Consider the following 115,343-nt stretch of genomic DNA (forward strand, 5'->3'; position numbering starts at 1 on the left):
TGATTTTCAGGGGAACCGAGTTGGGCTTCACCGAAGGCCCGCACATCTACAAGCGCGGCGGATGGTATCATCTCCTGGTGGCCGAGGGCGGGACGGGCTGGAACCATGCGGTGGTCATGGCCCGTTCGCGCAGCCTGCTGGGGCCTTATGAAGTTCACCCCGATGGCGCCGTCCTCACGGCATCGGGCCGCCGCGACGGACCGCTGACGCGGGCGGGACATGGCGATCTCGTCGAACTGGCGGATGGAACGCCGTGGCTTGCCTACTTGTGCGGCCGACCGGTTCCGGGCCGTGAACGCTGCATTCTCGGACGCGAAACTGCGATCCAGCCGATGCGATGGGACGACGACGGCTGGCTGCGTACCCTGGATGGCGATGCAAAGCCGATGGCGACCCCGACCGCTCCCGACCTGCCTGCCGCGCCTTGGCCGGTGGAACCGTGGAATGGCCGGTTCGATCGCGTTACCCTCCCCCGGGAATTCCAGTGGCTGCGCACTCCGCTGCCGGAACGGCTTTTCAGCTTGTCCGATCGTCCGGGTTTCCTGCGGCTGTACGGTCGGGAAACGGTGGGCAGCCATTTCGAGCAGGCGCTCGTCGCGCGGCGGCTGGAGCATAGACGCTTCACCGCCAGCACATGCCTCGATTTCTCGCCCCGATCGTTCCAGCAGGCAGCGGGCCTGATCCTCTATTACAATACTACGAAGTATTACTACCTCAACATCAGTATCGAAGATGGCCTGCGTATACTCCAACTGATGGTCGCCTCGCCGGAACGGGAAGAGGGCGTAACGATGGAAGTCGTCGCCTCCCTGCCCGACGGACCGATCGAACTGCAGGCGACTGTCGACGGCGACGCCCTGCTCTTCGGCTGGCGAGTGCAAGGCGCATCCGAGTGGGAGAGAATTGCCCGGCCGCTCGACATAACCATCCTCTCGGACGAAGTGACCTGTCCCGGCCTTCCCAACTTTACCGGCACTTTCGTCGGCATGGCCTGCCAGGACCTGTCCGGCATGGCCGCGCCTGCGGATTTTGCCTGGTTCGTCTATGCGGGCGAGGAAGGTGACGGCACTCCGGTCGATTGACGTTTCACGATCTCGTGATCGAGAATGCTCTCGCGCGGCACGCGCGACTTGCCTGGTTGCGCGCCGATCTCGGCAATCAACAGCCCCAGCGCTTCGGCAGCAAGTTGACGAACCGGCTGATGGACCGTGGTGAGCGGCGGCCAGAGCGTGCTCGCCGCGGTCGTATCGTCGAAACCGACCACGGTCAGTTCGCTGGGAACGTCGAAATGCTGCCGATGCGCCACAGAAACGACGGCGGCGGCCATGTCGTCATTACTGGCGAAAATGGCCGTGGGTCGCTTCGGCAGCGTGAGCAGGTGCTCGGCGGCCGCAAGCCCTGAGACATAAGTGAAATCGCCCTGGACGACCTGAACTTCCACCCCCTCGCTTTCCCGGACCGCAGCGTAGAAACCCGCCATTCTCTCCACGCTAGCCGCCTGGTCGGGATTGCCAAGGATGAACCCGATCCTCCTGTGCCCCAGATCGAGCAGCAAGCGGGTCATCTGATAGGATGCCGCCCGATCGTCGATCCGCACGCAGATCTTGTCCGGCGACTGATAGGCGCCCACGGCGGCCATCGGGCAGCCCGCCTCCCGTAGCACGCGCAGGACTTCCGGCGCTTCACCGAGTGGCGGCGCGAGCAATACGCCGCTCAGCCCCGAGGCCAGCAGTTCCTTCAGCGCTGTCACGTTCGGCGCCCGCCCGTTTTCGCCCTTGAGCAGGATCAGGCGTGCGCCGCGCGACGACGCTTCCTCGAAGACGCCGGTCAGGAATTCGCTCATGAAGGCGGCGCTGACGCTGGAGTAGATTACGCCGATGCGCAGTTCCGTGGAGGTGACGAGATTCCGCGCCGCCACATTGGGTGTATAAGCCAGGGCCTTGATCGCGTCCTCGACCAGAGCACGGGTTTCCTCGCTGACACCGGGTCGACAGTTGATCACGCGCGACACGGTCATAGAGGACACGCCAGCGCGTTTTGCAACATCAACGACTGTCGCACCGCGCGTCGGCTGCCTCGATTTCGCCATGACTTTCCTCATTCTTCGACGGTCTACCGACCGGCCTAAGCCATCGACCGAGATAGGCAAAGCGAGAATGTGTCATATTTCAGCGCATGTTTCGCGTCTCGATCGTCAGCCTGGGGTCCTGGCAAAAACCGCAATCCGGGCCTTTGAAGCGGGCTGCGGCAGAGCCGCGTCCCTTCAATTGCCAATCCAGCCAGGACGTGACGACTTCTGCTCCCAGTCCGCCATGTGGCTGCATGTAGGTGCCGCCATGACCGACGGGAATATCGACCAGCGCTGCCGCTACCTGATGAATGCGGTCGAAATCGTCCCGCCCGTTCGTCCAGGCGATGTCCTCCTTACCACCCAGGACGTAAAGCACCGGTCCGTGTAATCCATCGAGCATTCTTTTGTCGGAAACGACGCCGGATATCGGGCTTACGCCATCGTTGAAGAAGCCGCTGTTCATGATGATGGCAGTTTTCACGCGCGGCTCCTGCGCCACCAAGAGGGCCTGCAGTCCGCCGCAGCTCCATCCCGACACGGCAATCTGATCGGCGGCAATTCGGCCCCGGAAAGGACTGCCCGCCCTTCCCGCCTCGCGCTGCGCCCAGTCGATCGCTTCGCTGAGTTGGCGCGTCCGGGTTTTCGCAACAAGCTTTTCCGTGGTCCGAGTTGCGCCGTTCGCCTTGGTCGAGGAACCTGGAATATGGCCGGGCACGACGACAAGGTAGCCGTGGGAAGCGATTTCAAGCAAATGGTTGCGCGATCCCGTTGCATCGTCGCTGCATCCGCCGTTGCCGAAGACATAGATGCCCAGCTTTTCATTGCCCAACCGCGCGAGATATTTCGGCCGATAGATCACTTGCCCTGGTAAATCGGGCCGGGCTTCGAACATCGCAGGATAAGGACCGCTTCCTTCCTCCCGCCCCATGGCCGCATCTGCCGATACACTCGATAACGTGAACGCTAACGCAACCATGGCAGTACGCATTTCATTCTCCCAATTGTATGAGTCGTTCGCCGAGCTTGACGCCTCGATCTAGACGAGATTTCCGTCGGGAAGTATAAAAACGCGTGGAAACGCCATCATCAAGTTAAAATATCAGAATTTTATTTGTGGGAGTTATTGACCCCTTCGCGTTATCGGGTACGACTGTCGAAGCCTATGCCAAGCCTGTCGGGCGGGAAAGCAAGGCATGAAAAGGGAGAAGGGGCAGCCGTCAGGGCCGAGTTTTCGATCAGTTATCGGCCGAGGATCATTGTCGCATGGTCGGCTGAACCAGGCCCGATCGGCACTGCGCCTCCTTTCCCCAAGCTGCGCGATACAAGGATTTTCCATGAGCCGGTCGTTTGCAACCTTCCTGTTCCTTTCAGCTCTGGCGACGCCGTCCCTGGCGCAGGAGGCTCCCGGCTCCAATCCCATCATCCGCGACAAGTTCACCGCCGATCCCGCGCCGATGGTGGATGGCGACCGCCTCTATCTCTACGTCGGCCATGACGAAGCGCAACGCGACGAGATGTTCAACATGCGCGAATGGCTCGTCTATTCGACGACCGACATGAAGCATTGGACCGACCATGGTCCGATCATGCACGTTTCCGACTTCAAATGGGCGAAGAAGGATGCCTGGGCTTCCCAGACGATCAAGAAGAACGGAAAGTACTGGTTCTACGCCGCCGTCGAGCACGACAACACCCATCCGGGCAAGGCGATCGCGGTTGCCGTATCCGACAAGCCCACCGGCCCTTTCATCGATGCCAAGGGTTCGGCGCTCATCACCAACCAGATGACGCCCAAGGGCACGCATAGCTGGGAAGATATCGACCCGACCGTCTTTACCGACGGCGATGGCACGACCTGGATCGCCTGGGGCAATCGCCAATGCTATATCGCGAGACTGAAGCCGAACATGATCGAAATCGACGGGCCGATCCGCGAGATCACCCCGCCGCATTTCGAGGAAGGCCCCTGGCTGCACAAGCGCGGCAAGCTCTATTACCTGACTTACGCCTCGCTTGACCGCGCATCTCACCGTGACGAGCGCATCTCCTATGCCACGGCGCCGTCGCTGAACGGACCCTGGACGTATCGCGGCGAACTCACCGGCTCGGGCAAGTACAGCTTCACCATCCACGCCGGCATCGCGGAGTTCGGGAACCAATGGTATATTTTCCTGCACAATGCCGCGCTTGCCATCGGTGACCTCAACGGCGCGATCGGTCGCCGTGCGGTTACGGTTGAGCACCTGGAATATAACGCCGACGGTACGATGAAGCCCGTGGTGCAGACCGACGCAGGCATCTCCGCTCCCTCTTCCGGAAAGTAGCCTCCACCTTCGGATCCCTACTCGACAGTCGCTTTTGTTAACGCTACCAATAATTCAGCCGTGCACTCAAGCCATGGCAGCTCAAGGAGAGATAGATCGTGACACGCCGGACCTCGCGCTTTTCGAGCTTTTCCTCCGCGCTGCTGTCTCTGCCTCTTTTCGCGCTGGCCGCTCATGCGGAACCCGCCCGCTTCGAACGCTTCACCTACAAGGGCGAAGCGAGTGAGAAGGTCGCGATCAAGCCGGGCGAATATCTCAACCCGATCCTGACCGGCTATTACCCGGACCCCTCGGTCTTGCGGGTGGGCGAGGACTATTATCTCGTCAACAGTTCCTTCGCGAATTACCCCGGACTGCCGATCTTCAAATCGAAGGACCTGGTGAACTGGACCCAGATCGGCAACGCGATCGATCGGCCCGAACAGCTCGACTTCAAGGGCCGCCGTCTGTCGCAGGCGGTGTTCGCACCGGACATCAGCTGGCATGACGGCACGTTCTACATCGTCAATACCTGCGTCGAGTGTAAGGGCAATTTCGTCATCACCGCCAAGGACCCGGCCGGCCCCTGGTCCAACCCGATCTGGCTCCCCTTCGAAGGGATCGACCCTTCGATCTACTGGGAGGGTGACAAGGCCTATATCGTCAACAACCGCGCGCCCGACGAGCCGTCCCGCTACGACGGACACCGTGCGATCTGGATCCAGGAATACGACTGGCGCGCCGGCAAGATGGTGGGGGAAAGCGCCCAGCTCATCAATGGCGGCGTCGACATCGCCAGGAAGCCGGTCTGGATCGAAGGGCCGCATATCTTCCGCAAGGACGGCGCCTATTATCTGACCGCCGCGGAAGGTGGAACGAGCGTCAACCATTCGCAGGTCGTCTTCCGCTCCAAGGATCTGCGCGGCCCCTATGTGCCGTTCGCTGGCAACCCCATTCTGACCCAGCGCGATCTCGATCCGGCAAGGCCCGACCTCATCGGATCCGCCGGCCATGCCGAGCTGGTCCAGACCCAGAACGGCGACTGGTGGGCGACTTTTCTGGCCGTGCGGCCCTACGCCGACGATTACTACAATATCGGCCGCGAGACATTTCTGCTGCCGGTAGAATGGAGGGACGGCTGGCCGATCATCCTGCCGCGCGGTCAGGCAATCCCTCATGCCTTGAAGGCGCCGAACCTGCCCGCCCAGCCCAAGCCGCCGATCCCGACAAGCGGTGATTTCGGCTATGTCGAGGAGTTCGACGGCAAGACGCTGCCGATGCAGTGGATCGGCATCCGGACGCCGCAAAAGCCGTTCTACCGGCTCCAAGGCGGCGCGCTGGAACTGGACAGCGGCAGCCCGATCGGCGACCTCGACGGTGTTCCCGCCTTCATCGGACGGCGGCAGCAGCATGCCAATGCCACCGTCTCCACGACGCTCCGCTACACGCCTGTGAGCGATGGCGACCGCGCCGGTCTCGCTGCCGTGCAAAGCGACCGCAGCAACCTGTTCTTCGGCCTGACCCGGATTGCGGGAAAGACGGTGGTCGCGCTCTATACCCGCGATGCGGCCGATGCCGACAGTTTGGTCGCTTCCGCACCAGTCCCGACGACCGGGCCGGTCACCCTGACCATCCGCACTACCGGCGGGACGATGGCCTTCGACTATGCGGTGGGCGGCAGGACGCGGACAATGAAAGAGAGCGTCGACGCCACTCTGCTCAGCACCAAAAAGGCGGGCGGTTTCGTCGGCACGGTCTTCGGCCTCTATCACTACACCCCGGCATCGTGAGCATGCCCGTCATGACCCGGAAGCACGGCATCGGCGCGGCACTGGCCCTCGCCGCCGTGCTGATCGCCGCCGCCGCCCCCGCGCAAGTCTGGCGCTCCGACCAGGGCGACGGCACTTACCGCAATCCCGTACTCTTCGCCGACTACCCAGACCCCGATGTCATCCGCGTCGGCGAGGATTTCTACTTCGTCTCGACCACCTTCGCCAATGCACCGGGCGTGACGATCCTGCATTCCAAGGACCTGGTGAACTGGACGATCGCTTCCCATGTGGTCGATCGGCTGGACGGAGATCCGCGCTACGACCTGAAAGGCGGGGGCGACTATCGCCACGGTTTCTATGCCGCGAGCCTGCGCCGTCACAACGGCATGTTCTACCTTGCAGTGACCCCGGTCGGCCACAAGACGCGCATCTATCGCTCGGCGAAGATCGACGGTCCATGGACCTACAGGGAACTGGACCGTGAAGCCTTCGACCCGGCGCTGTTCATCGACGCGGATGGCACCGCCTATCTCGGCACTTCGGTCGGAACCGACGGCACGCTGACCTTGCTTACCCTCAACGGCGATCTCTCCGCCGTTACCGCCGCCAAAGTCGCCTATTACAACAAAGGCGCGGAAGGTTCGAAGATCATCCGCCACGATGGCTGGTACTATCTCTTCAACGCCATCCCCTCCAAGCTGGCGATGACCGTTTCCCGTTCCCGCAGCCTTTGGGGTCCGTGGGAGACAAAGTCCTCCATCGACGACAAGACCGGCGGCCATCAAGGCGCGATCGTCGATCTGCCGGACGGCGGCTGGTACGGTTTCGTCATGGTAGATGCCGGCGCCATCGGCCGCATGACCAATATCAGCCCGGTCTACTGGAAAGACGGCTGGCCCTTCTGGGGCACGCCCGAAAACCCCGACCATGTGCCGGATCGCTCGCCCAAGCCGATCCTGGGGCATCCTTTCGCAGAGCCGCCATCTTCCGACGATTTCTCGGCGCCGAAACTCGGTCTGCAATGGCAATGGAACCATAACCCCGACGACGGCAAATGGTCGCTGACGCAGCGCCCCGGCTTCCTCCGCCTCCATGCTACCGAGGCCGACGGCATCTGGACCGCACGCAATACGCTCACGCAAAAGGCGCAAGGTCCGCGCATGCGCGCCGTCGCGAAAATCGACGCAGGTGGGATCAAGGCCGGAGACATCTGCGGCCTCGGCAGCTTCGGGAAATACAATGCCCAGCTTTCCGTCGTCGGCGGGGCAAAGGGCGCGCGATCCTTGCGGATGCAGCTCACCGAAAGCACTGTCCAAGGCCCCCGCACCGAAGTTCGCGTCCCAGCCTTGCCCCTGAGCGCACGCGTCCTCTGGCTGCGCGTGGACATGGATTTCGAGACCAAGCAAGGCCAGCTCGCCTACAGTTCCGACAATAAGTCGTGGAACGAGGCAGGAGGCGCCTTCCCGCTCGCGTTCGACTGGCGCACCGGGACTTTCCAGGGACAGCAGATCGCGCTCTCCTGCTACAATCCCGCGCCAAGCGGCGGTTATCTCGATATCGACAGCTTCACGCTCTCGCCCCTGCCGGAGGGAACCCAGCCATGAGCCTGAGCCGCCGAGAAACGATGGCGGCCATGGCGGCGGGCGCGGCCTCGCTCGGCCTCGGACAGCCTGCCAGGGCCGCACCGACAGCACCCCATCTGCTCAAACTCTGGTATCGCCAGCCGGCGGCGAAATGGACAGAGGCATTGCCCATCGGCAATGGCCGCCTCGGCGCCATGGTGTTCGGCGGCACGGCTCAGGAGAAGCTGCAACTCAACGAAAGCACGCTCTGGGCGGGCCAGCCTTATGATCCTGTCGATCCGCAGGCGAAGGCGATGCTACCCCAGGTGCGCGAACTGATCTTCGCCGGTCGGATCGAGGAAGCCGAAGCGCTCGCCAACCGGACGCTGATGGCAAAGCCGCTGACGCAGATGCCCTATCAGACGCTGGGCGATCTGATCCTCGATTTTCCGGACCTGGGTGAGACTGCCACCTATCACCGGGAACTCGATCTCGACACGGCCATGGCCACCACCCGCTTCGAGGCGAACGGCATCCCCCATGTCCGTAAGGTCGTCGCTTCGCCGGCCGACCAGCTCATCGCCGTCCGCCTGACCGCCGGAGGCGAAGGCAAGCTCGACTGCGACATATCGCTTCGCTCGCCCCAGCGCGATGTCCGGGCTACCAGCGACGGGCCTTCCGGCCTGCTTCTCACCGGCCGCAACGGCGCTTCGAAAGGGATCGAGGGCGGTCTTCGCTTTGCCGCCCGCCTGACGGCGCAATTGGAAGGCGGCAGCGTCAGCCACGGCGCCGATGGGCGCCTCGCCATTCGCGGCGCCAGGGCCGTTACCCTGCTGCTGGCCATGGCGACCTGCTACAAGCGCTTCGACGACGTCAGCGGCGATCCCCTCGCCGCCACGGCGGACACGCTTGCCAGAGCCAGGGGCCGCACGTTCGCCGGTATCGCTGCCGACACCGCGATCGCCCACCGGCGCCTGTTCCGCCGCGTGGGCCTCGATCTCGGCACCTCGCCGGCGGCGTTGCTGCCCACCGACCAGCGGATCGCCGCTTCGCAGACCAGCGATGATCCCGCGCTTGCGACACTCTACTTCCAATACGCCCGCTATCTCCTGATCGCCTCCTCCCGGCCGGGCGGGCAACCCGCCAATCTGCAAGGGCTATGGAACGACAGCCTCAACCCGCCCTGGGGCTCCAAGTACACGATCAACATCAATACCCAGATGAACTACTGGCCCGCCGAACCTACCGCACTCGGCGAATGCGTCGCCCCGCTGGTGGAGATGGTGCGCCAGCTCGCGATCACCGGCGAGCGCACGGCTCGGACGATGTACGGCGCGCGCGGATGGGTCGCTCACCACAATACCGATCTCTGGCGCGCGACCGCGCCGATCGACGGAGCGCAGTTCGGCCTCTGGCCTACCGGCGGCGCGTGGCTCTGCGTCCACCTCTGGGACCACTACGACTATAGCCGCGACCCTGCCTATCTCGCCTCGATCTTCCCGATCATGGCCGGTTCCGCGCGTTTCTTCCTCGATACCTTGCAGCGCGATCCGAGCACCGGCTTTCTCGTCACCAACCCGTCGATGAGCCCGGAAAACCCGCATGGCCATGGCGGCACGCTCTGCGCCGGTCCGACCATGGACATGGCTCTGCTCCGCGACCTGTTCGCCCGGACGACCGAGGCCGCGCAGATCCTCGGCATGGAGGCGTCGCTCATCGCCGAAATGCACGCCGCGCGCGAAAGGCTGGCGCCCTACAAGGTCGGTAGGCAGGGGCAGCTCCAGGAATGGCAGCAGGACTGGGATGCGGACGCGCCGGAGCAGGAGCACCGCCACGTCTCCCACCTCTACGGCCTGCACCCCTCGCACCAGATCACCCCCGACGGCGAGCCCGCGCTGGCCGCCGCAGCCCGCCGCACCCTGGAGATACGCGGCGACCGCGCCACCGGCTGGGCGACGGCCTGGCGCATCAATCTCTGGGCGCGGCTGCGGCAAGGGGATCATGCCCACGACATCCTGCGCTTCCTGCTGGGCCCGGAGCGCACTTATCCCAACATGCTCGACGCGCACCCGCCGTTCCAGATCGACGGCAATTTCGGCGGCGCGGCGGGGATCGTGGAGATGCTGATGGACAGCCATGGCGATCGTATCGACCTTCTTCCCGCGCTCCCCAAGGCCTGGCCGACCGGCAATGTCACCGGCCTGCGTGCCCGTGGCCGCTGCACCGTCGACCTCCATTGGCGCGACGGCCGCCTGGAGCACGCGATATTGCGTCCGGAACTCGGGGGCGCGCGCAAGATCCGCCTCGGCAGCGCCGAACGCAACCTTACGCTTCAGGCCGGAAAGCCGGTCAGGCTCACCTTCATGGATTTCACATGACCTTGCGCCGCGCGCTCCTGTCCCTCGCGGTCCTCTGCGCCGGCACCGGTCTCTCTGCCCAGACCATCGATCCGCTCGCGCCCACCGGCGCGTGGAGCGCCTATCAAGTCGGCAGCGCGCAGCTTCCGCCGATGGGCTGGAACAGCTGGAACGCCTTCTTCACCGAGATCGACGAGGAAAAGCTGCTCGGCTCGACCCAACGCATTCTCGACACCGGCCTTGCGAAGAAGGGCTATCGCTTCATCAACATCGATGACGGCTGGTGGCTCAAGCGCCGCACCGGCGACGGGAAGCTCATCATTCGCGCGGACAAGTTTCCCTCGGCCCGGATGAAGCGCGGCGATCCGTCCTTCCGCCCCCTGACCGACAAGCTGCACGCGATGGGTTTCAAGGCCGGCATCTATTCCGACCTCGGCCGCAACAGTTGCTCGCAGGCCTATTCCGACGGTCCCGCGCAGCTTCCGGAAGGCACGATGGCCGAACGCGAGGTCGGCCTCTACGGCCATAGCGACCAGGACATCCGCCTCTTCTTCGCGGACTGGGGCTTCGATGCGATCAAGGTCGACGGCTGCGGCATCCGCGCCTTCACCGCCGAGGCCGAGCGCGTGCGCAGCGGCCAGTATCGTGCACTCGCCCCGCTGATCGACCAGCACAGCGTGACGCGGTCGAACATCCCGGCGGTCAAGGCGCTCTTTGCCGACATCAACCGCTCGCTCGCCAGATACAATCCCGATGGCGACTACATGCTCTCGCTTTGCATCTGGGGCAGCGCCAATGTCCGCTCCTGGGGTAAGGACGTCGGCAGCATCTCGCGCACCAGCGATGACATTTCGCCCGACTGGGGGCGGATGCTCACCAATTACGACAGCGCCGTGCGCCGCGCGTTCTATGCCCATCCGGGCAGTTGGAACGATCCCGACATGCTCTTCATCGGCAAAGGCGATTTCGATGCGAACCATCTGACCGAGGCGCGTTCCCATTTCGCGCTCTGGGCCATGATGAATGCGCCGCTGCTGATCGGCGCCGACTTGCGCACGACGCCCCAGCCCCTGCTCGACATTTTCGGCAATGCCGCGCTCATCGCGGTCAATCAGGATCCAGCCGGAAATCAGGCGACTGTCGCCTTCGACAGCGACGGGCTTCAGATCCTGGTCAAGACGCTGGCAAACGGAGACAAGGCCGTCGCCCTGTTCAACCGCGGCCTCGCTCCCGTCGACGCGGTGCTGACGGCCGATCATCTGAAATTCCGCGCCGATCGCGCCGTCACCCTGTCGAACCTCTGGACGGGCGCAAAGAGCGACTTCACCAAGGAGACCAAATTCCACATCGCGCCGCGCGAAACGGTGGTGTTCCGCGCCAGCGGAACGCGCATGCTGGCGGACGGCCTCTACCTCTCGGAACAGCCCGGCGCGGTGAATCCGGCGGCGGACGGTGTCGTCCAGCCCGAGCCCGATCCCACCATCTATCGGTCGATTCCGGGCTGGCGCGGCACGCGCGGCATCGGCGAGCGGCCCATGTATGCCGGCTGGGGCGGCGCGATGGCGGATGCGACGCCTTACAACCAGGCACTGACCGTGGCCGGACGCACTTACGGGGCGGGCATCGGGGTTCTGGCCAACAGTCGGCTCGAAGTGCGCAATGCCGGGTTCGTCCGCTTCAGTGCCCAAGTCGGCGTGGACGACAGCGCACTGGACGGCGAACAGACCGTACGCTTCTACCTCTACGGCGACGGCAAGCCGCTCGCCAGCTCCGCTCCGCTGCGACGCGGTGCGGCGGCCCAATCGCTCGAAGCCGATGTGAAGGGGATAGCCGTCCTCGAACTGGTCGCGCGCGCCGATGGTGCCAGAGGCAATGCGGTGCCGGTAACCTGGGGCGACGCCGCGCTGCGCCGGTGAGAAGGCGCGCCGGTCCGGCGCGCCCTCCCCCATCATCTCAGAGCGGGGCGCCGCCGTCGTCCAACGGGTATTCGAAGACCGACGTCGAAAGCGGTGGCACGCTCAGGCTTCCGTTCATCGCCGGAGCCTTGCCTTCGGTAATGACGACACCCGGCTTGGCGCCCACCTTGTTGGCCGCGTTCAACGAGCTCGCGGTGAGGCGCCAGACCTTGCCCGGCCCGCGCGTGCGCTTTCCGGGCAAGTCGATCGCCACGCTTTGCGGCTTGAACGTCGCATTGACGATGCCGATGCGCAGTGCCTTGCCGTCGGGGCTCAATGCCGCGACCATGTCGAGCGGCCAGGTCGCACTTCCCGCCTTCACCTGCGGATGGGCAGACCCCACGACGTGCCTGGGATCGGGCTGAGCCACGTTACCGTTCAGCGCGAGCGGCACCGTACCCGCGCCGAAATGTTCTCCGTAGAGTTTGAAGACGAGGCCCGTCGTGTTCATCGTCGCACCCGTAGGCGTGATATCCATGGTGGATGCGCCCGAGGTGAATGCCGCCATCCGCAGGAAGTCGGTATGCCGCAGCATTTCCTGAATCACCATCGAGTAGGCGAGCGCCGACTTCAGCGTGGCGCCGTCCTTGGCCATGTAGGCATATTCGTCCATGGACAGGAAAATGCCCTTCCCCCCGTTGGCTTTCGCAATCTCGGGATAGCGCTGACGATAGATGTTCCACTGTTCAGCCTTCATGCGGACATGGTTCGAGGGTGAGCGCACAAATTCGATCAGTTCCTCGTCGGCAGGCGCGTCGGGGCGCTCCTCGCCCCGGTCGTACCAATGTTCGGTAATCCCGTCGAAAGTACCCATGGCCTTGGCGAAGAAACCGCCGGTCCAGTCTTCCTCGGTGCCGAACTTCCGCTGAATGCTCTCCAGCGACGGATTTTCCTTCACGTCGCGTGGATGCAACTGGTCCGGCATCGCGCCGGAGGCGATCAGGGTTATGCCCGGCTCCTTGGCCCGCATCGCCTCGGCAAAATCCCGATGCTTCATCAGGTAGTAGTCGAGGCTGGTCTTGCCGATCTGCCACCAGCCGTAAGGCTCGTTGCCGATGTTCCACCACTTGACGGCGTAAGGCGCGGGATGCCCGTTGGCCGCACGCTTCGCGCCCCATTCGCTGGTCGCCGCACCGTTCAGATACTCGACTTCCTCGGCCGCCGAATTGGCGTCGCCCAGGCCGGCATTGACGGTAACGTAAGGCTCTACCCCCAGGATGCGCGTCAATTCCATCCATTCGTCCATGCCGATATCGTTGGTCTGCATGGCGCTCCAGGCATGGTCGAACATCGGCACGCGCTTGTCGCGCGGACCCAAAGCCTGATGCCAGTCCCAATTGGACAGGAAGTTGCCCCCGGGTAGTCGCCACATGCCCGAGTTCAAGGACCGCGCGATCGCAGTCGTATCGGCGCGCCAACCGTTGATGTTGTCGGCAGGCATCAGCGATACGGCGCCGACGCGAAAGCCGCCGCTACCCGTGCCGGTAATTTGCAGCCGGGCATCGGACGATGCCTTGCCGGCCGTGAAGCGGAACGGCACTTCCGCCCAGCCTGCGCCCAGCGTGGGCAAGGTCATGACCTGCCGGTCGCGCGGCCCCGGCCCCCAAATCAGCGCGACCTCCACTTTGGCTCCGGCATCCCCGCTTATTTGAATGCGGCCGACATAGGTCTTGCCCGCCACGAGGCTCATGCCGCCTTGGATCAACCCGCGCGGCGTGGTCCCGGCAAGTGTGACGGCGGCGCTCTGTTTGCCCACGAAAGGTTCCACTTGATCCATGACGACAGCGTCTTCGCCGCCGACGGGGCGCCACTTGCGGAACACCGGCGCCGGACGCCCCTCCACCGTATCCGGGACTTTCTCGTCTTTCCCCTCGACCCGCACCGGATAATAGAATTTGCGGTCGTCGAGCATTTCCGCCCAGAGCGTCTGGTTGACCAGACCCGCGATCGGTTCGATGAACATGCCATATTCATAGGCGGTTACCGGTGCGCTCACCCGGCCGGTGTCGATCGTCGCGCGGATCGCCTGCGCCTGCACCGCGCCGATATCCGCCCCGAAACTCGCAAACGCCAGTGCGACCAAGCCGCCCATGCGCAAGAAGTGCGCTTTTCCCATCGTTCAGTCCTCTCCTGTTGCAAGCATGCAGCGACACCACGCCGCCGCATGCCTTGTTCGTTCTGCAATGAAGTGTCTCGCCGATTGGCTATCCGGCCGCTTGTTCGCGCGGCCTTGGTTGTCAGCGCGTCTTTACGACCGGCAATTCGAAGGAGCCGATCGGCAGGGCCGCATCGTCATAGAGATTGATGACGGGCGATCCCGCCCAGGCATAACGCACCCGCGTCGCGGCGGCGCCATCTCCGGCCAGCAGGACGCGGGTGCCCTCCACTTTGCCAGGCACGAAGCGGCAAGTGCCCAGGGCTTCGCCGCAGAGTTCGAAACCGATCGCCTGCGCGGAACTGCGCGTGCGGAGTCCGCCTGTCAGTCCGGTAAATTCGACGACCACCCCGCCATCGCTACCGGCAACGGCCCGCACCGCCTGGGGACCGGTTCGCGGGTGCTGTTCGCCATAGGCCGCCGCGCGCATTGCCCGGGCTAGTCGGCGCCCGACTTCCTGCTTTTCACCCGGATGGATGTCGAAAGGATCGCCGATATCGATCGCAGTTGCCAGCCCGCCGTGATCGTCCTGTGCCATCGCCCGATACTGGATCTGTCGCATCGCCGCCCAGCCGCTTTCCGCTGGCGCGGTGACCGGCGCGCCATAGGCCGCAAGCTGCACCGCGGCAAAGGCTAGGTCCGGCAATCCGAACTGACGCCGCCAATCGGCCATCATCGCCTTCATGCGCTCGGCATAACCGGGCAGATCGACATCGGATTCACCCTGATACCAGGCCACGCCCTTCAGCCCGATCGCTCCGAGCGGCGCGATCATGCCGTTGTAGAGCGTACCGGTTCCGGTGACATCACCCCAGGGCACGCGCGGCGCACCTTCAGGCGAGCGCTGCGGCACCGAATAGCGCCATTGCGCGCCAAGCGGGACTTCGCTGCCATCGCCCAGAGACAATTTCAGGACTTCGGCCGGTCCGGAAAGCCCCCCGTTGCCGTAATTGTCCTGGACGTTGACGATCATGACATTGCGTCCGGCCCTGAGCACACCGGGCGGCACGTCGAAACTGCTCGGCTGCCAGGCGCGCGCGCTCATGCCCACGGGCTTGCCATTGATCCATACACGCCCGACATCGTCGAGCAGTCCGAGCGAAAGCTGGCCCGACCCTTTGGCTTGCGCTGCCGTCAATTCGAATTCTCGGCGATACCAGACCATGCCGTTGTAATCGGCCAGCGAAGGTACGCCCCATTCCTCCCATGGACCGATGCGCGGCACGTCCACCCAGGCCAAGGCGCTATCGGCCTGCCACGGCTCGCTGCCCGGCTTGTCGCCCGTCTGCCCACGCCACCACTTTTCCCATTGCGCGCTGGCGGCCTTTTCCGCGGCGAAAGGATCTCGGCCGTGAAGCGCTACCAAGGCAGCGGCCGCCTGTTGTCCGACCTCCGCCTGCGCCCGGGCGCCCATCCACGGACTGATGCGCGAACCGCCCCAACTGCTGGCGATCGCGCCGATCGGCACCTTCGTTCCTTTCCGCAGTTCACGCGCCATGTAGAAGCAGGCCGCCGAAAAATCGCTGACGCTGTCCGGCCCTGCCACTTTCCAATTGGGAGCATCGCGAAAATCGCGCAGGGGCTCGTCCGCCACCGCCCGGGGAACCAGCAGCAGCCGAAGCTGATCGTCGGCCGAACTCCGGATTTGCCCGACCGCGTCCTGTGCATTGCGGACTTCCAGTTCCATGTTGGATTGGCCCGAGCACAGGAACACGTCGCCGATCGCCACGTCCTGCACCACCACCATGCCGGACGCCGCTTGCGCTTCCAGCCTTATTGCGCCCGCCTCCGTCACCGGATCGAACTTTGCCGTGAACCTGCCGTCCTTGTCGGCCAGCACGTCCTTGCTCGTCGATCCGAGCAGAACCGTGACGTTTTCCCGCGGAGCAGCGCGCCCGGTTATGGTTACCGGCATTTCCCGCTGGATGACGGCATGATCGCCAAACATCGGATCGAGCCGCGGCGCGGCCCAGGCTGGAGACGCGGCGGCGCAATAGGGTAGCGCCATAAGCCAATGAATACGATTACCTTGCCGGATCACGCCCTGCCCTCCCCTGGAATCGGTCCGGTCCCCGGTTCCGATTTCGTTTCAGCCTAAAGATGTTCGAAGAGCTGGCAACGGTTTTTGTTAACGCTAACTAGCCCTTCGTCTGCCATTTGCGGTGCCTTTGCTATTGGAAAACGAGATTCTGCGAGAAAAACGGCATCAGTTGATCCTGAAAACGCCACGCCACGCGATTGGTGTGGTCCCCCTCATAGATTTCGAAGCGGTTGGTAATGCCATAGCGATGCAGTGTTTCGTGCAGTGTCCGCGCATCATCCTTCAGTCCATCTTTGTCACCGACATCGATGGCGATCGCGCGATAACGCTTGAGATTGCCTATATACTGATCGACGAAGGACAGCGGCGCATTGGCTGCCCATTTTGCAAGCACATCGTTGCGAACCGTCCCATCCTTGACGGGCAGGTCCAGGTAAAGAGGCGGATTATCCGGATTGGGCGACCATGCCGCCGCAACCGCCAGTTGCGCACGAAGCAGGAAAGGAAGCCCCGCAGAATCACCAGGCGTCCGCACCGCATCAAGTTGCTTCAGCGCCGACGGATCCATAGGTCCCGCATCCCTCGCCGAGAGACAGCAGGGGCTCATCATGTAAAGCGCGCCGAACATATCGGAATGCTTCATGCCGATGCGGCTGGTGCCGTAGCCGCCCATGCTATGGCCGGACAGCCCGCGACTTTCTCGCTTCGCTATCGTTCGATAATGGCTGTCGATGTATGCGATCAGATCCCTGGATATGAATGTCTCGAAATCCCCGGTCGTGGCCGAACTGGAATACATGGACCCGTTATGGACCGTTTTTGAATCGGGCAGCACCAGGATCATCTCCCGTGCGCCGTTGGCGAAGGCGTTCTGCGCAGTAACGGTCAGATGAATTTCTCTGGCCCATTGCTCGGCGCCGATCGAGTAGCCATGGAGCGCATAGACCACTGGATAGCGCCGGTTACGTTCCTTTCCATAACTGGGAGGCAGCACGACCAGCACGTCGCGGTCGGCGGTCTCGCCTTCCAGATTGCCCTCGATGGTTGGCGCATGGACCTTGATGCGCTCGATCCTGATCGATTTTGCACCGACGACCGCTGCCGGTCCTTCGGTCGCTACCTGAGCCTGCGCCGGCGCTGCGATAAACGATGCAGCGGCACCCAGATATACGGCAATATGCTTCAACTGTCCCATATTTACCCTCTCTCCAGTTGTTATCACGTCCCGATGGGCGCCTCATGCACCCCGCAGCATACGCATCACCAAGGTCCTGATGCGGCCGTAGTGGCCCTCCGCCAGCGGTCCGAGAACGCCATGCTGCGTTTCCGGCAGATGCGCCAAGGGGTGCCCATCCGGCCGAAATACATAGTGATCGAAATAGGCGCGCCATGCGGCACGCTCGGGAGCAGGACGTTCGGCTATGGCGATCATGGCCAGCAGCAGCGCCGCATAAGGCGAGTCCGGTCCAGCGGAAAAGCCGTCCCACCAGTAGTTCACGAGTATGTTCACCGGATCGAGCGCGTCTACCTGATGCCACCACAACTTGGGCAGATAAAGCGCTTCTCCCGGGTTCAGTTCGACGACACATGCCTTGGCCCGCGCTTCAGCAAAGCGCGGATAGCGGCCATCCACGTCATCCAACCCCGCCGCCATCGAAACTGGTTGACCGGATAGAGTGTGATCGATCGGTCCGACATATAGATCACCGATCGCTTCGGGCGGATAGAGCGTGAAGCGCCGTCGGCCGGCAACCACACACGCTAGATTGTCGTAGGAGTCGTAGTGGCAGGCCGTCGTCGATCGGTTACCGAGCCACAGGCGCGGTCGGATTCCCTCGGCCATCAACGTGCACGGATTCTGCCCCGCAAAATCGGGAAAGTAGGAATCGGCTGGAAGTGAGCCCACATAACCGGTTTCTACGGGGACGGACGCATTGCGACGAATGCGTTCCAGCGCCTCGCTGACTTCCATCACCTTGCGCGAGAAATTGAAGCTCCCCGGCTCCTCTCCATAGTGATACCGGCCATTCAGCGCGATCGGCGCCGAAAAATACTCCGCAGTCAGCCCGGCATCCCGTTCGGAGAGATAGGCAAGCGCCTCATCGGCGCCCGCTTGCGCCGCAGCGTAGAGCGGCCAGTCGTCACCGACGCCCCGTACCACGACCGGACGGCATTCGCGGGTCAATGCAGCCAGGCCAGCCGCGCCTCCGATCTCCGCGATATCGATTTGCGCTATCCCGCCGGTCATCGCTGGCAAGCCTCAAACCGAAACCAATTGCTCGTTACGTCGCCGTGACATCAGTGCGATGTGCTGGAGCGATGCCGTCATGGCATAGGCGATCTGCAAATGGCCGGCCCGCAGGAGTCGGAGCGAGGACATGTCATCCAGGTCCGCAATTGCATCGAGGCTGACCGTATAAAGCCCATCCAGTCGCAAACGCTCGCCGTCGTCGAAACTCAGCGAAATATCGATCGGCTCGATCAGGCGATGGGCGACCAGTTCCGCGATGAAAAGGTCCGTGCCTGCATTTGCGGATATCAGTCGTCCAAGCGCCCTTTGCGCCGCTGTCAGCGACGGCGTCGGCTGGCCATTCTGGTCGAACAGCAATTCTCCCTGATCTTCGGCAAAGCGACGACAGTCACGGTCGAGAGCAATATGTTCGTCAACTGCAAAAAAACCTTCCCGATCCCACTCCATCGGTATGAACGACGGCTTCCCATCCGGTCGCTCGATCAAAAGTTCGCGTTCTTTGAAGCCCATCAACGCGCCTATATAAAAGGCACCTGTTTCCGCATGTTTGGAAAGCAGTAACGGACAGGAAGCGGCGGCCATGACGATCTCGTCGAGTACCACTCTGACGAAGGACCCTATCGTTCGTTCCGCCGCCAATGCCCGGACTGTGGCATGTTTATCACTGCTGAGCAGTTCCATTTTGGACACGTGCTTCTCCCATCCCTTTTGCCGCGATCGGTCTCATGGATTAACGGCTCTTTTCTTACCTTTTTCGCCGCTTTTCCAGTTTGCGGCACAGCCTCACAATTTCTCTTGATCGGCCGTTTCGATAGCGCTACCATTTGATACAGAAAAAGAGAAGACAGGGAAGAGGATGAAAATTTCGCCTTAAGGCCGAAATCTTTGCATCCGAATTTGAATTCAGATTGTCACCGATGCGCAAAAGCTTCGGGGCAAGGGCGGAGCATAGTCTGAATTGGGGAGGGTAATGGCATTTCAATATTTTCACGCAGTAACTATTGCGCATCGAGGCGGTTTTGCGGCAACGCATCGATAAGCGTAGAGACTTCGTAATACTGCTGTAGAAGATGGCTGCGACCGATGCTCATGACGCTCGTTTCGCGATCGTGATCGTAAAGCTGCATGGCTACTAAGATTTAACATCAATTTGTACAGTAATGAATTTTTCCGCGCTATTTTTTTGATAGCGCTACCATTATGAAAATGACTTGATGTTTTTACGAAGATGCCTGCTTTGGCAAAATATATATGATCATTGATATAATATTATAATACATGATCGCCGGTTTATAAATGATAGCCGGCTGTCGGGCGAGACATTGTCTGAACAAGGGGAGGATCATGATGTCCAAAATCAATTGCGCACCTGCGACAAGGAAGCGCGTAATACTTGCTACTGCCGCAAGCCTGCTGGCTTTATCGATAGCCGGAACGGCCCCTGCGCAAACCGCCGATCAGACGGGCAGCGAGAAAGGCAACGAGACGGAACCCAGCACGAGCGATATTATCGTCACTGGTATCCGCGGTTCCCTTCAGCGCAATCTTGACATCAAGCGCGAATCCTCGGGAGTCGTCGATGTCATTTCGGCGGAAGATATCGGCAAGTTCCCGGATTCGAACGTGGCGGCGTCGCTTCAGCGCCTGCCGGGCGTTTCCATCCAGCGGTCTGGCTCCAGAGGCGAGCCGCAGGGCATTTCGGTCCGCGGTTTCGCCGGAGATTTCAACGAGACTCTGATCGATGGTCGGCGTATCTCGACTGCCGCCGGTGGGCGTTCGGTCGATTTCACGACTGTCGGTGCAGACTTCGTGGGGCAGCTCGCCGTCTACAAGACGCCCGATGTGTCGCTTTCCAGCAGCTCGATCGGTGCGACGCTCGACATCGCCTATCCCAAGCCGTTCGACAAGCCGGGCACGCGCGTGGCGCTGAGTGCCTCCGGTTCCGTTCAGGACGAGGCCGGCAAGATCGTACCCACCGTGGGCGGGCTCTTCAGCACGACTTTCGCGGACGATACGATGGGTCTCCTCGTCGACGCCATCTACACCCGGCGCGACACCCAGACCAACCGCGTTTTCGTATCAGGCTGGCAGGGCGGCAAGTTCGCACCATGCCAACTTGCCGGTAGCACGGCCGCCAGTTGCAGCCCGGCCGATGCCGGTAGCGATCCGAGTCAGGTAAAAAGCGTCAACGGCTGGTATGCCCAGCAGTATGGCGCCGACCAGCGCTATACCAAGGATGAGCGCATCGACGGCCGTATCGCTTTCCAATGGCATCCGTCCGACGATGTCATGCTGACCATCGACGACAATTATTCGCGTCAGAAGGTCGTCACCGACATTGCCGGCTTCGGCATCTGGTTCAACCAGGGCGACATGCGGAACGTCGAACTGGACGGCAATGGCACTGCGATCAACTTCCTCCAGGCAGGCTCGCCCACCGACTTCACGGCAGGCACCGACACCGCGGTCCTCGAGACCAACCAGATCGGCGCAAACCTTAAATGGAACGCGACCGAAAACCTGACCTTCGATGCCGACGCCAGCTATTCCAAGAGCCGGCTCAATCCCGATGGCCAGATCAGCAGCGAAAACGGTGACATCGGCTACGGTGGGCTGCTGGGAACGACGCTCGGCGTCAGGGTGAACGGCAAAAGCAGCAACGCTTTCCCCGAACTCACGACTTACGGACCGAACGGGAACCAGGCCCTCTGGACAGACCAGTCGATCATCGGATCGCACGTTACCGTTCGCCAGCAGCAGCTGAACAGCGATGAGATCAAGCAGTTCCGCCTCGGCGCGACCTGGAAGCAGGACGATCTCACCATCAAGATCGGCGCGCGGTACATGGAGGACGAGTTCTCGCTGGAGAACCGGAACACGTTCGCCAACAATTACTGGCAGGCCTATGCTGGCTATGGAGCGCCCTCGGGCCGCACCACCGGCGTTCCCATTCCCGCAAGCCTCATCCAGGGCACGATCGGCACCGGCAAATGGATACCGGGCTATTCCGGTAATCTCCCGCCGGTCCTGCTCAAATATGACGCGCGCGCCTATCAGCAGTATCTGGAAAGCCTGTGGAAGGGTGCGGGTGCCACGCCGGGCTACAATGACGGCTGTTGCGACGGTTTCAATGGAACGCTCGATCTGGCTTTGGATCCCGGCAGCGTCCAGCGCATCGTCGAAAAGAGCTGGTCGGCCTGGATCGGTGTGAACTTCAAGACCGAGATTGCGGGCATGCCATTCCGCGTCAATGCCGGTGGCCGCGAGGAAATCACCAAGGTGATTTCGGCAGGCATCGGGCGCCTCCCCACCTCGATCGTCGGCAGTTCGGCGGACCCGACTTTGCTCACCGTGGAGTTTACCGACTCCCAGCCGGTCTCGACGAGCAGCAGCTATTCCTACTTCCTGCCCGCCCTGGACGTGAAGCTGGAACTGACTGACAGTTTCCACTTGCGCTTCGATGCCTCGCGGACGTTGACACGGCCAGCGCTCAATACCTTGACGCCCGTTCTCAATGTCGGCAGCGGGCAGCGCGTGGGCGCGCTTACCGCCACGGGGGGCAATCCTTCCCTCAAGCCCTATCTGGCCGACAACTTCGACTTCGCCGCGGAATGGTACTACCAGCCGAATTCCTATGCCGCGGTGAACGTCTTCATCAAGGACGTGTCGAACTTCATCGTCGCGGGAACGCAGCGCCAGTCGATCAACGGCGTCATCGATCCCACTACGGGCCAGCCTGCGGTCTTCACCGTTTCGCAGCGCGTGAACGGTCCATCGGCGACGGTCAAGGGCGTCGAACTGGCATGGCAGCATGTCTTTGGAGACAGCGGCTTCGGTTTCAACGCCAACGCGACATTCGTCGAAACCAACAAGCCCTATGATCGCGACGACTTGTCCACCAGCGGCTTTGCCGTGACGGGGCTCGCCAATTCCGCCAACCTCGTCGCGTTCTACGACAAGAACGGCTTCGAATTCCGCACGGCGGTCAACTGGCGCGACAAGTATCTGCTCCAGTTCGGTCAGGCCCAGAACAACTCGGCCTTCGGCGCAGAGCCGACGTTCGTGAACTCCAGCCTCCAGATCGATCTCAGCACGAATATCAGACTGACCGATCAATTCAGCGTCTTCGGAGAGGCGCTGAACATCACGAACGAAACGCTGAGCACTTATGGCCGCTTCAGTAACCAGTTGCTGGACGTCTATGGATATGGCCGGCGCTTCACGGCGGGCGTTCGCTACCGCTTCTAACCCTGTCTCGCCCTGGAAGGGATGCCGACCGGCATCCCTTCCCTTTAACAAGGTGGCATCAGCATGGTTCATCCCATCCGCAACATCGTCATCGTGGGCGGCGGCACTGCGGGATGGTTGACGGCCGGCGTCATTGCCGCACGGCACCGGACGCGCATCGGCAAGGACCTGACCGTCACTTTGGTCGAATCCCCCAATATTCCCATAATCGGCGTCGGCGAAGGTACCTGGCCTACCTTGCGCACGACCCTGTCGCGCATGGGCGTATCGGAAACCGACTTCGTCCGCGAATGCGACGCGGCCTTCAAGCAAGGCGCCCGTTTCGCCCGCTGGACCACCGGCAGGGCCGATGACGGTTATTATCACCCGCTCATGCTCCCGCAGAATTTCGGCCAGGTGAACCTCGCCCCGCACTGGCTGGCGGACGAGACCAACGAGAGTTTCTGCGACAACGTCTGTGCCCAAGGCCGCATCTGCGACGACGGACTGGCACCCAAGACGATCGCGACGGCCGAATACGACGGTCTGGCCAATTACGCCTATCACCTGGATTCCGGGAAATTCGCGCCTTTCCTGCAAAAACACTGCTGCGAGAAGCTCGGCGTTCGTCATGTCCTTGCCGATGTCGAGCACGTGAAAATGAAGGACGATGGCGACATTCGCGCGGTGGGTACCGCACAGGCCGGCGAGATCGAGGGCGATCTCTTCGTCGATTGCACCGGCTTCAAGGCGCTGCTGATCAGTGGCGCGATGAACGTGCCTTTCAGGGACTGCGGCGACGTCCTGTTCTGCGACACTGCGCTTGCCATGCAGATCCCCTACGATCTGCCGGACGATCCGATCGCATCGCACACCGTTTCCACCGCCCAGAGTGCCGGATGGATCTGGGACATCGGCATCCAGACACGGCGCGGGATCGGCCATGTCTTTTCCAGCAGCCACATCACCGACGAACAGGCGGAACGGGAATTGCGCGCCTATATCGGCCCGGCGGCAGACCGCCTCGATGCCCGCAAGATCAAGATCCGCTCGGGGCATCGCGAGACCTTCTGGAAAGGCAATTGCGTTGCGGTGGGGCTGGCCGCCGGTTTTCTGGAGCCGCTCGAGGCCTCTGCCATCGTCCTTGTCGAACTCTCCGCCAAGATCATCGCTGAACAGATGCCCGCCTGCCGCGAAGTGATGGATATCGTCGCATCGCGCTTCAATGCGACGACCCAGTATCGCTGGGGGCGCATCATCGATTTCCTGAAACTCCACTATGCGCTGACGCAGCGCACCGACAGCGATTTCTGGCGCGACAATCGGCGCAAGGAGAGCATTCCCGAGCGGCTGCAGGAATTGCTTCTGCTCTGGCAGTACCAGTCGCCCTGGTTCCATGACGAGTTCGACCGCGTGGAGGAAGTCTTCCCCGCCGCAAGCTACCAATACGTACTTTACGGAATGGGCTTCCGCACCCACGTCGATTCCGCCGGACTGATGCGCGACGCGGCACTTGCCGGCCGCGCTCGCCGCGAAAATGCCGCCGCGACCGCCCGCTTGCGGTCCGCCCTTCCCCGCCATCGCGACCTCATCGACAAGATCGTCTCCTACGGATTGCAGCCGGTCTGACCGGCGGCAGTCCATGCCGTTTACGCAGCGGCTTTCCCTCTGTCGGCCATATCCGTCGGTTCACCACCGAAGCTTCGGGATCAAACATTCATTTTTCCTTCGCCGGGCGCGGCAAGGAATCCTTGGGAAAACAGACATGAAGACCGCTTTTGTCCTGCGCGCGGCCGCCGCAATGCTGTGCCTGACGACCTCCCCTCTCGCCCATGCCCAGGCGGCCGATCCCTGGGCCGAAGCCGATGCCAAGGCGCGCGCCATCGTCGGCAAGTTGACCCTCGATGAGAAAGTCGCGCAACTGCTGAACACCGCACCCGCCATCCCGCGCCTCGGCATTCCGGCCTACAACTGGTGGACGGAATCGTTGCACGGCGCGATCGGCGCCGTGCCTACGACCAACTTCCCCGAGCCCATCGGCCTTGCCGCCACGTTCGACGCGCCGCTCATCCAGAACGTCGCTTCGGCCATCAGTACCGAAGTCCAGGCGCTGCACACGCTGGGCCGCCAGACCGGACATCTCGGCCGCATCGGCACGGGGCTCGATACCTGGTCGCCCAACATCAACATTTTCCGCGATCCGCGCTGGGGGCGGGGCCAGGAGACGTATGGCGAGGATCCTTTCCTCACCGCCCATATCGGCGTCGCCTTCATTCGGGGCATCCAGGGCGACAATCCCGACCTCCCCAATGTCGTCGCCACCCCAAAACACTATGCCGTCCACTCGGGCCCCGAACCGAGCCGCCACACCGACAATATCTTCGCGACCAAGCGCGACCTGGAGGATACCTATCTTCCCGCCTTCCGCGCGGCGATCGTGGAGGGCAAGGCTGGCTCGATCATGTGCGCCTATAACCGCGTCGACGGCGAGCCGGCCTGCGGCAGCCCCATGCTGCTGACCGACTACCTGCGCGGCGCCTGGGGTTTCAAGGGCTATGTCGTGTCGGACTGCGATGCCGTGGTCGATATCTACGACCATCACAAATACGCCCCGGACGCAGCCACCGGCGTTGCCGTCGCCCTGCGCCGCGGCGTCGACAGCGAATGCAACAACGCGACGCTCGGCGGCAAGGCCGACCTCGGCGAGCGCTACAAGGAGTCGCTGGCGAAAGGCCATATCAGCACCGAGGACATAGACACTGCCCTTGTCCGCCTCTTCTCCGCACGCCTTCGCAACGGCGACCTGCCGGGTCTCTCGGCCCGCAAGCCCAATGCGACGCCGGTCAAGGCGATCGGCACGCCCGAGCACCAGGCGCTCGCTCTTGAAACCGCGGAAAAGAGCCTTGTCCTGCTCAAGAACGACGGCGTGTTGCCGCTGAAGCCCGGAACCAGGATCGCCCTCGCCGGGCCACTGGCGGATGCGACCCGCGTGCTGCGCGGCAACTACAGCTCGGCCCGAAGCGCGCCGCCGGTCTCGGTCGCGGATGGCCTGCGGCAGGCCATGCCGGGCGCCGCCGTCACGCTGATCCCCTTTTCCCCCTCCATCACCGACGGCGATCTCGTCCCCGGCACCGCCCTGCTCACGCCCGACGGCAAGCCCGGCATCAAGGCGGAATACTTCAACGCCGCCGGCAAGGATCGGTATGACGCGAAGCCCGTGCTGACCCGCACCGAAGACAGCATCGTGTCCCGCGCCGCCGAGTTCAGGCAAGTGGCAAACGAGCACAAGGTTGTCTGGACCGGCTATCTCGTCGCCCCCGAAACCGGACTTTATCGCCTTGCGCTGACAGGGGTGAAGGGCGAGGTCTCCCTGAACGGCAAGCCGGTGGTGTCCGCCACCGACTATTCGGGCTGGGCAGAGCCTCTCAAACTCACCGAAATACGCATGACCAAGGGCGAGCGCTACGCCGTGCGTCTTCAGGCGCAGAGCGGCATTCCCGCCGCACCGGCCATCTTCTGGAAGCGCGTCACTGACAATCTCGATCGCGATCTTCTGGCGGGCGCCCGGGATGCGGACGTCATCGTCGCCGTGGTGGGGCTGACCTCCGATCTGGAAGGCGAGGAAATGCCGGTCAAGGTCGTAGGATTCGAAGGCGGAGACAAGACCACGCTCGACCTGCCGGCCGACCAGCGCGCGTTCCTGGAAAAGGCGAAGGCAACCGGCAAGCCGCTGGTCGTCGTCGCGATGAACGGCAGCGCCATCGACTTGTCCTGGGCGAAGGACAATGCTTCCGCGATCCTGGAGGCCTGGTATCCCGGCCAGTCGGGCGGCCGCGCGGTCGGCAACGTTCTTTCCGGCAAGACCGATCCTGGGGGACGCCTTCCGCTCACCTTCTACAAGAGCGTGAACGATCTTCCGCCCTTTGCCGACTATGGCATGGATGGCCGCACTTATCGCTATTTCAAGGGCGCGCCGGTCTATCCCTTCGGACACGGCCTCAGCTACACGCGCTTCACCTACACACGGCCGGCGATCGAGCCGGTCGGCGGTGCCGTGGAGAACGGGATCAAGGTCGTCACGCAGATCACCAATAGCGGCGGGCGGGCGGGCGAGGACGTCGCCCAGCTCTACATCACCCCTCCGGCCTTCGAAGGGGCACCGCGACTGGCGCTGCGCGGCTTCCAGCGCGTCTCGCTGAAGCCTGGCGAAACCCGGTCGATCGAATTCACCCTGTCTCCTCGCGACCTGAGCTTCGTCACGATGGCAGGCGAGCGTGCACTCATCCCCGGCGATTACCGCCTCAGCATCGGCAGCGGGCAGCCGGGCACCGAAAGCCCGGTCCAGACCGCCACCTACAACATTTCCCGCTCGGTGCCGCTGCCCAAATAAGCGGTTTGCCTCAGATTTTTCGAGAGGACGTTCGATGATCAAGACCTTGCGCCGCACGACCGCCGCGCTTCTCCTGTGCGCCAGCGCGCTCGCCGGCGGCACTGCCCTCGCCGATACGGACGGCCAGCCGACCATGGCCACCGTCCATGCCGACCGTCCCGGTCCGGTCTATGACAAGCGGATATTCACCCAGTTCGCCGAGCATCTCGGCACCGGCATCTACGGCGGTCTGTGGGTCGGCAACGACAGGTCGATCCCCAATACCAACGGCTTCCGCAACGACGTGATCGCCGCGCTGCGCAACCTGGCCGTACCCATGATCCGTTGGCCGGGCGGCTGTTTCGCCGACGAATATCACTGGCGGGAAGGGATCGGTCCGAAAGCCAGGCGCCCTGTAAAGGTCAACACCAACTGGGGCGGCGTAACCGAATCCAATGCGGTTGGTACGCACGAATTCTTCGAGTTGCTGCGGCAGGTCGGGGCGGAGGCCTATATCTCCGGTAATGTCGGCAATGGCAGCCCGCAGGCCATGGCGGAATGGGTCGAATACATGACCGCGCCCGCCGGCAGCCTGGCCGAGGAGCGCGGCCGCAACGGACGCAAGGAGCCCTGGGCGCTCCCGGCCTTCGGCATCGGCAACGAACTGTGGGGCTGCGGCGGCAACATGCGCGCCGAATATGCCGCGGATGTCACGAAACGCTACGCCACGTTCCTGAAAGTGCCGGCGGGCAAAACGATCGTGAAGATCGCGTCCGGAGCCAATGGCGACGATTATAACTGGACCGAAGTGATGATGCGGGAGGCGGGCAAGCATCTCGACGCGCTTTCGCTTCATTACTACACCATTCCCCAGGGCGGATGGCCGCCGAAGGCCGATCCGGTCAATTTCGACGAAACCGCCTGGGCCGATACGCTCGCTGCGACCTGGCGCATGGACGAACTCATTTCCGGCCATGCAAAAGTAATGGACAAATACGACCCGCAGAAACGCGTGTTCCTGGCGGTCGACGAATGGGGCACCTGGTACGCCCCCGATCCCGGCACCAACCCGGGTTTCCTGCGGCAGCAGAACACGTTGCGCGACGCGCTGGTCGCCTCGGTCAATCTCGACATTTTCGCCAGGCATGCCGACCGTGTGCGGATGAGCGCCATCGCACAGATGGTCGACGTCTTGCAGGCGATGATCCTGACCGACGGGCGCAAGATGGTTCTCACGCCCACTTATCACGTCTTCGAAATGTACAAGCCCTGGCAGGACGCCACCGTCCTCCCGATCGACCTGGCGACACCCTGGTACAACAAGGGCAAGTTCGTGATGCCGGCCGTCAGCGGATCGGCGGTGCGGGGCAAGGACGGCAAGGTTCATGTCGGCCTGTCCAACCTCGATCCCGCTCAGCCCAATACCGTCACGGTGAAGCTGGAAGGCCTTGCCCCCGCGAGCGTCTCCGGCCGCGTCCTGACCGCCGATGCGATCAACGCCCACAACAGCTTCGATGCGCCCGAAGCCGTGAAGCCCACGGCTTTCAACGGTGCGCAGCTCGGCGGCGATACGCTGACCGTCACTCTTCCGCCGAAGTCGGTGGTGGTGCTGGATCTGCAATAAGGACGACGCGCAAGCCGTCGTCCACACGAGAGGAGAGGGATCATGAAACAGGCAATGAAGCACCCGTCACGCCGGCAGTGGGTCCACCGGCTGTGCCTGGGACATCTGGCAGCGATCGCCGTAGCCGCCGCCATCGCCCCGAGCCTTGCCCAGGCACAGGAAGACAAGATGACCCCGATCGCTACGCCGGCACAAACCGGCGCGATCGAACTCGGCACTGGTCCTCTGCCAGGCGCCACAGCCCGGGAAAGCTGGCACCGTCAATATGGCAGCGAGTTCGCCCGTAATGTCACCGTCGCAACGCTGACCCCTTTCCTGCCCGATCCCGCCAAGGCATCGGGCGCCGCAATCATCGTTGCACCGGGTGGTGGTTTCCGCACCCTCTCGATGGACAATGAGGGCTACGATGTCGCGCGCGCCCTCGCCGCCAAGGGCATCGCGGCCTTTGTCATCAAGTATCGCCTGCGCCAGACGCCTGCCGACATGGCCGGGTTCGAAAAGTCGATGCAGGACATGTTTACCGGCGCCGCCCGCGCACCGCTTCCCGCGGCCAACAACGCTGCGATGGACCTCGCGCCCCAATTGGCCGATTCCACCGCCGCCTTCCGGCTGATCCGCAACCGCGCGGGACAATGGCACATCGATCCCGATCGCATCGGCATGATCGGGTTTTCCGCCGGAGCCATGCTGACGATGGCCACCACCTTGGCCACGAAAGACGCCAGGCCCGCCTTCATCGGTAATATCTACGGCCCGCTTGGCAGCATGGCGGTGCCGAAAGACGCTCCGCCGATGTTCGCAGCCATCGCTGCGGACGACCCTCTGTTCGGTAACCGCGACTTCAAACTGATCGACGATTGGCGCGCGGCCAGGCGACCGGTGGAATTCCACCTTTACGAGCGCGGTGGGCATGGGTTCGGCATGTACCCGAAGGCCACGACCAGCACTGGCTGGTTCGACGCCTTCGTCCGGTGGCTCGACATGCAAGGCATGTTGAAACCCCGCGGCACGGCCCGAGACTAATTCCAAAATAAGGGCTCGGGCCGATTTGATGACTGTACCGCAGAAAAAACCAAGCAAGCCGCCAACCATCCGGGATGTAGCCGCACGTGCGGGCGTTTCACCGATGACGGTCTCACGTGTTCTCAACGCATGCATCAGGGTCAGCCCAAAAACCAAATCCGCCGTCGAACGGGCGATCAAGGAATTGCATTACATTCCAAATGCCTCCGCCAAAGCGCTCTCGGGAACCGACTTTCGCAGGATCGCCCTGCTGCACAGCGAGTCCATGACGTCCGCATACGTGGGCGAACTGCTCCTGGGGGCGCTTCAGGAGGCATCGGACCAGCACGTCTACCTCGTGATGGAGCATTATGTTCCAGGAGATACGCCTCAGGCAGTTGTTTCCCAGATCGCTGCAGCGCATGTTGGTGGTGTTGTCCTGCCTCCACCGCTTTGCGATTGGGAAGAACTGATAGAAGCACTGCTCGCCGAAGGGCTGGCAGTGGTAGCTATTGCTCCGGATCGAGAGCGGGACAACGTTCCGCGGGTCTATGTAGATGACAGACGCGCTGCATATGAAATGACATCACATCTATTCGCCTTGGGGCATGAACGGATTGCATTCGTCAATGGCCACCCGGCGCATCGAGGCAGCCAAAGGCGCTTGGAAGGATTTAGGGAAGCTCACGCCGATCATTTGATAGCGTTGGATGATGAACTTATAGTTCCAGGGGATTTTTCCTTTAAATCCGGTCTCGAAGCGGGCGAAAAATTACTCGGTTCAGGTTCGCGGCCAACGGCAATTTTCGCATGTAACGACGATATGGCAGCGGCTGTCCTTACTGTTGCGCATCAGCAGATGATTAGTGTCCCTGCCCAACTGACGATTTGCGGTTTCGACGATACGCCTCTTGCCAGCTCGATTTGGCCAAACCTTACGACGGTACGGCAGCCGATTCAGCAGATGAGCCGAGCGGCCGTAAAAATCCTAGCTCTGGCAATGTGGAGCGGGCCCCAGACAACGCAGCAGGACGGGAGAGGCAGCGTGCAGTTGGGCTTTCAAATCATACGACGCCAAACGGATGCAATTCCGGCATATCATTGAAGGGCTGTGGCCCGGGAGGTGCTATGCGTGGAGAGCGGCCTCCACGCCGAGCACTGAAGGCGCGGGATAACAGGTCTCCGACGGTGTCGAAGGCGGCCTCGATGATTGTCTCATTGGCTTACCGGCTGCACGAAGCGAGCCGCACCGTTGACGGCGGGTTCTTGTTCGCATGGATCATCTCCGCTCTCCACGCGTTGAAGTGGCTGGAGAAGGAGCCTGAAAAATGTTGCCCGTCGTTGCTGCTGCCACCACTGTCCGCCGTGAGGTCCTGACGCGCCCGGTCCTTTCGATGGTACAATCCGCCCTGCCCGCGCTGTCCGCCACCGAGAACGAGGCAATCGATGCCGGAAACACCTGGTGGGACGCCGCGCTGTTCACCGGCAATCCCGACTGGAAAGCTTTGCTCGCCGTACCTCCCGCGAAGCTGACGGTCGAAGAGGAGGCGTTCATGGCTGGCCCTGTCGACCGCCTCTGCGCGATGATCGACGACTGGCGCATGACCTGGGAAACCCACGACCTGCCGCCAGAGGCCTGGGACTACCTGAAGCGCGAGAAATTCTTCGGCATCATCATTCCGAAAGAGCACGCAGGCCTCGGGTTTTCCAATTTCGCCCATAGCGAGATCGTCCGAAAGATCGCCACCCGCTCGGTTTCCGCAGCCGTGACGGCCATGGTTCCCAATTCGCTTGGGCCGGGCGAGTTGATCCTGCGTTTCGGCACACCAGAGCAGCAAGAATATTGGCTACCGCGCCTGGCCGAAGGGCGCGAGATTCCCGCTTTCGGCCTCACCAGCCCTGAGGCCGGATCGGACGCGGCGGCGATGATCGACGAAGGCGTGATCTGTCGAGGAGACTGGCAAGGTGAAGAGGTGCTCGGCATCCGCCTCAACTGGCACAAGCGCTACATCACGCTTGGCCCCGTCGCGACGATCCTCGGCCTTGCCTTCAAGCTGCGCGACCCCGACCATTTGCTGGGCGGAGAGGACGAGATCGGCATTACCGTCGCGCTGGTCCCTACCGACCTGCCGGGCGTGACGATCGGGCGCCGCCATATCCCCTCGATGCAGACGTTCCAGAACGGCCCTAACGCGGGCAAGGACGTGTTCATCCCGCTCAGCAACGTGATCGGCGGACCGGAGCGTGTGGGCCAGGGCTGGAAGATGCTGATGAGCGCGCTGGCCGCCGGGCGCGGCATCTCGCTGCCCTCGCTCTCGGCGGCGGCGGGCGCTTTCGCCGCGCACACGACCGGCGCCTACGCGCGAATTCGCTCGCAGTTCAACCTGCCGATCGGCAAGTTCGAAGGTATCCAGGAACGCCTCGCGCGGATCGCCGGCAATGCCTACCTGCTCGACGGTGCGCGGCGGCTGACCTGCGCGGGGCTGGACCAGGGCAATCACCCGGCGGTGATATCCTCCATCCTCAAGCTGCACGCGACCGAGCGGATGCGGGTGGTGATCAACGATGCGATGGACGTCCACGGCGGCAAGGCGATCATCGAGGGGCCGCGCAACTACATGGGCAGCCAGTACCGCGCCATTCCGGTCGGCATCACTGTCGAGGGCGCAAATATCCTGACCCGCAGCCTGATGGTCTTCGGTCAGGGCGCGATCCGCGCGCACCCCTATCTGCTCGAAGAGATCCGCGCGGTGGGCGATGCCGACCGCGGACGGGCACTGGCGCAGTTCGACCAGGTGCTGTGGAAGCATGTCGGTCACTCGCTCAAGACCGCGATCCGCGCTTTCGTGCGCAGCTGGAGCGGCGGCGTCTTCGCCCCCGCGCCCCGGGCCGGCAAGGCGACGCGCCATTACCGCCAGATGAGCCGCTATGCCGCCGCCTTCGCCTTCTGCTCGGACATCGCCTTCCTGACACTGGGCGGCGAACTCAAGCGGCGCGAACTGCTCTCGGCGCGGCTGGGAGACGTGCTTTCGGAACTCTACATGCTCTCGGGTGCACTCAAGCGCTGGGAAGACGAAGGGCGACAGGACGACGACCTGCCGCTGCTCGACTGGTGCATGCAGAGCGGTTTCGCGAGCATCGAGCAAAGCTTCGCGCAGATCATCGAGAACTTCCCGGCCCGTCCGGTCGGCTGGATGCTGCGGCTTTTCGTGATGCCCTGGGGACGTCGCCGCCATGGCCCCTCCGACCGCACCGTGCGCCGCTGCGCCGAAATCCTGCTGGAACCCTGCGCCGCGCGCGACCGGCTGATCGAGAACGTCTATATCGGCGGTGAGGACGAAGCTGTCGCCCGCCTGACCGAGGCTTTCCGCAAGACCGTCGCCACCCAGCCGATTCACGACCGCATGAAGCAGGCCCGTATCCGCGAGGCCGACAAGGCGCTGGCGGAGGGACTGATTTCCGCCAGCGAGCGCGAAAGGCTCCGCGAGGCCGACGCCGCGGTTGCCGACGTCATCGCCGTCGACGACTTCGCGCCCGAGGAGCTGGTCCGCCCTTCCCCCGGCCAGTCTGACAAGCTGCTGCACGAGGCCGCCGAATGAGCCGGCCCGTCTATATCGTGGACGGCACGCGCACGCCTTTTCTCAAGGCGCGCGGAGGCCCCGGCCCGTTTACGCCGGTCGACCTGGCGGTGCAGTGCGGACGGCCTCTGCTGCTGCGCCAGCCTTTTGCAGCGGGCGATATCGACCAGGTAATCCTCGGCTGCGTCAATGTCATCGCCGACGAGGCCAACCCGGCGCGCGTCGCCGCGCTGCGGCTCGGCTGCGGGGCAGGGACGACTGCCTTCACCGTGCAGATCAACTGCGGATCCGGCATGCAGGCGATGGACACGGCCTATCGCTACATTGCCGACGGCGGCAGCGACCTGATCCTTGCAGGCGGGGCCGAGGCACTGAGCCACGCGCCGCTGGTGCTGCGGCAGGATGCGGTGGAATGGCTTGCGGCGATGCAGGGCGGCAAGGACGGCCCGCTCGGCAAGCTGAAAGCGGCTGCGCGGTTTCGGCCCGAGTTCCTGAAGCCCATTGTCGGGCTCGAACGCGGGCTGACCGATCCGATCACCGATCTTGGCACGGGCCAGACCGCCGAAGTGCTCGCCCATCTTTTCGATATCTCGCGCGAGCAGGCCGACGCTTACGCGGCGGAAAGCCACAGGCGGCTCGCGCGGGCACAGGCCGAGGGCTGGCTCAAGGGCGAACTCGTACCTGCCTTCGCGCGCGACGGCACGGTCTACGACCACGACGACGGCGTTCGGCCCGACAGCGCGCCGGACAAGCTGGCCAAGCTGCGTCCCGTCTTCGAGCCGCCCTACGGCAAAGTAACGGCAGGCAACAGTTCGCAGATCACCGACGGCGCCTGCTGGACGATCCTGGCATCCGAGGACGCTCTCGGGAAATATGGGCTGACGCCTCGTGCCCGGATCCTCGACAGTCAATGGTCGGCGCTCGACCCTGCGATCATGGGCCTCGGCCCGGTACTGGCATCGACGGAGCTGCTGAAGCGCGGCGGACTGGAACTGGGGGATATCGACCTCTGGGAACTCAACGAGGCCTTTGCCGCGCAAGTTCTCGCCTGCCTGGCCGCCTGGGAGGATGAAGGTTTTTGCCGCAATGTCCTCGGCCTCGACGGCGCGGCGGGCAGCATCGCCCGCGAGCGCATCAATGTCGATGGCGGGGCGATTTCGCTCGGCCATCCGGTCGGCGCCAGCGGTGCGCGCATCGCGCTTCATCTGGTGCAGGCGATGGAGCGCCTCGGCAGCGTGCGCGGCATTGCCACCGAATGTATCGGTGGCGGCCAGGGCGGCGCCATGCTGATCGAACGTATGGGAGCAGGCGCATGACCATGCAGGACCCGGTATGGGCCTATCTGAAGGACCGCGATCTCACCCTCGGCTCTCAGCCGCACAAGTCGGATGCGCTGCGCCACTGGACGCTGACCCGCGACGCCAAAGGCGTCGCCTGGGCCGTGCTCGATAAGCAGGGCGCCAGCGCGAACACCCTGTCGCAGGAGGTGCTGGAGGAATTCGCGCTGATCCTCGACCGCATCGACGAACGCGCGCCCAAGGCGCTCGTCATCCGCTCCGCCAAGCGCGAAGGCTTCCTGGCCGGTGCGGACATTGCCGAGTTTCGCGGCGTGACCGACGAAGCCGCGATCCGCAGCCGCATCGAGGCGGCCCATGCCGTGGTCGACCGGCTCGCGGCACTGGCCCTTCCCACCGTGGCGGTGATGCACGGCTATGCCATGGGCGGCGGGCTGGAGGTCGCGCTCGCTTGCACCCAGCGGATAGCGGTGGAAGACACGCGTTTCGGCTTTCCCGAGGTGCAGATCGGCCTTCATCCGGGCCTCGGCGGCACGGCCCGCTTCACCCATACCTGCGATCCGATCAAGGCGATGGGTTTCATGCTCACCGGCAAGACGATCCACGACCGGCAGGCCAAGGCGATGGGGCTGGTCGATGTCGTGGTGCCCGAGCGCCATGTCCAGGCGACCGTGGATGCGGCCGTGGCAGGCACGCTCCCGCAGGCGCACCAAAGTCTGGTAGACCGGGCCAAGGACAGCGCACCCGCCCGTCGTATCGCCGCCCGCCAGATGCGCGCCGAAGCCGAGCAGCAGGCGCCCTCCGCGCATTACCCCGCGCCTTACGCCCTGATCGACTTGTGGGAGGAACACGGCGGCGACCTCGACGCGATGAAGCGCGCGGAAATCGCCTCCTTCGCGCGGCTGATGTTGACGAACACCGCCCAGAACCTCATTCGCGTGTTCGTCCTGCGCCAGAAGCTCAAGGACCTGGCGGGAGAGGCGGCGCAGCCGATCCGGCACGTCCCACTCCACGTTCACGTCATTGGCGCGGGCGCGATGGGCGGCGATATCGCTGCCTGGTGCGCATGGAAGGGCCTGCGAACCAGCCTTTCCGACGTCAAGCCGGAGCCGATCGGCGGCGCCCTCGCTCGCGCCGCCAAGCTCTACGAAAAGATCGCCCATGGCGACCGCCTGAAGCTGCGCGACGCGCTCGACCGGCTGATCCCGGATCCGGACGGGCTTGGCATCGCGCAGGCCGATCTCGTAATCGAGGCGGCGCCGGAAAAGGCCGATCTCAAGCGCAAGCTCTACGCCGAAATCGAGCCGCGCATGAAGCCGGACGCGATCCTGGCGACGAACACCTCGTCTATCCCGCTGCCCGAACTGCGCGAAGGACTGGCGCGGCCGGAGCGGCTTGTCGGCATCCATTTCTTCAACCCGGTTTCGCGTCTCGATCTGGTCGAAGTGATCGCGCACGACGAACTCGCGCCCGAAGTGGAAGCGGCGGCGCGTGCTTTCGTCGGCCGGATCGGCAAGCTGCCCGCCCCGGCCCGCAGCGCGCCGGGCTTTATCGTCAACCGCATCCTGACGCCTTATCTGGCCGAAGCGCTGATCCTGATGGACGAAGGCCTCGCTCCCGAAACCATCGACCGCGCCGCCACCGATTTCGGCATGCCGATGGGACCGCTGGAACTGGCCGACCAGGTCGGGCTCGACGTGGCGCTGGACGTGGCCGCGATGCTGAAGCGCGAACTGGGCTGGCCGCTGCCGGACGCGCCGCAGTGGCTTTCCGACAAAGTCGCGGCAGGCGACAAGGGGCGCAAGACCGGCAGGGGCATCTACGTCTGGCGCGATGGCAAGCCGGTCAAAGCCAAGGCCGAGCCGCCAGATCCGGAACTGGCCGATCGGCTCATTCTGCCGATGGTCAATACTGCCGTCGCGGTGATGCGTGAAAAGGTCAGCGACGATCCCGACGTGATCGATGCGGCAATGATCTTCGGCACCGGCTTCGCGCCTTTCAGAGGCGGGCCGATCCATTACGCGAGGGAACGCGGGGTCGAGGAAGTCGTTACCACGCTCCGCGCGCTGGAAGATCGGCACGGCGCCCGCTTCGCTCCCGACACAGGATGGGACGTCCTGCGGTGAGCCTTTTCCTGTCCGACCCGCAAGAGGTCGCGCGGCGCATCGTCGAGCATACCGGCGGACGGGTGGTCCTCGGCCTGCCGCTGGGGCTGGGCAAGGCGCCCCATATCGCCAACGCCCTGTTCGAGATGGCCCGCGCCGATCCCGCCATCAGCCTCTCGATCTTCACCGCGCTGACGCTGGAGCCACCACCGCTCGGCAGCGAACTGGAGCGCCGTTTCCTCAAGCCCGTGTTCGAGCGGACCATGGGCGGCTATCCCGAATTCGCCTATGCCGCGGCCCAGCGTACCGGAGACATGCCGTCCAACATCGAAGTCAACGAATTCTTCTTCCAGGCCGGGAGCCGCCTCGACACCGAAGCGGCGCAGCGCAGCTACATCTCGGTCAATTATACCCATGCGATGCGCTGTCTGATCGATCAGGGCGTCAATGTCATTGCCCAGATCGTCGCATGCCGGGGCGACCGCTTCAGCCTGAGCTGCAACACCGACATGACGCTCGATCTGCTGGCGGCGCGCGATGCCGGCAAGGCCGATTTCCTGCTGGTCGGCCAGGTCAACGACGAACTTCCGTTCATGACCGGCCCCGCCGAACTCCCTGCCGACCGTTTCGCCATGATCCTCGACAGCGAGGACACCCGCTTCCCGCTGTTCGGCCCGCCCAAGCAGCCGATCGGCATGGCGCAACATGCGATCGGCATGCACGTCGCCTCGCTGGTCCCCGACGGCGGCTCGTTGCAGATCGGCATCGGCGAGATCGGGGATGCCGTGGCCGATGCCCTTATCCGAAGACATCGCGGCCCGGAGCGCTTTGCTTCCATTCTGGAAGACCTCACGACCGGAACGCGCCTGCCCGCCGAAACGACGCCCTTCGAGCAGGGCCTTTACGCGCCGACAGAGATGCTGGTCGACGGCTTCCTCGAACTGCTGCGCGCGGGAATCCTCAAGCGCGAGGTCGAAGGGGCCTTACTGCACGGCGGTTTCTTCGTCGGCCCGCGCAGTTTCTACGCCGCCCTGCGCGAGATGGACGAGGACACCCGCAGCCGCATTCACATGCGCGGGATTTCCTGGATCAACGCGCTCTACGGAGACGAGCAGGCCAAACGCACCGCCCGCGTGGACGCCCGCTTCGTCAACAGCGCGATGATGGTGTCGCTGCTGGGCGCGACGGTCTCGGACGGGCTGGAGGACGGGCGCGTGGTCAGCGGTGTCGGCGGGCAGTACAATTTCGTCGCCCAGGCGCTGGAACTGGAAGGCGCTCGCTCGATCATCACGCTTCCCGCCACCCGCCTACACAAAGGCGAACTTCGTTCCAACATCGTGTGGTCCTATGGCCACGAGACGATCCCGCGCCATCTGCGCGATATCGTGGTGACCGAATACGGGATCGCGGATTTGCGCGGCATGAGCGACGAACGGGTGATCCAACGCCTCGTCGCCATCGCCGACAGCCGCTTCCAGGACGAACTGATGGATGCCGCGCGCGAGGCAGGCAAGCTCGCGGCGGACTGGATGCCCGACGAGATCCATCGCAACAATTTACCCGATCGGTTGCAATCGACCCTCCCCGGCACCGAATTCACGCCCTATCCGTTCGGCACCGACTTTACTGCCGTGGAGCAGCGCCTTTTGCCTGCACTTCGGTTTTTGTCGGACGTCGCACATCGCCCCACCGCTCTGGCAGGGGTGATGGCGCGCGGAATTGCCGTCACCGATCTTCACGCGGAGGAAACCGAAGCGCTCGAACGCATGAGACTGGCCGAACCCCGCGGCGTCCGCGAACGCAGTTACCGCGTTTTGGTACTGGGGGCGCTGAGAGCGAAAGATTGAATTGGCCGTGTCAGGATCGGAGCATGCGCTCGCGCGTTGGTCTTGCGTGACAAGGAGCATTGTGATGCCGGATAACAAGGCCGGAGCCGTACCGCTGGATTGTTCCAGAATATCGCTTCATGACGAGCGCGAGGTGGCTTACTGGACTGCCCGCCTGCAGCTTGATCGGACCCAGCTCGAAAGTGCGATCCGGGTCGTCGGCCCGGACATCGCAGCGGTCAAGGCATTGCTACGACAATGACCTTTCACTCGAAGACGCTGATCTGCCACTCGTCCGGCGAAGTTCCGTGTGGCAGAGGCATTTCCACCACGACCACCTTGCTTCCGATCGTCCGAACGATGCGCCAGCAATCGGGTTCCTCGATCAGGGCATAATCGCCCCGTGTGAAGAGGTCCGCATAGCCCCGGCGCAGATGAAGGAGCCTACGGGTAAGGTTCCGTTTACGTGCTGAAAGCGAGGAAGGGCTTTCGTCCTGTGTGAGCCTGGCGAAATCGACCGCGCGGCGATTGTCAGGGTCGGTGAGATTCGAGGCCAGCAGTTCGCAGCCCTGATAGATGTCGGGAATTCCTGGTGCCGTCAGTTGGAGCACGACGTGCGCGAGCACGATCTGTTCGCGGAGTCGTTCGAACAGACTCCATTCATCGGCCTCCCCGCCCTCCCCCTTTGCGACAGCGTCCAGCAGTTCGCGGCCGAGATCGGCAAGTCGGCTTTCGGCTTCCTCGTCTGGAGCCTCGTGCTGCGACAAGTCCTTTGCCTCGCGCATCGCTTTCGACAGGTGTGCCGACAGGCGCTCGGAAGCAGCCGGTTCGCCGCGCAGCATCAGCGCCGATTGCAGGGCATAGAGCCCCCAGCGTGGCGGGAGGTCATGGCTCTTTGCGCGTTCCCCGGCCGCGCTCAGCAATCGTGCGGCCAAGCCCGGAAAATGGCTCAGCGCGACGACCGCCGCGCGCGCATCGGCGGAGCGCTTGGTGTCGTGTGTCGAAAGTGTATTCAGGCCAAGCGGCCATTGCGATGACCGTTCCTGCATGACCCTTGAAAATTGCCCGACCGTCATCGTCGTCAAATCCGGCTCCGCACCCACCTCGCAGAAAGGAAGATAGGCGATCATCCGGAAGAACACGGTGTCTTCCTCAGACTTGGCTGTCAGGGCGCCGGTCAATTGTTCGAACCGACCTGCAAAGTCGCGAGCTGTCCCACCCTTTTCAGTGTCGTTTTCGGCACCATGCAGCAAGTCGATCAAGGTGCCCGGCAAACCGGGAGCGCGCAGCGCCTCGAACCGGGGGGCGAGCGGACAGCCGTCCGCTGCATAGGAACGATAGACCGGCCAGTTCACCGCCAGATCTGCGACGGCTTCGGCAACCCCGATAGGTGTTTGGGCCGGAGCTGACATCGCCGCGGAGGCAGCGGCTTCCACGCGCCGCAGTTCGGGGGCAAGCGCGTCGCCGAGCAATTGCCTGCGGACCGCTCGCACTTCCGCCTGCATGTCCGCGGGGACGGCTCCGGCGGCTGCGTCCCGCATAACGGCAAGGCCTGTGCCATTCGTCAGCAGGCGGGTTACCGGGGTCATGAACTCGTAGCCGGTCATCCCTTCGATCGGCCAGGCCTCGGGGATATCCTCGCCCGGCTTGACGATCTTCTCTGCCCAGACCGGCACCGTTCCCACCGCTTCGCGCAGCCGCTGCAGATAGTCGCCGGGGCGTTCCAGCCCATCTATATGGTCCACCCTGAGGCCTTGGACACGCCCGGCGCGGACTTGATCCACGATCCAGCGGTGCGTCAGTTCGAAGACGCGAGGGCCTTCCTGCAGCACGCCGATCAGGCCGGTGATGTTGAAGAAGCGGCGATGGATGATCGCATCCGCCGTCTCGCGCCAATCCCCCACCGACCACCACTGTTCGGAAAGCAGCGCTGTCAGGTTCGACGCGTCGAGCACGCCTTCTTCCACCAGTTGCCGAGCCAGCGGCGTCGGGCGCAGCGGATAGGCCTCGGCATAGATCGCCAGAGCGGGGTCCTGCGCGGTCCCGACCAGGGCGATCTGCCCGCTTTCGAGTACGTCCTCGACCATGCCGTCCAGCACCGGGAAATGCAGTGGCCCCTTTTCCCAGTCGATGTCGAAGACGCGGGCGAACCGGCTGTCCCGGCCATGGCGCAGGATATCGGCGACAAAGGGATTTTCCGGAGTGAACGCCATGTGATTGGGCACGATGTCGAGCACCAGGCCGATCCCCGCCGTCCGCGCCGCATCGCTGAGGGCGATGAAGGCCGCCTCTCCGCCGAGCACGGGATCGACGGCATTGGGATCGATGACGTCGTATCCGTGGGTCGAACCCGAGGCGGCATGGAAGAGCGGCGAAAGATAGAGGTGGCTTGCTCCCAGCTCGCTCAGCCAGGGCAGCAAGTCTCGCGCCTGACCGAGGTCCACACCGTTGCGGAGTTGCAGACGGTAGGTGGCGACGAAAGGAGGGGAACCGGTCATGCGCGGATCTCGGCAAGGAGAGCTATGGAAAAGGCGAAAGGACTTGCCCTTTCGGTGATGACGAGAAGCGGATCGTCGTGGGGTTCGAATTTTCCTTCGCCAAGCCTGGCGCGCAGGGCCAGCCGTGCCTCTCCAAAATCCCAGACAGCATCGATCGCGGCGCCCTCCCGTTCCACCGTGACTTGCGGCGAGGCATTCGCGGCCAGCAGTGGCATGATCTGGGCGCGGCGCAGGGTAAGAAGTTCGCCGATGAAGCGCATGTGCTCCAGTTGCTCCTTGTGCAGCGGACGGCCTATCTTCGAGGCTGCGAACGTCTCGGGCGAGATCGGATCGGGCACTTCGCCGCCGAAGGCTTCGAACTGCGCGAATTCCTCGGCACGGCCCTTGCGCACAGCCTGGGCGAGATCTCCGGTAAAGTCCGCGAAGAACAGGAATGGCGCCTCGGTGAGGAACTCGTCCCCCATGAACAGCATCGGCACGAACGGCGCGAGCAGGGTCAGCGCGGTGACGACACGAAGCGCCGTGCGGTCGGCGACGAGCTGGTGCAAGCGCTCCCCCCGTGCTCGGTTGCCGACCTGGTCGTGGTTGCCGAGGAAGTTCACGAAGACGGTGCGCGCCAAGGCGCCGGAAGGCTCCCCGCGGGGATGCCCCGAGGTCGGGCGGGCCTGCCCCTGCTCGACATAACCGTCGCGCAGGGCCGTCTCGATATCGGCCAGCGGATCGACGGCGAACGGTGCATAGTAGGCCTCGTCCTCGCCGGTGAGCAGGCAGTGCACTGCGTGATGCCAGTCGTCGTTCCAGGTCGCGTCGAACGGCGCGTCGGGGACAAAATAGCGCGCGAGGTTGCGTTCGTCCTCGGTGACGAGGTGGATCGGGCGATCCCATTCCCCGGCTCGCACGCGCGCGCCCAACTCGTCGAGGAAATGGACGGCGGAATGATCCTCGATGGCATGGACCGCATCGAGCCGCAGCCCGTCGAGTCGATACTCGGTCAGCCAGTAAAGCGCGTTCTCGATGAAGTAGTCGCGCACGGCGGGGATTTCGTAGGCGATCCCCTGCCCCCAGGGCGAGCGGCGCCCGGCATGGAAAAACGGGGGACACCAGGCTGCAAGGTAGTTCCCCGAAGCACCGAGGTGGTTGTAGACGACGTCCAGCAGCACGCCCATGCCCAGCGCATGGGCTCTGTCGACGAAACGCCGAAAATCGTCCGGCGCGCCATAGGCGTTATGCGGTGCATAGGGCAGCACGCCGTCGTATCCCCAGCCTCGCCGCCCGTCGAACTGGGCGACCGGCATGAGTTCCACCAGAGTGATACCAGCGTCGCGAAGGCGGGGTAGTTCTTCTTCGGCAGCGGCAAACGTGCCTGCCTCGGTGAAAGTACCGAGATGCAGTTCGTAGACGATCGCTTCGCTCCACGGCAGGCCGCTCCACGCGCTCTGCCATGCGAAGCCGCCGGGGTCGACCAGCAGCGAAGGCCCGTGGACATCGCCCTGCTGCGCGCGAGACGCGGGATCGGGATAAGCGTTTCCATCGAGCAGGAAGCTATAGGCTTCACCCGGCGAGGCCGCGGCTTCGACGCGCCACCAGCCGCCCGGCTCACCTGTCAGCGCGGTGGGGCCGCCGGCGAGCACTACCGAAACTGCCTTCGCCTCTGGCGCCCAGAGGCTGAAGCGCCAGCGCCCGCCATGCAGCGGCTCAGCACCCCACGACTTGGCAAAATGGGACAGGCCGCTCATTCCGGCGCAAAGACGCTGACGCTGGCGGCAGGAACGATCGCCGTGCCGTTCTCCACCGCCTCGGGCGCAAAGGCGTCCCCGCGCGCGGTATCAAGCACCCGATGCCACTGCGCGATACCTTTATGCTCCGGCAGGGTGAAGGTGACTTCGTCTCCGGCATTGAGCACGATGAACAACGGCCGCTCGCCCTCGACGAAAGCCTCCTGCGCGGAATAACCGAGAAAGAAGCCCAGGACGCGCAGTTCGGCCTGACCCCATAGCTCAGCGTCCATCACGCGGCCGTCCGGCTGATGCCAGGCGATCTCGATGCGGCCGTCCTCGCGCGGCTCACCGCTCAGGAAATTGTCCTGCGAGAGCACCGGATGGTCGCGTCGGAATCCGATCATGCGTGTGCAGAAGTCCAGCAGATCGTCGTCCTTGGCCGCCCAGTCGATCCAGGCAGTCTCGTTGTCCTGGCAATAGACGTTGTTGTTGCCCTTCTGGCTGTTGCCCAGTTCGTCGCCGGCCAGGATCATCGGTACGCCCTGGCTGAGCAGCAGTGTTGCCAGCATTGCGCGGCGACGGCGCGCGCGAGCCTCGACGATACCCGGATCCTCGGTCGGGCCTTCGGCTCCCATGTCGTCGGAGAGATTGTTGTCGTGCCCGTCGCTCCCCCCCTCGCCGTTCGCCTCGTTGTGGCGGTCGTTGTAGGAGACCGTGTCGAGCAAGGTGAAACCGTCATGTGCGGCAAGGAAATTGACCGAGGACGTCGCCCCGCGATCGGAATGGTTGAATTGTTCCGGCGAGCCGATCAGGTGGTTGGCCATATCGCCGACCAGCGCCGGATCGCCGCGCCAGAAGCCGCGTGCGGTGTCGCGGAACTTGTCGTTCCATTCCCGGAACGGATAGGGAAAACCGCCAACCTGATAGCCGCCGCTGCCCACGTCCCACGGCTCGGCGATCAGCTTTACGCCGGAGAGGATCGGGTCCTGTCGGATCGCATCGAAGAACCCGCCCTCCCGGTCGAAGCCCATGGCCTCACGGCCTAGCGTCGAGGCCAGATCGAAGCGAAACCCGTCGACATGCATGGCCTGCACCCAGTAGCGCAAGGAATCGAGGACCATGCGAATGACCATCGGGTGCGCAACGCTGAGCGTATTGCCGGTGCCGGTCTGGTCGAAACTGTAGCGCGGGTTTTCGGGCGAGAGGGCATAGTAGCTGGCGTTGTCGAGGCCTCTGAAGCACAGCGTCGGCCCACGTTCGGAGCCTTCGGCTGTGTGGTTGTAGACCACGTCCATGATGACCTCGATGCCCGCCAGGTGGAAGCGCTTCACCATGTCCTTGAACTGGCGAATAGCGGGCGCTTTCCCACGGATCGGACCGAGATAGCGCGGCTCGGGCGCGAAATAGCCGAGCGTCTGGTAGCCCCAGTAATTGGACAGGCCCTTGTCCAGCAACATGCGATCGTCGAGGAAGAACTGGCAGGGGAGCAGTTCGATCGCGGAAACGCCCAACTTCAGCAGATGATCGAGGATCGGCGGGCTGACCATGCCCGCGTAAGTTCCGCGCAGTTCCTCGGGAACGTCCGGGTGGCTCATCGTCAGCCCGCGCACATGGGCTTCGTAGACCAGAGTCTCCCCCCAGGGGCGACGGATGGAATTGTCTCCCTCCCAGTCGAAAGCCGGGTCCTGCACCACACCCTTGACCATGAACGACGCGGAATCGCGCCCGTCGAAAGTGAGGTCGTCCCCGGTCGAAAGATCGTACCCCCAGAGCGCATCGTCCCATTGCAGGGCGCCGGCGATTTCGCGGGCGTAAGGGTCGAGCAGCAGCTTGTTGGGATTGAAGCGGTGGCCCTGCTCCGGCTCGTAGCGACCGTGGGCGCGATAGCCGTAGAGCTGGCCGGGCTTCGCACCCGGCACGTACCCCGAAAAGATCGATCCTTCACGGCTCGGCATTTCCAGCCGCGCCAGTTCTTCCGTACCGTCGGGCGAGAACAGGCACAGTTCCATGGCTTCGGCATTTTCGGAAAAGATCGCGAAATGGGTTCCGTCCCCGGTAAACTCGGCGCCCAGTTCATGCTGCTGCCGCTCTGGCTTGGCAAAGGCGAAAGTCATGGATTTACCCCGCGATCGCTGTGCAAGAAAAACTTCCGGAACGGCGCGGCGCGTGTCGAAGATTTCATAAGCCCCCTGCGTCGGTGATGGGTCCGGCGAAACAATTCGCGATGCCCCTCCCGGTTCCTTCGCCGCGTGCAACTTCGATCGTTTCGCCACCTTTCCGTAGAGCGGAGTTCAACGGGAACAGCGTTGGACAAAGTCGATTTCCGGAGTGGAGCTTTGCGAATTTCAAGGCTGCATGGCGTGAATGCCAAAATCTCCAATGGCGGATCGTTCTCGGGAGATGATCGAAGTGAGAGACATCCTGCAATACTACGGCGCAGGTGCCGCCGTTCTGGCCTCGCTGCTGGTCTCGCTGAACCTCGGCAGGATTTGGACCGGGACGGCAATGGCGATCTTCGTCTCCAGTTCGCTCGCCCTGATCGCCTGGGGGTTTCTGAATCCGGACAGTGAGGGGATCGGCTGGCAAAACGTGATCTTGCTGATCATCAATGCCATCGGCGTATGGCGGTATCTCATCGTCGGTCGGAAAAAGCCGAACATTTCCCCAATAGGCAAAGGCTGATGACCCGGAACATGCCGCCCGTTCACGGGTTCAGGGGCTACCATGGAACGTTCCCGCCCAAGACAGCCCGACCGGCCGTTCGGCATCGAGGCGAAGCATGGTAATCCCGGCCGCCTGGCAATGTGGCGGACCCCCTTGGCCATATTCGTAATTGCGGGACTGATCGCGGCGGCTTTCGCAGGATGGCTGGGCGGCGGGCCAGATGCGGAGCGCAGGATCGTCACCCCCCGCGCAACGATCGAGCTGCGCCATGCCGCGATATTACGCAGCGGCAACTGGTTCGAAACACAAGTTCGCTTTGTACCCGTGACAGACGTCGAGGATCTCGTGATCGCGATCGACACGCCGCTCTGGCGCGCCATGAGTATCGATACCCTGGTGCCGGATGCCGAGAGCGCCAAATCGCTCGATGACCGGTTCGCCTACCATTTCGGCAAAGTGCGCGCCGGACATCCCTTCACCCTCAAGTTCGATGGACAGATACAGCCGCGCGCCTTTCGGCAATTGCGCGGCGCAATGCGGATCGCCGACGGCGAAAATGAAATTGCCACGATCCCCATGACACTGACGGTCCTGCCCTGATGGAAATCGTCATCCGTGCCTCGGTCATGTTCGGTGTGATGTACGTCCTGCTGCGGCTCATGGGAAAGCGGGAACTCGGGCAAATGGCCCCGTTCGAACTGGTGTCGCTGATTGTCATGGGGGACCTGATCCAGCAGGGCGTCACCCATCAGGATTTCTCTCTTACCGGCGCAACGCTTGCCATCGTGACGTTCGCGGGCTGGAGCTTGCTGCTGGGGCTGGTCGGCCATCACTCGATCCGCGCGCGGCGTCTGCTGCAGAGCGCTCCGGTCGTCCTTGTCAGGCACGGCCAGTTGCTCGATCGTAATCTGGAATCGGAGCGGATCGACCGCGACGAACTGGCGACCGAAATGCGGCTGGCGGGCATTTCCCGTCTCGATCAGGTTGCCTGGGCGATCCTGGAGCCGGAAGGCAAGATCAGTTTTATCCGTGCCGATGAGGCGGGTCTCGATCCCCGTGCCGGAGAACCCGAAAACGGCGCTTGATCGAAGCGAGGCCAGTATCGGCTACCGGGTTCCCGGCTCAGCCCAAACCGCTTTCGTCCGGGCGCAGGGCCGATCGCTGGCGTTGGGATGCAGGAACCCTAGCTCGCCAAGCCGGTTGAAAACGGCAAGCAAGACTTCCCCGAGGAGCTTCCATGGCAACCCGCGACACGTCCCCAAATCCCGCCGCATCCCCTGCCACGTCCCAGACGCTCGGCAATCATCAACCCGGCTCGGGAAAACCGCAGCATGACGATCACGTCGGCAATGGCGGAGAAACCCATCAGGACCTGAAACCCGCGCGTGCCGCGCCGGAGGATTATCTCACCGATAATTTCGGCCACCGCATTTCGGATAACCAGAACAGCCTCAAAGCTGGCGAGCGTGGGCCAACGCTTCTGGAAGACTTCGTCCTGCGCGAAAAGATTTTCCACTTCGATCACGAGCGCATTCCCGAACGCATCGTTCATGCGCGCGGCTCGGGCGCTCACGGCGTCTTCGAATGCACCAAGGCCATTCCGGAACTGACCAAGGCATCGATATTTCAGAAGAAAGGGGAGAACTGCCCGGTCTTCGTGCGCTTCTCGACGGTCGCAGGGGGCGCCGGATCCGTCGATACGCCGCGCGACGTGCGCGGATTTGCGGTCAAGTTCTATACCGATGCAGGCAACTGGGACCTGGTTGGAAACAACATCCCGGTCTTCTTCATCCAGGACGCGATGAAATTCCCCGACCTCGTCCATTCGGTGAAGATGGAGGCCGATCGCGGCTATCCCCAGGCGGCCTCGGCACACGATACGTTCTGGGACTTCGTGTCCCTGATGCCCGAGACGATGCACATGATCATGTGGGCCATGTCGGACCGGGCCATTCCCCGTTCCCTTCGCATGATGCAGGGGTTCGGCGTCCATACCTTCCGCTTCGTCAACGCATCCGGCGAGGGTAAGTTCGTCAAGTTCCACTGGAAGCCGGTTCTCGGACTGGAATCGCTGGTCTGGGACGAAGCCGTGAAGATCGCGGGTGCCGATCCGGACTTCCACCGCCGCGACTTGTTCGAGGCGATCGCCTCGGGCAATTTCCCGGCCTGGGATCTCGGCGTGCAGGTTTTCGACGAGGAATGGGCCGCGCAGCAGCCGTACGATGTGCTCGACGCTACCAAGCTCATCCCGGAAGAGGACATTCCGGTCGAGATCGTCGGCCGTTTGACGCTCAACCGCAACGTCGATAATTTCTTCGCCGAGACCGAGCAGGTCGCTTTCCTGCCCAGCAACATCATACCGGGAATCGACTTCACCAACGACCCGCTCATGCAGGGCCGGCTGTTCTCCTATCTCGATACCCAGAAGTCGCGGCTTGGCACGACGAACTTCCACCAGATCCCGATCAATGCGCCCAAATGTCCGTTCCACAACTTCCAGCGGGACGGCATGATGCAGACTTTGGTCCCCACCGGCCGCGCCAATTACGAACCGAACAGCCTTGCCGAGGCAGGCGAGAACGGCGGCCCACGCGCCGATCCGCAGAGCGGCTTTTCGACGTTTACGGAAAATGCCGAGCGCAATGAGCCCGAGAACAAGCTGCGCATCCGCGCGGAGCTGTTCGCCGACCATTACAGTCAGGCGAGGCTCTTTTACTGCTCGCAGACCGAAAGCGAACAGGCGCATATCGCCTCCGCCATCGTGTTCGAACTTTCGAAAGTCGCTCTTGCTCACGTTCGCGAGCGGGTGATCTCCCGCCTGCGCAACGTCGACGAGACGCTGGCGGAGAGGGTTGCGGATGGGCTGGCTCTCACATTGCCGAAGAAGGCCCCCGCCGCGCGGGAGCCGGTCGAGATGGCGCCTTCCGACGCCCTGTCGATCCAGAAGAATGCTCTCGATACGCTGGACGGAAGAAAGATCGCCATTCTCTTCGACGAGGGATCGGACAAGGCTGCCATCGACAAGCTCAAGAGTGAAATCGAAACGGCTGGCGGTACTGCCTTCCTGGTGGCTCCGAAAGTCGGCGGAATGAAGCTGAAGGGCGGCACGCTGGAGGCGGACGGGCAACTCGCGGGTTCGCCGTCCGTCCTTTTCGACGCGATCGCTTCGATCCTCATGCCTGAGGCGGCGGAGAAACTGGCCATGCAAGGGGCTGCGGTTCAATGGTTCATGGATGCCTATGGTCACTGCAAGACCATCGCACACTGTCGCGGCACCCAGGTCATTCTCGATAAGGCGGGTGTAGAGAAGGACGAGGGCATCGTGCCGATCGACGCGTTCCAGAAGGTCGGAGCCAGCCGACACTGGGCGCGTGAACCCAAGATCCGAGATCTGGCCTGAACCGTGCGATCCGAGGGCCTTGTCGAGGCATTTTCCCCTCAGCGTTCGCGCATCGAATACACGCGTCGTGCGTTGTCTGAAGTATAACCGGAAGAGGATAATCCCGATGACATGGTCCCTTGCAGAGCTTTCCGGCAAGATGAAAGACATCGACTTCGCAATGCTCGCGACCCATACGCAAGGCGGAGCAATCGCAGCGCGGCCGATGAGCAACAACCGCGAAGTCGATTATGACGGCACCGCCTGGTTCTTCACCGAAGAAAGCGCGCTGATGGTCGCCGACATCGCGGCCGACCCCCAGGTCACTTTGTCCTATCAGGGCAAGTCCGGGCTACTCGGTCAGAGACCCTTCTTCCTCGCCGTCGAAGGCCATGCCAGGCTTGTTCGCGACAAATCTGCGTTTGCCCGGCACTGGACAGACGGCCTCGATCGCTGGTGGCCGGAAGGTCCTGAGACGCCGGGCATCGTGCTGATCGAAGTCGCGGGCGAACGGGCGCACTATTGGGACGGAGAGGAAGAAGGCGAACTCGTTCTGGGTCGTAGTTCATCATGACCACGCTCATCGCGACTACCGCCCACTGCCTGCTCGCTCAGCCGTGAAGCGCCGTGGCCCGGCTGATCGCCATGGATTTCAACTGCCAGACCTGCCTACGGACGCCACCTCGGACTAAGGCCTCCGGATCATCGAAGCTCATCATCACGCTTTCCGTCAGGCCGACATAACCGATCGTATATCTACGCCTGAACCTGATGCTTCCCCATACTTGCCGTTCAATCACGCCCCGCCCCGGAACGCATTAAGGACCGGCATCAGGGCATTGTCGCAGAGGCAAGACCATGAGCAAGGTATCCGCACTCCCATCCGAGGCGCCCGCTTCGACACAAATCGGTTCAGGACTGATGTTTGCCATGGCGGTCTCGTCCGGACTGGCCGTGGCGAACATCTATTACAATCAGCCCATGCTCGGCGTAATCGAGCGCGAGCTTCCTGGCGGGCTGACAGGACTGGTGCCCACTGCAACCCAGCTCGGCTATGCCGTCGGCCTGTTCGCCCTGGTGCCGTTGGGCGATCTGGTCGAGCGACGCCGCCTGATCGTCGCGCAATTCGCCGTTCTGGCGATAGCCCTCGTCGGTGCCGCGTTGGCGCCATCGGCTGTCATGTTGCTGATTGCCTCGTTGATCCTCGGCGTCGCATCGACGGTCGCCCAACAGATCGTGCCTTTCGCTGCCCACCTAGCCGCGCCCGAGCGGCGCGGTGCCGTGGTCGGCACCGTCATGTCGGGTGTACTCTGCGGTATCCTGCTGAGCCGTACCCTGTCCGGTTTCGTCGCAGCGCATGAAGGCTGGCGCGCGATGTTCTGGCTCGGCGTACCGCTGGCTTTGGGAGCGGGCGGGCTGATGGCCGTGGCCCTGCCCCGCAGCGTTCCCGAAGGACGCAGTACCTATGCGTGCCTGCTCGTTTCGCTCGTTCACCTTTGGCGGGAGTTCCGCGAGCTGCGCCTCGCGGCCTATACGCAGGCTCTGCTGTTCGGTGCCTTCACTGCCTTCTGGACGATTCTTGCCCTGCGCCTGGAACAGCCCCCCTTCGGCCTCGGTTCCGAAGTGGCCGGTCTGTTCGGTGTAGTCGGCGCGGTCGGTATCCTTGCCGCCCCGATCGCTGGCAGGATCGCCGACCGTCGCGGCCCGCACATGGCGATCCTGGGCGGCACCATGCTGACGGTCCTTTCCTGGGCGATCTTCGGATTTTGGGGATCGATCGCGGGACTGGTGATCGGCTGTATCCTGCTCGACTTCGCGGTTCAGAGCGTGCTCGTCTCCAATCAGCATATCGTCTACGCGCTACGCCCCGAGGCCCGCGCCCGACTCAACACGATCTTCATGGGGGCGATGTTCCTGGGCGGCGGCGCCGGAGCGGCCGCAGCGACCGTCGCCTGGAACTCCGGTGGCTGGACCGCGGTTGCGACTCTGGGCATTTCCCTTGCCGCCATCGCCACGCTCGTTCAGCTGCGCGCGGTCCTGCATCGACGCTGAGATCACCAGCCTTGCCCTGCGCGGCATGAACCGCCCTGCTCCGTCCGCTGTTGCAGTCTGCCGAGGTGGTGGATCGATCGGCCGATGTAACCGGTCAGGCAGCGGCTATGTCGCCGGTCAGAGGTCGATCATTCCCCGCCGGAGAGCGATCGTCACGGCATGGGTGCGGTCCACGGCATCCAGCTTGCTCAGAATAATCTTCATGTAGCCTTTCACCGTTTCCTCGGAGATTTCGAGGCTGGAGGCGATCCGCTTGTTGGAATTTCCGGCAGCGGCAAGCGTCAGGACGCTGCGTTCCCGGTCGGTCAGTTGCTGGTTGCCCTGGTGCCGGGCGATCTGGGAGATGATTTCCGCGCTGAGAAATTCCCGGCCCCCGTGAACCGACTGGATCGCCTCGATCAGTTCGTCATGCAGATTGCTCTTGAGAATGTAGCCCAGCGCCCCGGCCCGCAACGCGCGCAAGGCCTGGGCGTCGCCCGAGTAAGTCGTGAGCACCAGGATCTTGGCCTGCGGAAACTCCTGCCTGATCTGCTCGATCGCTTCGATGCCGTCCACGTTGGGCATTTGCAGATCGAGCAGAATGAGGTCCGGCAGGAGCGTGCGATAGAGCTCGACGGCCTGGGCGCCATCTTCGGCCTCGCCGACGACAAGCACATCAGCGACCATCGAGAGCACCGCCCGCACACCGCGCCGGATGAGGGGATGATCGTCCGCAACGACAATGCGGATCTTGTCCTCTCGCATCAAATCCCGTTCGCCTCCTTGCATTCACTTTCGGATACCGCTGGACTTGTGCGGAGACAATCCACACGGCTCCCCCCAATATTGGGGGGAGGACGCGGGTATTCTGCTCATGGATAATTTAGGGCATATCCGCGCCGTCTCGTCGCAACGCCAAGGACTCCGGATCGACCATGGACAGGCAAACCGATACAGGCAGCAATCGTTCGCAGACGTTCCTGCGCGTGAAGGATGCCTCCAGCATCAGTTTCAAGGGACCGGGAGGCTTTCCGATCGGTGTCGCACGCTTGCGTTCCGGATGCGGGGTAGGAATGAGCGATCCCCATCTCACTGAAGACGCCTTCATGATCAATGTTCAGATGGCCGATTATGAAGGGGAAATCTTTCTGAACGGCCATAAGTTGGCGTTTCGGCGGCAACCGTCCGGGCATAGCGCTTTCTTCGATTATCGTAAGACCTGGCAAGCGAATCTACGGTCGGCATTCGCTTGCGTGAACTTCCACGTAGATCGCCGGGCTTTCGGCATCGCGCTCATGAACGAGCGGCCGATCGAGGTCGGCAACCTCGATGGGATCCCCGGTGAACCCATAGAAGATCGACAGCTCCACCGACTGGCGCACGCGATCTGGCCGATCTTCGACAATCCGAACGAGCCCAATCGCCTGTTCCTGGAACATCTCGGCTGGGCGCTCTGCTCTCATGTCGCGCAGCGCTATGGAATAAAGGAGCGAACCTCGCGGCAGTCACGCAGCGGTCTTGCCGTCTGGCAGGAGCGTAGAGCGAGGGAACTTATCGAGGCATCGCTCGACGGGGATGTCTCGGTTGAAGTCCTGGCGGAAGAATGCGGCCTTTCCCTTGCCCATTTCGCCCGTTCCTTCAAGAAATCCGTGGGAATGCCCCCGCATCAGTGGCTGCTCAGCCGCAGGGTTGCGAAAGCGAAGGACATGCTTCGGGACGACAGCATTTCCGTCTCGCATATTGCCGTCGGATGCGGATTTGCGGACCAGAGTCATATGAGCCGGGTTTTCCGGAAGTTTACCGGCATGCCGCCCAAGGCCTGGCGTCAACTTTACATCGGAGACACGAAGAGCGACGAGATGCCGACGATCCACGAGTTGCATCCTCCGGAACTTTGACGCCGGGCTTATGAGCAGGCATGTAGCAAGAAAGAGGCCCTGATATCGGGATCGGGCGCGGCCGCAGGGTCTAGTGGGATTTCGTGTGTGAACCTTGCGGCAGGCTCCCGCTTGCAGGCGGTCATTGCCTGTCTTGCCCTCGGCACTTTTGTGGGAGGGACTACCCTTGCCCAAAACCCTGCCGAGGGTCCAGCCAAACATGCCGGTCTCCGCGATGAAGTCACTCTGGGGCGTTTCCATCAGGACTTCTGGAGTACGGAAGAAGGCGCGCCCTCGCTCATCAATGCCATAACGCAGACGCCGGACGGCCTTCTGTGGCTGGGGGCGGAAGATGGCCTCTGGCGGTTCGACGGCATGTCCTTCGAGCATCTGACTGGTCCCGACATCAAGGGGACCAGTCCTTTCGGGGTTTCTTCGCTGTTCGTCAGCCGCAAAGGAGAGTTGTGGATCGGCTTTGCGCAGAGCGCAGGCGTTTCCCGCTATGTCGGCGGCCGTGTAGAGGATATGAAGCTATCCCGGCCGCCGCTGATCGTAACCAACATCCTGGAGGGCCCGGACGGCGCGATCTACGCGGAATGGGGCGGACTATCGGGGCGCCTATGGCGTTGGAAGGATCGCAAATGGCAGCAGGTCGAGGATCTGCTCGGCCTGCCGCCCGGTTTCACGCTCGGCCTGGTCGCGACGCGCGACGGTTCGATCCTCGCACCGGTTCTGGATTTCGAGCAACGCAAGTCGCGAATAGCCCGCCTGGCGCCCGGCAGTAGCAGGTTCAGGGTTCTCGAAGGCTCTTACCAGTTCGCGCGGCTCAACGTCGATCGCAGCGGCCAGCTCTGGGTCTCCGACCGCGATTGGCTACGAAGCTACGGCATTGCCGGATCAGGCCTCAAGCCGCTTGGACCGGTATACCCTCTCCCAAAGAGCATCGGAATGCGCTTCTTGTCGTTCGACGATCACGGAGGAGTATGGAACGGCTCCTGGAGTTCGTCCGTTTCGAGCCGTCTGAATCTCGCTCAGGCACGGTCCGGCGGCGCGATCGAAACATACCGCTGGCCCGGCACGGCAGAGACGGACGGCGTGAGAGCCAATTACACCGATGCACAGGGCACGGTATGGTTTGCCGAAAGTCGGGGCCTGCTTCGGTTCCGATTGGCCGACATTTCGATGGAGCCGACAGTGGCCGGCGACAATGTCGGCGGCGTTCAACTTGTCAGCTCGAAGGATGGAAGCGTCTACGCGGCTTCGCACGGTAAACTTTACCGGTTGCAGCACGGAGCGCCGGCCCGGCATGTGCTCGATCTTGCCGAGGATCCGATCTTCTGTTCGGGCAAGGCAGGCGAGATCGTGCTTGCCCAGCGTCGCAAGGTCTATTCGCTCTCCGCGAAGGGCCGCCTCAGATACCTTATGCCGGCTCCCATGGCGCCAAGCGCCTGCGCGCTCGATGCTGCCGGAAATATCTGGCTCAGAGGCTACGATGGAAGCACCTGGCGATACGCAGGGGGGAAGCTGCGCGAACTTCCCGATCTGGAAGCCCGAAACAAAGGCGGCTTGCTTGGGATTTCGGCGAATGCCCGCGGCGAAGTGGCCGTTCCACTCGATGACGAGACGGTCGTCGTGTTCTCTGGAAACCGCAAGCTGATCTACCGCCTTCCCTCGCTCGAAGGCGCGCAGATCAACGGCGTTTCTCCGGGACTTGGCGGCTTCGTGGCCTTTACGGCGGCCGGTCTGATCCGGCTTGCACAGGGCCATGCAGTGCGGCTCGATCCTCTTTCCGCGCCCTGGACGCGGCGGGTGACGACGCTGGTCGAGACACCCGAAGGGGAAGTGTGGTTCAGCAGTTTCGACGGCTTGTCCAGAGTGCGCTCGTCCGACCTGCAAGCAGCGTTCGGGAATTCCGACAGACTGCTGCCGCGTCGTCTCTTCGATGGGCGCGACGGTCTTGCCGGAACTTCGCAGCGTCTCGGGCCGGTCGGGCAGAAGAGCGCGCTGGACGGCGACGGCCGGATCTGGGTCGTGCGCACGGCCGGTCTGGCGAGCGTAGACCCTCGCTCGATCGCCGGGAATCGTGCCCCGCCGAATGTGGTTTTCCGCCTTCTGACCACGGACGGCGAGACTTTCCGGGACCCGCGATCGGTCACGCTCGCAGCCGGTACGCGCTCGGTCCGTCTTGCTTTTTCGGCGACGGGAACCCTGCGCCCGGACCTTGTCCGCATCCGTTATCGCCTGGAGAATGTGGATACCGATTGGATCGATGCGGGCCAGCGAAGGACGGCTGGATACGCGAATCTCGGACCCGGCAAATACCGTTTCGTCGTTACCGCGACCGGCGATGGCGGCGGTACCGCCACCCGCTCGCTTTCCTTCGAGATCCGGCCGACTTTCCTGGAAAGCTGGTATTTCAAGCTGCTGTGTGGGGCGGCATTCTTCGCACTGCTGTATCTGGGATACCGGTTGCGCATCGCCGCCGTCAGCAAAAGCATCGGTTCCCGCCTGGCCGAACGTCACGACGAGCGTGAACGGATCGCCCGCGAACTCCATGACACGCTTCTCCAGTCGGTACAGGCCCTGCTTCTGGACTTCCGTCTCGCAGCGGCATCGCTCCGTTCCGGCGGCGCCGGTTCCGATCGCCTCGACGGTGTGATCGAACATGCCGAAGCTGTCATCGCCGAAGGACGCGACCGCGTGTACAACTTGCGCGCGCATAGGGAAACCGACACGCTCGAAGGGTGCTTGCGGATCATTGCCGGCCAAACCGGCCTGACCGGCAACGTCGAGTTGAACATCGTCAGCTATGGCGTGGCTAGGTCCCTGAGCCCTGCCGTTTCCGAGGAAATCGCGAGGATCGCCACGGAAGCCCTTTTCAACATTTCGCGTCATGCCAAAGCCAGCCGCGTCGATATCCTCGTCAACTATCTCCAGACCACGCTCACGATCTCGTTCATCGACAATGGCGTGGGGATCGACCATGCGGTGATCCAGGCGGGTCGCAAGCCCGGCCACTTCGGCCTGATCGGCATGCAGGAGCGCGCGAAAAAGCTCAAAGGCCAGATGCTTCTCGATCGCGGCCCGTATGGCGGCACGGAAGTCACCCTCGTCATTCCCGCAGCTTCCGCGTTTCAGGACGCGACCGGACCGCTATCGCGTCTTTGGCAGACCGTCAGGAGCCTGCTGCGATCCTGACGGTCAGAAAACTTGCGCGAAGACCATGTAGAGCGCGCCCGCCATCACGATCGAGACCGGCAGGGTCAGGACCCAGGCCATCAGCAGGTTGCGGATCGTGCTCATCTGCAGGCCCGACCGGTTCGCCGCCATCGTGCCTGCAACGCCAGACGAAAGGACATGGGTGGTGGAGACCGGCAGGCCGAGGTGGTCGGCGCCGAGAATCGTCCCCATCGCCACGAGTTCGGCCGCAGCGCCCTGCGCATAAGTCAGGTGGGTCTTGCCGATCTTCTCACCCACCGTCACGACGATACGGCGCCATCCGACCATCGTGCCGAGGCCGAGCGCGAAGGCCACGGCGATCTTCACCCAGGTCGGGATGAAGCGTGTGCCCGCATCGAGCGAGGTCTTGTAAGTGGCGAGGCGATCCTGCGCGGTTTCCGAGAGCGCTGCCGGCTTCTGCTTGCCCAATCCCTTGATCGCCTCGGAGGCGAGGTACATGTCATTACGGATATTGCTGACGGCGGCTGCGGGCACTTTTGCCAGCGAGCCATAGGCCATGACCTGCTGGTCGACGTCATGAACCAGGACCGCCAGAGCCGGGAGCGTTTCCGGGACGAAGCTTTTGTCGGCGATATAGGCGGTCACCTTCCGGCGTGCTTCCACCGCACTCATGTCGCTTCGCCCGGTGCCGCTTTCCAGCGCCGCTTCCGCCGCGATGGAGCGGCTGTGGAACTCGGCCATATAGCGCTCGGGAACCGCGCGGTTGAGTGCATAGGCTGTGGGGACGGTGCCGATCAGGATCAGCATGATGAGGCCCATGCCCTTCTGACCGTCGTTCGAGCCGTGGGCGAAGCTGACGCCGGTGCAGGTAAAGATCAGCAGGGCGCGAATCCACAGCGGCGGCGGAGCACCGTCCTTGGGTTCCTCGTAGAGTTCCTTCTTGCGGACCAGTACGCGCATGGCAAGAAACAGCAGTGCGGCGACGCCGAAGCCGATCAGTGGCGAAAATAGCAGGGCCTGTCCGATCTCGGCCGCCTTGCTCCAGTCCACCCCCGCCGTGCCGCCCTTCCCGTGCATCAGCGCATTGGCCACGCCGACGCCGATGATCGATCCGATCAGCGTGTGCGAACTGGAGGAGGGAATGCCCAGCCACCAGGTGGCGAGGTTCCAGAGGATCGCCGCCAGCAGGAGCGCGAAGACCATCGCATAGCCTGAATTCGATCCCACTTGCAGGATCAGTTCTACCGGCAGCAGCGAGACGATTCCGAAAGCCACCGCACCGGTGGAGACGAGAACGCCCAGGAAGTTGAAGAACCCGGACCAGACAACTGCCACGTTGGCGGGCATGGCATTGGTGTAGATCACCGTTGCCACGGCATTGGCGGTATCGTGGAAGCCGTTCACGAACTCGAAGCCGAGCGCGATCAGCAAGGCGACGAACAGCAGCAGGAACGGCAGGTAAGTGGTGGGCTCGACCCCGACCGCCGCCGCGTCCGAATAGACGCTGTAACCGACATAGAACAGCGCGGCGGCGATCGCCGCGCCGAAGCCGATCCGGCCTGCGGCGCCCAGCCCCTTGTCGAGTTCCGGTCGGGTACTGGCCCTGCCATCCGGGGCCGCAAGCGTTGCATTCATGGTTTCGCCTCAGTTTACGAGACGGAAACCTTACGGTCGTTCGATGACATAAATGCTGCGACGACAGGCGCAAACGCGCGCTGTCGCCGCAGGATGGGCGTCAGGCGGCCGCGGGTTGCGGACGGCCTGCAATCAGATTGTCGACCACCGAGGGATCGGCAAGCGTCGAGATATCGCCGAGATTCGAAAAGTCGTTCTCGCCGATCTTGCGCAGGATGCGGCGCATGATCTTGCCCGAGCGGGTCTTCGGCAGGCTGGGTGCGAACTGGATCACATCGGGCGTGGCGATCGGGCCAATCTCGTGGCGGACCCACTTGATGAGTTCGCGGCGGAGATCCTCGTCCGGCTCGACTTCGGCATTGCAAGTGACGAAGGCGTAGATGCCCTGCCCCTTGATCTCATGCGGCATGCCCACGACCGCCGCTTCGGCCACGGCGGGATGGGCCACGAGCGCGGATTCGACTTCCGCCGTGCCCATGCGGTGGCCCGAGACGTTGATGACGTCGTCGATGCGGCCGGTGATCCAGAAGTAACCGTCCTCGTCGCGGCGGCAACCGTCGCCGGTGAAGTAGGTGCCGGGGAAAGTCGTGAAATACGTCTGGAAGAAGCGCTCGTGATCGCCCCAGACGGTGCGCATCTGGCCGGGCCAGCTATCGGCAATGACGAGACAGCCGTCGGCGGCTCCCTCCAGCACCTTACCGTCGTTGTCGAGCAGCATCGGCTTCACCCCGAACAGCGGCTTGCTGGCAGAACCAGGTTTGAGCGCGGTGGCGCCGGGCAGCGGAGTGATCATGGCGCCGCCGGTCTCGGTCTGCCACCAGGTGTCGACGATCGGGCAGCGCCCCTCGCCCACGACTTCGTGATACCACGACCAGGCCTCTGGATTGATCGGCTCGCCCACCGAGCCGAGCAGGCGCAGGCTCTGGCGCGAAGTCTTCTTCACCCAGTCGTCGCCCTCGCGCATCAGCGCGCGCAGCGCGGTCGGCGCACCGTAGAAGATCTCGATCTGGAACTTGTCGACCACCTGCCAGAAGCGGCTCGGATCGGGGAAGTTGGGCACGCCCTCGAACATCACCGTGGTCGCGCCGTTCATCAGCGGACCGTAGACGACGTAGGAGTGGCCGGTGACCCAACCGATGTCCGCCGCGCACCAGTAGACCTGGCCGGGGCGATAATCGAAGACGTATTCGTGGGTCATCGAGGCCCAGACTGAATAGCCCCCGGTCGTGTGAAGCACGCCCTTGGGCTTGCCGGTCGAACCTGAGGTGTAGAGAATGAACAGTGGGTCCTCCGCGTTCATTTCCTCGGGCGGGCAATCGGCGGACTGCCCGGCCACGGCCAAGGCCCAGTCGATGTCGCGGCCCTCGACCATCGGCACATCGGCGCCGGTATGGCTCAGCACGATGACGGTATCGACGCCCGGACAGGCCTTGAGCGCCTCATCGACATTGGCCTTGAGCGCGATCTTCTTACCGCCGCGCAGGCCTTCGTCCGAGGTGAGGACGATGCGGCTGTCGCAATCCTGGATGCGGCCGCCGAGCGCGTCGGGAGAGAAGCCGGCGAAGACGATCGAGTGGATTGCGCCGATCCGGGCGCAGGCGAGCATGGCGACGGCGGCTTCGGGCACCATCGGCAGGTAGATCGTCACCCGCTCGCCGCGCTTAACGCCCCTGGCCTTGAGCAGGTTGGCGAAGCGGCAGACGGATTCGTGGAGTTCGCGGTAAGTGATCCGGCGCTCCGGGTTCTTCGGATCGTCCGGTTCCCAGAGAATCGCAACGGCATCGCCGCGCTCGGCAAGATGACGGTCGAGGCAGTTCGCCGAGAGATTGAGCGTGCCGTCGGTGAACCACGAGATGCCGAAGTCGGCTTCGTGGAAGCTGGTCTGCTTGACCACGCTGAACGGTTTGATCCAGTCGATCCGCTGCGCTTCCTCGCTCCAGAACCCATCGGGGTCTTCCAAGGAACGGGCGTACATGTCCTGGTAACGCGCCTCGTCGATCAGGGCGTTTTTAGCCCACTCGGTGGGCACGGGATAGATGGCCTCGGCCATGATGTCCTTCTCCTCTTGCCGGTATCCTCTCCGGCAGACTTCGTTCCCGGCGGGCTTGGGAGCCGCCGTTTCTCCGCCACATTAACCGATGAATCGCCAAGCGCCACTGTCTTCCGGCGACTTGTCTCGGCAGCGGGACATAAGCTGTGGGCTGTGTTAGCCTCAGCGCCTCCAGCGGGCGGTGTCGATGATCTCGATCAAGGCTTTGCTGCTGGAAAGGCTTATGAATCCGACACCTAAGAATCAGCGGAGTCTCGATCCATGTCCCTGAATGACGCCATCACGCTGCCCACCCGCTCGGGCATCGCGCTCGACGTTCGCCCGGCCCGGGAAAGCGACGCTGCGGCTCTCACGCAGTTCTTCGAACAGGTGACCGACGACGACCGCCGCTTCCGCTTTTTCGCGGCGGCAGACCGGGTGAGTGCGCAGCAGATCGCGCCGATCGTCAAGGCCGACCACTACCAGACCGAATCGTGGCTGGGCTTTTCGGATCGCGGAGAGATCATCGCTTCCGGCGTGCTGGCCTACGACGATGAGGGCGATACCGGGGAAGTGGCGATCTCAGTGCGCGCAGACCACAAGGGTCAGGGCGTCGGCTGGGCCATGCTCGACTTCCTCGGCAAGCAGGCGAAGCAGCGGGGCTGCAAGCGGGTGATCGCGATCGAGAGCCGAGAGAACAGCGCTGCCATCGAAGTGGAGCGCGACAAGGGCTTCATCCCCGAACCATTCTTCGGCGACCCCACGCTGGTTCTGCTGGCGAAATCCTACGACTGACGGTTTCGACACGCGCACACAAAAAAGGGCGGGCCCGCAAGGACCCGCCCTTCTCTTTCGTACGCCTGATCGCGGCTCAGATGTGGATCGCGCGTCCGTAAGCGGCCAGTACCGATTCGTGCATCGCTTCCGAGATCGTCGGATGCGGGAACACGGTCTGCATCAGTTCCGCCTCGGTGGTCTCCAGCGTCTTGCCGACGACGTAGCCCTGGATCATCTCGGTCACTTCCGCGCCGATCATGTGGGCACCGAGCAGCTCGCCCGTCTTGGCGTCGAACACGGTCTTCACGAAGCCTTCCGGCTCGCCCAGAGCGATCGCCTTGCCGTTGCCGATGAACGGGAAGGTCCCGGCCTTGACGGTATAGCCCGCTTCCTTGGCCTTCTCCTCGGTCATGCCGACCGAAGCGATCTGCGGATGGCAGTAGGTGCAGCCCGGAATGTTGTTCCGGTCGAGGCCGTGCGGGTGCACGTCCTTGTTGCCGAGCTCCTTGGCGATCGATTCGGCGGCGGTGACGCCTTCGTGGCTGGCCTTGTGGGCGAGCCAGGGTCCGGGCGTGCAGTCGCCGATGGCCCAGATGCCAGCGGCATTGGTGCGGCCGTAGTCGTCGATCTGGATGAAACCGCGGTCGGCCTTGATGCCGAGCGCTTCCAGACCGATTTCCTCGGTGTTGGGCACGATGCCCACGGCCGAGATGACATGGCTGAAGTCGTGCTCGACGACCTTGCCGTCCTTGCCCTTGATCTTGGCCTTCACGCCCTTGTCGGTGGCGGTGATCGCCTCGACGCCGGCGCCGGTCAGGATCTTCATGCCCTGCTTGGTGAGGGCCTTTTCGAGGAAGGCCGAGACGTCCTTGTCCTCGACGGGAACGATCCGGTCGAGCATCTCGACGACGGTGACGTCAACGCCCATGTCGTTGTAGAAGCTGGCGAACTCGATGCCGATGGCGCCCGAGCCCATGACCAGCAGTTTCGTCGGCATCTCGGACGGGGTCATCGCGTGGCGATAGGTCCAGATGCGCTTGCCGTCCGCCTTGGCGAAGGGAAGCTCGCGGGCACGCGCGCCGGTGGCGACGATGATGTGCTTCGCGGAAAGTTCGGTGGTCTTGCCGTCCTTGTCGGTCAGCGCCAGCTTGCCCTTGGCCACCAGCTTGCCGGTGCCCATGTGGACGGTGATCTTGTTCTTCTTCATCAGGTGCGTGACACCTGCGTTGAGCTGGGCTGCAACGCCGCGCGAACGCTTGACGATGGCGGCAAGGTCGGCGGTGATGTTGTCCGCGGCCAGGCCGTAATTCTTGGCATGCTGCATCTGGTGGAACACCTCGGCCGAGCGCAGCAGCGCCTTGGTCGGGATGCAACCCCAGTTGAGGCAGATGCCGCCGAGCAGCTCGCGCTCGACGATGGCGGTCTTCAGGCCCAGCTGGGCGGCACGGATGGCCGCGACATAGCCGCCGGGGCCCGAACCGAGGACGATGACGTCGTAGGTATCAGCCACTGTCTTACTTCTCCTGATCGATGGCGCGCGGTTGACCGAATTCGTTCACCGCGACGAAGGTGAACACGGCCTGTGTCACCTTCACTTCTTCCTCTTCGTGCCGGTGGCGGCGCCAGGCTTCGATGGCGATGGTCAGCGACGTGCGGCCCACGCGCTGGATCTCGCCGTAGACCGAGACCTCGTCACCTACCTTTACGGGCAGGTGGAACTGCATGCCGTCCATCGCCACCGTCACCGCGCGACCGCGCGAGCGACGGGCGGCGATCAGGCCGGCACCCATGTCCATCTGGCTCATCAGCCAGCCGCCGAAGATGTCTCCGTAGGCATTGGCGTCGGCCGGCATGGCCGTGACCCGGATCACCGGGTCACGTCGTGCTTCGGTCACTTCAGGCGACCATGCTGAGCGGCGTTTCCACGTATTCGCGGAAAGCGGCCATCAGGCGCGCGCCGTCGGCGCCGTCCACCGCGCGGTGGTCGAAGCTGCCGGTTGCGGTCATGACGGTCGCCACGCCGAGCGTGCCGTCGGGCAGCACCCAGGGACGCTTGTCGCCCGCACCGATCGCCATGATGGTCGACTGCGGCGGGTTGATGACGGCCGAGAACTGCTTGATGCCCATCATGCCCATGTTCGAGATCGAGGCGGTGCCGCCCTGATACTCGGTGGGCTGGAGTTTGCCTTCACGCGCCCGCTTGCCGAGGTCCTTCATGTCCTTGGCGATCTGCGAGAACGACTTGCCGCTGGCGTCGGTGACGATCGGGGTGATCAGGCCGCCCGGGATCGAGACAGCAACCGAAACGTCGGCGCGGGCGTACTTGATCAGTTCGTTGCCGGCGAAAGTCACGTTGCACTCCGGCACGTCCACCAGGGCACGGCCGAGGGCCTTCACGAGCATGTCGTTGACCGAGACCTTGACGCCCTGCTTTTCGAGCATGGAGTTGATCTCGCCGCGCAGGGCGAGCAGCTTGTCGAGGTTCACATCGACCGAGAGGTAGATGTGCGGCGCTTCCTGCTTGGACTGGGTGAGGCGCTTGGCGATCGTCTTGCGCATGCCCGAGAGCTTCTCGACCGAATGCGGGACGCGGTCGTCGAGCAGCGCGCGGGTTTCCGGCGCCATGTCGACGGCCGGAGCCTTGGCTTCGGTCGCGACGGGGGCGGCTGCCGGAGCAGCAGCGGGCTTGGCAGCACCGCCTTGCGCGCCTTCGACGTCGGCCTTGACGATGCGGCCGTTGGGGCCGGAACCCTTCACGGTGGCAAGGTCGACGCCCTTGTCGGCGGCGATGCGCTTGGCGAGCGGTGATGCGGCAACGCGGCCTTCCTTGGAAGCGGAGGCAGTAGCGGCAGGCGCAGGCGCTGCTGCGGGAGCCGGAGCGGCTTCGGCAGCCTTGGGTGCTTCGGTCTTGGCGGGTGCGGCGGCAGGCGCGGCGGAAACGGCGCTGGCGTCTTCGCCTTCACCGGCGAGGACGGCGATCACTGTGCCGACCTTCACGCCATCGGTGCCCTCGGCCACGAGGATCTTGCCGATGACGCCTTCGTCGACGGCTTCGAACTCCATGGTGGCCTTGTCGGTCTCGATTTCGGCCATGATGTCGCCGGAGCTGACGGTGTCGCCTTCCTTAACCAGCCATTTTGCCAGTTTTCCCTCTTCCATTGTGGGGGACAGGGCGGGCATCTTGATGTCGATGGGCATGGAAGCTTGTGTGTCCCTTGTTTTCCTTGGGGAGGTATGCGGGGTCCGCCTTTCCTTGGACAAGTTGTCGCGCGCACACAAGCGCCTTCGCGATCCTTTTTTCGCATTCGTGATGGCTTGCACCCCGTCCTGAATAGCCCGATAAGCCGCTTCGAGAGGAAACCCATGCGCATTTACCTGGTCATCGTCGACGAAACGGAAGAAGCGCTGGTCGCGCTGCAGTTCGCCGCGCGTCGCGCCGCGAAGACCGATGGTGCGCTGCATCTTCTCGCCGTGGTTCCGCCCCAGCCTTTCAACGCTTTCGGAGGGGTCCAGGCGACCATCGAGGAAGAGGCCCGCGCCCGCGCCGAGACGCTGGTGACGGCAGCGGCCGGAAACCTTTTATCACAAGGCGCTAAGATGCCGGTCATCTCCGTTCGCATGGGAGAGGACATCAAGATCGTACGCGAGTATCTGAAGGAGCACGGCGAGGTTTCCGCACTCGTGCTCGGCGCGGCGAAGGAAGGTGGGCCGGGACCGCTGGTCACGCACTTCACGGGGGCAGGACTGGGTCAGATGCCCTGCCCGGTCTTCGTGATTCCGGGGACGCTCGATGCCGAGGCGATCGAGCGACTGAGCTAAAAAACGTCATCCTGGATCGGGTCCGGGATGACCCGGAATCTTACTTCTTCTTGCGCCCCTGATGCCGGATATTCCCCGGACGTCCGCGCGGCGAGACGAAGTGCTTGCCCTTCTTCTTGAGGGGAACGGGCTTGCCGCGCTGCTCGATGCGGCCGCCACCTTCTTCCAGCTCGAACTTCAGCGCGCCGGTAAGCGGATTGGCCTCGGCCAGACGCAAGCACAGGATCTGGCCCATCGCGAAGGTGGTGCCGGTGCTCTCGCCTTCGAGGACTTGTGCCTTCTCGTCATAGGCGAAACGCTCGTCACCCAGGGTCGAGACCGGGACGAGCCCGTCACCGCCCAGACCGATGATCGTGGCGAAGAAGCCGAACTTCTGCACTCCGGTGATGCGGGTGTCGAAGACTTGGCCCACGCGGCCCGAGAGCCAGGCGGCGACATAGCGGTCGATGGTCTCGCGCTCGGCCTCCATGGCGCGGCGCTCGGCATTGCTGATCGCTTCGCTGACGCGGCCGAGATCGTCTCGGTCGCGTTCGGAAAGGCCCGAAGACGCAGGGATATCGCCCTCCGGCTTCGGCTGCTCCAGCCCATAGGCATCGACCAGGGCACGGTGGACCAGAAGGTCGGCATAACGGCGGATCGGCGAGGTGAAGTGGGCGTAGGAACCCAGCGCGAGGCCGAAGTGGCCTTCGTTGCGCGGCCCGTAATAGGCCTGGGTCTGGCTGCGCAGTACCGCTTCCATGATGAGCGCCTTCTCGCTCTCGTCGGCGATGTCCTTGAGCATGCGGTTGAACAGGCCCGGCGTGATGACCTGCCCCAGCGCCAGCTTGCGCCCGAAGGTGGCGAGATAGTCCTTGAGCGCGGTCAGCTTCTCGCGGCTCGGGGTCTCGTGGACGCGGTAGACCACCGGCGCGACTTTGGCTTCGAGGGCCTTGGCGGCAGCGACATTGGCGGCGATCATGAAGTCTTCGACCACGCGGTGCGCGTCGAACCGTTCGCGGATGGCGATTTCGGTGATGCGCCCCTGCTCGTCGAGCTTTACCCGGCGTTCCGGCAGCTCCAGCTCCAGCGGATCGCGCGCCGCGCGGGCAGCGGCCAGCAGCTTCCAGCAGGCCCAGAGGTCCTGGAGATGCTGCGGTGCCCGCTCCTCGTCGATGCGGGCCTGCGCTTCTTCGTAGGCGATGACTTCGTCGATCCGGACGAGGGCGCGGGTGAAGCGCCATTCGGTGACTTTGCCCTGCCCGTCGATCTTCATGTGGCAGGCCATCGCCGCGCGGTCCTCGCCGGAACGCAGCGAACAGACGTCGGCGCTGAGCACTTCCGGCAGCATCGGCACGACGCGGTCGGGGAAGTAGACCGAGTTGCCGCGCTTGCGGGCCTCGCGGTCGATATGGCCGCCGGGGCGGACGTAGAACGAGACGTCGGCAATCGCGACGAGGGCGTCGAAACCGCCCTGCTCGTTCGGCGTGGCCCAGATGGCGTCGTCATGGTCGCGCGCGTCGGAAGGGTCGATCGCGACGATGGGAAGATGACGCAGGTCCTCGCGCTTCTCGCGGCTGAGCGGCATCTTCGCCGAAGCCTCGGCCTCGGCGATGGTCTCGCCGTCGAAGTGGTTGGGAATGCCGTGCTTGTGGATCGCGATCAGGCTGAAGGCCTTGGGCGCCAGCGGCTCACCGAGCACTTCGGTGACCTTGACCGAGGGGCGCGCGGAGCGGCCGATCGGCTCGGCCAGCACCAGTTCGCCCTTCTCGGCACCGCCGAGATCGGAAATCGGCGAGGAATTGCGGATGCGCTTGTCAACCGGCGCCAGCCACGGCTTGCCCGCACCGTCGATCTCGACGACGCCGAGCATCTGTTCGGACCGCAGCATCAGCTTCTTCATCGGATAGGCGCGCCATCCGGTGGCGGTTTCCTCGGTACGCGCCAGCACGCGGTCGCCCTTGCGCAGCGCCGAACGGCCTTTCTCGATCAGGCGGATGCGCGGCGGCGGGGTGGCGTCGTCCGGTGTCCAGGTATCGGGGATGGCGACCGGCTCGCCCTCGTCCACTTCGACCACGCGCAGCACGGTGACCTTGGGCAGGCCGCCCATGCGGTGGAAGGCGGTGCGCTTGCCGTCGATCAGGCCTTCCTCGGCCATGTCCTTGAGCAGCGCTTTCAGCTGGATCTTCTCATGCCCCTTCAGGGCGAATTCGCGCGCGATCTCGCGCTTGCCGATGGGGTCGGCCGAGTTCTGGATGAGGTCGAGGATCTGCTTGCGCGACGGCAGGCCAGGTGCGGGCCGGTTCTTGGGAGGCATGGTTCCCGCCATGCGCCGGAATGGCCGTCAATGCAATGGTGCCGCGAGAGGCGGCACCATTCCCGGTCGACGTCAGGGCTGTTTTGCCGCCGCTTCACCGGCAATCGATACCGACTGCGCGGTGGTCGGCGCAGGCGCATGCTTCTCCCCGGCATTGGCCTTGAGGAAGAGTTGCCAGGACGACACCGCCAGCACGCAGGCCAGCAGAGGCTGAAGAATGCGGTCGGAAGCGTGCGACGACAGATAGCTACCGATCACCACCCCCGGAATCGAGCCGATCAGCAAGACGGCCAGAAGCGCGAAATCGACATCGCCGATGATCCAGTGGCCGAACCCGGCAATCAGGGCCAGCGGTACGGCATGGGCGATGTCGGAGCCGACAACACGGGCGACGGGGAGCTTGGGATAGAGCACCAGCAGCACGGTCATGCCGATGGCCCCTGCCCCCACCGAGGAGATCGAGACCGCGACGCCGATTGCCGCGCCCAATAGCACCGTTCCTGCCAGCACCCGCGAACGCGGGCGGGCCGGATCGATGTCATGCGCAAGCCTTAGCAGCCATTTGCGGCAGATCACCGCGATAGCCGTGACGCCCAGCAGTACGGCGAGCGAAGTCATGATAAGGTGCTCGGTGGAATTGCCGATCTTGCCGAACCACGACAGGAACCCGAGCGTCAGGATCGCCGCCGGAACGCTGCCGCAGGCCATCCGGCGCACGATCCGCCAGTCCACCGTCTCGCGCTTGCCGTGAACCGCCGAACCGGCGATTTTGGTCATCGCGGCGAACAGCAGGTCGGTTCCGACCGCTGTCTGCGGACTAACGCCGAAAAGCAGCACCAGCAGCGGCGTCATCAGCGAACCGCCGCCCACGCCAGTAAGCCCCACGAGCACGCCGACGAGCATGCCCGCAATCACGTGCAGGAAATCGAAATGCTGCGTCAGTGCCATGATTGCCCACCATTACTCGAAATCGCGCTTCTCCTGTCGCAGCGGGGCCTGTCACGACGGGCGCCGGTCCGACAACAAACATTTACTTGGCCCCGTGCCAGCAAGTCTCGCGCAGGGCAGGCCTTCGACCGGTAGAACTCGATCATCTGCGGGATTAGGGCAACTGGGCAAGCGGAGTAAACCCTCCGCCCGGTACGGCAGCGGCGATGGGGGAAACGCTGCCGTCCGCAGCGATCGAGCGGACGCCGAGAATCCAGTCGTCTCCGCGCAGACCGTCGAGCTTGACGCTCGTCTCGGTGGTGCGCGCGATCATCGGCTGCGCTTCCCATTCGGGGGCATCGGTGCGGCGGCGCCAGACCGAATAGGCCGCCGCCCCTGCGATGGGCTTCCAGGTCACGTCGGTCCAGGTCTTCACCGCAGCATCGGCCGTGGCGGTCGGCGGCATCGGCGCGGCAGCGAGAGCGGCCAGCGCGGCGATGTTGAGGCGTGTCACCTTGGCAAGATAGGGGAAGTCCATCTCGTCGATGGTGTCACCGTATCTGATGCCGTTTTCGGTGCGCAGGTCCTGGTGCTGGTGCTCGTAGTCCTCGATCGCGACCGAGAAGCGCACGGCGGGGTTGCCTTGTTCGAGGAACGGCAGCTGGTCGCCGCCGCGCCCCATGCGATCGGCGCGCCAGACCTGCCGGACCGCGAGGTCGCCCCGCACGCCGCCTGCGAGTTCGGCGATGAAGCGCGAGATGTTGCGCCCAGGACTGTCGTTCTCGCCGCCGAAACGGCGGGCGTCGGCGCGGGTCTTGTCGGTGGCGTCGGCGCGCGGGCCTTCCGAGAAGAGGCGGACATTCTTGTCATCGACGAGGCCGTCGGAACCGTGGGTGCCGCCGACGATGTCGTTGTTGAGCACGGCCTTCACCGTCCAGCCCTGCTGCTTCGCGTAGTCGGCCAGGAGCTTGCCACCGTAGAGGCCCTGCTCCTCGCCGGAAAGCGCGGCATAGACGATGGTCGTGGCGAATTTCCGCTTGGACAGGACACGAGCCGCTTCGAGGACCAGCGCGGTGCCCGAACCGTCGTCATTGGCGCCCGGAGCGTCGCTCTTCACGTCCATGACGTCGGTGACGCGGCTGTCGATATGGGCTTCCACGATCACGACTTCGTTGGGCCGTTCGGTGCCGCGCTGGATGGCGACGACATCGACCATCTTCACCGGCACCGGGATGCGCGTGCCGCTGACCATGGCCTCGGGCATGACCACTTCGAGGCAGTTTCCGCAGGCCTTGGCGGTCTTGCGGAATTCGTCGGCAGCCCAGCGACGGGCCGCACCGATCCCGCGCTTGGGATCCGTGTCGGAAGAGAGCGTGTGGCGAGTGCCGAACGAGACCAGCTTGGCCACATCCGCGCGCATGCGGGCTTCGGACACCTCGTCGGGAACTGGCTTTTGAGGCGAGTCAGCCGCATCGGCCGGAAGACTGGAGAGGATCGTGGCGGAAAGCGCAGTCGCGACCAGAAGCTTGTTCATAGAGGCGCTTGTCACGCCGGAGTGCCCGCTTGGCAAGGCCTCAGAAGCGGACGGGCGCCTCTCCGTAGCGGTTCGAACCCGGATTGGATGGCCAGACGCCGAAGATGATGACGATCAGAATCGCCGCGTAACCGAGCAGGCTGGCGGTCACCATTCTGGATTGCATGGCGAAAGCCGTCTCAAGATTGTCCGCCGAGACACGCTGCATGGTCGAGACGATCTCGTCCATTCTGGACCAGACGATCGCCTTGGAGGTGAGCGACAGCAGGAATGTCAGCAGCGAAATCCAGCCGGGCTTGCCGGAATCGTGCAGCCGCCGCGCGAAGGAGGCCAGCAGCAGCAGCCCTGCCGTGAGCGACACGATGGTCGAGAGCGTCATCGACGTGCGCATGTACCCGGCCATCTGTGCCATGACGCGGGCGTTCATGTCTCCTCCGGAGACGCCCTGCTGCGCGGCCACGAAGGCGCCTTTCATGATCCTGCCCATCATCGGCATGGCGATCGCCATGCCCACGGCGTACTGGATCACGATGAGGAAGAGGACGTAGAACCAGAAAGTCTGCCGCGCATCGCGGCCCTTGAAGTTCAGCAGGTTCGTCAGATTGTACTTGATCGATCCCAGCACGCCCTCTTCCTCCTTTCAGATCAGTAGGATCTCGCGACGTAGATACGTTCCACTGCCGCATCGCCGGTGAACACACAGTTACCGGAGACCGGCTGTGCGGTGAGCGGTGTGTTGCGGATGGTCAGCTTGAGCGCCTTCAGCTTCTGGACGACGGCTTCGAGCGCCGCTCCGGTCGGGCGCGACCATTCGACTTCGACCCAGCCCGGATAGCGCTTGTCGTCCGCGAAGGCGGCAGCCAGTTCGTCGAAACTGCCGGCGCGGGAGATGTTCGCCTCCAGCTTGCCCTTGGCTTCGGCGAAGAGCGAGGTCTGGATGTCCTCGATCTCGGTCACGGCGCGCGCGACGAAGTCTTCCTTGGCCAGCCCCACGAAGTTGGCCTTGGCCGCCTCGTTCCAGAGCCTGTCGCGGCGCAGCATCGAGACCTGCCCGCCCGCAGCATCGCGGCCGCCGATTTCGAGGATCAGCGGAACGCCCTTCTTGACCCAGGCCCAGCGCTTCTGCGTAGCCTTGCCCGGACGCTTGTCGAGCAGGACGCGTAGCGGTTCGTTCAGCGCGAACTGGGTGACGAGCGCCTTGCGCAGTTCCTCACAGTACGCGAGCAGCGCTTCGTCCTCGTCGTTGTCGCGCAGCATCGGCAGGATCACGATCTGGTGCGGCGCGATCATCGGCGGCACGCGCAGACCGTCGTCATCGCCGTGAGTCATGATGACACCGCCGACCATGCGGGTCGAGGTGCCCCAGCTGGTCGTATGGGCGTACTGCTGGGTACCTTCCTTGTCCTGGTACTGGATGCCCGCCGCTTCGGCGAAGCCGGTGCCGAGGTAGTGCGAGGTGCCCGCCTGGAGCGCCTTGCCGTCCTGCATCATCGCTTCGATCGAATAGGTCGCGACGGCGCCGGGGAAGCGTTCGTTCTCGGGCTTTTCACCGGCGATCACCGGCATGGCCAGCTCGGTCTCGGCAAAGTCGCGGTACATTTCGAGCGCGCGCAGCGTCTCGGTCATGGCGTCGTCGCGATCGGCGTGGGCGGTGTGGCCCTCCTGCCAGAGAAACTCGCTGGTGCGCAGGAACATGCGGGTGCGCATTTCCCAGCGCACGACGTTGGCCCACTGGTTGACCATGAGCGGCAGGTCGCGCCAGGACTGCAACCAGCGCGCCATGGCGGCACCGATCACCGTTTCCGAAGTCGGGCGGACGATCAGCGGCTCTTCCAGCTTCGCTTCGGGATCGGGGACGAGGCCGCCCTTGCCGTCGCCGACGAGACGGTGATGGGTGACGACCGCCATTTCCTTGGCGAAGCCTTCGACGTGCTCGGCCTCCTTGGCGAAATAGGACAGCGGAATGAACAGCGGGAAGTAGCAGTTGGTGACGCCCGCGGCCTTGATGCGGTCATCCATCAGGCGCTGGATGCGTTCCCAGATGCCGTAGCCCCACGGCTTGATGACCATGCAGCCGCGAACACCCGATTCTTCGGCCATTTCGGCTTCGGAAATGACTTCCTGATACCACTGGGCGAAGTCGTCCTCGCGCTTGGTGGAGAGGGCGTGACGAATGGCGGGCACGGGTGCTTCTTCCTGAACTGAGCGATGCGACGGACCATCCGTTGCATTCCGAGCAAGTCGCGGCGTGTGTTACGCGCCGCGAAAGCACCTCGCGCAGACCCTTATTTGCCCAGCGCGTCAAGCCTCTTCTGGATTTCCGCCATCTGATCGCGCAGCGCGGCAAGATCTCCGGCGTTCTCGGCGGCAGGAGGCGCCTTGGTTTCGGGCTTTTCGGCACCGGGCATGAAGGCAGAGGCGGCGGCCTTGAACATGGCCATGTTCTGTTCGGCCAGCTTCGCCAGCGGATTGTTGCCCAGACTGTCCTCGAAAGCCTTGTGCAGTTTCGTCTGGTTGGCCCGGAAGTTGTCCATCGAGGCTTCCAGATAGTGCGGCACCAGCGACTGCATCGAATTGCCGTACATGCTGATGAGTTCGCGCAGGAAGTTCACCGGGAGCATCTGCTCTCCGTTCGATTCTTCCTCCATGATGATCTGCGTGAGGATGGTATGCGTGATATCGGTGCCGGTCTTGGCATCGAGCACTTTGTAATCGACCCCTTCGCGGGTCATCTTCGCGAGATGATCGAGCGTGATGTAGCTCGACGAGCGCGTATTGTAGAGGCGACGGTTCGCGTATTTTTTTATGATTACCGTGTTGTCGTCCTGCGACGCCGTTTCAGCCATTGCCAATCCCCAATCTGCCTAATTTCCGGCCTGTACCGCACAAGTTACCACCCCGGGTTGTCGCAACGCAACACAAATTGCTGCGCAGCAAAACTCTGGAGGATTACCCCTCGCGGCCGAACCGTCTTCCCAGCAGGGTAAGCAGTTCGTATTGGGAAAGCCCGGAAGTGGCGGCAGCCTCGGAAAGAGCATAGTCCGCAGCGATCCAGTCGCCCTCGCCCACGTCCGGCGCATGGGTCAGGTCGACGACCGTGAGGTCCATGCTCACGCGGCCGAGCACCGGCAGTTCGTGCCCCTTGGCACGGAACAGGCCCTTGCCCGACCAGCAGCGCAAGTAGCCGTCCGCATAACCCAGCGCGATCGCACCGACCCGCATCGGCACCGGCGCGATGAAAGTAGCGTTATAACCGATTGTCTCGCCTGCGGGCACATCGCGGACCTGGAGGATCGCCGCTTCGGGACGGACCACCTGCCGCAAGTGCTCTTCCATGCCCGCGCGGGGAATACCGCCGTAGAGCGCAATACCGGGGCGGGTCAGGTCACCATGATAATCGCTGCCGAGCGCGATCCCGGCGCTGTTGGCGAGGCTGGCGCGCGCATGGCGCACTTGTCCACGCGCCTCCTGCCAGCGCGCGCACTGCGCGGCGTTGAGGTCGGTCTCTTCCTCGGCGGAGGCGAGGTGCGAGAGCAGCACGTCGATATCGAGCGCGGCAATCGCCTCGTCGCCCAGTTCCTCCAGGCGGACGCCCAGCCGGTTCATGCCGGTATCGACCATGAGGTGGCAGCGTCCACCGCCAGCATCGGTCCAGCGCCGGGCCTGCGCGAGCGAGTTGATCACGGGTGTCACGCCGGTTTCGCGGGCGAACGCGGCATCCTGCGCGGTCAGCGGGCCGTGCAGCACCGAAAGCGCAGCCGGGCTGACGCAATCGAGCAGGTCCTGCGCTTCCCCCCAGTGCGCGACGAAGAACTCGTGGCATCCGGCGGCGTGGAGCACCGGAACCACCTGCCGCGCACCGAGGCCATAGCCGTTGGCCTTTACCGCCGCCCCGGCGCGCGCGCTTCCCGACAGGCGGTCGAGCGCCAGCCAGTTGGAACGCAGCGCGTCGCGGTCGAAAGCGAGACGGAGGGCGGAAGCAGGAAATTCAGGAGACATCTTCACCATAATCGCGCGGAGGGCCGCCCCGCAGCCCCCAGAGCGAGACGGCAAGGGCAACCGCGACAACGCCCCAGGTATACCAAAGGCCCTGAAAAGGATTGCCGCTGTTTGCGACCATGTAGCTGGAAATCAGCGGAAGGAAACCGCCAAAGTACCCGGTGCCGATATGATAGGGGATCGACATCGAGCTGTAGCGGATGCGCGGCGGGAACATCTCCGAAAGCAGCGCGGCCACCGGACCGTAAGTCGCACCGGACAATGCCATCAGCAGTAACAATGTCGCACCGATCGCCAATGCGTCGCCAATGGCGGGGCGCACTTTAGTGAAATCGTAGCCTGCTTCGCCAAGCCATTGCTGCAACTGGGCACCCCGCGCCTTGCGGTCGTTCCACGGATAGTTTTCCAGCGGCAGACCGCGCCCACCCACCTGAAGCACCAGTTCGGGCGCCTGCGAAAGCCGATAGGAAACGCCGGCCCCGGCAAGGTCGCTCAGAAGCCCGCCGCAGCGGGTCGCCTGCTCGGCACGGAACGGGTTATAGTCGCAGTCCGGACCGACCACGAAGACCGGCGCCCGTTCGGCGGCGCGGGACAAGGCCGGATTGGCATGGCCTCCAATCGTCCAGAATGCCGGGAACAAGAGCGCGAGCGTCAGCGCATAGCCCCAGACGATCGGCTTCTTGCGTCCAATCCGGTCGGAGAGGCTGCCGAAGATCACGAAGAACACCATGCCGAGCGCCGCCGCGCCGCCGACGATCAGTTCCGCCGCCGTGTCCTCCATGCGCATTGCTCCCTTGAGGAAGCTGAGGGCCGAGAACATCGCGGTGTACCAGATCACCGTCAGCCCCGCCGCGATTCCGAAAAGCGCGATGAAGATGCGCCTGCGATTACCCGGATAGGTGAAGCTCTCAAGGAAGGGATTTCCGGAGACCTCCCCCTCCTCCCGCATGGCCCTGAACACCGGGCTTTCGGATAGCTTGAGGCGCATCCACAGCGATATCGCGAGCAGTGCGATGCTGAGCAGGAAGGGAACGCGCCAGCCCCAGGCCTGCCACAAGGCGTCGCTCATCGCCGCCTTGCAGCCCAGCACGACGATCAGGCTGAGCACGAAGCCGCCGACGACGCTCGCCTGGATGAAGCCGGTGTGGAAGCCGCGCCGTCCCGGCGGCGAGTGTTCGGAGACGTAGATTGCCGCGCCGCCGTATTCCCCGCCAAGCGCCAGTCCCTGAAGCACCCGCAGGAGCAGGATGACGGCCGGAGCGGCGAGGCCGATCGTACCGGCCGAAGGGACCAGGCCGACCCCCGCCGTCGCCACGCCCATCAGGGTTACGGTTACGAGGAAGGTGTACTTGCGCCCGAGTCGGTCCCCCAGATAGCCGAACAGCACCGCGCCGAGCGGGCGGAAGCCGAAGCCTACCGCGAAGCCCGCCCAGACCAGCAACGTCTCCAGCGTGGCATTGCCGGACGGAAAGAAGGTCTTGCCGATGATCCCGGCCAACGTGCCGTAGATGAAGAAGTCGTACCACTCGAACACCGTCCCCATCGAGGACGCGGCGATCACCAGCCGGATGTCGGATGCGCTCGGCCCTGCCGGACGCTCCGGAGCTTCCCCTGCCATTCAAAATTCCCCCTCCGGCCCCTGTTTCGAGGTCCGTCGGCGAGAAATCTAGCTTCGGTCTCAGCTGCTGGAAAGCGCCCGTTTGGCGGCATGCCAAGGGAGTAGGACCGCGCCGTGCCGGGCGGGATAGTCGCGCGCGCTGGCGATCGTTCCGAGACCGGGCCAATCGGGCAGCGTCCCCTCGCCCGAGAGCCAGAGCGCGATCGCCCCGCCCGCTTCGTGCAAGGCCTGGGGGCTGCGTCCTGCCGCAGCATCGGCGAAGATCGCGGCGGCGGCCTGGCCGATGGCGCAGGCCTGGCTGCGGATGCCGATGCGCTCCACGGTGCCGTCCTCGGCCAGCGCCAAGCCAAGGGCAATCGTCGACCCGCAGCTTTGCGAGCGTGCTTCGCCCTTGAGCGGCAGCGCCTCGTCCCAGGGATAGACCGCAAGCCGGATCGTCAGGCCCAGGACATCGGGGGTATAGAGCACGGCGGCGGACATCAGCCCGCTTTCGCCGATTCGGCTTCGCGCGCTTCGCGGCGGCGCTCGGAAATCATTTTCACCAGCGCCTCACTGCTGGCATTGACGAACGGATAAGTCCGCGCCTCCTTCATCCATTCGGGCCGCCCGCCCGGTCCCCATACGGTGTCGTAGCCGAGCACCAGGACCGAGAAGCCGAGGATCACGATGATAACGCCCTTCACCGCGCCGAAACCGAAGCCGAGCACGCGGTCGATCGGCCCGAGCACCGAGGCGCGGCTCTGCTTTCCGGCCCACTTGGCGACGAGCTTCACGACGATGAAGGGCACCAGCAGCAGCAGCGCGAAGGCTAGCACCGGCGTCGCCGTGCCCGAGCCACTGTAAGGCTCAAGCCAGGCGGACAGCGGGGTATGCAGCGTCCGGATCGCGAACACCGCGAAGATCCACGCGCCCAGCGCCAGGATCTCCTGCACGAAACCTCTCATAAATCCGGTGGCGGCACCCACGCCGACGAACACCAGAACAGCAATATCGAAACCGGTCATAGGGCCTCGAACTAGGCATCCGTCAGGATACGGTCAACGAGATTGGGCAGCATCGTCAGACCGGTGAACTGAATGCCCTTTGCCGTCTGTTCGGCATTGGTCCCGCCCGCCGGTCCGATCGCGCGCCCGAAACCGAGTTTGGCCGATTCGCGCTGACGGATCGATGAATGCGACACCGGACGGATCTCGCCCGCCAGCGAGACCTCGCCGAACCAGACCGCATTCTTGGGCAGCGGCTTGTCGCCCAGCGCCGAGATCAGCGCCGCCGCCACTGCGAGATCGGCTGCAGGGTCGGCGAGGCGATAGCCGCCGGCTACGTTCAGATAGACTTCTGCGCTGGAGAAATTGAGACCGCAGCGTGCCTCCAGAACCGCCAGCAGCATGGCCATGCGGCCCGAATCCCAACCGACCACGGCGCGGCGCGGCGTCGCCCCGCTCTGGAGCCGGACGATCAGCGCCTGAATTTCCACGAGTACCGGACGCGTGCCTTCCATGGCGGCGAAGACCGCGCTTCCCGCCATTTCCTCGTCGCGGCCCGAGAGGAACAGCATGGAGGGATTGCCGACCTCCGCCAGTCCCGCCCCTTCCATCGCGAAGACACCGATCTCATCCACGGGGCCGAAGCGGTTCTTCAGGCTGCGCAGGATGCGGTACTGGTGGCTGCGCTCACCCTCGAAGGCCATGACCACGTCCACCATGTGCTCCAGCACGCGCGGACCGGCGATCGTGCCGTCCTTGGTGACATGGCCGACCAGCACCAGGGTGACGTCGTTCTCCTTGGCATAACGGATCAGTTCGAAGGCGCAGCCGCGCACCTGGCTGACCGTGCCGGGGGCGCCCTCGATGGTATCCGAATGCATGGTCTGGATCGAATCGATCACCAGCAGGGTCGGCGCTTCCATCATGCCGAGCGTAGTCAGGATATCCCGCACGGACGTTGCCGAGGCGAGCTGGATCGGCGCTTTCGACAGCCCGAGTCGCTCCGCCCGCAGACGCACCTGTCCCGCCGCTTCCTCGCCGCTGACATAGACGACACTGCCCCCAGCCATGGCGATATGGGCGGAGGCCTGAAGCAGCAGGGTCGACTTGCCGATGCCGGGATCGCCGCCCATGAGGATTGCCGAACCGGGCACGAGGCCGCCGCCGAGCGCACGGTCGAACTCCGCAAAACCACTGGCGCGGCGCTTGGGCAGTTCGCCCGGCGCATCGAGCGGCGTGAACAGGATCGGCCGCCCGCCCGAGGACAAGTCGTGCTTGGAGGAGAAGACCGTCTGCGGCGTATCTTCCGCCAGCGTGTTCCACTCCCCGCAATCGGGGCATTGGCCTTGCCAGCGGGAGGAAACGCCCCCGCAGGACTGGCAGACATATCGACGCTTGGGCTTTGCCATGCCGTCTCGATTATCCGGAACGGAATGAGAACGCAATTGCCTTTCCCCAGCAATCGCGGCAACATGCCGGGATGCGGCAAAAGGAACTGCGGATCGCGCTGGTCTGCTACGGCGGCATCAGCCTTGCCGTCTACATGCACGGGGTCACCAAGGAACTCTGGAAGGCACTTCAGGCCAGCCAGTCGTTCTGGAGCGGAGGGGAAGCGCCAAAAGGTACGGCAAGCGTCTATCGCAAGCTTCTGCAAAGACTCGAATCGGGCAGCAATCTGCGGCTGCGCATCCTGACCGACATCGTTGCGGGCGCCAGCGCGGGCGGGATCAACAGCGTGTTCCTGTCACAGGCGATCCATTCCGGTCATTCGCTGGAGCCGCTGACTGAACTCTGGCTGGAAAACGCCGATGTCGACGTGCTGCTCGATCCAGAGGCGCGGGCGCGCAGCCAGGTCACGAAGTTCTGGGCGCGACCGCTGGTTTCCTATCTGCTCCACCGGCCCGGCAATGCCGTCAGCAGCAGCGTAGCGCCGGAAACGCGCGAGGAAGTGCGCGAGAAGCTGTCCCGCCTGATCCGTTCGCGGTGGTTCGAACCGCCGTTCAGCGGCATCGGCCTCTCGCGCCTGCTGGCCGGGGCCTTCACCGCCATGGCCGAAACGAAAGCCGGGCCACCGCTGCTACCGCACGGCCATCCGATCAACCTTTTCGTCACCGCAACCGATTTCAAGGGCCACCTCGAAACCCTGCGTCTGCACTCGCCGGAACTGGTGCTGGAAAGCGAGCATCGCCTTAGCATCGGCTTCGAGGCGCGGGCGGGATCCCCTGCCCTTGCGGCGATGCCGGAACTCCTGCTTGCAGCCCGCTCCACGGCGAGCTTCCCCGGCGCCTTTCCTCCGCTCCAGATCGCGGAAATCGACGGGCTGATTGCCGAACTCGGCGTGACTTGGCCAGAGCGCGAGGCGTTCTTCCGCCGCGTCATGCCCGAGCACAGCCAGCGCGGCGATCTGGAAAACGTCGCCCTCATCGACGGCTCCGTGCTCAACAACGCACCTTTCGCCGATGCCATGGGCGTGCTGCGCGACCGTCCGGCAACCCGCGAGGTGGACCGCCGCTTCGTCTATATCGACCCCACGCCCGACCGGACCGGCGCATCGATGCGGCAGGAGCGCAAGGCGCCGGGGTTCTTCTCGACGATCTTCGGCTCGCTGTCGTCGATCCCGCGAGAGCAGCCGATTCGCGACAATCTGGAAGCGCTCGAACGCGATTCGCAGGAAGTCGCTACCTTGCGCGCCATCGTCCTCGCCATGCGGCCCGAGATCGAGGAGACGGTGGACCGCCTGTTCGGCAACACCTTCTTCCTCGACCGGCCGACGCCCAAGCGCCTCGCCGCATGGCGCAACAAGGCGCAGCGGGCCGCGCTGGAGCAGGCGGGTTTCGCCTATCACGGCTATGTCCAGGTGAAGTTCTCCGGAATCGTCGGCAAGCTGGCGCGGTTGATCCAGGATGCGGCGCCGGAACTGGGTCTTTCCTCCAGCGAGCCGATCGCGCGGCGGCTGCACGATCACTTCGCCAGTATGGGACTGGATCGCATCGAGGGACTCAAGGGCGACGGCTCGCCGGGCATGATCGACTTCTTCCGTCGTCACGACCTCGCCTTCCGCATCCGCCGCCTGCGACTTCTGGCGCGGCGCGTCACCCAGGAATGGCAGCAGGAAGCGAACGTCAGCGAGGCCCAGCGGGACAAGGCGCGCGAAGCGATCTACGCAGCGCTGGCGCTCTATCTCGACCGCGAACCTGCGTCGGCGATGGGGGAAGCGTTTCCGGCGCTGGCGGCGGCCGCCTTCACCGATCCTTCCGCAGCCATCGATCACATCGAAGAGGTCCGCAGCCTTGCCGAAATCGACGGGCAAGTGGACGTGATGCTGACCGAGGCGCTTGAGGAAATGCCGCAGGTCCTGCGCCGACGGGTCCTGCTCGCCTATCTCGGGTTCCCGTTCTACGACACCGTCACCCTGCCCCTGCTGCGCGGCGAGGGACTGACCGAATTCGACCCGATCCGCGTCGACCGCATCTCGCCGGAAGACTGCCACATGATCCGCAAGGGGCCGGTGCTGCGCGGCACCGAGTTCTTCAACTTCGGCGCCTTCTTCAGCCGCGCCTATCGCGAGAACGACTACCTCTGGGGGCGTCTTCACGGCGCGGAGCGGATGATCGACCTGATTTCCTCGACGGCTGAAGGCGAGCACACCCTTCTCGAAGGCGAACTCTGGGCTTTCAAGCGCGAGGCATTCCTGGCGGTTCTGGAGGAAGAACAGGAACGCCTGACCGCCGATCCCGCGCTGGTACAGAGCGTACGGAACGAAGTGCTGCGCGGTGGTTGATCGGGAACTGAAAAAACGCCGCCCCGCATAATCCGGGACGGCGTTTTTCGTTCACATCGAAGATCGGACGGAGCTTATTCCGTCAGATCGCTCCAGGCTTCCTTGATCCGGTCGAAGAAGCCCTTCGACTGCGGGCATTCGTCACCGGTCTCGGTGGCCTGAAGCTCGCGGATCAGTTCCTTCTGGCGCGCGGACAGCTTTGTCGGCGTTTCCACGCTGATCTCGATGACGAGATCACCGCGGCCCCGGCCCTGCAGCACCGGCATGCCCGCACCGCGCTTGCGCAGCTGCTTGCCGGACTGGATGCCCGCCGGAATGTCGATCGAGAGATTCTCGCCGTCCATGCCGGGAATTTCGATCGAACCGCCCAGCGCCGCCGTGGTGAACGTGATCGGAACGCGCGTGATCAGCGTCGTGCCGTCCCGTTCGAACACCTTGTGGCGCTTGACGTGCAGGAAGATATAGAGGTCGCCCGGAGGCGCGCCGAACGGCCCGGCCTCGCCCTTGCCGGAAAGGCGGATGCGCGTACCCGAATCCACGCCCGGCGGGATTTCCACCTGCAAGGCCTGGGGTTTGTCGACCCGGCCCTCACCGCCGCAGGAGCGGCACGGCTTCTCGATCACTTCTCCCCGACCGTGGCAGGTCGGGCAGGTGCGTTCCACCACGAAGAAGCCTTGCTGAGCACGGACCTTGCCATGGCCGCCGCACATGTTGCAGCCGCGCTTGCCGGTGCCCGGCTCGGCGCCGGAACCGCTGCACGGTTCGCAGCTTTGCGAGACCTCGATGGTGATTTCAGTCTGCTTGCCGTGGAAGGCCTCGTCGAGGGTGACTTCCATGTCGTAGCGCAAATCGGCACCGCGACGGGCCTGCTGGCGGCCGCCGCCACCGAAAGCACTGCCGAAGATGGATTCGAAGATATCGCCGATATCGCCGAACTCGGCGCCGCCGGGATGACCGCCGCCACCGCCCATGCCCTGCTGGAAGGCAGCATGACCGTAGCGATCGTAGGCCGCCCGCTTCTGCGGGTCCTTGAGGCAGTCGTAAGCCTCGCTGATCTGCTTGAAGCGCGCTTCGCTGTCGCCGCAGCCCGGGTTCTTGTCCGGGTGGTAGCGCATCGCGAGGCGGCGATAGGACGATTTGATCGTCTTGTCGTCCGCAGTACGCTCTACTTCGAGCAGTTCGTAATAGTCGATTTCGGTAGCTGACACGTCTCGTTATTCCCCGCGTGCGACCTGGCCGCCACCGTCACTAAAAGTAACGATGGCGGCCACGCTTGTCATGAGGACCGATCAGCCCTTGTTTTCGTCGACTTCCGAGAACTCGGCATCGACGACGTCGTCGTCACCGCCAGCCGGAGCGGCTTCGGGCGAAGCGCCGGCAGCCTGTTCCTTCTCGTAGATGGCCTGACCCATCTTCATCGCGACTTCGGTCAGCGCCTGCGACTTGGCAGTGATCTCGGCGGGTTCGCCGCCTTCGATCGCCGTTTTGGTCGCGGCGATGGCCGCTTCGACTTCCGCCTTCAGACCGGCATCGATCTTGTCACCATGCTCGGCGATCTGCTGCTCGGTCGCATGGACGAGGCTGTCGGCGTTGTTCTTGGCCTCGGCGGCCTCACGACGCTTCTTGTCCTCTTCGGCGAACTTCTCGGCATCCTTGACCATCTGGTCGATGTCGGTGTCGGACAGACCGCCCGAAGCCTGGATGCGGATCTGCTGTTCCTTGCCGGTGCCCTTGTCCTTGGCGGACACGTTGACGAGACCGTTGGCGTCGATGTCGAAAGTGACTTCGATCTGCGGCACGCCGCGACGGGCAGCCGGGATGCCGACGAGGTCGAACTGGCCGAGCAGCTTGTTGTCCTGCGCCATCTCGCGCTCGCCCTGGAACACGCGGATGGTCACCGCCTGCTGGTTGTCCTCGGCGGTCGAGTAGACCTGGCTCTTCTTGGTCGGGATCGTCGTGTTGCGATCGATCATCTTGGTCATGATGCCGCCCAGCGTCTCGATGCCCAGCGACAGCGGGGTCACGTCGAGCAGCAGCACGTCCTTGACGTCGCCCTGAAGCACGCCGGCCTGGATCGCGGCGCCCATGGCCACCACTTCGTCCGGGTTCACGCCGGTGTGCGGTTCCTTGCCGAAGAAGTCCTTCACGACGTCACGAACCTTGGGCATGCGGGTCATGCCGCCGACCAGGACGACGTCGTCGATTTCCTTGGCCGAAATGCCCGCATCGGCGAGCGCCTTGCGGCAGGGTTCGAGCGTGCGCTGAATCAGGTCCGCGACCATCTTTTCAAGGTCGGCGCGGGTGACGGTCTCGACGAGGTGCAGCGGAGTGGTGGCGCCGCCTTCCATGCGTGCGGTGATAAAGGGCAGGTTGACCTCGGTCGTCGCCGTGGACGACAGTTCGATCTTCGCCTTTTCGGCCGCTTCCTTCAGACGCTGCAGGGCGAGCTTGTCGCTGCGCAGGTCCAGGCCTTCCTTGGCCTTGAACTTGTCGGCCAACCATTCGACCAGCTTGGTGTCGAAGTCTTCACCGCCGAGGAAGGTGTCGCCGTTGGTCGACTTCACTTCGAACACGCCGTCGCCGATTTCGAGGATCGAAACGTCGAAGGTGCCGCCGCCGAGGTCGTAGACGGCGATGGTCTTGCCGTCCTGCTTGTCGAGGCCATAGGCCAGCGCCGCGGCAGTCGGCTCGTTGATGATGCGCAGCACTTCAAGACCGGCGATCTGGCCTGCGTCCTTGGTCGCCTGGCGCTGTGCGTCGTTGAAGTAGGCGGGCACGGTGATGACGGCCTGCGTCACGGTCTCGCCGAGGTACGATTCGGCGGTTTCCTTCATCTTCTGCAGAGTGAAGGCCGAGATCTGCGACGGGCTGTAGTCTTCGCCGCCAGCCTGGACCCAGGCGTCGCCGTTCTTGCCCTTGACGATGTGGTACGGAACCAGCTCGGTGTCCTTCTTGGTCACCGGGTCGTCGAAGCGGCGGCCGATCAGGCGCTTCACCGCGAAAATCGTGTTGTCGCCGTTGGTCACGGCCTGGCGCTTCGCGGGCTGCCCGATCAGACGCTCACCATCCTTGGTGAAAGCGACGATCGAGGGCGTCGTGCGGGCGCCTTCGGAATTTTCAATAACCTTGGGCTTGCCGCCGTCCATGACGGCGACGCAGCTGTTGGTGGTGCCAAGGTCGATACCAATTACTTTTGCCATTATCCCCATTCCTCACGTCAGTGGATGACACCATGCGGATCGCCTCCCTTCCATAAGGCAAGGCGGCTTGCACGGCTCGATGACGTTCAAAGTCGTCGGAGCGGCATATAGGTGCGGTTTCGCTTGGAACAAGTCTGTCGCAATGGCATTACGCCGTGGAAATTTTCAGCGCCGCGAACTCCTTGGTATCGCCCGCCCGTCCGAGAGGATCGATCTGCCGTGAAGCCTGCCCGTTTTCCCGCCTCCCTGCCTATGCTCGCCGCCACCGGCGCCGCCGCCCTGCTCGTGTCCCTGAGCGGCTGCAAGCAGGCGGAAAACCCGGCACCGCAGGAAAGCGCGGCGGCCGATGCCGGGCCAACCGCGAAGCCGGGCATCAGTGCGAGCGACGGCCATCTGTTCCTGCCGATCGTGGCCGGTCGGCCCGGCGCGGTCTACTTCACGGTGCGCAACGACGGCGCCGCGCCGGTCAAGCTGGTGGGCGTGCACGTCAGCGGCACGGGCAGCGCGCAGATGCACAAGACCGACGGCGGCAGCATGGCGGCCGTCGATTCGCTGGAGATCGCACCGGGCGCCGACGTCGAATTCAAGCAGGGCGGCATGCACGTCATGGTCTTCGATATCGACGATACCGTGAAGGCCAGCGGCACGGCGGAACTGACCCTGACCTTCTCCGACGGCGACAAGCTCTCGATGCCGCTGCGGGTGGAAAGCATGGGCGGCAACCAGATGGGCGACATGCCGGGGATGGATCACTGACGGCCGCCTGCCCTCCCGGCGCGGAAAGAGCGCTGACATCGGGTGAAATCGCGCTGGTTCGGGCAGTCTTCGGCAATGCCGTCGATCCTGCTCCGGTGCGTGTCCGGCGGCGCAAGTGGTTTCCGCTCCAGCCTGCTCACGTTGTGATGGCGCCTTGCGGGCATCTGCACTTCCACAAGGCTTCCGAGCTCTATCGCGACGATTTTTCATCGGCGCAGATCGGTCTGCAAGGGCTGTTCATTCACGAAATGACGCATGTCTGGCAGAGCCAGCGCAAGGGCCGCTGGTATCTGCCGCTGATGCGCCATCCGTTCTGCCGCTATGACTATGCACTGAGGCCGGGGTGGACGCTCGGTCGCTACGGCATCGAACAGCAGGCGGAGATCGTCCGTCATGCTTTCCTGCTCGACCGGGGCTGGCGAGTACCCGGCGCGCCGCCGCTCGCCAGTTATCGCGGCGTACTGCCGTTCGGCCCTTTATCCTTCGTCTAAAAAAACAAAAAGGGCGCGGGTTCTTCCGCGCCCTTTTCGCAAGCATTGCGAACCGCGATCAGCAGTCGCGGTCCCAATAGCGATCGCCGCGCCGGTCGTAGCGATAGCAGCCCTTGTGCTTTTCCTTGGTCGATCCGGCCACGGCACCTGCCGCCGCGCCGACTGCCGCACCGGCACCGACGTCGCCCGCAAGCGCGCCGACGCCTGCGCCGAGCGCACCACCGGCAAGGGCGCCCTCACCGGCATAGTTGCTCGCGCAGCCGGCAACACCAAGCGCTCCGGCGGCGAGGATGGGAAGAATGAGCATTCGCATGGGGTCTCTCCGCTGAATATCAGGTCTCTACCTGGATCAACGGTCCCGATGCGGGCAGGTTCCATGAACAACCGCAGCCCATCGCCGCCGCGCGCCCGCTCGTCCCGCAAGGCCTTGACGAGCCTCGAAGTTCACGGCGTTCGCGCGGTGGGCAGATGGATCAGTCCGGCTTCTTGGCCACGGCCACCATGGCCGGACGCAGCAGGCGGTCCTTGATCATGTAACCGGCCTGAAGCTCCTGCACCACCGTACCGGCTTCGGCATCGGCCGAGGGAACCTCGATCATCGCCTGGTGCTGGTTGGGATCGAGCGGAAGGCCCATGGCGGCGATCCGGGTGATGCCGTGGTTGGTGAAGACCTTGTCGATCTCGCGGCCGGTCGCCTCGATGCCCGCAACGATACCCTTGAGCTTCTCGTCCTCGCGCAGGTCCGCCGGGATCGCCGAAAGCGCGCGGGTCAGGTTGTCGGCCACGGAAAGAATGTCGCGAGCGAAGCCGGTCGCGGCATAGGCGCGGGTGTCGGCAACGTCCTTTTCTAGGCGGCGGCGCACGTTCTGAGTTTCCGCGCGGGCGTAGAGCACGTCCTGCTTGGCCGTTTCGAGTTCTTCGCGCAGCTTGGCGAGTTCAGGCCGGGCTTGTTCGGGGTTGTCGATCATATCCTCGGGCACGCCCTTCAGTTCTTCGGCGATGGCCGCTTCTTCTGTCGACTGCGTCTTCTGTTCGGTCATTATCGTAAAGTTCCAGCTATCCGATGAGCTTGCCCAGGCTCTGGGCAGTGAAGTCCACCATGGGGACGACGCGAGCATAATTCAACCGGGTCGGCCCGATTACCCCCACCACGCCGACCACCCTGCCGTCGCGATCGCGATAGGGCGAGGCGATCACCGAAGAGCCGGAAAGTGCGAAAAGCCGGTTCTCCGAGCCGATAAAGATACGCGTCGATTGCGCCTCGCGCGCAAGATCGAGCAATTCGGCGACCGACTGCTTGTTCTCCAGGTCGTCCAGCAGCGAGCGCACCCGTTCGAGGTCCGAAAGCGCGGTTTCGTCGAGCAGGTTGGCCTGCCCGCGCACGATCAGCACCGGGCGGGCCATCGCATCCTCGCTCCAGACCGCCAGCCCGCGCTCGACCAGATCGCGGCTCGCAGCATCGAGCGCCGACTTGCCGGTGGCGATATCCCCGCGCATCACCCGCGCCGCCTCGCCGAGCGTCCGGCCCGCAAGGTGGGCGGTGATGTAGTTGGAGGCTTCCTCCAGCGCGCCCGGCGGCAGGGAGGCGGGAAATTCGACGATGCGATTCTCCACCGCGCCGTCCTCGCCAACAAGCACGGCGAGCGCCCGGCCCGGCCCCAGCGGCACGAGCTGGAGATGCATCAGCCGCGGCTCGCGGCGCGGCACCATGACGACGCCCGCCCCGGACGTGAGATTGGAGAGCAGCGCGCTGGTCGCCTCCAGCGCCGCCTCGATCGGACCGGGAGAGGAAATCCGGCTCTCGATCGCGAGGCGCTCCTCCACGGTCGGCTCGGCCACCTGCATGATGCCGTCGACGAAAAGGCGAAGGCCTGCCTCGGTCGGCAGCCGCCCCGCGCTGGTATGCGGCGCGGCCAGCAGTCCGAATGATTCGAGGTCCGCCAGCACCGAACGGATCGAGGCCGAAGACAGCCTGACGCCGCCGGGTCCCGCGAGGGCCTTTGAGCCGACCGGGGTTCCGGTCGCCAGATAGCCCTCCACCACGAGGCGGAATATCTCGCGGGCGCGGTCGGAAAGTTCGTTGATCGGCGGTGTCGGCATTTGCGCTTAATCTAGGGACTGGCGCGGACGTCTCAAGCCAAATGCGCGAGAGCCATTCGATTGCGTGCATTTTCCGGTCATCAGGTGTTTCCACCCGACCGGAAAATGCTCTAGGGGCGCGCGGGTAATCGACGATCAGAACTTGAGCAAAGGACATCCCATGCGACCTTCCGGCCGTACCCCCGACGAGATGCGCGCTATCGACATCCAGACCGGTTTCACCAAGCACGCCGAAGGTTCGGTGCTGATTTCCTTCGGCGATACCCGCGTCCTCGTCACCGCCTCGGTCGAGGAAAAGGTTCCGCCGTTCCTGCGCGGCAAGGGTGAAGGCTGGGTGACGGCCGAATATTCGATGCTTCCCCGCGCCACCCACACGCGCGGCAGCCGTGAAGCCGCCAAGGGCAAGCAGTCCGGCCGCACGCAGGAAATCCAGCGCCTGATCGGCCGCTCGCTACGCGCCGTGGTGGACATGAAGAAGCTCGGCGAACGCCAGATCGTGCTCGACTGCGACGTGCTCCAGGCCGACGGCGGCACCCGCACCGCCTCGATCTCGGGCGCCTGGGTGGCGCTGCGCCTTGCCGTCGACAAGCTGATGGCGGACGGCAAGATCAAGGAAGACCCGATCACCGGCCGCGTCGCCGCGATCTCCTGCGGCATCTGCGAGGGCACCCCGGTGCTCGACCTCGACTACATCGAAGACAGCTCGGCCGATGCCGATGCCAACTTCGTGCTGATCGAGGGCGGCAAGATCGCCGAAGCCCAGGCCACCGCCGAAGGCGCAACCTATGACGAGGAAGGCCTGCTGCGCCTGCTGCGCCTCGCCCGCATCGGTTGCGACCGGATCTTCGCCGAGCAGGCCAAGGCCGTCGGCCGCTAAGCAAGTCCAACCCTTGATCGCCGCCCTCGCGCAAGCGCGGGCGGCGAAAACGGAACCTTTCACATGACCCGCAAGCTTGGAAACACCCGCCTCGTCATCGCCACGCACAATGCGGGCAAGCTGCGGGAAATCGGCGCACTGCTCGCACCGTTCGGCATCGAGTGTGTTTCCGCAGGCGAACTCGGCCTGCCCGAACCGGAGGAGACCGGCACGACGTTCGTTGAGAACGCGCTCCTCAAGGCCCATGCCGCCGCCAAGGCCGCGCAGCTTCCCGCGCTGGCCGACGACAGCGGCATGTCGGTGACGGCGCTGGGCGGACGCCCCGGCGTCTACACCGCCGACTGGGCCGAACGGCAGTGGTTCGAGGGCGATGCGGGCCGGGACTGGTTCATGGCGATGGGCAAAGTCGAAGGCCTGCTTTGCGAACAGGGCGCGGATGTGGACCGCTCCTGCTGGTTCTCCTGCGTGCTGGCGATCGCCTGGCCGGACGGCGAGGAAGCGGTCTACGAAGGACGCTCGAACGGCAGCTTCACCTGGCCGCCGCGCGGCAAGCTGGGCTTCGGCTACGACCCCTGCTTCGTGCCGGACGGCCTCGACCAGACTTTCGCCGAAATCGCGCCTGAAAAGAAGCACGAGATCAGCCACCGCGCCGACGCTTTCGCCAAGCTGGTCGCGGAGCAGTTCCCGGGTTAATCTGTCACGATGGCGCGTGCGCTCTATATCCATTGGCCGTTCTGCCTCGCAAAGTGCCCCTATTGCGACTTCAACAGCCATGTCCGCGAACGGGTCGAAGTGGCGCGCTGGGAGGCGGGTCTGCTCGCCGACATGCGTCATGAGCACGAAGTCGCGGGCGGGGAGAAGCTCGATTCGATCTTCTTCGGCGGCGGCACCCCTTCGCTGATGCCCCCTGCCCTCGTTGCGAGGCTACTCGACGAGGCGGAGAAGCTCTGGGGCTTTTCGGACGGGATCGAGATCACGCTGGAGGGCAATCCCTCCTCCGTCGAGGCAGGCAATTACGAGGCGCTGGCCGCAGCAGGCGTCAACCGCGTTTCGCTCGGGCTACAGGCGCTCGATAACGAGACCTTGCGGTTTCTCGGTCGGCTGCACGACGCGCAGGAGGGGCTGAAGGCACTGGAAGTGGCCCAGAAGCGCTTCTCCCGCGTCAGCTTCGACCTGATCTACGCCCGCCCCGGCCAGAGCCTCAAGCAGTGGCAGGCGGAACTGGCGCAGGCGCTATCCTACGGCACCGGACACCTCTCGCTCTACCAGCTCACCATCGAGCCGGGCACCAAGTTCGCGACGATGGTGCGCCAGAACCAGTTCGAGCCGCTGGACGAGGACGCCTGCGCCGACATGTTCGCGCTCACCCGCGAAATGACTGCGGCTGCGGGGCTGCCCGCCTACGAGATCAGCAACCACGCCCGCCCCGGCGAGGAAAGCCGCCACAACCTTACGTACTGGCGCTATCAGGACTACTGCGGGATCGGCCCCGGCGCCCACGGGCGACGCGGCGGCGTCGCCACCACGCGCCACCGTAAACCGGAGAACTGGCTCGAAGCCATCGATCTCCAGGCGCAGGGCATCAACGAGCACCGCGATCTCGGCCGCCGCGAGCAGGCCAGCGAGGCCATGCTCATGGGCCTGCGCCTGCGCGAAGGCGTGGACCTCGATGCGATGTCGGCGCGCTTCGGCCTCGATATCGTGGAACTCTGCGATCCCGCCAAGGCCGCCTTTTACGAGAAGCAAGGCCTTGTACGGCGCGAGGGCGCGCGGCTGCATGTGACCGAACAGGGCATGCCGCTGCTCGACGGGTTGCTCGGCGAAATCGTGCCGGTCGATCTGGTCGAGCCTTGAGCGGCATGACGAAAGCCGACCTGCTCGAAGCCTGGGGCAATCACCTCAGGAACGGGCGGCGGCGCAGTCCCCATACCGTTCGCGCCTATATCGCCACCGCTGGGCGCCTGATCGACGGCGCACAGCCCGCCGACTGGCAGGCACTCGCCCGGCTCGAAGCCGCCGACCTGCGGCTACACCTTGCCGGGCGGCGTGAGGACGGGATCGGCAATACTTCCGCCGCGCGCGAGCTTTCAGCGCTCAAGAGCTTCCTCGCCTTTGCCCGCGAACAGGCGGGGGTGGCCCATGCCAATGCACCGCGCCTGCGCGGGCCGCGCGTGAAGAAAGGCCTGCCCCGCCCGGTGACGCCGGATGAAGCGGTCAATCTCGCCGCGACGGTGGAGGAAGATGCTCGCGAACCGTGGATCGGCGCGCGCGACCGGGCGGTCCTGTTGTTGCTCTACGGCGCAGGCCTGCGCATCGCCGAGGCGCTGTCGATTACCGGCGGAGCGCTGCCGTTAGGGGAGACGCTGATCGTCACCGGCAAGGGCGGCAAGCAGCGCATGGTGCCGCTGCTGCCGATCGTGCGCGAGGGCGTGGCCGACTATCTGGACAAATGCCCCTGGCCGATGGCGGCGGATGCGCCGATCTTCCGGGGCGCCAAGGGCGGGCCGCTGGCGCAGGGCATGGTGCAGAAAGCCGTCGCCCGCGCCCGCATCGTGCTGGGACTGCCCGCGAGCGCGACGCCCCATGCCTTGCGCCACAGCTTCGCCACGCATTTGCTCGGCGCCGGGGCGGACCTCCGCAGCCTTCAGGAACTGCTCGGCCACGCCAGCCTCGGCTCGACGCAGATCTACACCAAAGTCGATGCGGCGACCCTGCTCGACGTCTATCGCAGCGCCCATCCGCGCGAGCAGGGCTGAAGGTTCAGAGCGCGCCTTCGTCGGGGGCCAGCAAGCCCCGCCAGATCAGCGCCCCGATCGCGGCCCCGACCAGCGGTGCTACCCAGAACGCCCAGAGCTGGCCCAGCGCCGCCGTCTCCGCGAAGAGCGCCACGCCGGTCGAGCGCGCGGGATTGACCGAAGTATTCGTCACCGGGATCGCCACGAGGTGGATCAGCGTCAGGCAAAGACCGATCGCGAGCGGCCCGAACCCGGACGGGGCGATCTTCGAAGTGGAGCCGAGGATCACGATGATGAAGCCCGCGGTCAGGATCGTCTCGATCAGCAGCGCGGAAGACAGGGCATAGCCGCCGGGCGAGAGTTCGCCGTAGCCGTTGGTCGCGAAGCCGCCGGGGGTCCATCCCGCCTTGCCCGAGGCGATGGCATAGAGCGCCGCCGCCGCCACGATGGCGCCGAGCACTTGCGCCACCCAGTAGGGAACGAGGTCTTTCCAGTCGAGCCGTCCGCCGACCGCCATGCCCAGCGAAACCGCCGGATTGAAGTGTCCGCCGGAAATGCTGCCCACCGCATAGGCCATGGTCACGACCGTCAGGCCGAAGGCCAGCGCCACGCCTGCGAAGCCGATCCCGAGGTCGGGAAAGGCCGCCGCAAGGACCGCCGCGCCGCAGCCTCCCAAGACGAGCCAGAATGTACCGAAGAATTCCGCTGCCAATCGCTTGGACATAACCCCTGCTCCCAAATGGTTGCGAGCAAAGACTACGGTATCGTATTGAGATGCGATACTCCGGGATTTGTAAAAAACTGACAAATACTACGTGCGGGGATTTCATGAATTGTCTTCGGAAGACTTCCAGAAGATCACTCGCCAGCAATACCATAGGGCCGTCAGCACCGCGAGGATGACGGTCGCCCAGCCCACCCAGGTCTCGGCTTCGGCAAAGCGGCGGCCCATCCAGCTTCCGGCCAGAATAAGCAGCGTGTTCCAGATCGCCGCCCCAGCCGCAGTGTAGATCAGGAACGGCCAGTGCCTCATATGCGCAAGGCCCGCCGGGACCGACACCAAGGTCCGGAACATCGGCATGAAGCGCATGACGAAGACCACCCAGCGGCCATGCCTGCGAAAGAACTTGCCCGCCTGCTCGACCTGCCGCCAGTCCAGGGTCAGCCAGCGCCCCCAGCGATCGATGAACGGCCGGAGCCGCTCATAGCCGAGGCGATCCGCGACGAGGAACAGCACGTAGTTGCCGAGCGTCGATCCCACCGTTCCGGCGACCAGCACCGGCGCAAAATCCATGCGTCCATGCGCCATGGCGATCCCGGCCACGCCCATGATGAGTTCCGAGGGAATCGGCGGCACGATGTTCTCGACCATCATCAGCAGGAGGATACCCCAATATCCTCCTCCCTCGATCAGCCAGATGACCCACTCGTTCATGGACCTACACCTTTCGGGCGAGCGTTACATCGCGGCGTGGCGGGCCTCGATCGCGTCCCAGATCTTTGCGCCGGTGTCGGTGCCGTTGAAGCGATCGATGGCGACGATGCCGGTCGGCGATGTCACGTTGATCTCGGTCAGCCATTTGCCGCCGATCACGTCGATGCCCACGAAGACGAGGCCGCGGGCCTTTAGTTGCGGTGCCAGCGCCGCGCAGATTTCCTCTTCCGCCACCGTAAGGCCAGTGGCCTCGGCCGAGCCGCCGACGGCAAGGTTGGAGCGGAATTCACCCGCGCCCGGCTTGCGGTTGATCGCGCCCGCGAACTCGCCGTCAACGAGGACGATGCGCTTGTCTCCCTCGGCCACGTCGGGAAGGAAGGGCTGGACCATAAACGGCTCGACCCAGGCGTTTTCGAACATCTCGATCAGGGCGCCAAGGTTGCTGCCGTCCGCGGGAACGCGGAACACCGCCTTGCCGCCGTTGCCGTGGAGCGGCTTGATGACGAGATCGCCGCCGAAACCGGCTTCGACATTGCGCTGCTGGAACAAGCGCACGTCCTCGATGCGGCGGGCGATGAAGGTCGGCGGCATGAAGCGCGCATAGTCGAGCACGAAGACCTTCTCAGGCGCATTGCGGACCGAGACCGGATCGTTGACCACCAGCGTCTGCCCGGCAAGGCGCTCCAGCAGGTGCGTGGCGGTGATATAGCCGAGGTCGAAGGGCGGGTCCTGTCGCATCAGCACCACGTCGATATCGGCCACAAGGTCGATCAGACGGTACTCGCCGCGCGTGAAGTGGGCGCCTTCCACGCGCTGCACCGTCACCGGCGCGCCCCAGCAGGTCAGCCGTCCGGCCGCGCCCGAGGAGGCGTCATAGGCGAGCGTCCGCACGTCATAGTGGAACAGCTCATGCCCGCGCGCCTGCGCCGAGAGCATGAGCGCAAACGAGGAATCGCCCGCGATCTTGATCGATTCCAGCGGGTCCATCTGAACGGCGATGCGTAAGGTCATGAAAAGTCTGGTCCTCGCGGGATATGTACCGAGCGGTATCTTTCGGAAAGGCGGCTTAATCAAATTCGGCGGCGGGTGCGAATGGTTTTGGGTCAGTCCTGAAACTTTGCGCGCCGGATCGAGCTTCAGGTGTCCGGTTGTCAGGCCCCCGGTTGCCAGGCATTGACGATGCGGCGGGGCCAGCAGCCCGGCGCCAGCAGAAGCACGTCGATCCTCAGGTCGTCACCGGGCTTTTGATAGCGGTGCCCGATAGCCTCGGCAGCAGCGGCCACGCGGCGCAGGCGGTAGTGATCGATCGCATGGTCGAGATCGGCCCGGCGCGCGCGCCACTTCACTTCGACGAAGCACAAGGTTCGCCCGCGCCGGGCGACGATATCGACTTCCCCGCGCGCGGTCTTCACCCGCATGGCGCGAATGCTCCAGCCGGTCAGCCGCAAGTACCACGCGGCGAGCGTCTCCGCTCGCCGCCCCTGGCGCTCCGCTTCGGCTCGCCGCCGGCTCACTTCAGCTCCATCGCCCTGGCATAAAGAATCTTGCGATCCAGGCCGGTCGCCTTGGCGACGCTGGCCGCTGCCTGCGAGGGCTTGGCCAGCGCCAGTTCAGCGCGCAACAGCGCATCCACGTCGACTTCGCCGATCGGCTCCTCGCCCGGCGGCGCGATGAGGAGGACGATCTCGCCCTTGGGCGGATGGGCCGCGTAGTGGGCGATGAGCTCTTCCGGAGTTCCGCTGCGACATTCCTCGAACTTCTTGGTGAGTTCGCGCGCAACCGCCACTCCGCGGCCCGGAAGGACCGCCGCGATCGCCTCCAGCGAATCCTCCAGACGCGGCGCGGTCTCATAAAATATCAAGGTCGCGGGGACCTTGGCGAGATCGCCGAGCACCGTCTCGCGCGCCTTGGCCTTGTTGGGCAGGAACCCGGCGAACAGGAAACGGTCGTTGGGCAGGCCCGACAGCGTCATCGCCATCACCGCCGCATTGGCGCCCGGCAGGCTGGTGACGGGAATGCCCCGCTCCCGCGCGATCTTCACGAGGCGATAGCCGGGATCGGAGATCAGCGGGGTCCCCGCATCGCTGACGAGAGCCACCGGCTCGCTTTCCATCAGCGCCAGCAGACGTTCGCGGTCGCCCTCTCCCGCATGGTCGTCATAGCGGATCATCTTCTGCTTGATGCCGAGGTGATGCAGGAGTTTGCCGGTGATTCGGGTATCCTCGCAGGCGACCGCGCTGACCCCCTTGAGGATCTCCACGGCGCGAAAGGTAATGTCCCCGAGGTTGCCAATCGGGGTTGCCACTATGTAGAGGCCTGAGGTGAGAGTGTGTTCCATCGCGGGAACTCATGGCCCAAGCACTATGGGAGCGGCAAGCAATGTTCTATAATCGCCTGAACCGGCGCAATCTTCTCGCGGCGGCAGCTATGGCGGCCCTGGCGGGGTGCGCGGTCGTTCCCAAGGCGCCTGCCCCGGCTCCTGCCCCTACGCCGACGGCCCCGGAAAGCGAGATTCCCACCGATACCGAGCGTCACCGCGTGGCCCTGCTGGTGCCGACCACCGGCCCCAATGCAGGCGTCGGCCAGTCGCTGGCCAATGCGGCGAACATGGCGCTGCTCGATACCGGTGCGAAGAACCTGCGCATCACCACGTACGACACCGGCACCAATCCCGGCGAAGCCGCACGCCGCGCCGTGGCCGACGGCAACAAGCTGATTCTCGGCCCGCTGCTCTCCGACGACATCGCCTCGGTGGCAGCGGTCGCCAAGCCGGCGCACGTGCCGCTGATCTCGTTCTCCAACGACGAGAAAGCCGCTGGCAAGGACGTCTTCATCATCGGCAATCTGCCCGGCCAGTCGATCGCCCGCACCGTCAAATATGCGCGCGGCAAGGGCGTGACCACGTTCGCCGCGCTCGTGCCCAAGGGCGATTATGGGGAGCGCGCCAGCAGCTCGCTACTCGCCTCGGTGCGCGATGCCGGCGGTTCGGTAGTGGCGATGGAGACATACGACCGCTCCGCCGCCTCGATCGCCGCTGCGGCGAGCCGGATCAAGACCAAGAGCGGCTACGGCGCGCTGCTTATTGCCGACAGCGGCAGCCTTTCGGCCAAGGCGGCGGTGTCCTACCGCGCGGCAGGCGGCGGCGCGGGCGTGCGCCTGCTCGGCACCGAACTCTGGGGCGGCGAGCGCGAACTGGCGACCAGCCCGGCGCTCAACGGCGCGTGGTTCTCCACCGTTTCCGATGTGCGTTTCGCCCAGTTCGCCAAGAGCTACCGCACCCGCTTCGGCACGGCCCCCTTCCGCATTGCCACACTGGGTTACGATTCCGTGCTGCTGACCTTGCGCGTCGCGCGTGACTGGGCGCCCGGCAAGGTCTTCCCGGCCACGGCGATGCTCGATCCCGGCGGTTTCCTGGGCGTGGATGGGCCGTTCCGTTTCGGCCGCAACGGATTGATCGAGCGCGCGCTCGAAGTCCGAGCGGTGGAAGGTGGTTCGGTGAAGGTTGTCAGCGCGGCACCGAGCGGCTTCCCCAAGTAAGTCCTCTCCGCGCTGTCGAGCGGAAGAAAAAGTGAACATCTCTTTGCGGATAAGCCCAAACCCGCGCTTGATCGCGGGTCTGGGCGCCTTATAGTCCAGCCCATGTCCGATGACCTGTTCGACAAGCTCCCGTCCTCGGGCGGGGAATCCTACGATGGTTCCGCGATCGAAGTGCTGGAGGGGCTGGAGCCTGTCCGGCGCCGTCCCGGCATGTACATCGGCGGCACCGACGAGCGCGCGCTCCACCACCTCGCCGCCGAAGTGCTCGACAACGCGATGGACGAGGCCGTCGCCGGCCATGCCAACCGCATCGAGGTCACGCTCGATGAAGGCAACAGGCTGACCATCACCGACAACGGCCGCGGCATTCCGGTTGACGAGCACCCCAAGTTTCCCGGCAAATCGGCGCTCGAAGTCATCCTTTCGACGCTTCACTCGGGTGGCAAGTTCTCCGGCAAGGCCTATGCCACTTCGGGCGGCCTGCACGGCGTCGGCATTTCCGTGGTCAATGCGCTGTCCAGCCTCACCCGGGTGGAAGTGGCCCGCAACAAGGAACTGTTCGCGCAGGAATTTTCGCGTGGGCAAACGCTCGGCCCGCTCCAGAAGGTCGGTGCGGCGCCGAACCGGCGCGGCACCGCGGTCAGCTTCACGCCCGACACCGAGATCTTCGGAGACCAGCAGTTCAAGCCCGCGCGCCTGTTCAAGCTGGTGCGCTCGAAGGCCTATCTCTTCGCGGGCGTCGAAATCCGCTGGAAATGCGCGCCCTCGCTGGCGTCCGAAGACGTTCCGGCAGAAGCGACGTTCCAGTTCCCCGGCGGCCTTGCCGACCACCTTGCCGAACAAATCGGCGCCCGCGAATGCGTAACCACGCAGTCCTTCTCCGGCACGCAGGACTTCCCGCGCGGCGATGACGGCTCCGAACAGGGCCGCGTGGAATGGGCGATCGCCTGGCCGCTCTATTCCGACGGCTCGTTTTCCTGGTACTGCAACACCATCCCGACACCAGACGGTGGCACCCATGAACAGGGCCTGCGCGCGGCACTGACCAAGGGTATCCGCGCCTTCGCCGATCTCGTGGGCCAGGCCAAGAAGGCCAAGGACATTACGCCGGACGACATGATCACCGGCAGCGAGGTCATGCTCTCGGTTTTCATCCGCGATCCCCAGTTCCAGAGCCAGACCAAGGACCGCCTGACCAGCCCCGAGGCCGCTCGCCTCGTGGAAGCGGCGGTGCGCGACCATTTCGACCATTTCCTCACCGACAATCTCGAACGCGGCAAGGCCCTGCTCGGCGCGGTGATGGAGCGCATGGACGAGCGCCTGCGCCGCAAGGCGGAGCGCGAGGTCAAGCGCAAGACCGCCACCAACGCCCGCAAGCTGCGCCTTCCCGGCAAGCTGACCGACTGTTCGGGCGAAGGCGACGGCGAAACCGAACTCTTCATCGTCGAGGGCGACTCGGCAGGCGGTTCGGCCAAGCAGGCGCGCAACCGCAAGACCCAGGCGATCCTGCCGATCCGCGGCAAGATCCTCAACGTCGCTTCGGCCACGGCGGACAAGATCCGCGCCAACCAGGAAATCGCCGACCTCGGCCTCGCGCTCGGCTGCGGCACCCGCAAGGACTGCAACCCGGACAACTTGCGCTACGACCGTATCGTCATCATGACCGACGCCGATGTCGACGGCGCGCATATCGCCACCCTGTTGATGACCTTCTTCTTCCAGGAGATGCCGGACATCGTGCGGCGCGGGCACCTCTATCTCGCCCAGCCGCCGCTCTATCGCCTGACCGCAGGCTCGACATCGGCTTATGCGCGCGACGACGCCCACCGCGCCGAGCTTGAAGCCACGGTGTTCAAGAACAAGAAGGTGGAAGTCGGCCGGTTCAAGGGCCTCGGCGAAATGAACCCCGGCCAGCTTCGCGAGACGACGATGGCGCCGGAAAGTCGTTCGTTGATCCGCATCACCCTGCCGCCGGAGTACGAGGGCCGTGCAGCGGTAAAGGACCTTGTCGACCGCCTGATGGGCCGCAACCCGGAACACCGCTTCCAGTTCATCCAGAACCGCGCGGGCGAGATCGACCCCGAACTGATCGACGCCTGACCTCCGATCAATCCGGAGATCAATTCGGCGCCGCTACCACGCGGCGCCGGACGATCTCGAAGAGCAGCAGCATCGCCAGTGGCATGATCGGCACGTAAAGGTAAAGCGCCAGCGGCCGGGCCAGCGCCGGTGCGGCAAAGGCGACGAACAGCGCGGCCCGCTCTCCATTGCGAAAGCCGTTTTTCAGCCCCTCCCCCGCCAGCCAGAGCAACGGGAAGGCGAGGATCACCATGTCGTAATCGAGTACATAGGGAGTCGCCAGCGGTGCGCCCGCCAGTGTCAGCGCAGCCAGCCCCGGTGTCCACGCCTTGCGCCACGAGGCTTTCAGGACCAGCGCAGCCACCGCCAGCGTCACCGCGCCCTGCGCGGCATAGCTCACCGTCATCGATCCCCCAAGGAGACGCAGTGCGGCAAAGGGGCTCATCATCTTGCCATAGCCGATCTGGCCATAGGCCATGGCCGTCTGCGCCCGTGCGCTCGCGCCAAGCCAGTCCGTCCAGGCATCCAGGCCAAACGCCCCGACGGAAACGGCTGCCAAAGCAAGCGCCGTAAACGCGGCAGCGGCGATCACCCGCCACTCGCCGGTCGCCAGCAGCACCAGCGGCAGCAGCAGACCGAACTGTGGCTTTATCGTCGCCAAGCCGAACAGCACGCCTGCAAGTAAAGGCCGCGTCGGCACCAGCCAGGCCCCAAGGCCGAGCAGTCCGGCAACGAGGAACGCCGTCTGCCCATGGGTGACGACGATAGGAACGGCGGGAAAGGCCGCGAACAGCAGCCAGAGCGGCTTGCCTAACTCTGCATCGGCCCACCACCGGTTTACGGCCGCGAAACAGAACGCCCCCGTCGTCGCCACCCAGAACCCGAGCGCCGGGAAATAGGCCAACCACCCAAGCGGCCAGCAGAACAGCAGGAACGAAGGCGGATAGTAGAAGGCGGTATAGGCGCCCTCGGTCGAATAATAGGTCCGCTGGGCCAGGATATGCGCGGCGCCGTCATAAGGATTGGCATGATCGACCAGCATGTGGCCGGTCGTCCAGAAGCTGATGAAGTCGCTGCCCAGCAGATAGCCGTTGATATCGACGCCGCCATGCGAAGTCGCCACCAGCCACACGATCGTCGCAACGTTGAGCATCGCGAACACGCGCAGATATCCACCAACGCGCCGCGCGTTCAACCAATCCATGCGTTTCAGGAAATCTGCCCCCATTGCCCTTGTCTGCAACGCCTCGGCGGTGAAGTCCATCGCTCCAGCAGAGATAGCGAGTTCCCTTCTCACCTCGCTGCGCTGAAGAACATAAACTTCAGCGATCAGTTAGAAGGGACAGGGCGTGCAGCGGCTTCGAAGGCTCAATAAAATAAAATTTGTTTATGAAAATTACGCTGAATAACTCGCGTCCCCACAGCAAAGGCAACTTCCGGCCGTTCAAGTGAGGCTCCGGCTCCGACAAGAAGCCCAGGTGTAGCGTGGCTGGTACGCGCCCGCATGAAGGCGGGCGGCGAGCACACAGCCCGCCGATCCCGCACCTACTATCACACAGTCGAATTCTTCCGGATCGCTCATGCGATCTTGAACAGCTTTTCGGCATTGGTCTGGAAGAATTTCTTCTTTGTCGCGAGCGGCATGTCCATATTGTCGAGCATGATCACCTCCTCGACGGGACACTGATAGGGAAAGTCCATAGCATAGAGCACACGGTCTTCGCCGATCACGCTCTGCGCGAACTTGATGGCCGGCTCCCATGCCACGCCGCTGTTGGTGATGTGGAAATTCTCCTTGAGATAATTGGAGACCTTTTCCTTCCTGAGCGGCTTCATGCATTCGTAGCGCCCCGTGCTGACGCCCGCACGGTGCATGAAATCCAGCCTGTACATCCAGTAGGGCAAGGCTTCGCCCATATGGCCGATGATGATCTGCAGCTTGGGATAGCGATCCAGCACACCGGAAGTGATGATGCGCAGCGCGTGCATGCCGGTTTCCACGCCGAAGCCGAAGATCGCGCCGTCCAGCCCCGCCTCCAGCATCGGTCCGATCATAGCGGGCGGCGGCGTGTTGGGGTGGATATAGATCGGCGCATCCATTGCTTCGGCCGCTTCCAGCACTTCGGAAAACTTCGGGTTGTCGAGATATTCTCCGAGAATATGACTGTTGATGATCACTGCGTTGAGACCCAGTTTCGTAACCGCGCGCTCAATCTCCTTCGCCGCGCGCTTGGGGTCCTGCGGTGCACAGGCCGCCATGCCGCTCAACCGGTCGGGATATTTCCCGATGGCATCGTGGAGGCGGTCGTTGGCGGTTTCCGCAACCATGGTAGCCCGGTCTGGATCGCGCAAGGCATTGGTGGCTGGCGCGGTAAGCGCCAGGACCTGGCGATCGATGCCCCGTGCATCCATTTCCGCGATCCGTTCACTGCCCAGTTCCAGCAACTTGCGCGCAATGAACTGCGGGCGCGGCGCCGGATGATCGAGATAGAAGCCGATCAGGCTTTGAAAGCCGGGATCGACCTGCGACCCGTTCAGTTCATCGCGGAAAGCGGCAGTCAGTTCGGGGGTGGAAAAGGCCTCCTCGGTCGCGATGCGAAGGTATCCCTGCGCGCCGCCGGTCTGGGGTGCTGCCGTGATGTCGGTCATGATATCGCTTTCATGCTTGATGGATGGCTTTTGTGACAAGGCAGGCGGCGACGCCTTCCGGACCGTCTTCGGACCCGTGACCGCTTTCCTTGACACCCTGGAAGGGGCTGTCGGGCGCGGCGATCATCGTCGTATTGATACCGACCATGCCGCTTTCCAGCGCATCGGCGATCATGTTCGCCTGCCTGCCGTTCTCTGTGAAGGCGAAGGCGGCAAGGCCGAACGGCAGGCGGTTAGCCTGTTCGACGACTTCATCGAACGTCGCAAATCGGGCCGTGACGATAACGGGTCCGAAAGGCTCCTCGTTCATGATCCGGGCTTCCACGGGAACATCGGAAAGAACCGTTGGCTGGAAGAAGAAACCGGGTCGATCCAGCCTTTCCCCGCCCGCGACAGCCCTGGCCCCATGGCGCAGTGCATCGGCCACCATCGCTTCGATCGCGTCCGGGCGGCGCGGATTGGCCATCGGCCCCATGACATTGCCTGCCTGCAGTCCATTGCCGACGCCAATCCCGGCGGCCCGTTCGGAGATCGCCGCCACGAAGCGATCGTGGACGGCGTCCTGCACATAAAAGCGAGTGGGCGACACGCACACCTGTCCCGCGTTGCGGAACTTGGCGGTCGCGAGAATCTCGACCGCCTTATCGACATCGGCATCGTCGAAGACGATCACGGGAGCATGGCCGCCCAGTTCCATCGTCGTGAGCTTCATCGTATCGGCTGCAAGACGCATCAAATGCTTGCCCACGGCCGTCGATCCGGTGAAACTCACCTTGCGTGGAATCGGACTGGCCAGCAGATGGCGGGACACTTCGTCGGGAACACCGAACAGGAGTTGTGCGACCCCCGTCGGCAGTCCGGCATCGAGAAGCGCTTGCAGGATCGCCATGGCCGATGCGGGGGTCTCTTCGGCAGGCTTCAAGATCACCGAACAGCCGGCGGCGATCGGCGCGCCGAGTTTTCGCCCCGGGTTGCCAATCGGGAAGTTCCACGGCGCGAATGCCGCGACAGGCCCAACCGGCACCTTCATCACCATCGATCGCTGACCGGTCGGTCGGACCAACAGGCGCCCATACAGGCGCTGGGCCTCTCCAGCATAGAAATCGAAAAGCCCGGCGACCACCTGCACCTCGACGCGCGCCTCGAGAAGGGTCTTGCCCTCCTCGCGCGTGGCGTTGACGGCGATCTGTTCAGCCCGTTCACGCAGCAGCCGTGCGGCGCCGCCCAGCACTTCGGCGCGTTCCCCTCCGGTGGAGTTCTTCCAGCGGCGAAAGCCCCCTTCGGAGGCAGCCAATGCGCGGTCCAGATCCTCCCCATCGGCCAGCGGCAATTCGCCCAGCGTTTCTCCGGTAGCCGGATTGACGACGCGATGGACGCGCCGCGCGCCCGCATCCAGCCACTGTCCGTCAATGTGCATTTTCAGCGCGGGATAGGCAATGTCTTGGCCAGCCAGATCGGTCATTGAAAATCCTTGAGTAAAGAAGGTCATGCGGAAGGCGCGGCAGGATACTGGTTGCCATGCAGGCCGCTGCGCAGTCGGATCGGCATTTCGATCGTCGTTATGGCCCCGGCAGACAGTTCCTTCGCCCTGAACAGCAGCAGTCGCGAATGCATGTGGGCCAGGGGATTTTCCGCAGCGACCAGATAACCTCCTCGCCCTCGGGCGGCTCAAAGAACCCTGTTAAATTAATTGCTTGCCGAAATTTCATGGCCTCAATCCGGCCGATAACATTTCTACGGAAGCGGCGGATAAGTCCGGATCAGACGATCTTCCCGCACCAACGGCTCGACAGGATGACGGCATGATCCCCCTTTTCTCGCAAGCAACGGTCGCGCAAGAACGTTGATAGATCAACAATACCCATTGTACAAGTTCATTGATTAATCACTGATGGTGTTTCCGCCTTCGGTGGTACCCGGCGGCGCGCTTGCCGACCCGTTTGACCACCGCCTATTTGCGTGTAGATCACCAGCGAGAGCATGCAGGTCCCTGCCAGACGAAGGCGGCGTCCCTTATGGGGACGTGATGAAATGGAGAACAGCGTGAGCGCGGATGACAAGGAACCCGCCATGGATCAGGAACGGCTTGACGGCTGGAAACTGGACGGGCTGGATTTTCCATCCTTTCGCATGTCGCTGGTCGCCAAAGTCATGGACAGGCTGACGATCCGTGAACTGGCCTCCGTAACCGATCTGCCGATCGCGGAATGGCGGGTGCTCAGCCGCCTGGCACTGGCACTCGATGGGCTGACCGTCCGGCAGATCGCAATGAAGGCTTGGGTAGACCGGGCGGAAGTAAGCCGTGCGGCCACTTCGCTCGAGAAGCAGGGGCTGGTCGGAAGGCGGGACAACCCTGCCGATCGCCGCGCCCCGGTCATGTTCATCACCCCCTCAGGCCTCGATGCCTACACTCCGCTGATGGCGCATCGAACCGCCTTCCACGCACGCGTCATGCAATCGCTCACAGCACAAGAAAGCGAAGTGCTCGACGGGTTGCTGCGCAAGATGGCCGCCAACCTCCTGACGATGACCGAAGAAGCGATAGGCTGACCGGCTGCGACGGTAGTCAGGGTTCAGCAGGTCATCCCGGGTCGCTCTGCTCGCGCGCCAGAAATGGAAGGCGCTCCAGACGTAGAGTAACGCCATGCTGGCCAGCGCAAGCCGCAGTCCCTGGGTTTAAGCAGCGCGACAGCGCTACAGGACGACCGTCGCCGCTGCATTCTCGATGCACAGCATCATGTAGTTCGCGCCGAATGTACTGACGGCATAAAGGTCGCTGAGCCGACCCGCACCGGTCAGCCCCAGTCCTGTGCCTACTATGCCGAACACAATGGAAGGCCTGGCCACGGGCGTCGCGGGCGGCCTTGATCGCAGCCGCAACCGACAATGTACCTTCCAAAATTTCGTCATCGGCCGGTCCTAGCCTTGCTTGCCTGTAGCCCACGCTGACACGCCCACGAACCAACCAAACGCCCCCGCGCTTCCCGCGCCGGCATCCTAAATGCACTTGCGTAACTACGTCCCGCCAGTGCACACCTTCGGTAATTTGGTACGTGCAGCGCGGGTTGTAAGCGGGACTTCTTTGAGCGTTTTTGCCATATCGTTCACGGCAAGTCGTCAAATTTACGCGCGTGCACGAGCGCAGAAAAAACTGGATGAAACTGGCGGCAAAGCAGGTTTTTTGCGAATAAGGACGGTTAACTGTGGGCGATAATTCCGGCATTTTACAGCGCTTCGAAGGCACCAGCAGCTATGTCGCCACCGACGACCTGAAAGTCGCGGTCAATGCCGCCGTCCTGCTGCGCCGTCCGCTCCTGGTGAAGGGCGAGCCCGGTACCGGCAAGACCGTGCTGGCCGAGCAGATCGCCGCTTCGCTGGATGCCCCGCTCATCACCTGGAACGTCAAGTCCACCACCAAGGCGCATCAGGGCCTCTATGAGTACGATGCGGTCGGCCGCCTGCGCGACGGCCAGCTCGGCGATGCGCGGGTCCACGACATCAACAACTACATCCGCAAGGGTAAGCTGTGGGAAGCCTTCACCTCGCCCCGCCTGCCCGTGCTGCTGATCGACGAGATCGACAAGGCCGACATCGAATTTCCCAACGACCTCCTGGCCGAACTCGACCGCATGGCCTTCGACGTCTACGAAACCGGCGAGCATGTCGCGGCCGCGGAACGTCCGATCGTCGTCATCACCTCCAACAACGAGAAAGACCTGCCGGACGCCTTTCTGCGCCGCTGTTTCTTCCACTACATCAAGTTCCCTGACCGTGAGACGATGCAGGCCATCGTCGACGTCCACTTCCCCGGCATCCAGAAGACGCTCGTCACTCGCGCGATGGAGATATTCTACGAGTTGCGCGAAGTGCCCGGCCTCAAGAAAAAGCCGTCCACCAGCGAACTGCTCGACTGGCTCAAGCTGCTGCTGAGCGAGGACATGCCCCTCGACGTGCTCCAGAACCAGGACCCGACCAAGGCGATCCCGCCGCTCCACGGCGCCTTGCTCAAGAACGAGCAGGACGTCATGCTATTCGAACGGCTCGCCTTCATGGCGCGGCGCCAAAGTTGAATGCTGGGGACCTGACGACCATGACCGCACCTTATTCCGGCGGCTGCACCTGCCGCGCCGTTTCGCTGACCATCTCGGGCGAGCCCATCGCCACGCGCCAGTGCTGGTGCCGCCAATGCCAGCAACTCGCCGCGGGCGGACCGACCAACAACGCGATCTTCAAGATCGAGGACGTGTCGATCGAGGGCGACCTCCGTGCCTCGACCTGGACGGCGGCCAGTGGCAATATCCTCACCTTCCATTTCTGTCCGCAGTGCGGCACGCAGATATACGCCCAAAGCTCGGCGCGGTCGCATCTGATGACCGTGCGCCTTGGCGCTCTCAATGCCGATCACGGACTGAAGCCCGAAGCGGTGATCTGGACCGAAGACGCACCGGAATGGGCGATTTTCGATGCGGCTCTCGAAAGCTGGCCGCGCCAGCCGCCGCCACCGCCGTCCCCTGCATGAACGATTTGTCGGAACCGGTTCCTGCCGAGCATACCCGTTTCGCAGCGGTTCGTACTCGTCTGGAGGCTTTCGAACCGCGCCCCGGCCCGGCCTCGTGGATCTATGAGTTCCTGCTGTTCGGCTTCAAGCAGGCCTGGGCCTGCCTGTTCGGCGCGCTGTTGCTTGCCCTGCTCGTCGCCACCCACCTGTTCTACCCGGCCGATGCCGCATTCGCGCGCTACGACTTTCTGACTTGTTCGGCGCTGGCGATTCAGGTCGGCATGCTGGCGTTGCGGCTCGAAACGCTGGACGAAGCGAAGGTGATCCTGGCCTTCCACCTCGTCGGCACGGTGATGGAGCTGTTCAAGACCGCCCATGGATCCTGGGAATATCCGGAAGCGAGCTTCCTGCGGATCGGCGCGGTGCCGCTGTTCTCCGGTTTCATGTATGCCGCCGTCGGCAGCTACATCGCCCGCATCTGGCGCATTTTCGACTTCCGTTTCACCGGCTATCCGGCCGAGGCTCTGGCGGTCGTTCTGGCCATTGCGATCTACGTCAACTTCTTCGCGCATCACTGGCTGCCGGATATCCGCATCGCCCTCTTCGCCGCGCTCGGCGTGCTGTTCCTGCGCACCCGCATCTGGTTCCGGGTCTGGCGGGAGGATCGCTGGATGCCGCTCCTGCTGGGCTGGTTCCTCGTCGCACTGTTCATCTGGTTCGCCGAGAACCTCGCGACGTTTTCTCGAGCCTGGATATATCCGAGCCAGCGCCAGGGCTGGGCGATGGTGCATTGGGGGAAGCTCGGCGCCTGGTATCTTCTGATGTATATCTCGTTCGTTCTGGTGGCGCTGCTCCATCGCCCACGGGAACGGTTGGATCGGAACGTCACATGCTGCTGAACTTCGTGGACGAACTGCGCGCCGCCGGGATTCCGGCCTCGCTCAAGGAGCATCTGGTGCTTCTGGAAGCACTGGAACGCGAGGTGATCGAGCGCACGCCGGAGGCCTTCTACTACCTCAGCCGTGCAACTTTCGTGAAGGACGAAGGCCTGCTCGACCGTTTCGACCAGGTGTTCCAGCGCGTCTTCAAGGGTGTGTTCAGCGACTACGGCCAGCAGCCGGTCGATGTTCCCGAGGACTGGCTCCGCAAGGTCGCCGAGCGCTACTTCTCTGCGGAGGAGATGGAGCAGGTCAAGGCGCTCGGCTCCTGGGACGAGATCATGGAGACGCTGAAGAAACGGCTGGAAGAGCAGGAAAAACGCCACTCGGGCGGCAACAAGTGGATCGGCACTGGCGGGACGTCACCGTTCGGCCATTCTGGCTACAATCCCGAAGGCATCCGCATCGGCGGCGAAGGACGACACGGTCGCGCGATCAAGGTCTGGGAAAAGCGCGAGTTCGCCAATCTCGACAACACCCGCGAACTCGGCACTCGCAACATCAAGGTCGCGCTGCGCCGCTTGCGCCGTTTTGCCCGCGAAGGCGCGGCAGAGGAACTCGATCTCGACGAAACGATCCGCGGCACCGCGAAACAGGGTTGGCTGGACATCCGCATGCGGCCCGAGCGCCACAATGCCGTGAAGGTTTTGCTCTTCCTCGACGTCGGCGGTTCGATGGACCCGTATATCGAACTCATGGAAGAGCTGTTCAGCGCTGCCAGCTCCGAGTTCAAGAACATGGAGTTCTTCTACTTCCACAACTGCCTTTACGAAGGCGTATGGAAGGACAACCGCCGCCGCTGGTCGCAGCGCACGCCGACCTGGGACCTGCTGCACAAGTTCGGGCACGACTACAAGGTGATCTTCGTCGGCGACGCGGCCATGAGCCCATACGAGATCAGCCACCCCGGCGGCTCGGTGGAACACATGAACGACGAGGCCGGCGCAGTCTGGCTCTCCCGCGTGGCGCAGACCTATCCGGCCACGGTCTGGCTCAACCCCACCCCGGAGCGGCAATGGGGCTACTCGTCCTCGACCCGCATGATCCGCGACCTGATGGGCGGGGCGATGTTCCCGCTGACGCTGGACGGTCTCGATGCCGCCATGCGCGAACTCAGCCGCAAGAAGAGCTGACGGCTTGCCTCAGCGCCCGAGATGCAGAACTATGTCTTTGCAAAAAAGGGAGTGCGACAATGAAGAAAGTTGTGCTGGTCGCGGCGCTGGGCGCGCTGACCACGGCTGCGGCCCCTGCTCAGGACCCGATAAGGCTCCATCCAGGGCGCAGTGCGGCCACACGATCCAGCTGGCCAACGCCGCCGCCGGTCACGCCGCGCCGCGTTCCAAAACGGCGGGAAAGCCGGAGATTATCCGGGCGGTCGACAAATCGGTCGCCGGTTGCCCGGTGCTGGTCAGCATGAGCGGACGGATGACGGCGCCGCGCGCCTATGCCGATGGACCGGCGACTGTCTCGCCGGCCCGTTGATCCCGCTCAGCGGTAGAGCAGCAGGTCCGCGACTTCGGCCTGCCACGCAGCTTCGTCACGCCCGGCGATCAGGTCGAGATCGCCGGGAAGCGCCACAGGATCGTCTACCCATTCGCGCAAGGCCGGACCGCCATTGATGACGTCGATAGCGAGGCGCTCGAACTCGTATTCGTAAGGGAAGTCGCGCCAGATCGGATAGTCAGGATAGAGCTGGCGGATCGCCTTGAACGCCAGCGCCTGAAGACGCCATGGGCGGAAGGCGTGGTGATCGTAGAACTTGCCCTCGACATGGATCATCAGCCCGCTGCACAGCGTAGCGGCGTGCTTGTGGAAGGTCGGCTCGAACCAGCATTCGCGCACGGCACAGCCCGCCAGCCATTCCGGCGCGATCCGCTCCATCGCCGCGAGCACGGCCTTGGCATCGATATCGGGAGCGCCGAACAGGACTTCCAGCGGACGGGTGGTGCCGCGCCCTTCCGAAAGCGTCGCGCCCTCGATCATCACCGTCCCGGCGTAAGCGCGGGCCATGTTGAGATTGGCGGCGTTCGGGCTGGGGTTGATCCAGATGCGATCCTGCGGCCATCCGAAACCGGGGCCTTCCGGCTCCCAGCCTTCCATCTCGACCACGCGGTAATCGACGTCGAGTTCGAACCGGCGCAGGAACCAATGGCCCATCTCGCCAAGGGTCAGGCCATGACGCATCGGCATCGGACCTGCCCCGACGAAGCTCTCCTGTCCGGGCAGCAGGATCGTCCCTTCGACCGGGCGACCGGCCGGGTTCGGGCGATCCAGCACCCAGACCGACTTCCCCTGCTCCGCCGCCGCTTCGAGCAGGTAGAGCAGCGTCGTCACGAACGTATAGATGCGGCAGCCGAGGTCCTGGAGGTCGAACAGGAACACGTCCGCGCTCGCCATCATCTCCGCGCTCGGGCGGCGCACTTCGCCGTAGAGGCTGTAGACCGGGATGCCGTAAGTCGGATCGAGTTCGTTCTCGGTCTCGACCATGTTGTCCTGCTTGTCGCCCTTGAGCCCATGCTGCGGGCCGAAGGCGCTCGTCACATTGACTCCGGCCGCGATCAGCGCGTCGAGCGAATGGACGAGGTCCTCGGTGACCGAGGCAGGGTGAGCGACGAGTGCGACGCGCCTGCCTTCAAGTGGCGCGCGCAGTTCAGGGTCCGCCAGCAGGCGATCGATGCCGAATTTCATGCGCCGGTGGGTGCCGCAAGCGCGAGCGCGAAGCAAGCCGGATCGTGGAAGTCGGGCGCATCGGCGTTGTGGGCAAGCGACCAGTAGCTCTTCACCCCGCCCTCTTCCTCGATCACCGCGGTAAACCCATGATGAAGCGCCGCCTTCGGAAGCCCGGACGCCGGGATCGCGGCATCGAACACGGCGATATCCGAACCCTTGCGCAAGCCGCATTCCGGCTCGCGCGGCATCGGCCGCTCGGTCATGCCTTCGCGGCGGCCGGTGAAGTCGTAGACGTTCCACCGCTCGGAGGGCGAGAGGTTGAATTCGATATAGCCTGTGCCGCCCGGTTCCTGGAGAAACAGTTCGAAACAGGTCGTCTGCCAGAGGTCGTTCGCGCGGCCCTTGCCCGCGAAAGCCGGGACCACGAGCTTGCCCGCGCCGAGAATGCGCCAGCGCACGCGTAGCCAGTCGCGATCGTGGCCGATCACGCGGGTCTCGATGGAACGAACGAGGACGGAAGGATGCGCCGGGTGGCAGGTCAGGTCGGCCATGCCGCCTGCCTAGAGCGCGGGCATGGCTTCTGGCAATCCGGTTTCGCCTCCGAATGCGGCGGGGCGGATTCGATCGGAGCCGCTTCATCTTGCGCGCCGTGCGTGCTAGGCGCGCGACTTCCGATCCATCATAGCCATAAAGCACTGGGCCATCATGACCTACAATTCCTCCCTGCTCCGCCTGCTCGACGAGCGCGGCTACATCCACCAGATGACGGACGCCGAGGGCCTCGACGCTCTCGCCGCCAAGCAGGTCGTGCCCGGCTATATCGGCTTCGATGCGACGGCGCCGTCGCTTCACATCGGCAGTCTCGTGCAGATCATGATGCTGCGCCGTCTCCAGCAGACCGGACACAAGCCGATCGTGCTGATGGGCGGCGGCACCACCCGGATCGGCGATCCCACCGGCCGCGACGAGAGCCGCAAGATGCTCACGGACGAGACGATCGAGACCAATATCAAGGGCATCTTCTCGATCTTCTCGCGCCTGCTGAAGTTCGGCGACGGCCCAACCGACGCGGTCATGGTCAACAACCAGGACTGGCTCGGCCAGCTCGGCTACATCCAGCTGCTCCAGGAAGTCGGCACCCACTTCACGGTGAACCGCATGATGTCGTTCGATTCGGTGCGCCTGCGCCTCGAACGCGAGCAGCCGATGACCTTCCTCGAATTCAACTACATGATCCTTCAGGGCTACGACTTCCGTCACCTCAACAAGGACAGGCAGGTCCGGCTCCAGATGGGCGGCTCCGACCAGTGGGGCAATATCGTCAACGGCATCGAACTGACCCGCCGCATGGACGGCAAGGAAGTCTTCGGCCTGACGACGCCGCTGCTCACCACGGCGGACGGCGCCAAGATGGGCAAGTCGGCCGCAGGCGCGGTATGGCTCAACGAGGACATGCTGCCTTCCTACGACTTCTGGCAATACTGGCGTAACTGCGACGACCGCGACGTCGGCAAATTCCTGCGCCTGTTCACCGACCTGCCGCTGGACGAGATCGCCCGCCTCGAAGCGCTGGAAGGTGCCGCGATCAACGATGCCAAGGTCGTGCTCGCCAACGAAGTGACCAGGCTCTGCCGCGGCGATGACGCCGCCGTCGCCGCCGAAGCAACCGCCAAGGCGACGTTCGCGGGCGGCGGCCTCGGCGAGGATCTGCCGACCCTTGAAGTGGGCGGCGAAGGCGTGCGCCTCGGCGCGGCGCTGACCGAACTCGGCTTCACCGCCTCCAACGGCGAGGCCAAGCGCAAGATCGGCGAAGGTGCGGTCAAGCTGGACGACGAAGTGATGAGCGATCCGGCCTTCCTGATCGACGTCGCCTCCGGAGAAACTCGCAAGCTCAGCCTCGGCAAGAAGAAGCACGCGATCCTCAAGGGGCTTTAACAGTCACCCCGTGGGCAACCCTTAAAGATTTGCCCACAGGCATGATGCAAAAAGCGCCCCGGTTTCGAAAACCGGGGCGCTTTAACGCACGGTAGGCACATTTTGCCGCCCCACTATGCTCAATAGTGCACGGGTTTACCGTTTCTTTGCCATTTCGGTGCACCGTTTCGCCTCACGGTCACAACAGAGGCAATTGAGATGACTGCAGGAGCGCAGCTCACTGTAACCGACAAGCGTCGAGCGACGCGCCACCCCGTCGATTACCCCGTGATTGCGGAACATCGTCAGCTCGGCGACCTGCATCTGCACATCGTCAACCTCTCTGCACAGGGCTTCATGTCGCAAGGCGAACTGCCGCTGGAGCGCGGTGAGCGTCTCGTCATGCGCCTGCCGGTGATCGGCCGGATCGAGGCCCACATGATCTGGGCACACGAAGGCCGCGCGGGCTTCCAGTTCGAGCGGATCATCCGCGTCGATGACTTCCTCAAGCTGGTCGATACCATTCAACCCAACCCGCGTTTGCGCCCGCGCCGCTGACGGACCTGCGGGAAACGCTGGGCCGATTTCCCGCAAATTCAAAGACAAACTCCATTGGCCGCATGCAAGCCTCGCTTTAGCGCACCGAAACACTTCAGCATTGATATGTTATATCCTCGCAATTAGCCGTTCGGGCATGACGCTCCCAACCGCCCGAATCGCCCTGCTGGTCACTGCCAGCGCCTTCTCCACGACGCTCGCGCTGCTGCCGACCATGGCCAGTGCCCAGACAGCGACTGCAATCGCGCCTGCGGACACTGACGGGCACCCGCAGGAGAGCGGCGCCGACATCATCGTCACCGGCCGCCTCATTTCCGGCAATGCCGATCCGATCTCGGCACCTGTCGTGCTTTCGGGCGAAGCGCTGACCCGCGATCTCAAGCCGCAGATCGGCGAGATGCTGGCGAGCCTGCCCGGCGTTTCCAGCACCGGCTTCGCGCCCGGCGTCTCGCGTCCGGTCCTGCGCGGCTTCGACGGACCGCGCGTGCAGGTGTTGCTCGACGGCATCGGCTCGCTCGACGCCTCCTCGGTCTCGGCCGACCATGCGGTCTCGCTGGACACCCTTAATGTCGAGCGCATCGAAGTGCTCCACGGCCCGCGCGTCCTGCTCTATACCAGCGATCCGGCAGGCGGCGCGGTCAACGCCGTGGACAAGCGCATTCCCCGCAAGGTTCCCGACAAGGCCTTCACCGTCGATGCGCTCGGATCGTTCGGGACGGCGGCCAACATGGTCAACGGCGGCGTGGCAACCGACGTGCGCCTCGCCAGCCGTCTGGTCGCCCATTTCGATGCCTCCTATTACCATAGCGACGACCTCCATGTCGGCGGCTACGTCCTCTCGCCCGAACTGCGCGCGCAGACGTTGACGCAGGCCAGCGATCTCGCCGATGCGGGCGACCTCACCGGCGCGGCCACCCTGACCCAGCAAGCCAACAGGCGCGGCAAGATCGCCAACAGCGGCACCGAAGGCTGGACTTACGGCGGCGGCCTCGCCTTCATCGACGAGGGCGGCGACATCGGCGTTTCCGTCCAGCGCCTCGCGACCGACTACGGCATTCCGCCGCGCCCCTCGGCCGATCCGGAAGCCACCAGCATCTCGCTGCGCCAGACCCGCGTGGACTTGCGCGCCGGGCTCAATCTCGAAGGCTTCCTCAAGCGCGTCGAAGTGCGCGGCGCTTATGGCGACTACGAACATGCCGAAATCGAGGACGGCGATATCGGCACCCAGTTCCACAACCAGGCGCTCGAAGTCCGCCTTCAGGCCGACCAGGCCCGGCGCGGCATCTGGAGCGGCTCCAGCGGCGTCCAGTACTCTTCCTCGCAGCTTCGCATCACCGGTGACGAGAAGCTGCTGCCGAACAACAACACCGATCGTTTCACGGTCTTCACCCTCCAGCATCTCGAACTGGGCCGGTTCGACCTCGAGGGCGCGCTGCGTTATGAGAACACGCAGATCCGCACGATCCCCTCGGACGAGCATCGCAATTTCAACCAGTACGCCGCCGTCGCGGGCGCGGCCTGGCATCCGATCGATACCGTCACGCTTTCGGTCAACTATTCGCACGGCGAGCGCGCACCTTCGGCGGAAGAACTCTTCGTGGACGGCATGCACGATGCCACCCAGTCCTACGAACGCGGCAATCCGAACTTCAAGGTCGAGCGCAGCGACAGCATCGAGGCCGGGGCACGCTACAACGGCGGCGACGTGGTCGGCTCGGTGACGGTGTTCGGCACCAACTTCGCCAACTTCATCACTGCCGTCCCCACCGGCGAAGTGATCGAGGATTTCCCGGTGTACCAGTACCTCCAGGCCCCTGCCCGCTTCCGCGGCATCGAGGCGGAAGGCGGCGTCACTTTCGCGCATTGGGGCGACAAGTCGCTGAAGGCCGATGGCGGTGTGGACTATACCCACGCCAAGCTGGTCAACATGGGTCCGGTTCCCCGGATTCCGCCGTTGCGTGCACGCGGCGGGCTGGAGTTCGACGCCTCCTCCTTCACCCTGCGCGGCGAAGTCGAGTGGAACGCGAAGCAAAGCCGCGTGACCGAGAACGAAAACCCGACGAACGCCTTCACCCTCGTCAACGCCAGCGCCACCTGGCGTCCGTTCGGCACGCAAGGCCCGCTCTCGCTGATTTTGGCGGCGGACAACCTGCTCGACGTGACCGGCCGCCTTGCAGCTTCGGAAACGCGCGACTTTGTGCCCATCGCCGGACGCGATGTGCGCCTGACCGCGCGTTTCACCTATTGAGCCGAAAAAACATAGGCTGCGAAAAAATCTCATAAGCAGCATGTCTTGGCAATGCTTTGACATGCTGCCATGCAGCCACCCGTGAACACGACAGAGACACCAAGCCCTTCCGCAGCGGCAGAGCCTAGTTCGCCGCTGCGTATTGCCGATTACCGCAAGTTCTGGCTCGCCCGCTTCGCAGTAGTCTTCGCCTCGACCGGCATGGTCGTCATCATCGGCTACCAGCTCTACGACGTCGCCCGCAGCGTCTACGGCATGTCGATCACGCAGGCTTCGTTCCAGCTCGGTCTGCTCGGTCTTGCCCAGTTCCTGCCGATCTTCCTGCTGACCCCGGTAGCAGGTGTCATCGCCGACCGCTTCGATCGGCGCAAGGTCGCGGGGTTGGCCATGGCCGCCGACGTGCTGGTCGCGGTCGGCCTGGCCCTCGTAACCGAACTCGACTTGCGCAGCCTGCCGGTGCTCTACGTCTTCGCGGCGCTCCACGGGATCGCCCGCGTCTTCGTCAGCCCGTCGATGACCGCGATTGCGCCCAACATCGTGCCGGTCTCGCTGATCCCCCGCGCCATCGCCTTCAACTCGATCGCGATCGAGGCCGGAACGATCATCGGCCCGGCCGCCTTCGGCTTCCTGTTCGCCCGGCATCACGCGACGCCCTACTGGGTCGCCGCCGTGCTCATGGCAATCGCCGCCTTCAGCATCACCAGCATCCGCAACCTGCCGCCGGTTCCGAAGGACGCGCGCCGCGACCATCCGATCCGCCAGATCGTCGACGGGTTCCACTTCATCTGGCGCGAGCGCTTCCTGCTCGGCTGCATCACGCTCGACCTCTTCGCCGTGCTGCTGGGCGGCGCCACCGCGCTGATGCCGGTCTTCGCGCGTGACATCCTCCATGTCGGCCCCGAGGGCCTGGGACAGATGCGCGCCGCGACCGCCTGCGGTGCCGCCACCGTCGCGGTCTGGCTCTCGTTCAAGCCGCTGGCGAAGAACGTCGGCGTGAAGATGCTGCTTTCCGTCGCCGCCTATGGCGCGATGACGGTCGGCTTCGGCCTGTCGCGCAGCTTCGTGATTTCGCTCGGCTTCCTCGCCCTGCTCGGCGCGGCGGACATGATCTCGGTGTTCATCCGCAGTTCGCTCGTCCAACTGCGCACGCCGGACGACAAGCGCGGGCGGGTTTCCGCCATTTCCGGCCTCGCCATTTCGGCTTCGAACGAGCTTGGCGAGATGCAGTCGGGCGTGGCAGCAGCCCTGCTGGGGGCAACCGGCGCTGTTGTTTTCGGCGGCAGCGCTGCCATAGTCATTACCGCAATCTGGGCCTGGAGCTTTCCCGAGATCCGCCGCGCCCGTACCTTCGCACCACGATGGGAGCATGAGACATGAAGGCCGACAGCATCCTCGCCACGATCGGCAATACCCCGCATATCCGCCTTTCGCGCCTGTTCCCCGACCATGAGGTCTGGGTAAAGGCGGAGCGGACCAACCCCGGCGGCTCGATCAAGGACCGTATTGCCCTCGCCATGATCGAGGCGGCCGAGGCAGACGGCACCCTCAAGCCCGGAGGCACGATCATCGAGCCGACCTCGGGCAATACCGGCATCGGCCTCGCCATGGTGGCGGCGGTGAAGGGCTACAAGCTCGTTCTCGTCATGCCCGAATCGATGTCGATCGAGCGCCGCCGCCTCATGCTGGCCTATGGCGCGACGTTCGACCTCACCCCGCGCGAAAAGGGCATGAAAGGCTCGATCGAGCGCGCCAAGGAACTGCTGGAAACCATTCCCGGCTCGTGGATGCCGCAGCAGTTCGAGAACCCGGCCAATATCGCCGTCCACGTGAAGACCACGGCGCAGGAAATCCTCGCCGACTTCGCCGAAACCCCGATCGACGTGCTGGTCACCGGCGTCGGCACCGGCGGCCATCTCACCGGCTGCGCCGAGACGCTCAAGCAGACCTGGCCCGCGCTCAAGGCCTACGCGGTCGAGCCGACGCTTTCGCCGGTGATTTCGGGCGGCCAGCCCGGCCCGCACCCGATCCAGGGTATCGGCGCCGGCTTCGTCCCCGCCAACCTCCACACCCAGTCGATCGACGGCGCCCTTCAGGTCGATCCCGCCGACGCCAAGGAATGGGCACGTCGCTGCGCGACCGAGGAAGGCATGCTCGTCGGCATCAGCTCGGGCGCGACGCTTGCCGCCATTGCCCAGAAGCTGAAGGAACTGCCCGAGGGCAGCCGCGTGCTCGGCTTCAACTACGACACCGGCGAGCGCTATCTCTCGGTGCCGGACTTCCTGCCGGAATGACCATGCTCGAAACGATTGCCTACAGCCACGCCGGTCAGGACCTGACCGGCCACCTCGCCCGTCCCGAAGGATCGCCGCGCGCCGCGGTGATCCTGTTCCCGACGATCGCCAACTTCAACGCGCCGATGGAGCGCCGCGCCAGGATGCTGGCCGATCTCGGCTATCTGGTCCTGGTCGCGGATTTCTATGGCGAGCCGGTCGCCAGCTTCGAAGCCTCGTTCCCGATGGCCGAGAAGCTGCGCTCCGACAACGACCATTACCGCGCCCGCATCGCTGCCGCCATCGCGACCCTGCGCGCGCTTCCGGAAGCAGCCGGTCTGCCGATGCTCGGGATCGGCTATTGCATGGGCGGTCAGGCCGTTCTCGAAGCCGCGCGCAGCGGTGAAAAGCTTGCCGCCGCCGTCAGCTTCCACGGTACGCTGTCGACCGTCGCTCCGGCCGAGCCGGGCATGGTCAAGCCGCGTATACTGGTCTGTCACGGCGATGCCGACCCGCTGGTCCCCCGCGAGCAGGTGATCGGTTTCTGGGAGGAAATGGACCACGCCGGTGCGAACTGGCATTTCCATGCCTATTCGGGAGTGCGCCACGGCTTCACCGATCCGGGCAGCGATGAGCGCGGAATGGCTGCGATCGGCTATGATGCCAGCGCCGACCGCCAGAGCTGGGCCGCCATGATCGCGTTCTTCGATGAGATCCTGAACGCCTGAATTTCCAAGCCGTGGCCGTCCCGCAAAGGACGGCCACGGTGGTCAAGCCGTCAGCTTAGCAGCCGTCCGACTTGCCGTCGTCCGGATCCCAACCGCCGGGGATATTGCCCCAGCTGATGTTGCCCCAGCTGATGTTACCCCAGCTGGCGCCACCGGGACCGGTGCTGCCCCAGCTGATGTTACCCCAGCTGATATTGCCCCAGCTGGCATTCCCCAGACCCGCAAGCGCCGAAAGAATCGACGACGGGATGTTGCTGGAGAAGTTGCTGGAGGACGGCGTTATTGCCATGGCCCCCGTTGGAACTGCGGACAGTCCCAACGCCACGGCCGCTATCAACGCTTTGTGCTTCATTGATGCTTCCCTTCCATTCTGTGCCCCAGGCACCCGGCAGGGCACCCATCTCCTCACCACCGGGCCGCCCCGA

92 protein-coding genes (1 of these 92 cut by a window edge) are annotated in these 115,343 nt (G+C 64.1%); 47 read left to right on the top strand and 45 right to left on the bottom strand.

From position 1 onward, the window contains the following. On the top strand, positions 1–1,082 hold the 3' portion of the coding sequence (locus AC4D6D_RS09585; RefSeq protein WP_491325094.1) for a glycoside hydrolase family 43 protein. It extends 553 nt beyond the left edge of the window; 1,082 of the gene's 1,635 nt are visible here — the last part of the coding sequence; its start codon lies off the left edge, out of view; it ends in the stop codon at positions 1,080–1,082. Here AC4D6D_RS09585 and AC4D6D_RS09590 read toward each other — a convergent pair. Beyond that, entirely contained in the window at positions 1,043–2,017 is a 975-nt protein-coding gene (locus AC4D6D_RS09590) for a LacI family DNA-binding transcriptional regulator (RefSeq protein ID WP_491325095.1), read from the bottom strand. The genes AC4D6D_RS09585 and AC4D6D_RS09590 overlap by 40 nt on opposite strands. 151 nt (positions 2,018–2,168) lie before the next feature. Beyond that, positions 2,169–3,059, bottom strand: a complete 891-nt coding sequence (locus tag AC4D6D_RS09595; RefSeq protein WP_491325096.1) for a poly(ethylene terephthalate) hydrolase family protein — start codon at positions 3,057–3,059, stop codon at positions 2,169–2,171. Between the two features lie 346 nt (positions 3,060–3,405). Here AC4D6D_RS09595 and AC4D6D_RS09600 point away from each other — a divergent pair, with 346 nt between their 5' ends. From AC4D6D_RS09600 to AC4D6D_RS09620, 5 genes are all read left to right on the top strand, one after another. After that, positions 3,406–4,395, top strand: coding sequence for a glycoside hydrolase family 43 protein (locus tag AC4D6D_RS09600; protein ID WP_491325097.1), 990 nt, complete (start codon positions 3,406–3,408; stop codon positions 4,393–4,395). A 98-nt stretch (positions 4,396–4,493) separates the two neighbouring features. Continuing rightward, positions 4,494–6,164, top strand: a complete 1,671-nt coding sequence (locus tag AC4D6D_RS09605; protein ID WP_491325098.1) for a glycoside hydrolase family 43 protein — start codon at positions 4,494–4,496, stop codon at positions 6,162–6,164. A gap of 11 nt (positions 6,165–6,175) precedes the next feature. Then, positions 6,176–7,750 carry a glycoside hydrolase family 43 protein gene (locus AC4D6D_RS09610; protein ID WP_491325099.1) on the top strand — a complete coding sequence of 525 codons (1,575 nt, stop codon included), beginning with the start codon at positions 6,176–6,178 and terminating at the stop codon, positions 7,748–7,750. Beyond that, positions 7,747–10,086, top strand: coding sequence for a glycoside hydrolase family 95 protein (locus AC4D6D_RS09615; protein WP_491325100.1), 2,340 nt, complete (start codon positions 7,747–7,749; stop codon positions 10,084–10,086). The genes AC4D6D_RS09610 and AC4D6D_RS09615 overlap by 4 nt, the downstream gene beginning before the upstream one ends. Next, positions 10,083–11,981, top strand: a complete 1,899-nt coding sequence (locus AC4D6D_RS09620) for an NPCBM/NEW2 domain-containing protein (protein WP_491325101.1) — start codon at positions 10,083–10,085, stop codon at positions 11,979–11,981. The genes AC4D6D_RS09615 and AC4D6D_RS09620 overlap by 4 nt, the downstream gene beginning before the upstream one ends. Positions 11,982–12,018: 37 nt before the next feature. On the opposite strand, the gene AC4D6D_RS09625 is transcribed toward AC4D6D_RS09620, so the two are convergent. The 5 genes from AC4D6D_RS09625 to AC4D6D_RS09645 all read right to left on the bottom strand — a co-directional run bounded on the left by AC4D6D_RS09625 (position 12,019) and on the right by AC4D6D_RS09645 (position 19,148). Next, complete coding sequence (locus AC4D6D_RS09625) at positions 12,019–14,136, bottom strand: alpha-L-arabinofuranosidase family protein (protein ID WP_491325102.1); 2,118 nt, start codon at positions 14,134–14,136, stop codon at positions 12,019–12,021. A gap of 121 nt (positions 14,137–14,257) precedes the next feature. Then, positions 14,258–16,183: a sialate O-acetylesterase gene (locus tag AC4D6D_RS09630; protein ID WP_491325103.1), complete on the bottom strand. Its 1,926-nt coding sequence runs from the start codon at positions 16,181–16,183 to the stop codon at positions 14,258–14,260. A gap of 163 nt (positions 16,184–16,346) precedes the next feature. Continuing rightward, a complete protein-coding gene (locus AC4D6D_RS09635) occupies positions 16,347–17,411 on the bottom strand; it encodes an alpha/beta hydrolase (RefSeq protein WP_491325104.1) in 1,065 nt (354 codons plus the stop codon). Between the two features lie 42 nt (positions 17,412–17,453). Then, complete coding sequence (locus AC4D6D_RS09640) at positions 17,454–18,464, bottom strand: cupin-like domain-containing protein (RefSeq protein ID WP_491325105.1); 1,011 nt, start codon at positions 18,462–18,464, stop codon at positions 17,454–17,456. Positions 18,465–18,476: 12 nt separating this feature from the next. Continuing rightward, positions 18,477–19,148 (bottom strand): SapC family protein, encoded by a 672-nt coding sequence (locus AC4D6D_RS09645; RefSeq protein ID WP_491325106.1) that lies wholly within the window; start codon positions 19,146–19,148, stop codon positions 18,477–18,479. Positions 19,149–19,811: 663 nt separating this feature from the next. Here AC4D6D_RS09645 and AC4D6D_RS09650 point away from each other — a divergent pair. The 11 genes from AC4D6D_RS09650 (at position 19,812) to AC4D6D_RS09700 (ending at position 38,755) form a co-directional block, all read left to right on the top strand. Continuing rightward, the gene (locus tag AC4D6D_RS09650; RefSeq protein ID WP_491325107.1) at positions 19,812–22,715 is read left to right on the top strand and encodes a TonB-dependent receptor; all 2,904 of its coding nucleotides are present in this window, start codon (positions 19,812–19,814) and stop codon (positions 22,713–22,715) included. A 63-nt stretch (positions 22,716–22,778) separates the two neighbouring features. After that, positions 22,779–24,323 carry a tryptophan halogenase family protein gene (locus AC4D6D_RS09655; protein WP_491325108.1) on the top strand — a complete coding sequence of 515 codons (1,545 nt, stop codon included), beginning with the start codon at positions 22,779–22,781 and terminating at the stop codon, positions 24,321–24,323. Positions 24,324–24,459: 136 nt separating this feature from the next. Next, positions 24,460–27,084 (top strand): glycoside hydrolase family 3 C-terminal domain-containing protein, encoded by a 2,625-nt coding sequence (locus tag AC4D6D_RS09660; protein ID WP_491325109.1) that lies wholly within the window; start codon positions 24,460–24,462, stop codon positions 27,082–27,084. 34 nt (positions 27,085–27,118) lie between these two features. Further along, a complete protein-coding gene (locus AC4D6D_RS09665; protein WP_491325110.1) occupies positions 27,119–28,687 on the top strand; it encodes an alpha-N-arabinofuranosidase in 1,569 nt (522 codons plus the stop codon). 54 nt (positions 28,688–28,741) lie between these two features. Next, the gene (locus AC4D6D_RS09670; RefSeq protein ID WP_491327232.1) at positions 28,742–29,710 is read left to right on the top strand and encodes an alpha/beta hydrolase; all 969 of its coding nucleotides are present in this window, start codon (positions 28,742–28,744) and stop codon (positions 29,708–29,710) included. A gap of 28 nt (positions 29,711–29,738) precedes the next feature. Continuing rightward, the gene (locus AC4D6D_RS09675) at positions 29,739–30,794 is read left to right on the top strand and encodes a LacI family DNA-binding transcriptional regulator (protein WP_491325111.1); all 1,056 of its coding nucleotides are present in this window, start codon (positions 29,739–29,741) and stop codon (positions 30,792–30,794) included. A gap of 223 nt (positions 30,795–31,017) precedes the next feature. Next, positions 31,018–33,288, top strand: coding sequence for an acyl-CoA dehydrogenase (locus AC4D6D_RS09680; RefSeq protein ID WP_491325112.1), 2,271 nt, complete (start codon positions 31,018–31,020; stop codon positions 33,286–33,288). Further along, positions 33,285–34,583 (top strand): acetyl-CoA C-acetyltransferase, encoded by a 1,299-nt coding sequence (locus AC4D6D_RS09685; protein WP_491325113.1) that lies wholly within the window; start codon positions 33,285–33,287, stop codon positions 34,581–34,583. Before AC4D6D_RS09680 ends, AC4D6D_RS09685 begins: the two co-directional genes overlap by 4 nt. Next, positions 34,580–36,688: a 3-hydroxyacyl-CoA dehydrogenase NAD-binding domain-containing protein gene (locus tag AC4D6D_RS09690; protein ID WP_491325114.1), complete on the top strand. Its 2,109-nt coding sequence runs from the start codon at positions 34,580–34,582 to the stop codon at positions 36,686–36,688. The genes AC4D6D_RS09685 and AC4D6D_RS09690 overlap by 4 nt, the downstream gene beginning before the upstream one ends. Beyond that, entirely contained in the window at positions 36,685–38,514 is a 1,830-nt protein-coding gene (locus tag AC4D6D_RS09695) for an acetyl-CoA hydrolase/transferase C-terminal domain-containing protein (RefSeq protein WP_491325115.1), read from the top strand. The genes AC4D6D_RS09690 and AC4D6D_RS09695 overlap by 4 nt, the downstream gene beginning before the upstream one ends. Positions 38,515–38,578: 64 nt before the next feature. Further along, positions 38,579–38,755 carry a DUF3606 domain-containing protein gene (locus tag AC4D6D_RS09700; protein WP_491325116.1) on the top strand — a complete coding sequence of 59 codons (177 nt, stop codon included), beginning with the start codon at positions 38,579–38,581 and terminating at the stop codon, positions 38,753–38,755. A gap of 4 nt (positions 38,756–38,759) precedes the next feature. On the opposite strand, the gene treY is transcribed toward AC4D6D_RS09700, so the two are convergent. The 3 genes from treY to glgX are packed head-to-tail and all read right to left on the bottom strand — an operon-like array spanning position 38,760 to position 44,823. Next, positions 38,760–40,991 carry a malto-oligosyltrehalose synthase gene (gene treY, locus AC4D6D_RS09705; RefSeq protein ID WP_491325117.1) on the bottom strand — a complete coding sequence of 744 codons (2,232 nt, stop codon included), beginning with the start codon at positions 40,989–40,991 and terminating at the stop codon, positions 38,760–38,762. Further along, positions 40,988–42,727, bottom strand: coding sequence for a malto-oligosyltrehalose trehalohydrolase (gene treZ, locus AC4D6D_RS09710; RefSeq protein WP_491325118.1), 1,740 nt, complete (start codon positions 42,725–42,727; stop codon positions 40,988–40,990). The genes treY and treZ overlap by 4 nt, the downstream gene beginning before the upstream one ends. Beyond that, positions 42,724–44,823: a glycogen debranching protein GlgX gene (gene glgX / locus AC4D6D_RS09715; protein WP_491325119.1), complete on the bottom strand. Its 2,100-nt coding sequence runs from the start codon at positions 44,821–44,823 to the stop codon at positions 42,724–42,726. The genes treZ and glgX overlap by 4 nt, the downstream gene beginning before the upstream one ends. Before the next feature lie 265 nt (positions 44,824–45,088). On the opposite strand from glgX, the gene AC4D6D_RS09720 reads away from it, so the two are divergent. The 6 genes from AC4D6D_RS09720 (at position 45,089) to AC4D6D_RS09745 (ending at position 50,804) form a co-directional block, all read left to right on the top strand. Beyond that, positions 45,089–45,391, top strand: coding sequence for a hypothetical protein (locus tag AC4D6D_RS09720; protein WP_491325120.1), 303 nt, complete (start codon positions 45,089–45,091; stop codon positions 45,389–45,391). A gap of 42 nt (positions 45,392–45,433) precedes the next feature. Further along, entirely contained in the window at positions 45,434–45,973 is a 540-nt protein-coding gene (locus AC4D6D_RS09725) for a hypothetical protein (RefSeq protein WP_491325121.1), read from the top strand. Further along, complete coding sequence (locus AC4D6D_RS09730; RefSeq protein WP_491325122.1) at positions 45,973–46,458, top strand: DUF421 domain-containing protein; 486 nt, start codon at positions 45,973–45,975, stop codon at positions 46,456–46,458. The genes AC4D6D_RS09725 and AC4D6D_RS09730 overlap by 1 nt, the downstream gene beginning before the upstream one ends. Before the next feature lie 152 nt (positions 46,459–46,610). Continuing rightward, on the top strand, positions 46,611–48,773 hold the full coding sequence (locus AC4D6D_RS09735) for a catalase (protein ID WP_491325123.1): 2,163 nt from the start codon (positions 46,611–46,613) through the stop codon (positions 48,771–48,773). Positions 48,774–48,879: 106 nt separating this feature from the next. Then, positions 48,880–49,326 carry a pyridoxamine 5'-phosphate oxidase family protein gene (locus tag AC4D6D_RS09740; RefSeq protein ID WP_491325124.1) on the top strand — a complete coding sequence of 149 codons (447 nt, stop codon included), beginning with the start codon at positions 48,880–48,882 and terminating at the stop codon, positions 49,324–49,326. Between the two features lie 356 nt (positions 49,327–49,682). Then, positions 49,683–50,804 (top strand): MFS transporter, encoded by a 1,122-nt coding sequence (locus AC4D6D_RS09745; RefSeq protein WP_491325125.1) that lies wholly within the window; start codon positions 49,683–49,685, stop codon positions 50,802–50,804. Between the two features lie 117 nt (positions 50,805–50,921). On the opposite strand, the gene AC4D6D_RS09750 is transcribed toward AC4D6D_RS09745, so the two are convergent. Continuing rightward, complete coding sequence (locus tag AC4D6D_RS09750) at positions 50,922–51,548, bottom strand: response regulator (protein ID WP_491325126.1); 627 nt, start codon at positions 51,546–51,548, stop codon at positions 50,922–50,924. Positions 51,549–51,718: 170 nt separating this feature from the next. Here AC4D6D_RS09750 and AC4D6D_RS09755 point away from each other — a divergent pair, with 170 nt between their 5' ends. Together AC4D6D_RS09755 and AC4D6D_RS09760 are read left to right on the top strand one after the other, a co-directional pair. Next, complete coding sequence (locus tag AC4D6D_RS09755; protein WP_491325127.1) at positions 51,719–52,681, top strand: helix-turn-helix domain-containing protein; 963 nt, start codon at positions 51,719–51,721, stop codon at positions 52,679–52,681. A 150-nt stretch (positions 52,682–52,831) separates the two neighbouring features. Continuing rightward, on the top strand, positions 52,832–55,858 hold the full coding sequence (locus tag AC4D6D_RS09760; protein WP_491325128.1) for a sensor histidine kinase: 3,027 nt from the start codon (positions 52,832–52,834) through the stop codon (positions 55,856–55,858). 3 nt (positions 55,859–55,861) lie between these two features. On the opposite strand, the gene AC4D6D_RS09765 is transcribed toward AC4D6D_RS09760, so the two are convergent. Next, positions 55,862–57,475 carry an inorganic phosphate transporter gene (locus tag AC4D6D_RS09765; protein ID WP_491325129.1) on the bottom strand — a complete coding sequence of 538 codons (1,614 nt, stop codon included), beginning with the start codon at positions 57,473–57,475 and terminating at the stop codon, positions 55,862–55,864. A gap of 100 nt (positions 57,476–57,575) precedes the next feature. After that, complete coding sequence (acs, locus tag AC4D6D_RS09770; RefSeq protein WP_491325130.1) at positions 57,576–59,525, bottom strand: acetate--CoA ligase; 1,950 nt, start codon at positions 59,523–59,525, stop codon at positions 57,576–57,578. Between the two features lie 261 nt (positions 59,526–59,786). On the opposite strand from acs, the gene AC4D6D_RS09775 reads away from it, so the two are divergent. Then, complete coding sequence (locus AC4D6D_RS09775) at positions 59,787–60,299, top strand: GNAT family N-acetyltransferase (RefSeq protein WP_147214901.1); 513 nt, start codon at positions 59,787–59,789, stop codon at positions 60,297–60,299. Positions 60,300–60,375: 76 nt separating this feature from the next. On the opposite strand, the gene lpdA is transcribed toward AC4D6D_RS09775, so the two are convergent. From lpdA to AC4D6D_RS09790, 3 genes are read right to left on the bottom strand one after another with little or no spacing between them, the layout of a single operon-like run. Then, positions 60,376–61,791, bottom strand: a complete 1,416-nt coding sequence (gene lpdA, locus AC4D6D_RS09780; RefSeq protein WP_491325131.1) for a dihydrolipoyl dehydrogenase — start codon at positions 61,789–61,791, stop codon at positions 60,376–60,378. A gap of 4 nt (positions 61,792–61,795) precedes the next feature. Beyond that, entirely contained in the window at positions 61,796–62,134 is a 339-nt protein-coding gene (locus AC4D6D_RS09785; protein WP_147215812.1) for an acyl-CoA thioesterase, read from the bottom strand. 43 nt (positions 62,135–62,177) lie between these two features. Then, entirely contained in the window at positions 62,178–63,479 is a 1,302-nt protein-coding gene (locus AC4D6D_RS09790; RefSeq protein ID WP_491325132.1) for a pyruvate dehydrogenase complex dihydrolipoamide acetyltransferase, read from the bottom strand. A gap of 165 nt (positions 63,480–63,644) precedes the next feature. Between AC4D6D_RS09790 and AC4D6D_RS09795 the strand changes: the two genes are divergently transcribed. Beyond that, positions 63,645–64,100, top strand: coding sequence for a universal stress protein (locus tag AC4D6D_RS09795; RefSeq protein ID WP_086490535.1), 456 nt, complete (start codon positions 63,645–63,647; stop codon positions 64,098–64,100). A 40-nt stretch (positions 64,101–64,140) separates the two neighbouring features. On the opposite strand, the gene rnr is transcribed toward AC4D6D_RS09795, so the two are convergent. The 11 genes from rnr to radA all read right to left on the bottom strand — a co-directional run bounded on the left by rnr (position 64,141) and on the right by radA (position 76,863). Continuing rightward, the gene (rnr, locus tag AC4D6D_RS09800) at positions 64,141–66,393 is read right to left on the bottom strand and encodes a ribonuclease R (protein ID WP_491325133.1); all 2,253 of its coding nucleotides are present in this window, start codon (positions 66,391–66,393) and stop codon (positions 64,141–64,143) included. Positions 66,394–66,465: 72 nt separating this feature from the next. Further along, entirely contained in the window at positions 66,466–67,341 is an 876-nt protein-coding gene (locus AC4D6D_RS09805; RefSeq protein ID WP_147214910.1) for a sulfite exporter TauE/SafE family protein, read from the bottom strand. A gap of 154 nt (positions 67,342–67,495) precedes the next feature. Continuing rightward, the gene (locus AC4D6D_RS09810) at positions 67,496–68,854 is read right to left on the bottom strand and encodes a M28 family peptidase (protein WP_491325134.1); all 1,359 of its coding nucleotides are present in this window, start codon (positions 68,852–68,854) and stop codon (positions 67,496–67,498) included. 40 nt (positions 68,855–68,894) lie between these two features. Next, positions 68,895–69,479, bottom strand: coding sequence for a DUF805 domain-containing protein (locus tag AC4D6D_RS09815; protein ID WP_491325135.1), 585 nt, complete (start codon positions 69,477–69,479; stop codon positions 68,895–68,897). A gap of 20 nt (positions 69,480–69,499) precedes the next feature. Beyond that, positions 69,500–71,038 carry a proline--tRNA ligase gene (proS, locus tag AC4D6D_RS09820; protein WP_491325136.1) on the bottom strand — a complete coding sequence of 513 codons (1,539 nt, stop codon included), beginning with the start codon at positions 71,036–71,038 and terminating at the stop codon, positions 69,500–69,502. Between the two features lie 101 nt (positions 71,039–71,139). Then, positions 71,140–71,700, bottom strand: coding sequence for a polyhydroxyalkanoate synthesis repressor PhaR (gene phaR, locus AC4D6D_RS09825; RefSeq protein ID WP_147214920.1), 561 nt, complete (start codon positions 71,698–71,700; stop codon positions 71,140–71,142). A 103-nt stretch (positions 71,701–71,803) separates the two neighbouring features. After that, positions 71,804–72,853 carry an alanine racemase gene (gene alr / locus AC4D6D_RS09830; protein WP_491325137.1) on the bottom strand — a complete coding sequence of 350 codons (1,050 nt, stop codon included), beginning with the start codon at positions 72,851–72,853 and terminating at the stop codon, positions 71,804–71,806. Further along, positions 72,843–74,471, bottom strand: a complete 1,629-nt coding sequence (locus AC4D6D_RS09835; RefSeq protein ID WP_491325138.1) for an MFS transporter — start codon at positions 74,469–74,471, stop codon at positions 72,843–72,845. The genes alr and AC4D6D_RS09835 overlap by 11 nt, the downstream gene beginning before the upstream one ends. Positions 74,472–74,531: 60 nt before the next feature. Then, on the bottom strand, positions 74,532–74,951 hold the full coding sequence (locus AC4D6D_RS09840) for an iron-sulfur cluster assembly scaffold protein (RefSeq protein ID WP_491325139.1): 420 nt from the start codon (positions 74,949–74,951) through the stop codon (positions 74,532–74,534). Continuing rightward, complete coding sequence (locus AC4D6D_RS09845; RefSeq protein WP_491325140.1) at positions 74,951–75,475, bottom strand: CvpA family protein; 525 nt, start codon at positions 75,473–75,475, stop codon at positions 74,951–74,953. Before AC4D6D_RS09845 ends, AC4D6D_RS09840 begins: the two co-directional genes overlap by 1 nt. 11 nt (positions 75,476–75,486) lie before the next feature. Further along, a complete protein-coding gene (gene radA / locus AC4D6D_RS09850) occupies positions 75,487–76,863 on the bottom strand; it encodes a DNA repair protein RadA (protein ID WP_147214930.1) in 1,377 nt (458 codons plus the stop codon). Between the two features lie 71 nt (positions 76,864–76,934). Here radA and AC4D6D_RS09855 point away from each other — a divergent pair, with 71 nt between their 5' ends. Then, entirely contained in the window at positions 76,935–79,235 is a 2,301-nt protein-coding gene (locus AC4D6D_RS09855) for a patatin-like protein (RefSeq protein ID WP_491325141.1), read from the top strand. A gap of 74 nt (positions 79,236–79,309) precedes the next feature. Here AC4D6D_RS09855 and dnaJ read toward each other — a convergent pair whose 3' ends face one another. Further along, positions 79,310–80,443 carry a molecular chaperone DnaJ gene (gene dnaJ, locus AC4D6D_RS09860; RefSeq protein WP_147214934.1) on the bottom strand — a complete coding sequence of 378 codons (1,134 nt, stop codon included), beginning with the start codon at positions 80,441–80,443 and terminating at the stop codon, positions 79,310–79,312. Positions 80,444–80,524: 81 nt separating this feature from the next. Then, positions 80,525–82,435 carry a molecular chaperone DnaK gene (gene dnaK / locus AC4D6D_RS09865; RefSeq protein ID WP_491325142.1) on the bottom strand — a complete coding sequence of 637 codons (1,911 nt, stop codon included), beginning with the start codon at positions 82,433–82,435 and terminating at the stop codon, positions 80,525–80,527. Between the two features lie 219 nt (positions 82,436–82,654). Here dnaK and AC4D6D_RS09870 point away from each other — a divergent pair, with 219 nt between their 5' ends. Further along, complete coding sequence (locus AC4D6D_RS09870; RefSeq protein WP_491325143.1) at positions 82,655–83,191, top strand: copper chaperone PCu(A)C; 537 nt, start codon at positions 82,655–82,657, stop codon at positions 83,189–83,191. Between the two features lie 95 nt (positions 83,192–83,286). Further along, positions 83,287–83,682 carry a hypothetical protein gene (locus AC4D6D_RS09875; RefSeq protein WP_491325144.1) on the top strand — a complete coding sequence of 132 codons (396 nt, stop codon included), beginning with the start codon at positions 83,287–83,289 and terminating at the stop codon, positions 83,680–83,682. Positions 83,683–83,740: 58 nt separating this feature from the next. On the opposite strand, the gene AC4D6D_RS09880 is transcribed toward AC4D6D_RS09875, so the two are convergent. The 3 genes from AC4D6D_RS09880 to hrcA form a co-directional block, all read right to left on the bottom strand. Further along, positions 83,741–83,995, bottom strand: coding sequence for a YMGG-like glycine zipper-containing protein (locus AC4D6D_RS09880; RefSeq protein WP_186829871.1), 255 nt, complete (start codon positions 83,993–83,995; stop codon positions 83,741–83,743). 160 nt (positions 83,996–84,155) lie between these two features. After that, positions 84,156–84,722 (bottom strand): nucleotide exchange factor GrpE, encoded by a 567-nt coding sequence (gene grpE / locus AC4D6D_RS09885; RefSeq protein ID WP_491325145.1) that lies wholly within the window; start codon positions 84,720–84,722, stop codon positions 84,156–84,158. Positions 84,723–84,738: 16 nt separating this feature from the next. Continuing rightward, positions 84,739–85,782: a heat-inducible transcriptional repressor HrcA gene (gene hrcA, locus AC4D6D_RS09890; RefSeq protein WP_491325146.1), complete on the bottom strand. Its 1,044-nt coding sequence runs from the start codon at positions 85,780–85,782 to the stop codon at positions 84,739–84,741. A 160-nt stretch (positions 85,783–85,942) separates the two neighbouring features. Here hrcA and rph point away from each other — a divergent pair, with 160 nt between their 5' ends. From rph to AC4D6D_RS09910, 4 genes are all read left to right on the top strand, one after another. Continuing rightward, a complete protein-coding gene (gene rph / locus AC4D6D_RS09895; RefSeq protein ID WP_147214942.1) occupies positions 85,943–86,659 on the top strand; it encodes a ribonuclease PH in 717 nt (238 codons plus the stop codon). Between the two features lie 63 nt (positions 86,660–86,722). Continuing rightward, complete coding sequence (gene rdgB, locus AC4D6D_RS09900) at positions 86,723–87,352, top strand: RdgB/HAM1 family non-canonical purine NTP pyrophosphatase (RefSeq protein ID WP_491325147.1); 630 nt, start codon at positions 86,723–86,725, stop codon at positions 87,350–87,352. Between the two features lie 9 nt (positions 87,353–87,361). Beyond that, positions 87,362–88,513, top strand: a complete 1,152-nt coding sequence (gene hemW / locus AC4D6D_RS09905; RefSeq protein ID WP_491325148.1) for a radical SAM family heme chaperone HemW — start codon at positions 87,362–87,364, stop codon at positions 88,511–88,513. Between the two features lie 5 nt (positions 88,514–88,518). Beyond that, positions 88,519–89,415 (top strand): tyrosine recombinase XerC, encoded by an 897-nt coding sequence (locus AC4D6D_RS09910; protein ID WP_491325149.1) that lies wholly within the window; start codon positions 88,519–88,521, stop codon positions 89,413–89,415. A 4-nt stretch (positions 89,416–89,419) separates the two neighbouring features. Here the strand turns inward: AC4D6D_RS09910 and aqpZ are convergent, their stop codons facing one another. From aqpZ to rsmI, 5 genes are all read right to left on the bottom strand, one after another. Beyond that, positions 89,420–90,118, bottom strand: a complete 699-nt coding sequence (aqpZ, locus tag AC4D6D_RS09915; RefSeq protein ID WP_491325150.1) for an aquaporin Z — start codon at positions 90,116–90,118, stop codon at positions 89,420–89,422. Positions 90,119–90,220: 102 nt separating this feature from the next. Further along, positions 90,221–90,829: a DedA family protein gene (locus AC4D6D_RS09920; RefSeq protein WP_491325151.1), complete on the bottom strand. Its 609-nt coding sequence runs from the start codon at positions 90,827–90,829 to the stop codon at positions 90,221–90,223. Between the two features lie 24 nt (positions 90,830–90,853). Next, a complete protein-coding gene (gene gshB / locus AC4D6D_RS09925) occupies positions 90,854–91,840 on the bottom strand; it encodes a glutathione synthase (protein WP_147214954.1) in 987 nt (328 codons plus the stop codon). 140 nt (positions 91,841–91,980) lie between these two features. Continuing rightward, on the bottom strand, positions 91,981–92,343 hold the full coding sequence (locus tag AC4D6D_RS09930) for a YraN family protein (RefSeq protein WP_491325152.1): 363 nt from the start codon (positions 92,341–92,343) through the stop codon (positions 91,981–91,983). Then, positions 92,340–93,167 carry a 16S rRNA (cytidine(1402)-2'-O)-methyltransferase gene (rsmI, locus tag AC4D6D_RS09935; protein ID WP_491325153.1) on the bottom strand — a complete coding sequence of 276 codons (828 nt, stop codon included), beginning with the start codon at positions 93,165–93,167 and terminating at the stop codon, positions 92,340–92,342. Before rsmI ends, AC4D6D_RS09930 begins: the two co-directional genes overlap by 4 nt. A 41-nt stretch (positions 93,168–93,208) precedes the next feature. Here rsmI and AC4D6D_RS09940 point away from each other — a divergent pair, with 41 nt between their 5' ends. Further along, positions 93,209–94,366: a penicillin-binding protein activator gene (locus tag AC4D6D_RS09940; protein WP_491325154.1), complete on the top strand. Its 1,158-nt coding sequence runs from the start codon at positions 93,209–93,211 to the stop codon at positions 94,364–94,366. Between the two features lie 102 nt (positions 94,367–94,468). Beyond that, positions 94,469–96,466 (top strand): DNA topoisomerase IV subunit B, encoded by a 1,998-nt coding sequence (gene parE, locus AC4D6D_RS09945; protein WP_491325155.1) that lies wholly within the window; start codon positions 94,469–94,471, stop codon positions 96,464–96,466. Between the two features lie 19 nt (positions 96,467–96,485). Here the strand turns inward: parE and AC4D6D_RS09950 are convergent, their stop codons facing one another. The 4 genes from AC4D6D_RS09950 to AC4D6D_RS09965 form a co-directional block, all read right to left on the bottom strand. Further along, the gene (locus AC4D6D_RS09950; RefSeq protein WP_491325156.1) at positions 96,486–97,649 is read right to left on the bottom strand and encodes a glycosyltransferase family 87 protein; all 1,164 of its coding nucleotides are present in this window, start codon (positions 97,647–97,649) and stop codon (positions 96,486–96,488) included. Between the two features lie 374 nt (positions 97,650–98,023). Next, positions 98,024–99,094, bottom strand: coding sequence for an amidohydrolase family protein (locus tag AC4D6D_RS09955; protein ID WP_491325157.1), 1,071 nt, complete (start codon positions 99,092–99,094; stop codon positions 98,024–98,026). A gap of 10 nt (positions 99,095–99,104) precedes the next feature. Then, positions 99,105–100,583, bottom strand: a complete 1,479-nt coding sequence (locus AC4D6D_RS09960) for an NAD-dependent succinate-semialdehyde dehydrogenase (protein ID WP_491325158.1) — start codon at positions 100,581–100,583, stop codon at positions 99,105–99,107. Next, positions 100,580–100,708 (bottom strand): hypothetical protein, encoded by a 129-nt coding sequence (locus AC4D6D_RS09965; protein WP_491325159.1) that lies wholly within the window; start codon positions 100,706–100,708, stop codon positions 100,580–100,582. Before AC4D6D_RS09965 ends, AC4D6D_RS09960 begins: the two co-directional genes overlap by 4 nt. Before the next feature lie 429 nt (positions 100,709–101,137). Between AC4D6D_RS09965 and AC4D6D_RS09970 the strand changes: the two genes are divergently transcribed. After that, positions 101,138–101,644, top strand: a complete 507-nt coding sequence (locus AC4D6D_RS09970) for a MarR family winged helix-turn-helix transcriptional regulator (RefSeq protein WP_491325160.1) — start codon at positions 101,138–101,140, stop codon at positions 101,642–101,644. Between the two features lie 144 nt (positions 101,645–101,788). On the opposite strand, the gene AC4D6D_RS09975 is transcribed toward AC4D6D_RS09970, so the two are convergent. Further along, positions 101,789–101,941, bottom strand: a complete 153-nt coding sequence (locus AC4D6D_RS09975; RefSeq protein WP_186829874.1) for a hypothetical protein — start codon at positions 101,939–101,941, stop codon at positions 101,789–101,791. 356 nt (positions 101,942–102,297) lie between these two features. Between AC4D6D_RS09975 and AC4D6D_RS09980 the strand changes: the two genes are divergently transcribed. From AC4D6D_RS09980 to AC4D6D_RS09995, 4 genes are read left to right on the top strand one after another with little or no spacing between them, the layout of a single operon-like run. Further along, on the top strand, positions 102,298–103,164 hold the full coding sequence (locus AC4D6D_RS09980) for an AAA family ATPase (RefSeq protein ID WP_491325161.1): 867 nt from the start codon (positions 102,298–102,300) through the stop codon (positions 103,162–103,164). 20 nt (positions 103,165–103,184) lie between these two features. Next, a complete protein-coding gene (locus AC4D6D_RS09985) occupies positions 103,185–103,613 on the top strand; it encodes a GFA family protein (protein ID WP_491325162.1) in 429 nt (142 codons plus the stop codon). After that, complete coding sequence (locus tag AC4D6D_RS09990; protein WP_491325163.1) at positions 103,610–104,491, top strand: DUF817 domain-containing protein; 882 nt, start codon at positions 103,610–103,612, stop codon at positions 104,489–104,491. Before AC4D6D_RS09985 ends, AC4D6D_RS09990 begins: the two co-directional genes overlap by 4 nt. Further along, the gene (locus AC4D6D_RS09995; protein WP_491325164.1) at positions 104,482–105,663 is read left to right on the top strand and encodes a vWA domain-containing protein; all 1,182 of its coding nucleotides are present in this window, start codon (positions 104,482–104,484) and stop codon (positions 105,661–105,663) included. The genes AC4D6D_RS09990 and AC4D6D_RS09995 overlap by 10 nt, the downstream gene beginning before the upstream one ends. Before the next feature lie 355 nt (positions 105,664–106,018). Here AC4D6D_RS09995 and AC4D6D_RS10000 read toward each other — a convergent pair whose 3' ends face one another. Beyond that, positions 106,019–107,218 carry an exo-beta-N-acetylmuramidase NamZ family protein gene (locus tag AC4D6D_RS10000; RefSeq protein WP_491325165.1) on the bottom strand — a complete coding sequence of 400 codons (1,200 nt, stop codon included), beginning with the start codon at positions 107,216–107,218 and terminating at the stop codon, positions 106,019–106,021. Then, positions 107,215–107,751 carry a DOMON-like domain-containing protein gene (locus AC4D6D_RS10005; RefSeq protein WP_491325166.1) on the bottom strand — a complete coding sequence of 179 codons (537 nt, stop codon included), beginning with the start codon at positions 107,749–107,751 and terminating at the stop codon, positions 107,215–107,217. The genes AC4D6D_RS10000 and AC4D6D_RS10005 overlap by 4 nt, the downstream gene beginning before the upstream one ends. Positions 107,752–107,905: 154 nt before the next feature. On the opposite strand from AC4D6D_RS10005, the gene tyrS reads away from it, so the two are divergent. The 6 genes from tyrS to AC4D6D_RS10035 all read left to right on the top strand — a co-directional run bounded on the left by tyrS (position 107,906) and on the right by AC4D6D_RS10035 (position 114,918). Further along, complete coding sequence (gene tyrS / locus AC4D6D_RS10010) at positions 107,906–109,135, top strand: tyrosine--tRNA ligase (protein WP_491325167.1); 1,230 nt, start codon at positions 107,906–107,908, stop codon at positions 109,133–109,135. Between the two features lie 198 nt (positions 109,136–109,333). Continuing rightward, complete coding sequence (locus tag AC4D6D_RS10015) at positions 109,334–109,672, top strand: PilZ domain-containing protein (protein ID WP_491325168.1); 339 nt, start codon at positions 109,334–109,336, stop codon at positions 109,670–109,672. A gap of 136 nt (positions 109,673–109,808) precedes the next feature. After that, positions 109,809–111,920, top strand: a complete 2,112-nt coding sequence (locus AC4D6D_RS10020) for a TonB-dependent receptor (protein WP_491325169.1) — start codon at positions 109,809–109,811, stop codon at positions 111,918–111,920. A gap of 69 nt (positions 111,921–111,989) precedes the next feature. Further along, positions 111,990–113,297 carry an MFS transporter gene (locus AC4D6D_RS10025; RefSeq protein ID WP_147214985.1) on the top strand — a complete coding sequence of 436 codons (1,308 nt, stop codon included), beginning with the start codon at positions 111,990–111,992 and terminating at the stop codon, positions 113,295–113,297. Further along, positions 113,294–114,211 (top strand): cysteine synthase A, encoded by a 918-nt coding sequence (gene cysK, locus AC4D6D_RS10030; protein WP_491325170.1) that lies wholly within the window; start codon positions 113,294–113,296, stop codon positions 114,209–114,211. Before AC4D6D_RS10025 ends, cysK begins: the two co-directional genes overlap by 4 nt. Then, positions 114,208–114,918, top strand: coding sequence for a dienelactone hydrolase family protein (locus AC4D6D_RS10035; protein ID WP_491325171.1), 711 nt, complete (start codon positions 114,208–114,210; stop codon positions 114,916–114,918). The genes cysK and AC4D6D_RS10035 overlap by 4 nt, the downstream gene beginning before the upstream one ends. A 55-nt stretch (positions 114,919–114,973) precedes the next feature. Here the strand turns inward: AC4D6D_RS10035 and AC4D6D_RS10040 are convergent, their stop codons facing one another. Beyond that, the gene (locus AC4D6D_RS10040; RefSeq protein ID WP_147214992.1) at positions 114,974–115,207 is read right to left on the bottom strand and encodes a hypothetical protein; all 234 of its coding nucleotides are present in this window, start codon (positions 115,205–115,207) and stop codon (positions 114,974–114,976) included. Positions 115,208–115,343 lie beyond the last annotated feature (136 nt).

Source organism: Novosphingobium sp. BF6, from assembly GCF_058273105.1.

What these genes read in the sequence shown, in the direction of transcription:
- AC4D6D_RS09665 (WP_491325110.1), top strand. Translation starts at nt 27,119, where the DNA reads ATGATCAAGACCTTGCGCCGCACGACCGCCGCGCTTCTCCTGTGCGCC.
- AC4D6D_RS09965 (WP_491325159.1), bottom strand. Translation starts at nt 100,708, where the DNA reads ATGCATTCGCGACTGCTGCTGTTCAGGGCGAAGGAACTGTCTGCCGGG.
- AC4D6D_RS09650 (WP_491325107.1), top strand. Translation starts at nt 19,812, where the DNA reads ATGATGTCCAAAATCAATTGCGCACCTGCGACAAGGAAGCGCGTAATA.
- AC4D6D_RS09910 (WP_491325149.1), top strand. Translation starts at nt 88,519, where the DNA reads ATGACGAAAGCCGACCTGCTCGAAGCCTGGGGCAATCACCTCAGGAAC.
- AC4D6D_RS09680 (WP_491325112.1), top strand. Translation starts at nt 31,018, where the DNA reads ATGTTGCCCGTCGTTGCTGCTGCCACCACTGTCCGCCGTGAGGTCCTG.
- glgX (WP_491325119.1), bottom strand. Translation starts at nt 44,823, where the DNA reads ATGACTTTCGCCTTTGCCAAGCCAGAGCGGCAGCAGCATGAACTGGGC.
- AC4D6D_RS10035 (WP_491325171.1), top strand. Translation starts at nt 114,208, where the DNA reads ATGACCATGCTCGAAACGATTGCCTACAGCCACGCCGGTCAGGACCTG.
- AC4D6D_RS09880 (WP_186829871.1), bottom strand. Translation starts at nt 83,995, where the DNA reads ATGCGAATGCTCATTCTTCCCATCCTCGCCGCCGGAGCGCTTGGTGTT.
- AC4D6D_RS09940 (WP_491325154.1), top strand. Translation starts at nt 93,209, where the DNA reads ATGTTCTATAATCGCCTGAACCGGCGCAATCTTCTCGCGGCGGCAGCT.
- AC4D6D_RS09990 (WP_491325163.1), top strand. Translation starts at nt 103,610, where the DNA reads ATGAACGATTTGTCGGAACCGGTTCCTGCCGAGCATACCCGTTTCGCA.
- AC4D6D_RS09835 (WP_491325138.1), bottom strand. Translation starts at nt 74,471, where the DNA reads ATGGCAGGGGAAGCTCCGGAGCGTCCGGCAGGGCCGAGCGCATCCGAC.
- AC4D6D_RS09810 (WP_491325134.1), bottom strand. Translation starts at nt 68,854, where the DNA reads ATGAACAAGCTTCTGGTCGCGACTGCGCTTTCCGCCACGATCCTCTCC.
- AC4D6D_RS09700 (WP_491325116.1), top strand. Translation starts at nt 38,579, where the DNA reads ATGCCGGATAACAAGGCCGGAGCCGTACCGCTGGATTGTTCCAGAATA.
- AC4D6D_RS09685 (WP_491325113.1), top strand. Translation starts at nt 33,285, where the DNA reads ATGAGCCGGCCCGTCTATATCGTGGACGGCACGCGCACGCCTTTTCTC.
- AC4D6D_RS09720 (WP_491325120.1), top strand. Translation starts at nt 45,089, where the DNA reads ATGGCGGATCGTTCTCGGGAGATGATCGAAGTGAGAGACATCCTGCAA.
- rsmI (WP_491325153.1), bottom strand. Translation starts at nt 93,167, where the DNA reads ATGGAACACACTCTCACCTCAGGCCTCTACATAGTGGCAACCCCGATT.
- AC4D6D_RS09725 (WP_491325121.1), top strand. Translation starts at nt 45,434, where the DNA reads ATGGAACGTTCCCGCCCAAGACAGCCCGACCGGCCGTTCGGCATCGAG.
- grpE (WP_491325145.1), bottom strand. Translation starts at nt 84,722, where the DNA reads ATGACCGAACAGAAGACGCAGTCGACAGAAGAAGCGGCCATCGCCGAA.
- AC4D6D_RS09670 (WP_491327232.1), top strand. Translation starts at nt 28,742, where the DNA reads ATGAAGCACCCGTCACGCCGGCAGTGGGTCCACCGGCTGTGCCTGGGA.
- AC4D6D_RS09600 (WP_491325097.1), top strand. Translation starts at nt 3,406, where the DNA reads ATGAGCCGGTCGTTTGCAACCTTCCTGTTCCTTTCAGCTCTGGCGACG.
- aqpZ (WP_491325150.1), bottom strand. Translation starts at nt 90,118, where the DNA reads ATGTCCAAGCGATTGGCAGCGGAATTCTTCGGTACATTCTGGCTCGTC.
- AC4D6D_RS09845 (WP_491325140.1), bottom strand. Translation starts at nt 75,475, where the DNA reads ATGACCGGTTTCGATATTGCTGTTCTGGTGTTCGTCGGCGTGGGTGCC.
- AC4D6D_RS09635 (WP_491325104.1), bottom strand. Translation starts at nt 17,411, where the DNA reads ATGGGACAGTTGAAGCATATTGCCGTATATCTGGGTGCCGCTGCATCG.
- hrcA (WP_491325146.1), bottom strand. Translation starts at nt 85,782, where the DNA reads ATGCCGACACCGCCGATCAACGAACTTTCCGACCGCGCCCGCGAGATA.
- treY (WP_491325117.1), bottom strand. Translation starts at nt 40,991, where the DNA reads ATGACCGGTTCCCCTCCTTTCGTCGCCACCTACCGTCTGCAACTCCGC.
- AC4D6D_RS09920 (WP_491325151.1), bottom strand. Translation starts at nt 90,829, where the DNA reads ATGAACGAGTGGGTCATCTGGCTGATCGAGGGAGGAGGATATTGGGGT.
- rph (WP_147214942.1), top strand. Translation starts at nt 85,943, where the DNA reads ATGCGACCTTCCGGCCGTACCCCCGACGAGATGCGCGCTATCGACATC.
- AC4D6D_RS09735 (WP_491325123.1), top strand. Translation starts at nt 46,611, where the DNA reads ATGGCAACCCGCGACACGTCCCCAAATCCCGCCGCATCCCCTGCCACG.
- AC4D6D_RS10020 (WP_491325169.1), top strand. Translation starts at nt 109,809, where the DNA reads ATGACGCTCCCAACCGCCCGAATCGCCCTGCTGGTCACTGCCAGCGCC.
- AC4D6D_RS09655 (WP_491325108.1), top strand. Translation starts at nt 22,779, where the DNA reads ATGGTTCATCCCATCCGCAACATCGTCATCGTGGGCGGCGGCACTGCG.
- acs (WP_491325130.1), bottom strand. Translation starts at nt 59,525, where the DNA reads ATGGCCGAGGCCATCTATCCCGTGCCCACCGAGTGGGCTAAAAACGCC.
- AC4D6D_RS09690 (WP_491325114.1), top strand. Translation starts at nt 34,580, where the DNA reads ATGACCATGCAGGACCCGGTATGGGCCTATCTGAAGGACCGCGATCTC.
- AC4D6D_RS09645 (WP_491325106.1), bottom strand. Translation starts at nt 19,148, where the DNA reads ATGGAACTGCTCAGCAGTGATAAACATGCCACAGTCCGGGCATTGGCG.
- AC4D6D_RS09610 (WP_491325099.1), top strand. Translation starts at nt 6,176, where the DNA reads ATGACCCGGAAGCACGGCATCGGCGCGGCACTGGCCCTCGCCGCCGTG.
- AC4D6D_RS10005 (WP_491325166.1), bottom strand. Translation starts at nt 107,751, where the DNA reads ATGGCCGACCTGACCTGCCACCCGGCGCATCCTTCCGTCCTCGTTCGT.
- AC4D6D_RS09615 (WP_491325100.1), top strand. Translation starts at nt 7,747, where the DNA reads ATGAGCCTGAGCCGCCGAGAAACGATGGCGGCCATGGCGGCGGGCGCG.
- AC4D6D_RS09625 (WP_491325102.1), bottom strand. Translation starts at nt 14,136, where the DNA reads ATGGGAAAAGCGCACTTCTTGCGCATGGGCGGCTTGGTCGCACTGGCG.
- AC4D6D_RS09630 (WP_491325103.1), bottom strand. Translation starts at nt 16,183, where the DNA reads ATGGCGCTACCCTATTGCGCCGCCGCGTCTCCAGCCTGGGCCGCGCCG.
- AC4D6D_RS09790 (WP_491325132.1), bottom strand. Translation starts at nt 63,479, where the DNA reads ATGCCCATCGACATCAAGATGCCCGCCCTGTCCCCCACAATGGAAGAG.
- parE (WP_491325155.1), top strand. Translation starts at nt 94,469, where the DNA reads ATGTCCGATGACCTGTTCGACAAGCTCCCGTCCTCGGGCGGGGAATCC.
- AC4D6D_RS09985 (WP_491325162.1), top strand. Translation starts at nt 103,185, where the DNA reads ATGACCGCACCTTATTCCGGCGGCTGCACCTGCCGCGCCGTTTCGCTG.
- treZ (WP_491325118.1), bottom strand. Translation starts at nt 42,727, where the DNA reads ATGAGCGGCCTGTCCCATTTTGCCAAGTCGTGGGGTGCTGAGCCGCTG.
- AC4D6D_RS09660 (WP_491325109.1), top strand. Translation starts at nt 24,460, where the DNA reads ATGAAGACCGCTTTTGTCCTGCGCGCGGCCGCCGCAATGCTGTGCCTG.
- AC4D6D_RS09595 (WP_491325096.1), bottom strand. Translation starts at nt 3,059, where the DNA reads ATGCGTACTGCCATGGTTGCGTTAGCGTTCACGTTATCGAGTGTATCG.
- hemW (WP_491325148.1), top strand. Translation starts at nt 87,362, where the DNA reads ATGGCGCGTGCGCTCTATATCCATTGGCCGTTCTGCCTCGCAAAGTGC.
- AC4D6D_RS09775 (WP_147214901.1), top strand. Translation starts at nt 59,787, where the DNA reads ATGTCCCTGAATGACGCCATCACGCTGCCCACCCGCTCGGGCATCGCG.
- tyrS (WP_491325167.1), top strand. Translation starts at nt 107,906, where the DNA reads ATGACCTACAATTCCTCCCTGCTCCGCCTGCTCGACGAGCGCGGCTAC.
- AC4D6D_RS09955 (WP_491325157.1), bottom strand. Translation starts at nt 99,094, where the DNA reads ATGACCGACATCACGGCAGCACCCCAGACCGGCGGCGCGCAGGGATAC.
- dnaK (WP_491325142.1), bottom strand. Translation starts at nt 82,435, where the DNA reads ATGGCAAAAGTAATTGGTATCGACCTTGGCACCACCAACAGCTGCGTC.
- AC4D6D_RS09745 (WP_491325125.1), top strand. Translation starts at nt 49,683, where the DNA reads ATGGCGGTCTCGTCCGGACTGGCCGTGGCGAACATCTATTACAATCAG.
- AC4D6D_RS09755 (WP_491325127.1), top strand. Translation starts at nt 51,719, where the DNA reads ATGGACAGGCAAACCGATACAGGCAGCAATCGTTCGCAGACGTTCCTG.
- AC4D6D_RS09640 (WP_491325105.1), bottom strand. Translation starts at nt 18,464, where the DNA reads ATGACCGGCGGGATAGCGCAAATCGATATCGCGGAGATCGGAGGCGCG.
- AC4D6D_RS09950 (WP_491325156.1), bottom strand. Translation starts at nt 97,649, where the DNA reads ATGGATTGGTTGAACGCGCGGCGCGTTGGTGGATATCTGCGCGTGTTC.
- AC4D6D_RS09785 (WP_147215812.1), bottom strand. Translation starts at nt 62,134, where the DNA reads ATGCCGGCCGACGCCAATGCCTACGGAGACATCTTCGGCGGCTGGCTG.
- AC4D6D_RS09805 (WP_147214910.1), bottom strand. Translation starts at nt 67,341, where the DNA reads ATGGCACTGACGCAGCATTTCGATTTCCTGCACGTGATTGCGGGCATG.
- AC4D6D_RS09730 (WP_491325122.1), top strand. Translation starts at nt 45,973, where the DNA reads ATGGAAATCGTCATCCGTGCCTCGGTCATGTTCGGTGTGATGTACGTC.
- alr (WP_491325137.1), bottom strand. Translation starts at nt 72,853, where the DNA reads ATGTCTCCTGAATTTCCTGCTTCCGCCCTCCGTCTCGCTTTCGACCGC.
- AC4D6D_RS09740 (WP_491325124.1), top strand. Translation starts at nt 48,880, where the DNA reads ATGACATGGTCCCTTGCAGAGCTTTCCGGCAAGATGAAAGACATCGAC.
- AC4D6D_RS10000 (WP_491325165.1), bottom strand. Translation starts at nt 107,218, where the DNA reads ATGAAATTCGGCATCGATCGCCTGCTGGCGGACCCTGAACTGCGCGCG.
- AC4D6D_RS10015 (WP_491325168.1), top strand. Translation starts at nt 109,334, where the DNA reads ATGACTGCAGGAGCGCAGCTCACTGTAACCGACAAGCGTCGAGCGACG.
- AC4D6D_RS09750 (WP_491325126.1), bottom strand. Translation starts at nt 51,548, where the DNA reads ATGCGAGAGGACAAGATCCGCATTGTCGTTGCGGACGATCATCCCCTC.
- cysK (WP_491325170.1), top strand. Translation starts at nt 113,294, where the DNA reads ATGAAGGCCGACAGCATCCTCGCCACGATCGGCAATACCCCGCATATC.
- AC4D6D_RS09765 (WP_491325129.1), bottom strand. Translation starts at nt 57,475, where the DNA reads ATGAATGCAACGCTTGCGGCCCCGGATGGCAGGGCCAGTACCCGACCG.
- AC4D6D_RS09995 (WP_491325164.1), top strand. Translation starts at nt 104,482, where the DNA reads ATGCTGCTGAACTTCGTGGACGAACTGCGCGCCGCCGGGATTCCGGCC.
- AC4D6D_RS10040 (WP_147214992.1), bottom strand. Translation starts at nt 115,207, where the DNA reads ATGGCAATAACGCCGTCCTCCAGCAACTTCTCCAGCAACATCCCGTCG.
- AC4D6D_RS10025 (WP_147214985.1), top strand. Translation starts at nt 111,990, where the DNA reads ATGCAGCCACCCGTGAACACGACAGAGACACCAAGCCCTTCCGCAGCG.
- rnr (WP_491325133.1), bottom strand. Translation starts at nt 66,393, where the DNA reads ATGCCTCCCAAGAACCGGCCCGCACCTGGCCTGCCGTCGCGCAAGCAG.
- phaR (WP_147214920.1), bottom strand. Translation starts at nt 71,700, where the DNA reads ATGGCTGAAACGGCGTCGCAGGACGACAACACGGTAATCATAAAAAAA.
- radA (WP_147214930.1), bottom strand. Translation starts at nt 76,863, where the DNA reads ATGGCAAAGCCCAAGCGTCGATATGTCTGCCAGTCCTGCGGGGGCGTT.
- AC4D6D_RS09960 (WP_491325158.1), bottom strand. Translation starts at nt 100,583, where the DNA reads ATGACCTTCTTTACTCAAGGATTTTCAATGACCGATCTGGCTGGCCAA.
- AC4D6D_RS09620 (WP_491325101.1), top strand. Translation starts at nt 10,083, where the DNA reads ATGACCTTGCGCCGCGCGCTCCTGTCCCTCGCGGTCCTCTGCGCCGGC.
- AC4D6D_RS09675 (WP_491325111.1), top strand. Translation starts at nt 29,739, where the DNA reads ATGACTGTACCGCAGAAAAAACCAAGCAAGCCGCCAACCATCCGGGAT.
- AC4D6D_RS09855 (WP_491325141.1), top strand. Translation starts at nt 76,935, where the DNA reads ATGCGGCAAAAGGAACTGCGGATCGCGCTGGTCTGCTACGGCGGCATC.
- AC4D6D_RS09590 (WP_491325095.1), bottom strand. Translation starts at nt 2,017, where the DNA reads ATGACCGTGTCGCGCGTGATCAACTGTCGACCCGGTGTCAGCGAGGAA.
- rdgB (WP_491325147.1), top strand. Translation starts at nt 86,723, where the DNA reads ATGACCCGCAAGCTTGGAAACACCCGCCTCGTCATCGCCACGCACAAT.
- AC4D6D_RS09795 (WP_086490535.1), top strand. Translation starts at nt 63,645, where the DNA reads ATGCGCATTTACCTGGTCATCGTCGACGAAACGGAAGAAGCGCTGGTC.
- AC4D6D_RS09840 (WP_491325139.1), bottom strand. Translation starts at nt 74,951, where the DNA reads ATGTCCGCCGCCGTGCTCTATACCCCCGATGTCCTGGGCCTGACGATC.
- gshB (WP_147214954.1), bottom strand. Translation starts at nt 91,840, where the DNA reads ATGACCTTACGCATCGCCGTTCAGATGGACCCGCTGGAATCGATCAAG.